The organism is Micromonospora terminaliae, from assembly GCF_009671205.1.
GTDB classification, from domain to species: domain Bacteria; phylum Actinomycetota; class Actinomycetes; order Mycobacteriales; family Micromonosporaceae; genus Micromonospora; species Micromonospora terminaliae.
On the sequence record NZ_CP045309.1, the window covers coordinates 1,587,336 to 1,702,678 of the forward strand.

General features: G+C 73.7%; 102 protein-coding genes (2 of these 102 cut by a window edge). 65 read left to right on the plus strand and 37 right to left on the minus strand.

Translation table 11 applies throughout. From position 1 onward, the window contains the following. From GCE86_RS07195 to GCE86_RS07210, 4 genes are all read right to left on the minus strand, one after another. Positions 1-393: the 5' portion of a glycosyltransferase family 2 protein gene (locus GCE86_RS07195; protein WP_154226208.1), read on the minus strand. Its footprint begins 366 nt before the window's first position; 393 of the gene's 759 nt are visible here — the first part of the coding sequence; it begins with the start codon at positions 391-393; the stop codon falls past the left edge of the window. Positions 394-455: 62 nt separating this feature from the next. Continuing rightward, positions 456-1,121 carry a YdcF family protein gene (locus tag GCE86_RS07200; RefSeq protein WP_154226209.1) on the minus strand — a complete coding sequence of 222 codons (666 nt, stop codon included), beginning with the start codon at positions 1,119-1,121 and terminating at the stop codon, positions 456-458. Between the two features lie 26 nt (positions 1,122-1,147). Next, positions 1,148-1,423 carry a DUF4873 domain-containing protein gene (locus GCE86_RS07205; RefSeq protein WP_154226210.1) on the minus strand — a complete coding sequence of 92 codons (276 nt, stop codon included), beginning with the start codon at positions 1,421-1,423 and terminating at the stop codon, positions 1,148-1,150. Then, a complete protein-coding gene (locus GCE86_RS07210) occupies positions 1,420-2,136 on the minus strand; it encodes a TetR family transcriptional regulator (protein ID WP_154226211.1) in 717 nt (238 codons plus the stop codon). Before GCE86_RS07210 ends, GCE86_RS07205 begins: the two co-directional genes overlap by 4 nt. Before the next feature lie 49 nt (positions 2,137-2,185). Between GCE86_RS07210 and GCE86_RS07215 the strand changes: the two genes are divergently transcribed. Beyond that, a complete protein-coding gene (locus GCE86_RS07215; RefSeq protein WP_154226212.1) occupies positions 2,186-3,088 on the plus strand; it encodes an AurF N-oxygenase family protein in 903 nt (300 codons plus the stop codon). Positions 3,089-3,139: 51 nt separating this feature from the next. Here GCE86_RS07215 and GCE86_RS07220 read toward each other — a convergent pair whose 3' ends face one another. The 3 genes from GCE86_RS07220 to GCE86_RS07230 are packed head-to-tail and all read right to left on the minus strand — an operon-like array spanning position 3,140 to position 4,334. Continuing rightward, positions 3,140-3,433: a BON domain-containing protein gene (locus GCE86_RS07220; protein ID WP_154230370.1), complete on the minus strand. Its 294-nt coding sequence runs from the start codon at positions 3,431-3,433 to the stop codon at positions 3,140-3,142. Next, on the minus strand, positions 3,427-4,023 hold the full coding sequence (locus GCE86_RS07225; RefSeq protein ID WP_154226213.1) for an STAS domain-containing protein: 597 nt from the start codon (positions 4,021-4,023) through the stop codon (positions 3,427-3,429). Before GCE86_RS07225 ends, GCE86_RS07220 begins: the two co-directional genes overlap by 7 nt. Beyond that, complete coding sequence (locus GCE86_RS07230; RefSeq protein ID WP_154226214.1) at positions 4,020-4,334, minus strand: hypothetical protein; 315 nt, start codon at positions 4,332-4,334, stop codon at positions 4,020-4,022. The genes GCE86_RS07225 and GCE86_RS07230 overlap by 4 nt, the downstream gene beginning before the upstream one ends. Positions 4,335-4,489: 155 nt before the next feature. On the opposite strand from GCE86_RS07230, the gene GCE86_RS07235 reads away from it, so the two are divergent. From GCE86_RS07235 to GCE86_RS07255, 5 genes are all read left to right on the plus strand, one after another. Next, positions 4,490-5,164: a response regulator transcription factor gene (locus GCE86_RS07235; RefSeq protein WP_154226215.1), complete on the plus strand. Its 675-nt coding sequence runs from the start codon at positions 4,490-4,492 to the stop codon at positions 5,162-5,164. Next, positions 5,161-6,510: a sensor histidine kinase gene (locus GCE86_RS07240; RefSeq protein WP_154226216.1), complete on the plus strand. Its 1,350-nt coding sequence runs from the start codon at positions 5,161-5,163 to the stop codon at positions 6,508-6,510. The genes GCE86_RS07235 and GCE86_RS07240 overlap by 4 nt, the downstream gene beginning before the upstream one ends. Then, entirely contained in the window at positions 6,507-7,067 is a 561-nt protein-coding gene (locus tag GCE86_RS07245) for a GerMN domain-containing protein (RefSeq protein ID WP_154226217.1), read from the plus strand. Before GCE86_RS07240 ends, GCE86_RS07245 begins: the two co-directional genes overlap by 4 nt. Before the next feature lie 155 nt (positions 7,068-7,222). Further along, complete coding sequence (locus GCE86_RS07250) at positions 7,223-8,035, plus strand: SigB/SigF/SigG family RNA polymerase sigma factor (RefSeq protein WP_091265731.1); 813 nt, start codon at positions 7,223-7,225, stop codon at positions 8,033-8,035. A 222-nt stretch (positions 8,036-8,257) separates the two neighbouring features. Then, the gene (locus tag GCE86_RS07255) at positions 8,258-12,766 is read left to right on the plus strand and encodes a HAMP domain-containing protein (protein WP_244317216.1); all 4,509 of its coding nucleotides are present in this window, start codon (positions 8,258-8,260) and stop codon (positions 12,764-12,766) included. Between the two features lie 85 nt (positions 12,767-12,851). Here GCE86_RS07255 and GCE86_RS07260 read toward each other — a convergent pair whose 3' ends face one another. After that, positions 12,852-13,382: a PadR family transcriptional regulator gene (locus GCE86_RS07260; protein WP_154226218.1), complete on the minus strand. Its 531-nt coding sequence runs from the start codon at positions 13,380-13,382 to the stop codon at positions 12,852-12,854. A gap of 56 nt (positions 13,383-13,438) precedes the next feature. Between GCE86_RS07260 and GCE86_RS07265 the strand changes: the two genes are divergently transcribed. Beyond that, a complete protein-coding gene (locus tag GCE86_RS07265) occupies positions 13,439-14,215 on the plus strand; it encodes an alpha/beta fold hydrolase (RefSeq protein ID WP_154226219.1) in 777 nt (258 codons plus the stop codon). A gap of 72 nt (positions 14,216-14,287) precedes the next feature. Here GCE86_RS07265 and GCE86_RS07270 read toward each other — a convergent pair whose 3' ends face one another. Beyond that, entirely contained in the window at positions 14,288-16,324 is a 2,037-nt protein-coding gene (locus tag GCE86_RS07270; RefSeq protein ID WP_154226220.1) for a glycosyl hydrolase family 28-related protein, read from the minus strand. A gap of 246 nt (positions 16,325-16,570) precedes the next feature. Here GCE86_RS07270 and GCE86_RS07275 point away from each other — a divergent pair, with 246 nt between their 5' ends. The 9 genes from GCE86_RS07275 to GCE86_RS07315 all read left to right on the plus strand — a co-directional run bounded on the left by GCE86_RS07275 (position 16,571) and on the right by GCE86_RS07315 (position 30,975). After that, positions 16,571-17,572: a LacI family DNA-binding transcriptional regulator gene (locus tag GCE86_RS07275; protein ID WP_154226221.1), complete on the plus strand. Its 1,002-nt coding sequence runs from the start codon at positions 16,571-16,573 to the stop codon at positions 17,570-17,572. 269 nt (positions 17,573-17,841) lie between these two features. Continuing rightward, entirely contained in the window at positions 17,842-19,221 is a 1,380-nt protein-coding gene (locus tag GCE86_RS07280) for an ABC transporter substrate-binding protein (protein WP_154226222.1), read from the plus strand. Positions 19,222-19,302: 81 nt separating this feature from the next. After that, positions 19,303-20,256 carry a carbohydrate ABC transporter permease gene (locus GCE86_RS07285; protein WP_154226223.1) on the plus strand — a complete coding sequence of 318 codons (954 nt, stop codon included), beginning with the start codon at positions 19,303-19,305 and terminating at the stop codon, positions 20,254-20,256. Between the two features lie 12 nt (positions 20,257-20,268). Continuing rightward, positions 20,269-21,156, plus strand: a complete 888-nt coding sequence (locus GCE86_RS07290; protein ID WP_154226224.1) for a carbohydrate ABC transporter permease — start codon at positions 20,269-20,271, stop codon at positions 21,154-21,156. A 110-nt stretch (positions 21,157-21,266) separates the two neighbouring features. Next, positions 21,267-22,892, plus strand: coding sequence for a glycoside hydrolase family 13 protein (locus GCE86_RS07295; RefSeq protein ID WP_154226225.1), 1,626 nt, complete (start codon positions 21,267-21,269; stop codon positions 22,890-22,892). A gap of 125 nt (positions 22,893-23,017) precedes the next feature. After that, positions 23,018-25,894: a galactose-binding domain-containing protein gene (locus GCE86_RS07300; protein WP_154226226.1), complete on the plus strand. Its 2,877-nt coding sequence runs from the start codon at positions 23,018-23,020 to the stop codon at positions 25,892-25,894. A 93-nt stretch (positions 25,895-25,987) separates the two neighbouring features. Then, positions 25,988-30,268, plus strand: coding sequence for a galactose-binding domain-containing protein (locus tag GCE86_RS07305; protein ID WP_154226227.1), 4,281 nt, complete (start codon positions 25,988-25,990; stop codon positions 30,266-30,268). Between the two features lie 111 nt (positions 30,269-30,379). Further along, positions 30,380-30,697, plus strand: coding sequence for a hypothetical protein (locus GCE86_RS07310; RefSeq protein WP_204342776.1), 318 nt, complete (start codon positions 30,380-30,382; stop codon positions 30,695-30,697). Further along, positions 30,691-30,975: a hypothetical protein gene (locus GCE86_RS07315; protein ID WP_154226228.1), complete on the plus strand. Its 285-nt coding sequence runs from the start codon at positions 30,691-30,693 to the stop codon at positions 30,973-30,975. The genes GCE86_RS07310 and GCE86_RS07315 overlap by 7 nt, the downstream gene beginning before the upstream one ends. A gap of 15 nt (positions 30,976-30,990) precedes the next feature. Here GCE86_RS07315 and GCE86_RS07320 read toward each other — a convergent pair whose 3' ends face one another. The 4 genes from GCE86_RS07320 to GCE86_RS07335 form a co-directional block, all read right to left on the minus strand. Then, complete coding sequence (locus GCE86_RS07320) at positions 30,991-32,055, minus strand: SRPBCC domain-containing protein (protein WP_154226229.1); 1,065 nt, start codon at positions 32,053-32,055, stop codon at positions 30,991-30,993. A gap of 45 nt (positions 32,056-32,100) precedes the next feature. Next, positions 32,101-33,432, minus strand: a complete 1,332-nt coding sequence (locus tag GCE86_RS07325; RefSeq protein ID WP_154226230.1) for a low temperature requirement protein A — start codon at positions 33,430-33,432, stop codon at positions 32,101-32,103. Between the two features lie 82 nt (positions 33,433-33,514). After that, entirely contained in the window at positions 33,515-33,856 is a 342-nt protein-coding gene (locus GCE86_RS07330; protein ID WP_154226231.1) for an MmcQ/YjbR family DNA-binding protein, read from the minus strand. A 30-nt stretch (positions 33,857-33,886) separates the two neighbouring features. Next, positions 33,887-34,477, minus strand: coding sequence for a TetR/AcrR family transcriptional regulator (locus GCE86_RS07335; RefSeq protein ID WP_154226232.1), 591 nt, complete (start codon positions 34,475-34,477; stop codon positions 33,887-33,889). Positions 34,478-34,579: 102 nt separating this feature from the next. Here GCE86_RS07335 and GCE86_RS07340 point away from each other — a divergent pair, with 102 nt between their 5' ends. The 3 genes from GCE86_RS07340 (at position 34,580) to GCE86_RS07350 (ending at position 37,669) form a co-directional block, all read left to right on the plus strand. Further along, complete coding sequence (locus GCE86_RS07340) at positions 34,580-35,050, plus strand: MarR family winged helix-turn-helix transcriptional regulator (protein WP_244317217.1); 471 nt, start codon at positions 34,580-34,582, stop codon at positions 35,048-35,050. Beyond that, positions 35,047-36,687: an MDR family MFS transporter gene (locus tag GCE86_RS07345; RefSeq protein WP_154226234.1), complete on the plus strand. Its 1,641-nt coding sequence runs from the start codon at positions 35,047-35,049 to the stop codon at positions 36,685-36,687. Before GCE86_RS07340 ends, GCE86_RS07345 begins: the two co-directional genes overlap by 4 nt. A gap of 97 nt (positions 36,688-36,784) precedes the next feature. Beyond that, positions 36,785-37,669 carry a phosphatase PAP2 family protein gene (locus GCE86_RS07350; RefSeq protein WP_244317218.1) on the plus strand — a complete coding sequence of 295 codons (885 nt, stop codon included), beginning with the start codon at positions 36,785-36,787 and terminating at the stop codon, positions 37,667-37,669. Between the two features lie 12 nt (positions 37,670-37,681). Here GCE86_RS07350 and GCE86_RS07355 read toward each other — a convergent pair whose 3' ends face one another. Beyond that, complete coding sequence (locus tag GCE86_RS07355) at positions 37,682-39,760, minus strand: cellulose binding domain-containing protein (RefSeq protein WP_154226235.1); 2,079 nt, start codon at positions 39,758-39,760, stop codon at positions 37,682-37,684. A 243-nt stretch (positions 39,761-40,003) separates the two neighbouring features. Here GCE86_RS07355 and GCE86_RS07360 point away from each other — a divergent pair, with 243 nt between their 5' ends. Continuing rightward, positions 40,004-40,750: a lytic polysaccharide monooxygenase gene (locus GCE86_RS07360; RefSeq protein ID WP_154226236.1), complete on the plus strand. Its 747-nt coding sequence runs from the start codon at positions 40,004-40,006 to the stop codon at positions 40,748-40,750. A gap of 71 nt (positions 40,751-40,821) precedes the next feature. Then, positions 40,822-41,385 carry a DUF305 domain-containing protein gene (locus tag GCE86_RS07365; protein ID WP_244317219.1) on the plus strand — a complete coding sequence of 188 codons (564 nt, stop codon included), beginning with the start codon at positions 40,822-40,824 and terminating at the stop codon, positions 41,383-41,385. A gap of 89 nt (positions 41,386-41,474) precedes the next feature. Here the strand turns inward: GCE86_RS07365 and GCE86_RS07370 are convergent, their stop codons facing one another. Further along, a complete protein-coding gene (locus GCE86_RS07370) occupies positions 41,475-41,975 on the minus strand; it encodes an anthrone oxygenase family protein (RefSeq protein WP_154226237.1) in 501 nt (166 codons plus the stop codon). 81 nt (positions 41,976-42,056) lie between these two features. Here GCE86_RS07370 and GCE86_RS07375 point away from each other — a divergent pair, with 81 nt between their 5' ends. Further along, the gene (locus tag GCE86_RS07375; RefSeq protein ID WP_154226238.1) at positions 42,057-42,989 is read left to right on the plus strand and encodes an AraC family transcriptional regulator; all 933 of its coding nucleotides are present in this window, start codon (positions 42,057-42,059) and stop codon (positions 42,987-42,989) included. A 163-nt stretch (positions 42,990-43,152) separates the two neighbouring features. Then, a complete protein-coding gene (locus tag GCE86_RS07380) occupies positions 43,153-44,739 on the plus strand; it encodes a DHA2 family efflux MFS transporter permease subunit (protein WP_154226239.1) in 1,587 nt (528 codons plus the stop codon). An 83-nt stretch (positions 44,740-44,822) separates the two neighbouring features. Here GCE86_RS07380 and GCE86_RS07385 read toward each other — a convergent pair whose 3' ends face one another. Next, positions 44,823-45,338, minus strand: coding sequence for a DinB family protein (locus GCE86_RS07385; RefSeq protein WP_163636866.1), 516 nt, complete (start codon positions 45,336-45,338; stop codon positions 44,823-44,825). Between the two features lie 107 nt (positions 45,339-45,445). Here GCE86_RS07385 and GCE86_RS07390 point away from each other — a divergent pair, with 107 nt between their 5' ends. From GCE86_RS07390 to GCE86_RS07410, 5 genes are all read left to right on the plus strand, one after another. Continuing rightward, positions 45,446-45,913: a nuclear transport factor 2 family protein gene (locus GCE86_RS07390; protein WP_154226241.1), complete on the plus strand. Its 468-nt coding sequence runs from the start codon at positions 45,446-45,448 to the stop codon at positions 45,911-45,913. A gap of 20 nt (positions 45,914-45,933) precedes the next feature. Beyond that, positions 45,934-46,395, plus strand: coding sequence for a GNAT family N-acetyltransferase (locus GCE86_RS07395; protein ID WP_154226242.1), 462 nt, complete (start codon positions 45,934-45,936; stop codon positions 46,393-46,395). 27 nt (positions 46,396-46,422) lie between these two features. Then, positions 46,423-47,361, plus strand: a complete 939-nt coding sequence (locus GCE86_RS07400) for a sigma-70 family RNA polymerase sigma factor (protein WP_154226243.1) — start codon at positions 46,423-46,425, stop codon at positions 47,359-47,361. 55 nt (positions 47,362-47,416) lie between these two features. Further along, a complete protein-coding gene (locus GCE86_RS07405; protein WP_154226244.1) occupies positions 47,417-47,968 on the plus strand; it encodes a dihydrofolate reductase family protein in 552 nt (183 codons plus the stop codon). Positions 47,969-48,239: 271 nt separating this feature from the next. Continuing rightward, positions 48,240-48,731, plus strand: coding sequence for a winged helix-turn-helix domain-containing protein (locus GCE86_RS07410; protein ID WP_244317220.1), 492 nt, complete (start codon positions 48,240-48,242; stop codon positions 48,729-48,731). 118 nt (positions 48,732-48,849) lie between these two features. Here the strand turns inward: GCE86_RS07410 and GCE86_RS07415 are convergent, their stop codons facing one another. Next, a complete protein-coding gene (locus GCE86_RS07415) occupies positions 48,850-53,217 on the minus strand; it encodes a S8 family serine peptidase (protein WP_244317221.1) in 4,368 nt (1,455 codons plus the stop codon). A 342-nt stretch (positions 53,218-53,559) separates the two neighbouring features. Between GCE86_RS07415 and GCE86_RS07420 the strand changes: the two genes are divergently transcribed. The 4 genes from GCE86_RS07420 (at position 53,560) to GCE86_RS07435 (ending at position 56,408) form a co-directional block, all read left to right on the plus strand. Further along, complete coding sequence (locus GCE86_RS07420; protein ID WP_244317222.1) at positions 53,560-54,114, plus strand: winged helix-turn-helix domain-containing protein; 555 nt, start codon at positions 53,560-53,562, stop codon at positions 54,112-54,114. A 176-nt stretch (positions 54,115-54,290) separates the two neighbouring features. After that, on the plus strand, positions 54,291-55,007 hold the full coding sequence (locus GCE86_RS07425; protein ID WP_154226247.1) for a hypothetical protein: 717 nt from the start codon (positions 54,291-54,293) through the stop codon (positions 55,005-55,007). A 45-nt stretch (positions 55,008-55,052) separates the two neighbouring features. After that, the gene (locus tag GCE86_RS07430) at positions 55,053-55,280 is read left to right on the plus strand and encodes a hypothetical protein (protein ID WP_154226248.1); all 228 of its coding nucleotides are present in this window, start codon (positions 55,053-55,055) and stop codon (positions 55,278-55,280) included. 36 nt (positions 55,281-55,316) lie between these two features. Further along, positions 55,317-56,408, plus strand: a complete 1,092-nt coding sequence (locus GCE86_RS07435; protein WP_154226249.1) for a PIN domain-containing protein — start codon at positions 55,317-55,319, stop codon at positions 56,406-56,408. Between the two features lie 18 nt (positions 56,409-56,426). On the opposite strand, the gene GCE86_RS07440 is transcribed toward GCE86_RS07435, so the two are convergent. Continuing rightward, positions 56,427-57,659 carry a hypothetical protein gene (locus GCE86_RS07440; protein WP_154226250.1) on the minus strand — a complete coding sequence of 411 codons (1,233 nt, stop codon included), beginning with the start codon at positions 57,657-57,659 and terminating at the stop codon, positions 56,427-56,429. A gap of 89 nt (positions 57,660-57,748) precedes the next feature. Between GCE86_RS07440 and GCE86_RS07445 the strand changes: the two genes are divergently transcribed. Both GCE86_RS07445 and GCE86_RS07450 read left to right on the plus strand, forming a co-directional pair. Next, positions 57,749-58,222, plus strand: coding sequence for a molybdenum cofactor biosysynthesis protein (locus GCE86_RS07445; RefSeq protein WP_154226251.1), 474 nt, complete (start codon positions 57,749-57,751; stop codon positions 58,220-58,222). Positions 58,223-58,377: 155 nt separating this feature from the next. Next, the gene (locus tag GCE86_RS07450; protein ID WP_154226252.1) at positions 58,378-58,953 is read left to right on the plus strand and encodes a sigma-70 family RNA polymerase sigma factor; all 576 of its coding nucleotides are present in this window, start codon (positions 58,378-58,380) and stop codon (positions 58,951-58,953) included. A 25-nt stretch (positions 58,954-58,978) separates the two neighbouring features. On the opposite strand, the gene GCE86_RS07455 is transcribed toward GCE86_RS07450, so the two are convergent. The 3 genes from GCE86_RS07455 to GCE86_RS07465 all read right to left on the minus strand — a co-directional run bounded on the left by GCE86_RS07455 (position 58,979) and on the right by GCE86_RS07465 (position 62,055). Next, the gene (locus tag GCE86_RS07455) at positions 58,979-59,716 is read right to left on the minus strand and encodes a zf-HC2 domain-containing protein (RefSeq protein ID WP_154230375.1); all 738 of its coding nucleotides are present in this window, start codon (positions 59,714-59,716) and stop codon (positions 58,979-58,981) included. Between the two features lie 62 nt (positions 59,717-59,778). Next, positions 59,779-61,176, minus strand: coding sequence for an acyl-CoA synthetase (locus tag GCE86_RS07460; protein ID WP_154226253.1), 1,398 nt, complete (start codon positions 61,174-61,176; stop codon positions 59,779-59,781). 222 nt (positions 61,177-61,398) lie between these two features. After that, complete coding sequence (locus tag GCE86_RS07465) at positions 61,399-62,055, minus strand: C39 family peptidase (protein WP_154226254.1); 657 nt, start codon at positions 62,053-62,055, stop codon at positions 61,399-61,401. 913 nt (positions 62,056-62,968) lie between these two features. Here GCE86_RS07465 and GCE86_RS07470 point away from each other — a divergent pair. The 3 genes from GCE86_RS07470 to GCE86_RS07480 all read left to right on the plus strand — a co-directional run bounded on the left by GCE86_RS07470 (position 62,969) and on the right by GCE86_RS07480 (position 69,519). Further along, positions 62,969-64,147 carry a CaiB/BaiF CoA transferase family protein gene (locus tag GCE86_RS07470; protein ID WP_239543053.1) on the plus strand — a complete coding sequence of 393 codons (1,179 nt, stop codon included), beginning with the start codon at positions 62,969-62,971 and terminating at the stop codon, positions 64,145-64,147. Between the two features lie 124 nt (positions 64,148-64,271). Beyond that, positions 64,272-67,238 (plus strand): hypothetical protein, encoded by a 2,967-nt coding sequence (locus GCE86_RS07475; RefSeq protein ID WP_154226255.1) that lies wholly within the window; start codon positions 64,272-64,274, stop codon positions 67,236-67,238. A gap of 1 nt (position 67,239) precedes the next feature. Beyond that, positions 67,240-69,519: a hypothetical protein gene (locus GCE86_RS07480; protein WP_154226256.1), complete on the plus strand. Its 2,280-nt coding sequence runs from the start codon at positions 67,240-67,242 to the stop codon at positions 69,517-69,519. 13 nt (positions 69,520-69,532) lie between these two features. On the opposite strand, the gene GCE86_RS07485 is transcribed toward GCE86_RS07480, so the two are convergent. Continuing rightward, on the minus strand, positions 69,533-70,120 hold the full coding sequence (locus tag GCE86_RS07485; RefSeq protein WP_154226257.1) for a TetR/AcrR family transcriptional regulator: 588 nt from the start codon (positions 70,118-70,120) through the stop codon (positions 69,533-69,535). 142 nt (positions 70,121-70,262) lie between these two features. On the opposite strand from GCE86_RS07485, the gene GCE86_RS07490 reads away from it, so the two are divergent. Continuing rightward, entirely contained in the window at positions 70,263-71,456 is a 1,194-nt protein-coding gene (locus tag GCE86_RS07490; protein ID WP_154226258.1) for a thiolase family protein, read from the plus strand. A 19-nt stretch (positions 71,457-71,475) separates the two neighbouring features. Here GCE86_RS07490 and GCE86_RS07495 read toward each other — a convergent pair whose 3' ends face one another. Continuing rightward, positions 71,476-71,904, minus strand: a complete 429-nt coding sequence (locus GCE86_RS07495) for a PPOX class F420-dependent oxidoreductase (RefSeq protein WP_204342864.1) — start codon at positions 71,902-71,904, stop codon at positions 71,476-71,478. 232 nt (positions 71,905-72,136) lie between these two features. Here GCE86_RS07495 and GCE86_RS07500 point away from each other — a divergent pair, with 232 nt between their 5' ends. Further along, entirely contained in the window at positions 72,137-73,258 is a 1,122-nt protein-coding gene (locus GCE86_RS07500) for an LCP family protein (protein WP_244317223.1), read from the plus strand. Positions 73,259-73,280: 22 nt separating this feature from the next. On the opposite strand, the gene GCE86_RS07505 is transcribed toward GCE86_RS07500, so the two are convergent. Then, positions 73,281-73,793 carry an SRPBCC family protein gene (locus tag GCE86_RS07505; protein WP_154226259.1) on the minus strand — a complete coding sequence of 171 codons (513 nt, stop codon included), beginning with the start codon at positions 73,791-73,793 and terminating at the stop codon, positions 73,281-73,283. A 73-nt stretch (positions 73,794-73,866) separates the two neighbouring features. Between GCE86_RS07505 and GCE86_RS07510 the strand changes: the two genes are divergently transcribed. Further along, entirely contained in the window at positions 73,867-74,340 is a 474-nt protein-coding gene (locus tag GCE86_RS07510; protein WP_154226260.1) for a GNAT family N-acetyltransferase, read from the plus strand. A gap of 10 nt (positions 74,341-74,350) precedes the next feature. Here GCE86_RS07510 and GCE86_RS07515 read toward each other — a convergent pair whose 3' ends face one another. Continuing rightward, positions 74,351-75,409 (minus strand): S8 family serine peptidase, encoded by a 1,059-nt coding sequence (locus GCE86_RS07515; RefSeq protein WP_154226261.1) that lies wholly within the window; start codon positions 75,407-75,409, stop codon positions 74,351-74,353. A 168-nt stretch (positions 75,410-75,577) separates the two neighbouring features. Further along, on the minus strand, positions 75,578-76,018 hold the full coding sequence (locus GCE86_RS07520; RefSeq protein ID WP_204342863.1) for a VOC family protein: 441 nt from the start codon (positions 76,016-76,018) through the stop codon (positions 75,578-75,580). Between the two features lie 88 nt (positions 76,019-76,106). On the opposite strand from GCE86_RS07520, the gene GCE86_RS07525 reads away from it, so the two are divergent. Genes GCE86_RS07525 through GCE86_RS07585 form a run of 12 tightly spaced genes read left to right on the plus strand, consistent with a single transcriptional unit; the run spans position 76,107 to position 95,097 of the window. Further along, positions 76,107-76,760, plus strand: coding sequence for a hypothetical protein (locus GCE86_RS07525; RefSeq protein WP_154226262.1), 654 nt, complete (start codon positions 76,107-76,109; stop codon positions 76,758-76,760). Position 76,761: 1 nt separating this feature from the next. After that, positions 76,762-77,061 (plus strand): LysM peptidoglycan-binding domain-containing protein, encoded by a 300-nt coding sequence (locus GCE86_RS07530; RefSeq protein ID WP_154226263.1) that lies wholly within the window; start codon positions 76,762-76,764, stop codon positions 77,059-77,061. 1 nt (position 77,062) lies between these two features. After that, positions 77,063-78,214: a hypothetical protein gene (locus GCE86_RS07535; RefSeq protein WP_154226264.1), complete on the plus strand. Its 1,152-nt coding sequence runs from the start codon at positions 77,063-77,065 to the stop codon at positions 78,212-78,214. 19 nt (positions 78,215-78,233) lie between these two features. Continuing rightward, positions 78,234-78,731, plus strand: coding sequence for a phage baseplate assembly protein V (locus GCE86_RS07540; RefSeq protein ID WP_154226265.1), 498 nt, complete (start codon positions 78,234-78,236; stop codon positions 78,729-78,731). After that, the gene (locus GCE86_RS07545) at positions 78,731-79,048 is read left to right on the plus strand and encodes a hypothetical protein (RefSeq protein WP_154226266.1); all 318 of its coding nucleotides are present in this window, start codon (positions 78,731-78,733) and stop codon (positions 79,046-79,048) included. The genes GCE86_RS07540 and GCE86_RS07545 overlap by 1 nt, the downstream gene beginning before the upstream one ends. Next, positions 79,045-79,428 (plus strand): GPW/gp25 family protein, encoded by a 384-nt coding sequence (locus GCE86_RS07550; protein ID WP_154226267.1) that lies wholly within the window; start codon positions 79,045-79,047, stop codon positions 79,426-79,428. Before GCE86_RS07545 ends, GCE86_RS07550 begins: the two co-directional genes overlap by 4 nt. Further along, the gene (locus GCE86_RS07555) at positions 79,425-81,929 is read left to right on the plus strand and encodes a putative baseplate assembly protein (protein WP_154226268.1); all 2,505 of its coding nucleotides are present in this window, start codon (positions 79,425-79,427) and stop codon (positions 81,927-81,929) included. Before GCE86_RS07550 ends, GCE86_RS07555 begins: the two co-directional genes overlap by 4 nt. Then, complete coding sequence (locus GCE86_RS07560; RefSeq protein WP_154226269.1) at positions 81,926-84,484, plus strand: baseplate J/gp47 family protein; 2,559 nt, start codon at positions 81,926-81,928, stop codon at positions 84,482-84,484. Before GCE86_RS07555 ends, GCE86_RS07560 begins: the two co-directional genes overlap by 4 nt. Further along, positions 84,481-86,658: a phage tail protein gene (locus tag GCE86_RS07565; RefSeq protein ID WP_163636904.1), complete on the plus strand. Its 2,178-nt coding sequence runs from the start codon at positions 84,481-84,483 to the stop codon at positions 86,656-86,658. The genes GCE86_RS07560 and GCE86_RS07565 overlap by 4 nt, the downstream gene beginning before the upstream one ends. Position 86,659: 1 nt before the next feature. Then, complete coding sequence (locus GCE86_RS07575; RefSeq protein ID WP_163636903.1) at positions 86,660-89,737, plus strand: DUF6519 domain-containing protein; 3,078 nt, start codon at positions 86,660-86,662, stop codon at positions 89,735-89,737. Then, complete coding sequence (locus GCE86_RS07580) at positions 89,734-94,095, plus strand: eCIS core domain-containing protein (RefSeq protein ID WP_154226273.1); 4,362 nt, start codon at positions 89,734-89,736, stop codon at positions 94,093-94,095. Before GCE86_RS07575 ends, GCE86_RS07580 begins: the two co-directional genes overlap by 4 nt. A gap of 60 nt (positions 94,096-94,155) precedes the next feature. Next, entirely contained in the window at positions 94,156-95,097 is a 942-nt protein-coding gene (locus tag GCE86_RS07585) for an inositol-3-phosphate synthase (RefSeq protein WP_154226274.1), read from the plus strand. A 40-nt stretch (positions 95,098-95,137) separates the two neighbouring features. Here GCE86_RS07585 and GCE86_RS07590 read toward each other — a convergent pair whose 3' ends face one another. After that, complete coding sequence (locus tag GCE86_RS07590; protein ID WP_154226275.1) at positions 95,138-95,728, minus strand: NADPH-dependent FMN reductase; 591 nt, start codon at positions 95,726-95,728, stop codon at positions 95,138-95,140. A gap of 88 nt (positions 95,729-95,816) precedes the next feature. On the opposite strand from GCE86_RS07590, the gene GCE86_RS07595 reads away from it, so the two are divergent. The 3 genes from GCE86_RS07595 (at position 95,817) to GCE86_RS07605 (ending at position 97,288) form a co-directional block, all read left to right on the plus strand. After that, positions 95,817-96,338 carry a MarR family winged helix-turn-helix transcriptional regulator gene (locus GCE86_RS07595; protein WP_154226276.1) on the plus strand — a complete coding sequence of 174 codons (522 nt, stop codon included), beginning with the start codon at positions 95,817-95,819 and terminating at the stop codon, positions 96,336-96,338. A gap of 133 nt (positions 96,339-96,471) precedes the next feature. Next, positions 96,472-96,645, plus strand: coding sequence for a hypothetical protein (locus tag GCE86_RS07600; RefSeq protein ID WP_154226277.1), 174 nt, complete (start codon positions 96,472-96,474; stop codon positions 96,643-96,645). A 193-nt stretch (positions 96,646-96,838) separates the two neighbouring features. After that, positions 96,839-97,288, plus strand: a complete 450-nt coding sequence (locus GCE86_RS07605; protein WP_154226278.1) for a hypothetical protein — start codon at positions 96,839-96,841, stop codon at positions 97,286-97,288. On the opposite strand, the gene GCE86_RS07610 is transcribed toward GCE86_RS07605, so the two are convergent. Further along, on the minus strand, positions 97,278-97,742 hold the full coding sequence (locus GCE86_RS07610) for an HIT family protein (protein WP_154226279.1): 465 nt from the start codon (positions 97,740-97,742) through the stop codon (positions 97,278-97,280). The two genes, GCE86_RS07605 and GCE86_RS07610, sit on opposite strands and share 11 nt — an antisense overlap. Positions 97,743-97,998: 256 nt before the next feature. Between GCE86_RS07610 and GCE86_RS07615 the strand changes: the two genes are divergently transcribed. After that, positions 97,999-98,487: an SMI1/KNR4 family protein gene (locus GCE86_RS07615; protein WP_163636901.1), complete on the plus strand. Its 489-nt coding sequence runs from the start codon at positions 97,999-98,001 to the stop codon at positions 98,485-98,487. 34 nt (positions 98,488-98,521) lie between these two features. On the opposite strand, the gene GCE86_RS07620 is transcribed toward GCE86_RS07615, so the two are convergent. From GCE86_RS07620 to GCE86_RS07645, 6 genes are read right to left on the minus strand one after another with little or no spacing between them, the layout of a single operon-like run. Next, positions 98,522-100,423 (minus strand): ATP-binding protein, encoded by a 1,902-nt coding sequence (locus tag GCE86_RS07620; protein ID WP_154226281.1) that lies wholly within the window; start codon positions 100,421-100,423, stop codon positions 98,522-98,524. Further along, a complete protein-coding gene (locus GCE86_RS07625) occupies positions 100,420-101,670 on the minus strand; it encodes a Pvc16 family protein (protein ID WP_154226282.1) in 1,251 nt (416 codons plus the stop codon). The genes GCE86_RS07620 and GCE86_RS07625 overlap by 4 nt, the downstream gene beginning before the upstream one ends. Next, on the minus strand, positions 101,667-102,578 hold the full coding sequence (locus GCE86_RS07630) for a hypothetical protein (protein ID WP_154226283.1): 912 nt from the start codon (positions 102,576-102,578) through the stop codon (positions 101,667-101,669). Before GCE86_RS07630 ends, GCE86_RS07625 begins: the two co-directional genes overlap by 4 nt. Continuing rightward, positions 102,575-103,288, minus strand: coding sequence for a hypothetical protein (locus GCE86_RS07635; RefSeq protein ID WP_154226284.1), 714 nt, complete (start codon positions 103,286-103,288; stop codon positions 102,575-102,577). Before GCE86_RS07635 ends, GCE86_RS07630 begins: the two co-directional genes overlap by 4 nt. Positions 103,289-103,293: 5 nt before the next feature. After that, positions 103,294-103,815, minus strand: coding sequence for a phage tail protein (locus GCE86_RS07640; RefSeq protein WP_091261579.1), 522 nt, complete (start codon positions 103,813-103,815; stop codon positions 103,294-103,296). A gap of 11 nt (positions 103,816-103,826) precedes the next feature. After that, a complete protein-coding gene (locus GCE86_RS07645; protein WP_154226285.1) occupies positions 103,827-105,386 on the minus strand; it encodes a phage tail sheath family protein in 1,560 nt (519 codons plus the stop codon). Between the two features lie 417 nt (positions 105,387-105,803). Between GCE86_RS07645 and GCE86_RS07650 the strand changes: the two genes are divergently transcribed. The 4 genes from GCE86_RS07650 to GCE86_RS07665 all read left to right on the plus strand — a co-directional run bounded on the left by GCE86_RS07650 (position 105,804) and on the right by GCE86_RS07665 (position 107,677). Then, positions 105,804-106,037 (plus strand): hypothetical protein, encoded by a 234-nt coding sequence (locus tag GCE86_RS07650; RefSeq protein ID WP_154226286.1) that lies wholly within the window; start codon positions 105,804-105,806, stop codon positions 106,035-106,037. A gap of 136 nt (positions 106,038-106,173) precedes the next feature. Further along, positions 106,174-106,389: a hypothetical protein gene (locus GCE86_RS07655; RefSeq protein WP_139131833.1), complete on the plus strand. Its 216-nt coding sequence runs from the start codon at positions 106,174-106,176 to the stop codon at positions 106,387-106,389. 27 nt (positions 106,390-106,416) lie between these two features. Continuing rightward, a complete protein-coding gene (locus tag GCE86_RS07660) occupies positions 106,417-106,791 on the plus strand; it encodes a hypothetical protein (protein WP_154226287.1) in 375 nt (124 codons plus the stop codon). Between the two features lie 82 nt (positions 106,792-106,873). Further along, positions 106,874-107,677, plus strand: a complete 804-nt coding sequence (locus tag GCE86_RS07665; RefSeq protein ID WP_154226288.1) for an AfsR/SARP family transcriptional regulator — start codon at positions 106,874-106,876, stop codon at positions 107,675-107,677. Here the strand turns inward: GCE86_RS07665 and GCE86_RS31570 are convergent. Next, complete coding sequence (locus tag GCE86_RS31570) at positions 107,608-108,363, minus strand: AfsR/SARP family transcriptional regulator (protein WP_163636899.1); 756 nt, start codon at positions 108,361-108,363, stop codon at positions 107,608-107,610. The two genes, GCE86_RS07665 and GCE86_RS31570, sit on opposite strands and share 70 nt — an antisense overlap. A 481-nt stretch (positions 108,364-108,844) precedes the next feature. On the opposite strand from GCE86_RS31570, the gene GCE86_RS07675 reads away from it, so the two are divergent. Both GCE86_RS07675 and GCE86_RS07680 read left to right on the plus strand, forming a co-directional pair. Next, the gene (locus GCE86_RS07675; protein WP_154226290.1) at positions 108,845-109,153 is read left to right on the plus strand and encodes a TraR/DksA family transcriptional regulator; all 309 of its coding nucleotides are present in this window, start codon (positions 108,845-108,847) and stop codon (positions 109,151-109,153) included. A 103-nt stretch (positions 109,154-109,256) separates the two neighbouring features. Beyond that, positions 109,257-109,787 carry a GNAT family N-acetyltransferase gene (locus GCE86_RS07680; RefSeq protein ID WP_154226291.1) on the plus strand — a complete coding sequence of 177 codons (531 nt, stop codon included), beginning with the start codon at positions 109,257-109,259 and terminating at the stop codon, positions 109,785-109,787. A gap of 18 nt (positions 109,788-109,805) precedes the next feature. Here GCE86_RS07680 and GCE86_RS07685 read toward each other — a convergent pair whose 3' ends face one another. Both GCE86_RS07685 and GCE86_RS07690 read right to left on the minus strand, forming a co-directional pair. Then, complete coding sequence (locus GCE86_RS07685; RefSeq protein ID WP_154226292.1) at positions 109,806-110,120, minus strand: DUF4326 domain-containing protein; 315 nt, start codon at positions 110,118-110,120, stop codon at positions 109,806-109,808. Between the two features lie 45 nt (positions 110,121-110,165). Further along, the gene (locus GCE86_RS07690) at positions 110,166-111,206 is read right to left on the minus strand and encodes a LacI family DNA-binding transcriptional regulator (RefSeq protein WP_154226293.1); all 1,041 of its coding nucleotides are present in this window, start codon (positions 111,204-111,206) and stop codon (positions 110,166-110,168) included. Between the two features lie 246 nt (positions 111,207-111,452). On the opposite strand from GCE86_RS07690, the gene GCE86_RS07695 reads away from it, so the two are divergent. The 3 genes from GCE86_RS07695 to GCE86_RS07705 all read left to right on the plus strand — a co-directional run. After that, positions 111,453-112,403: a LamG-like jellyroll fold domain-containing protein gene (locus tag GCE86_RS07695; RefSeq protein ID WP_154226294.1), complete on the plus strand. Its 951-nt coding sequence runs from the start codon at positions 111,453-111,455 to the stop codon at positions 112,401-112,403. Between the two features lie 37 nt (positions 112,404-112,440). Next, positions 112,441-114,546 carry a PQQ-dependent sugar dehydrogenase gene (locus GCE86_RS07700; protein ID WP_154226295.1) on the plus strand — a complete coding sequence of 702 codons (2,106 nt, stop codon included), beginning with the start codon at positions 112,441-112,443 and terminating at the stop codon, positions 114,544-114,546. 363 nt (positions 114,547-114,909) lie between these two features. Then, positions 114,910-115,343, plus strand: the 5' end (the start) of a protein-coding gene (locus GCE86_RS07705; protein WP_154226296.1) for a ThuA domain-containing protein. Its footprint extends 1,576 nt past the window's final position; only the first 434 of its 2,010 coding nucleotides appear in the window; its start codon is at positions 114,910-114,912; the stop codon falls past the right edge of the window.

Here is a 115,343-nt window from a genome sequence, read left to right on the forward strand (position 1 = left end):
CGCGTTGCCGAACCGGCTGCGCAGCGGCACCTCACCGTCGAACCGGCGCACGCCCAGCGCCGGCGCGCCGGTGTCGCGCATCCGGTCGGCGACCCGGACGACGTCGGGGATCAGGTGCTGCCCGTCGGCGTCCACGCACACCACGTCCCGCCCCGGGTGGTGGCCCGCGACGTACCGGAAGCCGGTCTTCAGCACGACGCCCTTGCCCCGGTTGACCCGCCGCCGCAGGACGGTGGCGCCGCGGTCGCGGGCCGCCGCGAGCACCCGGGCGGCGGCCGGGCCGCTGCCGTCGTCGACGACCAGCACGTGCGCCGCGGGCAGCGCGGCGGCCACGTCGTCGACGAGCCGCGGCAGGTGGTCCCCGGGTCGGTACACCGGCACCAGCACGATCACGCAAACCTCCCGGGTGGACCCGTCGCCGCCGGCCCCCCGTCGGGGCCGATCGACGGTCGTCCTTACCCGGGGCGCCGGCCGGCGAATCCGGGCCGGTCCGGAAACAGGCCCGCGACCCGCTGCGCCGCGCGGGCCAGGCCACGTTCCCGGCGCAGCAGCGCCTCGGGGGTACGCAGGCCGAGGTAACACACGCGGCTGGCCGCCCGGACCACCCGCTCGCGGCGGGCGGGCACCGGGTCGGGCGCGGTCACCGGCACGTCCAGCAGCGCCGCGCCGGAGAGCCCGAGCACCTTGCCGGCCAGGAAGCGGATCCGGGGCAGGTGCCACGGGTGGGAGACCAGCCCGAGCGGCCGGGCCGGGGTGTGTTCCGGCCCGGCGAGCAGTCCGTCCTGGACGGTGTGCGCCAGGTTCTGCAGCGTGGTCCGGGAGCGGGTCTCGGCGTACAGGCGGGCGTACGAGTCGAGGCCGGCCTCGCGGGCCAGGGCCAGCATGAGCTCGCCCTCCCGGTAGCCGGCGGGCGGCTCCGGCGCCCCGGCGGGGCCGTGCGGCCAGCCGCCGGTGAACACCACCCGCGCCCCGTCGGCCCGCCGGAATTCGGCGGCGTGCGCGCGGACGTACCCGGCGGCGGCCGCCACCCGGGCGGCGCTCTCCGCGGTGAGGCGGTAGCCGTCGTGGCCCGCCACCACCCCGCGGCCGAACACGAGCAGCACGGTGGCGGTCGGCGTCATCCGACCGACGGTACGCCGGCTGCCGGTCAGTCCTCGTCGGCGCCCGGTGGCCAGGGCGGCTCGCCCACGCCGGTGATGCGCACCCCGCCCCACGGGTCGGCCTCGGCGAGCCGGCCCCGGGCGACCCGCTCGCCGACCCGGACCTCGACGTCGCGCCGGCCGGAGCGGAGCAGCCGCAGCATGCGCGGCTCCGGCTCGATCCGGCCCGCCCAGTGGTAACGGCCGTCGACCGGTTCCCAGCGCCCGCTGGCGTGCAGCCGGACCGTGGTGCCGGCGATCTCCGCCGGGCCCTGCCAGCTCACCGCTCGATCCGCTCGTGTGCGCGGGTCAGTTCGTGGGGCAGGTCGGCGCTGCGCCTTACCCCCTCGATGCCGCTCCAGAGCAGGGTGGTGAGGTAGTCGGTGAGGGCCGCGCGGCGGATCGGCTGCCCGTGGGTGGCCCACCAGTCGCCGACCGCCTGCACGAACCCGACCAGTCCGTACGCCCAGGGCTCGGCGGGGCCGGCGTCGAGCCCGAGCGCGCGCAGCCGGTCGCCGATGACCCGGGCCAGGCCGGTGGCCACCTGGCGGCTGGTGCCGGCCACGACCTGCTGGATGCCGGGGTGGCCGGACTCGTGCAGCAGGAACCGGTAGAGCGTGGGCTCGGACTCGATGACGCTCAGGTAGGCGTCGATGGTCGCCTCGACCAGGGCGCGCTCCTCGCGGACCCGCTCGACGGCGGGGGCCACGGCGTCGACGACCCGGGCCGCCACCACCTCGCTGACGGCCAGCCAGAGTTGCGCCTTGTCGGCGAAGTAGCGGTAGAGCACCGGCTTGCTGACCCCGGCCGTGGCGGCGACCTGGTCCATGTCGACGGTCGGCCCGTGCCGCAGCAGCGCCTGCACGGCCGCGCCGATCAGCTCCTGCCGCCGCTGCTCGCGGTGGCCGGCCCAGCGGTCCCGCCGGCCGGTGGGTCGGGCCGCGGGCGGCTCCGACGGGGCGTCCGGGCCATTGACATCCGTGGAGGTGCGTCGCATGCTACCACTCGTAACAGTTACTGGAAGTTACGTCAACTGTGGAGGGGCCATGGAGGGGACGCCGGCCGGATTCCCGCGGGAGGCGGTGGCCACCCGCCTGCTCGCCGCCTCGGTGCGCACGAGCTACGACCCCGTCGTCGACATCGACTGGTCGGCGCCGCCCGTCCCCGGCGCCTACTGGATGCCGCCGCAGCGCAGCAGCCTCTACGGCACCGAGCTGTGGGCGGGGCTGAGCGAGGAGCAGCGGATCGAGCTGACCAAGCACGAGGTGGCCAGCGCGGCGAGCGCCGGGCTGTGGTTCGAGACGATCCTCATGCAGATGCTCATCCGGCACTACTACGACGCGGATCCGACCAGCCGGCACGCCCAGTACGCGCTCACCGAGGTCGCCGACGAGTGCCGGCACTCCATCATGTTCGGCCGGCTCATCGAGGCCATGGGCTGTCCGGTCTACCGGGCCGATCCGTTCGACCATCTGCTCGGGCGCTGGCTCAAGGCCACCGCCACCGGCCCGCGGATGTATGCGGCGATCCTCATCGCCGAGGAGATCCTCGACGCGTTCCAGCGCGAGGCCATGGCCGACGAGTCGATCCAGCCGCTGATCCGGATGGTGTCCCGGATCCACGTGGTCGAGGAGGCCCGGCACGTGCGCTTCGCCCGGGACGAGCTGACCCGTCAGGTCGAGGCGGCCGGCCCGGTCGGGCTGTCCTACGCGCGGCTGGTGATCGGGCGGGCCGCGTACTCGATCACCCGCCGGCTGGTCAACCCACGGGCGTACGCGGCCGTCGGCATCCCGCCGGCGGTCGGGGTGGCCACGGCCCGGTCCAACCCGCACTGGCGGGCCACCCTGCGCTGGTCGGCCCAGCGGATCGCCGACCACCTGACCGAGCTCGGGCTCGTCGCCGGGCCGGGCCGGCTGCTCTGGCGCCGCGCCGGCCTGCTGGGGGACTGACCGACGGCCCACCCGGGGAGGGCCGCCGCCGGTCGCGCCGGTGCAACCGTCTCAGCGACCCCGGCGCCGCCCCGAGTGCAGCCGGAGCGCGTTGCAGACGTCGAACACGCCGGACACGTCCCAGGCCAGCTCGCCGGCGACCCGCCGGGTCTCCGCGTCGGCCACCAGCCCGGCCAGGATCACCACCCGGTTCTGCACCGTGACGGTGATCTGCTGCCGCCGGGTGGTCCAGTCGATGCTCAGCCGCTGCGCCACCAGGGCGGCGAGCCGCACGTCCGCGCCGTCCGGCGCGGGCTGCCCGTCCTCGGCGAACGGGAAGTCGGGGAACGGCCAGGGCATCACGATGTGCGGGCTCCTTCCGCTCGTTCGCGGCTCTCCACCGCCACCTCGGACCGGCGCGCCGGTACCGCCCCGACCGAGCCGCCCAGCGCCGCGGCGCGGCTGTCGAACACCGCGAAGACCCCGTCCAGCCGCATGGTGTGCAGCACGGTGCGCACGAACCGGGACGGCGCCACGAGGCACAGCCGCCGGCCCTTGCGCCGGGTCTCCTGCCGGGCCCGGACCAGCAGCCCGAGCCCCGCCGAGTCGATCACCTCGACCGCGCTGAGGTCGACCAGCACGCGGTCGCCCACCGTGACGGCCTCGGCGAGCGCCCGGCGTACCGGCTCCGCGGCGTCGGCCTCGGGGACGGCCGGCGCGCCGCCGACCTCGTCGAGGTCGTCGACGCCGAGGCCCCCGTCCGCCACGGTGGACCGGGCGCTGCACCGCGGACAGTGGTGCGGCCCGGAGGCGAAGGGCGAGCCGGCCCAGCCGTTCTCGAACACCAGCGTCCAGACCACCTCGGCGTCGGGCAGGATGCAGCCGGTGCCCGTGACGCTGTCCCCGCAGGCGTCGCAGATGAGCAGCATCAGGTGCTCCGCCGGTACGACCGTCACGATCCCTCCTCCCGCCGTGCGCCCGGTCCGGGCGGCGGTTGCGTCCCGGGCGCCGGGCGTCCCGCGGCCAGCACCGCGAGGACGACCGCCGCGGCGGCGAAACCGGACTCCACGACCAGCGGCCACACCGCCGGCCCGCCGGGCGCGGTGTCCACGAGGCCCGCGACGATGGCGCCGAGCAGCGCGGCGGCCACCCCGAGCGCGAGGGTCAGCCAGACCGGCGCCGCCGTACGCCCCGGCACGACCAGGCGACCCACCGCGCCGACGGCGAGCCCGACGAGGAGCGCCCCGACCAGCGTGCCGCCGTCCACGGTTCCTCCCTCGCCGGCCTCGGTGTCCGGTTCCGGTTCCCACCCTGCGCAAGGACCGTGGAGGGCGTCCCGCGGTTGTATGACAGTTCCATGACAAAAGCCGGGAACGGCGGACGCGGTTGGGTGACCCGAGGGCGGGCCGTCATGATGCGGATATGACGGCCGTACTGGTGATCGAGGACGACGACCGCATCCGGCTCGCACTGCTGCTCGCCCTCGAGGAGGAGGGCTACTCCGCGTCCGGGGCGGCGACCGCGGAGGAGGGCCTGCGCCGGCAGCGGGAGGACCCGGCCGACCACGTGCTGGTGGACCTCATGCTGCCCGGCCTCGACGGCTTCGAGTGCATCCGCCGGCTGCGCCGCGACGACGACGTCCCGATCGTGGTGGTCAGCGCCCGCGACGACACCCACGACATCGTCGCCGCGCTGGAGGCCGGCGCCGACGACTACGTGGTCAAGCCGGTGGCGATCAAGGAGCTGTCCGCACGGCTGCGGGCCCTGCGCCGGCGCGGCCGCGTCGTCGTGGACGCCGTACCCGCCCAGGTCTTCGGCGACCTGGAGATCAGCGCCGAGGCCGGCGAGGTGCGCCGCGCCGGCCGGCCCGTCGCGGTGACCCGTACCGAGTTCCGGCTGCTCTGCGAGCTGGCCGAGCACGCCGGCCGGGTCCTGTCCCGCCAGCAGCTGCTGCGCCGGGTCTGGGGGTACGAGACCGGCGACGAGCGGCTGGTCGACGTGCACGTGGGCCGGTTGCGGCAGAAGATCGAGCCGGACCCGGCCAACCCCCGGCACCTGGTCACCCTCCGCGGCCTCGGCTACAAGCTCCAGCGATGACCCGCCTCGGACTGCGCGCCCGCGTGACCGCCGCGTTCGCCGTCGGCGCGTTGCTGCTCGCCGCGGTGATGGCCCTCTTCTCGTACGACCTGACGCGCCGTTCGCTGCTCGACGAGCGGGAGCGCACCGCCGTCCGGGCCGCCTACTACGACGCCGCGGTGGTCCGGTCCGGGCTGGACACCGGGACCCCGGACGTGGTGGCGGTGCTGCGCTCCCTGGACACCGGCAGCAGCCGCCGGCCGCTGCTGCACCTGCGCGACGGCTGGTACGCCCGCACCGCCGACGTCGGGGCCGGCTCGGTCCCGGTGGAACTGCAGCGGATGGTCGCCGCCGGCCAGCCGGCCGTGCAGCGGGTCCGGCTGGACGGGCAGCCCACCCTGCTTGTCGGCGTCCCGCTCGCCGGCGAGCTGGGCTACTACGAGCTGACCTCGTTGCGCGAGGTCGAGGGGACCTTCCAGGTGGTCGGGCTGGCGCTGACCGCGGTGGCCATCATGGTGGCCGGGGCCGGCGCCGCCCTCGGCTGGTACGCGACCCGGCACAGCCTCCGGCCGCTCACCGCGGTCGCCGACGCCGCCGAGCGGATCGCCGCCGGCGACTTCGCCACCCGGCTCGACCCCACCACCGATCCGGACCTCACGCGGCTCTCCACCTCGTTCAACCACATGGTCGACCAGTTGGTGCGGCGGATCGAGCGGGACCGCCGGTTCGCTGCCGACGTCAGTCACGAGCTGCGTTCCCCGTTGCAGACCCTGGCCGCCGCCGCGAGCGTGCTGACCCGTCGCCAGGAGCACCAGGACGCGCGTACCGCGACCGCGGCGGGACTGGTGGCCGACGAGGTGGCCCGGTTCCAGCGCCTGGTGGACGACCTGATCCAGCTGGCCCGCACCGAACAGCCCGCGCACCGCGACACGGTCGACGTGCCCGCGCTGGCCCGCGCGGCCTGCCGGGAGCGCGCGCTGCCGGAGAGCCTCGTCGAGGTTGCCGACGGCACCCCGGCGCAGTGGCGGGTCGACCGGCGCCGGGTCGAGCAGATCCTGCTCAACCTGCTCGACAACGCCGTGCGCTACGGCGGCGGCCCGGTCGCCGTACGCCTCGGGCTGCACGACGGGATCGGCGTGCTGGAGGTCGACGACGACGGCCCGGGCGTACCGGAGGACGACCGGGAGATCATCTTCGACCGCTTCGTGCGGGGCCGGGCCGCCCACGCCCGGGCCGGCACCGACGGCACCGGCCTCGGCCTCGCCCTGGTGGCCCAGCACGCCGCCGCGCACGGCGGGCACGCGGCCGTGGTGGACCGCGACCGGGGCGCCCGGTTCCGGGTCGAGCTGCCGGGGGCCGGCGGATGACCCGGCGGCTGCTCCCGGTGCTGCTCGCCGCCGCGCTGCTCGGCGGCTGCGGGGTGCCGGTCGACGACGAGCCGCGGCGGGTGCAGCCGCCGCCCGGCGGTTTCCCGACGCCCGCGGGCACGGCCACGGCCGAACCGGACGGGCGGGTCGACGAGCCGCTCTGCTTCGTCCGGGGCGACGGGCTGGCGGTGGCGACCCGACGGTTCGACGGCCTGCCCGACGTGGACGCCCACCTGCAACACCTGCTGGCCGGGCCGGACGGCGCCGAGCGGGACCGGGGGCTCGCCACCGCCCTGCCGGGCACGGTGGCGGTGGCCGGGGCCAGCCTGACGGGCGCCGTGGCCACCGTCGACGTGCGGCAGGCCGGCGAGGAGACCGGCCGCAACGACGAGGTCCTCGCCTTCGGGCAGATCGTCTGCACGCTGACCCAGCGCCCCGATGTCGACAGCGTGGCGTTCCGCCGGGACGGGCAGCCGCTGGAGGTGCCCCGGGCCGACGGCAACGTGTCCGCGCTGCCGCTCACCGCCGCCGACTACCGGCCGCTGCTGGGCCGCTGACGGGGCCGAAGTGGCGGTGGCCACACGTAAATGTCCGCTTATGAGGCAAATATCCATCGTCCGTTCGGTTGATTAGCCGCCGGACTTTGGTCTAGGGTGGCTGGCACGACCGGTGCTCAGGAGGCACCCGTTCTCCTCAGGACAGGAAGGGCAGCATGACCACGACGACCATCGCGCCGACGACCACCGGCGAGGTGCACCGCACGGCGGTGACCGGCGAGGAGACCCGTGCCAGCGAGCTGATCGCCGCCCTGGCCGAGCTGCCCGAGGGTCACCCGCAGCGGGCGGCCCTGCGCAACCAGGTCATCGAGGCGTGGCTGCCGCTGGCCAACCACCTCGCCGCCCGCTACAGCGGCCGCGGCGAGCCGGCCGGCGACCTGGCCCAGACCGCGGCCCTCGGCCTGATCAAGGCGGTGGACCGGTTCGACGCCTCCCGGGGCGTGGACTTCGCCGGCTTCGCCATCCCGACCATCCTCGGTGAGATCAAGCGGCACTTCCGCGACCGCACCTGGAACATCCGGGTCCCGCGCCGCCTCCAGGAGCTGCGGCTGCGCATCTCGGAGGCGAACAGCACGCTGACCCAGACCCTCAACCGGGCCCCGACGGTCGCCGACATCGCCAGCCACCTCGACGTCACCGAGGAAGAGGTGCTCGAGGGCCTGGAAGGCGCCCGCGCCTACAACGCCGTCTCGCTCTCCACCCCGATCGGCGACGGCGACAGCGCCACCGAGCTGGGCGACACCCTCGGCACCGAGGACAACGAGTACGAGCTGGCCGAGCTGCGCGCCTCGCTCGGCCCGGCGCTCGCCACCCTCGACGAGCGTGAGCAGAAGATCCTCACCCTGCGCTTCTACGGCAACCTGACCCAGAGCGAGATCGCCGCCCGGGTCGGCGTGTCCCAGATGCACGTGTCCCGGCTGCTCGCCCGCGCGCTGACCAAGCTGCGCGGCCAGCTCACCGAGGCCTGATCCGCCCGGGCGCCACACCCGCCCGAGTCCGTCCCTCCCGGCGCACGCGGCGCTGCCGCCGCGCCCCGGGCCTGCGCACCGCCACCGACTCCCCTCGGTGGCGGTGCGTTTCTCTCGCCACCCGCCTCGCCCGCCCAGCGGGCCGGGGCGGGTGTGTGCATACTTGCGCGGTTGCAATCGTTGCCCGGGCGCCCCGCCCCGGCTGTCACAGAGGCGGTAGTGGTGGTCGACCAGACGATCCCGCGGCGACGCGAAACAACTCCGGCGGCCGGCGCCTCCGTGGCCGATCCGGGCCTGCGTCAGCTACTGGCCGGTCTCACCGCGGTCCGCGACGGCGACTTCGGCACCCGGCTGCCGGAGGACGCCGACGGGCTGCTCGGCGAGATCGCCACCGTCTTCAACGGCATGGTCGACCAGCTCTCGCTGTTCACCTCCGAGGTCACCCGGGTGGCCCGGGAGGTCGGCACCGAGGGGCAGCTCGGCGGCCAGGCCGACGTGCCGGGCGTCTCCGGCACCTGGAAGGACCTGACCGACTCGGTCAACGCGATGGCCGGCAACCTGACCGACCAGGTGCGCGACATCGCCGAGGTGGCCACCGCGGTGGCCCGGGGCGACCTGTCGCAGAAGATCACCGTGGACGTGCGCGGCGAGATCCTGGAGCTGAAGGTCACCATCAACACGATGGTGGACCAGCTCTCGTCGTTCGCCGACGAGGTGACCCGGGTGGCCCGGGAGGTCGGCAGCGAGGGCCGCCTCGGCGGTCAGGCCGAGGTGCCCGGCGTGGCCGGCACCTGGCGGGACCTGACCGACTCGGTGAACTTCATGGCCGGCAACCTGACCAGCCAGGTGCGCAACATCGCCCAGGTGACCACGGCGGTGGCCCGGGGCGACCTGTCGCAGAAGATCACGGTCGACGCCCGGGGCGAGATCCTGGAGCTGAAGAGCACCATCAACACGATGGTGGACCAGCTCTCGTCGTTCGCCGACGAGGTGACCCGGGTGGCCCGCGAGGTCGGCACCGACGGCCGGCTCGGCGGTCAGGCACAGGTCAGCGGCGTCGCGGGCACCTGGCGCGACCTCACCGACTCGGTGAACTCGATGGCGGTCAACCTCACCGACCAGGTGCGCAGCATCGCCCAGGTGGCCACCGCGGTGGCCCGGGGCGACCTGTCGCAGAAGATCACCGTCACCGCGCACGGCGAGATCCTGGAGCTGAAGAACACCATCAACACGATGGTGGACCAGCTCTCGTCGTTCGCCGACGAGGTGACCCGGGTGGCCCGCGAGGTCGGCACCGAGGGCCGCCTCGGCGGCCAGGCCGACGTCAAGGGCGTCTCCGGCACGTGGAAGGACCTCACCGAGTCGGTGAACGTCATGGCGGACAACCTCACCGCCCAGGTCCGCAGCATCGCCGAGGTCACCACCGCGGTCGCCAAGGGTGACCTGACGCAGAAGATCCGGGTGGACGCCCGCGGCGAGATCCTCGCCCTGAAGGAGACCATCAACACGATGGTCGACCAGCTCTCCGCGTTCGCCGACGAGGTGACCCGGGTGGCCCGCGAGGTGGGCACCGAGGGCCGGCTCGGCGGCCAGGCCCGGGTCTCCAACGTGGCCGGCACCTGGAAGGACCTGACCGACAACGTCAACGAGATGGCGAACAACCTGACCAACCAGGTGCGCTCCATCGCGCTGGTCGCCACCGCGGTCGCCCAGGGCGACCTCAGCCGGCAGATCACCGTCGAGGCCAAGGGCGAGGTCGCCGTGCTCGCCCAGACCATCAACACGATGGTCGGCACGCTCAGCGCGTTCGCCGACGAGGTGACCCGGGTGGCCCGCGAGGTGGGCACCGAGGGCCAGCTCGGCGGCCAGGCCCGGGTGCCCAACGTGGCCGGCACCTGGAAGGACCTGACCGACAACGTCAACTCGATGGCGAACAACCTTACCGGCCAGGTGCGCAACATCGCCCAGGTGACCACGGCGGTGGCACAGGGCGACCTGACCAAGAAGATCGACGTGGACGCCCGCGGCGAGATCCTGGAGCTCAAGACCACCATCAACACGATGGTCGACCAGCTCTCCAGCTTCGCGGCCGAGGTCACCCGGGTGGCCCGGGAGGTCGGCAGCGAGGGCCGCCTCGGCGGCCAGGCCGAGGTGGAGGGCGTCTCCGGCACCTGGAAGCGGCTCACCGAGAACGTCAACGAGCTGGCCGGGAACCTCACCCGGCAGGTGCGCGCCATCGCCGAGGTGACCAGCGCCGTCGCCACCGGCGACCTGACCCGCTCGATCACCGTCGACGCCTCCGGCGAGGTCGCCGAGCTCAAGGACAACATCAACTCCATGGTGGAGTCGCTGCGCGAGACCACCCGCACCAACCAGGAACAGGACTGGCTCAAGACCAACCTGGCCCGCATCTCCGGGCTCATGCAGGGCCACCGGGACCTGGAGGTCGTCGCCGGGCTGGTGATGAACGAGCTGGCCCCGCTGGTCTCCGCGCAGCTCGGCACGTTCCTGCTGGTCGACGAGGCCGCCGACGGCCGCGGCCTGCGGGTGGTCGGCGGCTACGGCCACGACGCCAGCCGCCGCCGCTACGCCCTCGGTGACTCGCTGGTCGGGCAGGCCGCGCTCAGCAAGCGGGCCATCGTGGTGGACGCCGTACCGGCCGACTACGTCACCGTCTCGTCCAGCCTGGGCGCGGCCGTGCCGCTGCACCTGGTCGTGCTGCCCATCCTGTTCGAGGACCAGGTCCTCGGCGTCATCGAGCTGGCCAGCATGGGCCGGTTCACCGACGTCCAGCGTGACTTCCTCGAACAGCTCACCGAGACCATCGGCGTCAACGTCAACACCATCGTGGCCAACGCCCGCACCGACGTCCTGCTGACCGAGTCGCAGCGACTGGCCGCCGAGCTGCAGGCCCGCTCGGAGGAGTTGCAGGCCCGCTCCGAGGAGCTCCAGAGCTCCAACGCCGAGCTGGAGGAGAAGGCCGCCCTGCTGGCCCGGCAGAACCACGACATCGAGACGAAGAACTCCGAGATCGAGCAGGCCCGGCAGGAGCTGGAGGCCCGCGCCCAGCAGCTCGCGCTCGCCTCGAAGTACAAGTCGGAGTTCCTCGCCAACATGAGCCACGAGCTGCGTACGCCGCTGAACTCGCTGCTCATTCTGGCCCAGCTGCTGGCCCAGAACCCCAACCGCAACCTCACCCCGAAGCAGGTCGAGTACGCCACCGTCATCCACTCGGCCGGCGCCGACCTGCTCCAGCTCATCAACGACATCCTCGACCTGTCCAAGGTCGAGGCCGGCAAGATGGACATCAACCCGGAGACGTTCGAGCTGTCGACGCTCCGCGACTACGTCGACGCCACGTTCCGCCCGCTCACCACGCCGCGCGGGCTGGAGCTGGACCTGGTCACCGGCCCCGACGTGCCGGCCCGCGTGCACACCGACGAGCAGCGGCTGCGGCAGGTGCTGCGCAACCTCGTCTCCAACGCGGTCAAGTTCACCGAGAAGGGCCGGGTGCAGCTGCGCATCGAGCGGGCCCGCCCGGACGAGCTGCCGGCCGGGATGCCCACCACGGACCCGGTCATCGCGTTCCGCGTCGTCGACACCGGCATCGGCATCGCCGAGCAGCACCTGACCGCCATCTTCGACGCGTTCCAGCAGGCCGACGGCACCACCAGCCGCCGCTACGGCGGCACCGGCCTGGGCCTGTCCATCAGCCGGGAGATCGCCCGGCTGCTCGGCGGGCAGATCACCGCGGAGAGCGTCCTCGGCCAGGGCAGCACCTTCACCCTCTACCTGCCGGCCACGGCCACGCCGGCGCTGCCCGACACCGGCCTCGGCCTTCCGGCCTCCGCCACCACGGCTCCCGTCGAGTCGGAGGCCCAGCGCTGGGTGGAGCAGCAGCAGCGCCGGGTGCTGGTGCTCGAACCGCACGAGAAGGGGCTGCTCACCCTGCTGGTCCGCGGGGTGGCCGCCGACACCGGCGGTCCGGTCGAGGTGACCACCGCGGTGGACGTCGAGTCAGCCGTCGACACGCTCGCCCGGCACCGGCACCACCTGCTCGTGGTGCAGCTCGACCCGGGCGACGAGCACGGCACCGCGCTGCTCCGGGCGCTGCACGAGCACCCCGGCCTGCGCGGCCTGCCGGTGCTCGCGTACCACGGGCAGCCGCTCGCGGGCGGCCAGGAGACCCTGCTCCAGGGGATGGCCGCGGACCGCCCGCTGGAGATCCTCGGCAGCCTCGACGAGTTGCGGGAACGGATCGTGCTGCACCTCACGGCGGACGCCCCCGAGCGGGTGCCGTCGTTCACGGCGCCGGTGGCCGACCGCAGCCCGGTCAGCGACCCGGTGGTCCGGGAGCTCTCGGGCCGCAAGGTGCTCGTGGTCGACGACGACGCCCGCAACGTCTTCGCCCTGACCAACATCCTCGAACTGCACGGCATGGACGTGGTCTACGCGGAGAACGGGCGCAAGGGCATCGAGACGCTGATGCGGCACGACGACATCGACCTCGTGCTGATGGACGTCATGATGCCCGAGATGGACGGGTACGCGGCCACCGCCGCGATCCGCGCCATGCCCCGCTACGCGGACCTGCCGATCATCGCGGTGACCGCGAAGGCGATGCGGGGGGACCGGGAGAAGAGCATCTCCTCGGGCGCCAGCGACTACGTGACCAAGCCGGTCGACGCGGAGGATCTCCTCACCTGCATCCACCGCTGGCTGACCAGCTGACCTCGTACCGAGTCACTGCGACGACCTCACCCGGCTGACCTCGACGCCCTCGGCGTCGCCGTCCGCACCCGCCGAGCCAGGGACGTCAGGAGGTCTGCTCCAGAGTGGCCAGCGCCTGGCGCAGCCAGGTGAGTTCCGCGCGTGTGGTGGCGGTCGCGATCGTGAACAGTCCCTGCCGGAAGATGTCGTCGAAGTCGGCGGCACGCAGCGGCCGGTCGCCGTCCCAGAAGAAGCTGGCGGGCTGGGTGAGGAAGTGCAGCCTGCGCCGCAGCACGGCGGCCTGTGCGGCCGGGTCGTCGAGGTGACGCAGGAAGGCGAGCACGGTGAACCACCGGTTCTCGTCGGTGATGAACAGTTCGCCGGGTTCGCGGAGCCGGTCTCGCAGCAGCGTGGCGCCCGCCTCGGTCAGCGACAGCATGTGCCGGGGAGCGGCCGCCCGACCGGGCTGCAGTTCACGGGACAGCAGTCCGGCCGCTTCCATGCGCTTGAGCAGGGGGTAGAGCGTGCCGTCCGCGATAGGGCGGATGTGCCCGGTCAGGGCCGCGAGGCGTTTGCGCAGGTCGTAGCCGTGCAACGGTCCGTCTCGGAGAAAGCCGAGGATCGCGAGCTCCAGCATGATCACCACCATACCCCCTTGCCGAGATACCTCGGATGCGAGGTATGGTCTCGATCATGCTGAGCGCTCAGGTACTTCCCGACGGTTCCCGGGTGCGCTGGGTCGAGATCCCCGGCGCCGAGCCCACCCGTGTCTACGTTCACGGCCTCGGTGCGAGCTCCGCGCCCTATTTCTCCGCCACGCTGGCGCACCCCGCTCTGGCCGGCCACCGCTCCCTCATGGTCGACATGCTGGGTTTCGGGATCAGCGATCGTCCGCAGGACGCCTCCTACACCCTGCAGATGCACGCCGACGTCCTGGCCCGCGCGCTCCAGCAGGCCGGGGTGAGCGGTGCCGACGTGGTCGCGCACAGCATGGGCGGCGCGGTGGCGGTCGCCCTGGCCACGTCGCACCCCTGGCTGGTTCGCCGGCTCGTCCTTGTCGACGCGCCCCTCGATCCGGTGCGCGAGCTGCCCACCGCCAAGCGGCCGGGCAGTTCAGGCATCGGGGTCTACCACACCGAGGAGGAGTTCCTCGATCGTGGCTGGGACGAGACGCTCGAGTTCGTCGGCCCCGAATGGGCGGCCACGATGCGCCTGGCCGGGCCGCAGGCCCTCTACCGCAGTGCCATGAGCCTGCTGCGCGGCACCGAGCCGGCGACGCGCGAGAGCCTGGAGAAGTTGTCCATTCCTCGCACGTTCCTGTACCCGGCGGCCGACGGGCCGCGGTTCGACGCCGATCGACTGGCCGGCGCGGGCATCGCCGTGGTGGCGGTCCCCGACTGCGGGCACAACATCATGCTCGACAACGTGCGGGGTTTCGCCGGCGCGGTAGGAGCGGCGCTGCGCGACTGAGCCGATTTCGGAGTCGGCGGAGTCCGGCCCGGCGGGCAGGGTGCTCGCCGGGCCGTTGTCGCAGGGCTCACCTCACCACGGGGTGGGAGGCGGCGGAGGCGTCACGGGTGGGCGGTCGTCGCAGGTGATGGTGTTCGGCAGGAGCCAGGGCGCGAGCCAGCCGCCGTCGTTGCCTCCGAGGTCGGTGAGGCTGAACTCCGACCCCGCCGGGGTGAAGTGGAACGACCCGCAGTTGTTCACGCCGACCGCCCCGACGTTGCGCGCGTCCACATTGGCGAAGGTGGCGGAGCCGGCGGTGCGGGCGCTCACCACCGAGGTGCCGGTGCCGTCGACGCGGATGTCCCGGAAGTGGACATTGCCGATGGACACGGCGTCCTTCACGGGCCAGTCGCTGACCAGCATGATCGCGTTGTAGGTGTTGTCCAGGTAGCGGTCGCCGACCACCTGGATGTCGGCGTCGATGCTGCGGTCCAGCGCGTAGAACCAGATGGCGCCGAGGCCGATGTTCCAGTTCAGGTCGTACGTGCCGGCGCGGACCGTGGTGTTGCCGGTGATCTGGACCTGGCCGCCGAACGGCTCGGCGCCGAACCGGGAGCCGATCTGGATGGCGCTGCCCTCGCGGACGGGGTCGGCGACGAGGTTGTGCGAGACGGTGAGGTCGGAGCCGCCGTAGAGGGCGATGCCGTTGGCGAGGACCGGGGACTGCACGGTGTTGTGGTCGAACGTGTTGTGTGCGTTGCCGGTCCGCTCCGACCACATGGCCAGGGCGTCGTCGCCGGTGTTGCGGATGAAGCTGTTCGAGATGGACGAGTGCGTGACGCCGGTGTGGAAGTTGAGGCCGTCGGCGATCTGGTCGGCGATGACGGTGCCGGTGACCCGCAGGTCGGTCATCGGGCCGTCGAACCACAGGCCGACCTTCGTGTGGTGCAGGTAGAGGCCGTCGACGGTGGAGTGGTTGAGCGCCCCGCCGATGCCGTTGACCTGATCGGTGTCGATGCGTTCGCGCACGTCGCCCTCGACGGCGAAGCCGGAGAGGTGGACGTTGCTGCTGCCGCCGTCGGCGGCGTCGCGGCCGTAGAAGCCGACGCCGGTGTGCACCGAGCCGTCGGGGGCCGGGGTGCCGAGGGCGACCTCGCGGCCCTTCACGACGGTGTACCAGCTGCCGGCGCCCGCGATCGTCACGTCGTCCACGATGATGTGCCGGTTCACCTGGTAGGTGCCGGGCGGCAGGTAGAGCGTGCGGTCCACCCGGCGGGCGTACGCGACGGCCCGGTCGAACGCGGCGGAGGACTCCCGGCGACCGGTCGGGTCGGCGCCGAAGGCCAGCACGTTCACGGCGTGGGGCAGTACGTGGGGCGGGGCGACGAGGTGCGCGTCGAGCAGGTCGATGACCGTCCACGCGGCGGCCGTGCCCGTCGGCGCGGTCAGCCGGACCACCTCGCCGGCCCGGTGGGTGCGGCCCAGCAGCAGGCGCTGCTCGTCGTAGAAGTGGTGCGGCCGGAACGGCTTGGTGATGGTGGGCGCGGGCGTGGTGGCCGCCGGCACGCAGGAGCACTCGGTGATCCACCAGTCCGGGTGGAGCAGGTCGGCGCCGGGGTCGTTGGTGAACGGGTACTGGTTGTAGAGCCAGGCGTACTGGGAGGTGAGCGTCATGGTGCGGGCCGGGCCGTGCCCGACGGTGACGCGCAGCGGCGCGGTGATCCCGCCGCCGCCCGGCGCGTCGGGGATGCTGTACCGGACGGTGAGCGCGTTGGTGGCCCTCGGGAGGGTGAACTCGACGTACTGGCCGGGGGAGAGGCGCACGGCCCGCCGCCCGGACGCCTCGCCGGCGAGGGTGTAGGCGGCGCGGTCCGGGCCGATCACCGTGCCGGTGGTCGGGGCGTTCTCGGCCTCCTGCTCGACGAAGTCCACGGTGGCGCCGCTTTCGGAGACCAGCGCCGGGTCGAGCCCGGCCCGGGTGACCACGGGGGCTGGGCCGGCGGGGCCGGCGGCCAGGGCGGCGCTGCCGGACGGTACGGCCAGTGCGAGGGCGGCGGTCACCGCCCCGAGGATCCTGGCGATCGGCACGGCCGGGCGACGGCCCGCCGCGCCTTCCACGCTCCACTGCATCGGACTACCCACTTTCACCGGGGACGGGGGAGACGGTGGTGGCGTCGGCGCAGGGGCGCGCCCGCCGAAAGGTGCCCCATGTTATTCCCGGGCTTTGTCGATATTCAAGCGCCTCTTTGCCAAAATCTTGCGAGGTGGTTCACCGCCCATCGCCCGCCCGTCGGGGCCGCACGCCAGCCCGGACCAGGCAACGGAGGCGCCGACCCTTGTTCATTTCTTGCAAGAATTAGACGTACGATTGCCGCCGTGACGAAACGCTTGACGGAGGTGGCCCGCAAGGCGGGCGTCAGCGAGGCCACCGTGAGCCGGGTGCTCAACGGGCGCGGGGGCGTGTCCGAGGCGACCCGGACGGCGGTGCTGACCGCGCTCGACGTGCTCGGTTACGAGCGCCCGACCAAGCTGCGCGGTGAGCGGGCCCGGCTGGTCGGCCTGGTCCTGCCGGAACTGCAGAACCCGATCTTCCCGGCGCTCGCCGAGGTGGTGACCGGCTCCCTCGCGCAGCGGGGCTTCACCCCGGCGCTCTGCGCCCGCACGATCGGCGGGGTCTCCGAGTCCGACTACGTCGAGATGCTCCTCGACCACCAGGTCTCCGGCGTGATCTTCGCGGGCGGTTCGTACGCCCTGGCCGACGCCACGCACGAGCACTACCGCCGGCTGACCGACCGGGGCCTGCCCGTGGTGCTGGTCAACGCCGGCGTCGACGAGCTCGGATTCCCCCGGGTCTCCACCGACGACGCGGTGGCGGTCGAGCAGGCGTACGGGCACCTGCGCTCGCTCGGGCACGAGCGGATCGGCATGGTGCTCGGCCCGGAGGGGCACGTCCCGTCCCGGCGCAAGCTGGCCGCGATGATCCAGGCCGCGGGCTGGGCCGACGACACCACGTACGTGGAGCGCTCCAGCTTCTCGATGGAGGGGGCGCGGGTCGCGGCGACCAAGCTGGTCGAGCGGGGTGTCACCGGCATCATCTGCGCCAGCGACGTGCTGGCCCTGGGCACCATCCGGGCGGCGCGGCGGCTCGGCTGCACGGTGCCGGCCGACGTGTCCGTGGTCGGCTTCGACGACTCCGCGTTCATGACCTGCACCGATCCGCCGCTGACGACCGTGCGGCAGCCGATCGAGACGATGGGGCAGGCCGCGGTGGATCTGCTGGTCACCCAGATCGAGGGTGCCGGCGTGCTGCGCGACGAGCTGCTGTTCGAGCCCGAACTCGTGGTCCGCGGATCCACCGCACCCGCCCCCCGCCGCTGACCATCTGACCTCGACGGACCCTCCGGCCGTCGACCGCTACCCGCGGTCGGCGGCCGTTTTGTCGTTGCCACCGGAGCTTCGGCGCTGCGGGGCTGTCAACATCTGTCGTCACAAAGTCGTGTCCTTTCACATCACGATCGAAACCTTGCCGCAATGAGTCGGCCTCGCTACAGTGACCCCACTCACACGCCGGCTGCGGCCGAGCGGTGGCGATCACGGCAGATCAAGCGAAGGCCATGGATACACCCGTTCCCCGAAGGGATGGACAGATGTCCGTACCGCAGTACCGGAAGGCTGCGGCGATAGCGCTCGCGGCCGGCCTGGGGCTCAGCCTCGCGGCGTGCTCCACCAAGAGCGACGACGCCGGCAAGGACGCCAGCGGCAAGGTCACCATCACCGTCGACTGCCAGCCGGTCGGCGCCCAGAAAGAGCTGCTGAAGAACTGGAATGACGACGTCGCCGAGTTCCAGCGGCAGAACCCGAACATCGTCATCAAGAGCGTCAGCGTCGGCGAGCAGTGCAACAACCCGCCGGACTTCACGGCCCGCCTCGCCGGCGGCACCGTGACCGACGTCTTCTACGGATACATGACCGATCTCCAGCAGGTGCTCGACTCCGGTCAGGCCATGGACATCACGGAGTACGCCAACAAGGACACGGTCCCGACCTGGGACAGCGTCGACCCGGCGCTGAAGGAGGTCTTCACCGACGGCGGCAAGCTCTACGCCGTCCCGGTGAAGAACTACTCGATGGGCCTTGTCTACAACAAGGTCCTGTTCCAGCGGGCGGGCCTCGACGTGAACAACCCGCCCAAGACGTGGGCGGAGGTCCGTGAGGCGGCCAAGAAGATCTCGGCGCTGGGTGGCGGCATCGCGGGCTACTCGGAGTACAGCGCCGGCAACACCGGCGGCTGGCACTTCACCTCCCTGCTCTACTCGCAGGGCGGCCAGGTGCTGACCGAGGACGGCAAGAAGGCCGACTTCAACAACGCCATGGGCAAGCAGGTCCTGCAGAACCTCAAGGACATGCGGTACGGCGACAACAGCATGGGCAGCCGCCAGTTGCTCCAGTGGGGCGACCTGCTGACCAACGCCGGCGCCGGCAAGGTCGGCATGTTCATCGGCGCTCCGGACGCCACCCAGGCGATCGTCAGCCAGTTCCAGGGCAAGTTCCAGGACTGGGCGATGAGCCCGCTGCCGGGCCAGGACGGTCCGGCGAAGGCGACGCTCGGCGGCGGCGAGGGCTACTTCTTCAAGAAGGGCCTCAGCCCGGAGCAGGTCAAGGCCGGTCTGAAGTGGATCGCGTACCAGAAGCTGACCCCGGGCAAGGGCCAGTTCGACTACGTCCGGGCCAAGCCGCAGAACTACCCGGTGGGCCTGCCGCAGCCGTTGCTGTTCAAGAACGGCAGCGACGCGCAGAAGCAGGAATTCGACCTGCGTAAGGCGAACGCGAATGTCGACACGGCCAACTTCGCGATCTTCGAGGCGAACCCGGTCCCGATCAAGGGGGAGCCCCGCAACGCGCAGGCGATCTACGCGGTGCTCGACGCGGCGATGTCCGGGGTCCTGACCAACCCGAACGCGAACATCGACGCGCTGCTCAAGACGGCGGAGGACAAGGTCAACCAGCTGCTGGCCGCCGGCAGCTGAGCCGACCGGCGTGGGGGCCGGCGCACCGGCCCCCACGCCCCGCCCCGCACGTCCGGTCACCCCACTTCCGCAGGAGACGCCTTGGCGATCACCACCGTCCCGGGTACCACCAGACCACCGGGCCGCCGCGATCCGTACCCCTCGGCACGCCGCCGGGCGGGCCTCGGCCGCAAGGTACGGGACAACCTCACCGGGCACACGTTCCTGATCGGCGCGGTCGTCTGCTTCGCGGTCTTCTCCTGGTACCCGATGGTCCGCGGCGTCGTGATGAGCTTCCAGCGCACCCGCCGGGGCGAGACCACCTGGGTGGGCTGGGACAACTACGCCCGCATCATCGACGACCCCAGCTTCTGGACCGCCTGGAAGAACACCTTCTACTTCACGGTCCTGGCGCTCGTCCTCGGGTACGCGGTGCCGTTCTTCGTGGCGATCCTGCTCAACGAGTTCCGCCACGCCAAGGGCTACCTGCGGATCCTGGTCTACCTGCCGGTGATGCTGCCGCCGGCCTCGGCGCTGTTCCTCTTCAAGTTCTACGCCTACGACCCCAGCGAGGCGGGGCTGTTCAACGCCATCCTGGCGGCGCTGCACCTGCCGACCTCGGAGTGGATGCAGTCGCCCGGGATGACCATGCCGGCCATGGTGCTCGCGTCCACCTGGATGAACATGGGCAGCGCGGTGCTCATCTACCTGGCGGCGCTGCAGAACATCCCCGGCGAGCTCTACGAGGCCGCCGAACTCGACGGCGCCGGGATCTGGCGCCGGATCCGGCACGTGACCATCCCGCAGACCCGGCTGATCCTCGCGCTCCTCGCGATGCTCCAGATCGTCGCCACCATGCAGCTCTTCATCGAGCCGCTGATCCTCGCCAACGGCGCGGGCACCGGGGACTCGGCGACGTCGGTCGCGTACCTCATCTACCAGCACGGGTTCTTCCAGAACGACCTCAACGGCGCCGCGGCGCTCGGCGTGATCATGCTCGTCGTGCTGGCCGGCTTCTCCGCCGTCTACGTGCGGCTCACCGCGAAACAGGACTAGGACGGACGAGGAATGGCACGAGACTCCGGGACCCGGACCCTCATCTCCCAGGCCCAGCTCGAACGCGGGCGCGGCCGGATCATCTACTGGACGCTGCTCGTCGTCGTCGTGGTGGGCTTCACGCTCGTCTTCATCGGGCCGCTCTACTGGATGGTCACGGGCGCGCTCAAGTCCGGTCAGGAGATCGCGCAGACCCCGCCGTCGCTGTTCCCGAAGGATCCGCAGCCGCAGAACTACGCCGACGCGTGGCACAACCTGGACCTCGCCAAGCTGCTGTTCAACACGTTCTACTACGCGACCGGAGCGGTGCTGTTCCAGCTCGTCCTGGACACGGCGGCGGCGTACTCGCTGTCGAAGCTCCGGCCGGTCTTCGGCAACGCGATCCTCGGCCTGATGCTGGCAACGCTGATGATCCCGGCGATGGTCCTCATCGTGCCGCAGTACGTGACGGTGATCGACCTGCCGATCCTGCACCTCAACCTGCTCGACTCGCCGTTCGCCATCTGGCTGCCCCTGGTCGCGAACGCCTTCAACATCTTCCTGCTGAAACGGTTCTTCGACTCGATCCCCGAGGACCTGATGGCAGCGGCCTTCGTGGACGGGGCCACCCCGCTGCGCACGCTCTGGTCGATCATCCTGCCGATGTCGCGCCCCATCCTCGGCGTGGTCTCGATCTTCGCGGTGACGGCGGTCTGGAAGGACTTCCTCTGGCCGAAGCTCGTCATGCCGTCGCCGGAGACCCGGACGGTCAGCGTCGGCATCTACGCCTTCGCCGGTGGCACCCCCATGAACGTGGTGATCGCCGCCTCGCTGATCGCCGCCATCCCGACGGTCGTCGTCTTCCTGATCTTCCAGCGCAACATCATGTCCGGCCTGACCACCGGCAGCCTCAAGGGCTGACCCCGCCGGAGAACACCGGCGAAACCTCCCGTGGCGACCGACGACCGTTCGCCCGACACATCCAGGTCCGGCGGACTCCGCCGACGTACCGACGCAGAAAGCAGGTGCTCGTGTCCACAGCAGACAGTGGTCCGTGGTGGCGTGGAGCGGTTATCTACCAGGTCTACCCGCGCAGCTTCGCCGACGGTGGCGGCGACGGCATCGGCGACCTCGCCGGCATCCGGTCCCGGCTCCGCTACCTGTCCGACCTGGGCGTCGACGCGATCTGGTTCAGCCCCTGGTATCCCTCCCCGATGGCCGACGCCGGCTACGACGTGGCCGACTACCGCGACATCGACCCGGTCTTCGGCACCCTCGCGGAGGCCGAGGCGCTGATCGCCGAGGCGCACGAGCTGGGCATCCGGATCATCGTCGACATCGTGCCCAACCACTGCTCCGACGCGCACCCCTGGTTCCAGGCGGCCCTCGCCGGCGGGCCGGACGCACCCGAGCGGGAGCTGTTCTGGTTCCGCCCGGGTCGCGGCCCGGACGGCGACGAGCGGCCCACCGACTGGGTCGGCGAGTTCGGCGGCCCCACCTGGACCCGGACCGTCAACCCGGACGGCACCCCCGGCGACTGGTACCTGCACCTGTTCGCCCCCGAGCAGCCGGACTTCAACTGGGACCACCCGCTTGTGCGCGCCGAGTTCGAGGACGTCCTGCGGTTCTGGTTCGACCGCGGGGTGGACGGCATCCGGATCGACTCGGCCGGGCTGCTGGTGAAGGACGGCACGCTGCCCGAGACCCGGCCCGACCGGCCGCACCCCTTCCGGGACCTCGACGGGGTGCACGACATCTACCGGAGCTGGCGGCGGGTCGCCGACTCCTACCCGGGCGACCGGGCCCTCATCGGCGAGGTGTGGCTGCCGGACCGGCAGCGGTTCGCCAACTACCTGCGCCCGGACGAGCTGCACGCGGCCTTCAACTTCGACTTCCTGGGCTGTGCCTGGGACGCGTCGGCACTGCGCGAGAGCATCGACGGCACGCTCCACGCGCACGCGCCGGTCGGCGCCCCGGCCACCTGGGTGCTGTCCAACCACGACGTCACCCGGCACGTCACCCGCTACGGCCGCGCGGACACCCGGTTCAGCTTCGCGGCGAAGCGCGAGGGCATCCCCACCGACCTGGAACTGGGCACCCGCCGGGCCCGGGCGGCCGCGCTGCTGTCCCTGGCGCTGCCCGGCGCCGCGTACGTCTACCAGGGGGAGGAGCTGGGCCTCTGGGAGGTCGAGGACATCCCGTTCGAGCTGCGTCAGGACCCCATGTGGGAACGCTCCGGCCGGGTCGACCCCGGCCGGGACGGCTGCCGGGTGCCGCTGCCCTGGGCCGGTGACGCCCCGCCGTTCGGGTTCAGCCCCGACGGCGCCGCGGCCGGGCCCTGGCTGCCGCAGCCGGCCGACTGGAAGGACCGGACCGTCCGCGCCCAGACCGGCGACCCGCACTCGATGCTGGAGCTCTACCGGGCCGCCATCGCGATCCGCCGGTCCGAGGCCGCGCTCGGCGACGGCGCGCTCACCTGGCTGCCCGCCCCCGAGCGGGTGCTCGCGTTCGCCCGGGAGCCCGGCTTCACGTGCCTGGTCAACCTGTCCGCCGCCACCGTGCCGCTGCCCCCGCACGAGCAGCTGCTGCTGGCCAGCGGACCGCTCGACGACGACCGGCTACCGCCGGACACCGCGGTCTGGCTGCGCACCGGCTGACCCGTCCCGGCGCCGGCGGCCCGGCCGCCGGCGCCGCCCGCCGCGCCACCCGAGGAGGAAGGAGGGGAGGAACCACCGCACCGCACGGGGGACCTGGCCATCCGACGAAAGGGAGCGCACCCCTCATGGCCGAGCACACCACCCCGCACCACCCCCGCCGCAGCCGGCTCCGCGCGGGGCTGGCCGCCCTCGCGGGCGCCGCGCTGGCCGCCACCTCCGTCACCGTCGTGGCGCTCACCACCACCGCCACCCCGGCCCGGGCCGCCGGGCTGTCCCCGTTCGACATCGCCGGTCGCGGCGCCACCGTCGGATTCGTCGAGCACGAGGCGGAGAACGCCGTCCATACCGGCACCCGGATCGGCCCCGACCGGCGCTACGGCACCCTGCCGTCCGAGGCGTCCGGCCGGGAGGCGGTCACCCTCGACGCCGTCGGCGAGTACGTCGAGTTCACCCTCACGGCCCCGGCCAACGCGGTCACCTTCCGCTACAGCCTGCCGGACAACGCCGCCGGCACCGGCCGGGACGCCACCATCGACCTGCGCGCCGGGGGCACCCTCGTCAAATCCGTCCCGGTCACCTCCCGGTACGGCTGGTACTACGGCGGCTACCCGTTCAACAACAACCCCGGCGACACCAACCCGCACCACTTCTACGACGAGACGCGCACCCTGTTCGGTACGACGTACGCGGCCGGCACGAAGATCCGCCTCCAGGTCTCCTCGACCGCGCAGTCGCCCACGTTCACCATCGACCTGGCCGACTTCGAGCTGGTCGGAGGCCAGATCGCCAAGCCCGCCGGCGTGCTGGACGTGGTCACCGACTTCGGCGCCGACCCGAGCGGCGCCACCGACTCGACGGCGAGGTTCCAGGCCGCGGTCGACGCCGGCCGGGCCCAGGGGAAGACGGTCTGGATCCCCGCCGGCACCTTCACGCTCTGGGACCACGTGGTGGTCGACGGGGTGACCCTGCGCGGCGCCGGGCCCTGGTACTCGGTGCTCGGCGGCAGGCACCCCACCGACCGGAAACGGGCCGCCGGCATCTACGGCAAGTACGTGGCCGGCGGCGGCTACGGCGGCGAGATCCGCCCGCACGAGGCCGGCGGGCCCAGCCGCAACGTGTCCCTGCGGGACTTCGCCATCATCGGCGACATCCGCGAACGGGTCGACGAGGACCAGGTCAACGCCCTCGGCGGCGCCATGTCGAACTCGGTGGTCGACAACCTCTGGCTGCAGCACACCAAGGTCGGCGCCTGGATGGACGGCCCCATGGACAACTTCACGATCCGCAACAGCCGCATCCTCGACCAGACCGCCGACGGGGTGAACTTCCACTGGGGCGTCACCAACTCCACGGTGACCAACACCTTCGTCCGCAACACCGGCGACGACGGCCTCGCCATGTGGGCGCAGAACGTGCCGAACGTCGGCAACTCCTTCACCTTCAACACCGTCGGCGTGACGATCCTGGCCAACAACCTGGTCACCTACGGCGGCCGGGACATCCGGATCACCGACAACGTGACCGCCGACTCGGTCACCAACGGCGGCGGCATCCACGTGGCCAACCGCTATCCCGGCGTCAACGGCCCGACCGCCGTCGCCGGCACGATCACCGTCGCCCGCAACACCCTGATCCGCAACGGCAACTCCGACTACAACTGGCGCTTCGGGGTCGGCGCGCTCTGGTTCTCGGCCCTGAACGAGCCGATCCAGGGCGCCACCATCGCCGTCACCGACACCGACATCCTGGACAGCTCCTACGCGGCCCTGCACTGGATCGAGGGGCAGACCAGCGGGATCAGCCTGAACAACGTGCGCATCGACGGCGCGGGGACCTTCGCGCTGCAGGTGCAGGCGCCCAGCCAGGTCAGCTTCACGAACGTCCGGGCCACCGGCATCGCCCAGGCCAACCCCATGTACAACTGCGTCGGCAGCGGCTTCCAGATCACCCAGGGCGCCGGCAACTCCGGCTGGTACTCGGCGAATCCGTACTGCGGGCCGTGGCCCGAGCCGCAGTGGGGCAACGGCCCGTCCACGCCGCCCACGCCGACCCCGACCAGCCCGACGCCCAGCCCCACCCCGACGCCCACCCCGACCACCCCGCCGCCGCCGGGCGGCAACCTCGCGCTCGGCCGGCCGGCCACCGCGTCCAGCAGCACCCAGACGTACGCGGCGGCGAACGCGGTGGACGGCAACGCCGGCACCTACTGGGAGAGCGCCAACAACGCCTTCCCGCAGACGCTGAGCGTGGACCTCGGCGCGGCGCGCACCGTCGACCGGGTCGTGGTCAAGCTGCCGCCCGGCTGGGAGCGGCGGACGCAGACCCTGTCCGTGCTCGGCTCCACCGACGGGTCGACCTGGACCACGCTGAAGGCGTCCGCCGGCTACACCTTCGATCCCGCCACCGGCAACACCGTCACGATCCCGCTGGCCGCGGGGGAGCGGCGGCACCTGCGGCTCAGCGTCACCGGCAACACCGGCTGGCCGGCCGGGCAGGCCGCCGAGTTCGAGGTGTACGGCGGCACGGGCACCACCCCGCCGCCGACCACCACGCCGCCCCCGACCACCACCCCGCCGGCGCCGAGCGGCAACCTGGCCGCCGGGCGGCCGGTCACCGAGACCAGCCACGCCGACGTGTACGGCGCCGCCAACACCGTCGACGGCAACGCCGGCACCTACTGGGAGAGCGCCAACAACGCCTTCCCGCAGTCGCTCACCGTGGACCTCGGCGCGACGTACCCGGTGGCGCGGATCGTGCTGAAGCTGCCGCCGTCGCCGGCGTGGCAGACCCGCGCCCAGACCCTGTCGGTGCTCGGGTCGACCGACGGGTCGACCTGGAGCACGGTGAAGGCCTCGGCCGGCTACACCTTCGACCCGGCCACCGGTAACACCGCCACCATCACGTTCCCGTCCGCCGGGCGCCGGCACCTGCGGCTGACCTTCACCGGCAACACCGGCTGGCCGGCGGGCCAGCTCGGCGAGTTCGAGGTGTACGCCACCTGACCCGCCCCGGGGTCCCCGCGGCGCGGCGGGGACCCCGTCCACCCCCCACCACACCCACCTCTCCACGTCCCGGGAAGAAGGTGTCCCTCCACCATGTCCACATTCCGTACCCGGCTGGTCGCGGCGCTCGCCGCGGTCGCGCTGGCCGTCACGGCCCCGCCCCCGTCCCCGGCGGCCGCGGCCGGCGGTCCCAACCTCGCGCTCGGCCGCACCGCCACGGCCAGCAGCGTCAACGGCCCGTACGCGGCCGGCAACCTCACCGACGGCAACGCCGGCAGCTACTGGGAGAGCGCCGGCACGTTTCCCCAGTGGGCGCAGGTCGACCTCGGCTCCGCCCAGTCGGTCGACCAGGTCGTGCTGAAGCTCCCCGCCGGCTGGGAGTCCCGCACCGAGACCCTGTCGGTGCAGGGCAGCACGGACGGCGGCACCTTCACCACGCTGCTCGCCTCGGCCGGGCGCACGTTCAGCCCGGCCAACGGCAACACGGTCACGCTGAGCTTCCCGGCCACCAGCACCCGCCACGTGCGGATCGCCGTCACCGCGAACACCGGCTGGGCCGCCGCTCAGCTCGCCGAGCTGGAGGTGTACGGGTCGGCGAGCTCCTCCACCAACCTGGCCCTGGGCCGGACCATGGCGGAGAGCAGCCACTCCGACGTCTACGGCGCGGGCAACGCCAACGACGGCAACCCGGCGACCTACTGGGAGAGCGCCAACAACGCGTTCCCGCAGTGGCTCCGGGTCGACCTCGGCGCCGCCGTGGCGGTCGACAAGGTGGTGCTCAAGCTCCCCGCCGGCTGGCCGGCGCGCACCCAGACGCTGACCGTGCAGAGCAGCACCGACGGGTCCGCCTTCGGCACCCTCGCCGGCTCGGCCGGGTACGCGTTCAATCCGGGCAGCGGCAACACGGTCACCGTCACCTTCGGCACCGCCACCACCCGCTACGTGCGGCTGCTGTTCACCGCCAACACCGGCTGGCCCGCCGGGCAGCTCGCCGAGCTGGAGGTCTACGGCCCGGCCACCGGCGACACCCAGCCGCCGAGCGCGCCCGGCAACCTGGCCCTCACCGAGCCCGCCGCCGACCAGGTGCGGCTCACCTGGACGGCGTCGACCGACAACGTCGGGGTCACCGGCTACGACGTCTACGCCGACGGCACGCTGCGTACCAGCGTCAGCGGGTCGACGCTGACGTACACCGACAGCCAGCCGGCCGGCGCCACGGTCTCCTACTACGTCCGGGCCCGCGACGCCGCCGGCAACCAGTCGGGCAACAGCAACACCGTCACCCGCACCGGCAACACCGGGGACACCACGGCGCCGACCGCGCCGGGCAACCTCGCGTACACCCAGCCGGCGGCCGGGCAGATCCGGCTGACCTGGACGGCGTCCACCGACAACGTCGGGGTCAGCGGATACGACGTCTACGCCAACAACGCGCTGCGCGGCAGCGTCGGCGGCTCGACCCTCACGTACACCGACAGCCAGCCGGACAGCGCCACGGTCTCCTACTACGTCCGGGCCCGCGACGCGGCCGGGAACGTCTCGGCCACCTCCAACACGGTCACCCGCACCGGCAGCACGCCCGGCGGCACCAACCTGGCCGCCGGCAAGCCGATCACCGCCTCCTCGGTGGTGCACATCTTCAACGCGGTCAACGCCAACGACAACGACGTGACGACCTACTGGGAGGGGGCGCCGGGGGCGTACCCGAGCACGCTGACCGTCGCGCTCGGCGCCAACGCCAGCATCAGCGCGATCGTGGTGAAGCTCAACCCGGACCCGGTCTGGGGGCCGCGCACGCAGACCTTCCAGGTCCTCGGCCGGGAACAGTCCGCCGCCGGCTTCACCTCCGTGGTCGGCTCGGCGACGTACTCGTTCAGCCCGGCCGGCAGCAACACGGTGACCATCCCGGTCAGCGCCACGGCCGCCGACGTCCGGCTCCAGTTCACCGCGAACTCGGGCTCGTCCAACGGCCAGGTCGCGGAGTTCCAGGTGATCGGCACCCCGGCGCCGAACCCGGACCTCACCGTCACCGCCCTGTCCGCGGCGCCGTCCGCGCCGGTGGAGACCGACCCGGTCACGCTGTCCGCCACCGTCCGCAACGCCGGTACCGCGCCGGCCGCCGCGTCCGCGGTCACCTTCTCCCTGGGTACGACGAAGGTCGGCACCGCGGCCGTCGGCGCGCTCGCGGCCGGGGCGTCGGCGACTGTTTCGGTGAACATCGGCGCCCGCAACGCCGGCACCTACGAGGTGACCGCCACGGCCGACGAGGCGAACACGGTCATCGAGCAGAACGAGTCGAACAACAGCCGGACCGCCTCCCTGACGGTCAGCGCGGTGCCCAGCTCCGACCTGGTCGCCGGGGCGGTGAGCTGGTCACCCGGCACGCCGAGCGCCGGGGCCACGGTCACCTTCTCGGTGTCGATCCGCAACCAGGGCACGGTCGCCTCGGCCGGCGGGGCGCACGGCATCACCCTCACCGTGCTCAGCGACAGCGGCGCGGTGGTGCGCACCCTCACCGGCTCGTACAGTGGCACCCTGGCGGCCGGGGCGACCAGCCCGGCGGTCAACCTGGGTAGCTGGACGGCGGCGAACGGGCGGTACACCGCGCGGGTCGTGCTCGCCGCCGACACCAACGAGCTGCCGGTCAAGCAGCAGAACAACACGAGTGACCGGGCGCTCTTCGTCGGCCGCGGCGCGAACGTCCCCTACGACACGTACGAGGCCGAGGACGGCCGGGTCGGCGGCGGGGCGCAGGTGCTCGGGCCGAACCGGACCATCGGCGACCTGGCCGGCGAGGCGTCCGGCCGCCGCGCGGTCACCCTGAACACCACCGGCGCGTACGTCGAGTGGACCACCCGGGCGGCCACCAACACCCTGGTCACCCGCTTCTCCATCCCGGACTCCCCGGGCGGCGGCGGGATCGACTCGACGTTGAACATCTACGTCAACGGGGTGCTGCACAAGCCGATCAGCCTGACCTCGAAGCACATCTGGCTCTACGGGGCCGAGGCGGGTCCGAGCGACTCGCCGGGCGCCGGCGCGCCCCGCCACCTCTACGACGAGGCCAACGTGATGCTGAACTCGACCGTCCCGGCGGGTGCCACCATCCGGCTCCAGAAGGACCCGGCCAACAGCACCACGTACGCCATCGACTTCGTCAACACCGAGCTGGTGTCGCCGCGGGCCAACCCGGACCCGGCCCGCTACAAGGTGCCGAACGGCTTCAGCCACGCCGACGTGCAGAACGCCCTGGACGCCGTCCGGATGGACACCACGGGCACCCTGATCGGCGTCTACCTGCCGGCCGGCACCTACGACACGGCCCAGAAGTTCCAGGTGTACGGCAAGCCGGTCCAGGTGGTCGGCGCGGGCATGTGGTACACCCGCTTCCAGACGCCCACCAACCAGCAGAACACCGACGCCGGTTTCCGGGTGGAGTCCTCGGCGAGCGGGTCGACCTTCGCCCACCTCGCGTTCTTCGGCAACTACACCAACCGGATCGACGGTCCGGGCAAGGTGTGGGGTGAACTGAAGGACGTCGACAACATGACGCTGGACAGCGTCTGGGTCGAGCACACCGTGTGCGCGTACTGGGGGGTGAGTGTCAGCGGGCTGACCATCCGGGACAGCCGGTTCCGCGACACCTTCGCCGACGCGGTCAACATGACCAACGCGAGCACGAACAACCTGGTCACCAACTCGGAGGGCCGCTCCAACGGCGACGACGCCTTCGCGCTGTTCTCCGCGACCGACCAGGGTGGCGCGGGCGGCAACCACGGCAACGTGTTCGAGAACCTGACCGCCACGCTGACGTGGCGGGCGGCCGGCGTGGCGGTGTACGGCGGCTACGACAACATCTTCCGCAACCTCTACATCGCCGACATGCTGACCTACTCGGGCATCACCATCAGCTCACTGGACTTCGGCTACCCGTTCGTCGGGTTCGGGGCCAGCCCGCCCACCCAGTTCCAGAACGTCTCGCTGATCCGTGCGGGCGGGCACTTCTGGGGTCAGCAGACGTTCCCCGCCCTGTGGCTCTTCTCCGCCTCCAAGGAGTTCCGCGGCATCCGGATCTCCGACGTGGACATCGTGGACCCGACGTACTCCGGGATCATGTTCCAGACCAAGTACAACGGGACGCAGCCGGAGAACCCGGTCACCGACACGGTCCTCACCAACGTCTCCATCTCGGGGGCGCGGCGCAGCGGTGACGCGTTCGACGCCAAGTCCGGCTTCGGCATCTGGGTCAACGAGATGCCCGAGCCAGGGCAGGGCCCGGCGGTGGGCTCCGCCACCTTCACCAACCTCCGGCTAAGCGACAACTACCAGGACATCCGGAACACGACCAGCACCTTCACCATCATCCGGAACTGACCCGCGGGTCAGCGGCGCCGCCGGGAGGGTCACTCCTCCCGGCGGCGCCGATTCTATAGATGAACATCACTAGCCGGGGTTAGGGTGAGCCACCGAGGAAGGGAGGAACCCATGCGTCGAACGACACGGCTGATCGCCGCGGCGGTCGCCGGCGCCTGCCTGACGCCCGGGGCGGTGACGGCGGCGCGAGCCGAACCGGTCGTCCCGCGGCACGCCGTCGTGGTGTGCCAGACCGCGAGCTTCTACGACAACTACGACTCGGCTCGCGGCCCGTACGGGCTCAAGCGCACCCTCACCTACGGCAACAAGATCGGGCACACCCCCGGGGTGCACCCGGTCTACAACGGCTGGGCGGCGTCCTTCGACTTCGGCCCCAACGACTGGGGCTACCTGCGCCTGGAGTGCATCGGAGGCTACGACTCATGGTGAACCCGGCCCGCCTCGCCGCCGCCGGCCTGGCCGCCGCGCTCGCGGTGACCGCCCTGCCCACGGCCGCGCACGCCGCCAACGGCACCATCGGGCAGCGGGAGACCGTCTGCGCCACCGACCTCTTCGTCCGGACCGATCCCAACGGCGCGTGGATGGGCACCCTCTACCGTGGCCAGACCTTCCTGGTCGAGGGGCCGCGTAGCGGCGGCTACGTCTACGGCTTCGCCTACGGGCACGTCAACCGGCGTGGCTGGGTGCAGGACGGCTGGTTCTGCTGACCCGGCCCGCGCCGCTCACAGACCCGAGCAGGCCGCCCCGTCCACCGCGCAGCCCTCCGGCTTCGTGGCCGTCAGGTCGGGATCCCGCACATCGAACCGGATGGTGGCCGACCCGCCGGCCGGCACCGCCGCCCCGGTGAAGGTGACGACTGGCCCGTCCTGCGTGGCCTCGGCGCCGTTGACGCTGCCGACGGTGGCGTCGTCGCCCAACGTCACGGTCACCGTCCAGTCCGGCCGTGCCGCCGGGCCGGGGTTGCTCACCACCACCTGGGCCCGGTAACCGAAGACCCGGTCCGAGACCGTCTCGTAGCTCGCCGCGAGAGGCGTGGCCGACGACGGGCGGGCACTGGGCGTACGGGTGGGGGAGGCGGACGCCGTGGGGGATGGCGAGGCGCTGCGGCGGGTGGCCGACGGCGAGGGCCGCGACGGCGTGGCGCGCGGCGAGGCGCTGTTCGTGGCGGGCGTCGACTCCGGCGCCGACGGTGTCCGCGCCGACGGCTGTGCGGCCGGCGCCGGGGCCGTGGACCGGGTGGCCCACACCGTCGCTCCGGCGGCCACGCCGAGCACCGCCAGCACGCCGGCCAGCAGCAGCGCCCGTCGACGGCCCGTCCGGCGCGGCGGGGCGAGCGGGATCACCGGCAGCTCCGCGGTCAGCCCGCCCTCGGCGCGGCGCAGGTCCACCTCCTGGAACGCGAGCCAGTCGAGAATCGCCGGAAGCCGTCCGGTCACGGCCCGCTCGTGCTGCTCGGCACGCCGGTCGGCGTCCCAGTCGCCCTCCTCCAGCACCTCCCGCACCGACAGCCGCGAACCGTGGCCGGTGGGGGTCAGATCGCAGGCCAGGCGGGTGCTCCGGTCCGCCTCCCGGCAGCGCAGCACCAGCCGTTCCGGCGCGCGCAGCTCGACCACCTCCACCTCGGTGTCGGCGTCGTACCCGGGCAGTCCGGCGGTCCGCAGCAGCGTCCGGTCTCCCACCGACTCGCTGCCGGCGAACCACTTGGCGAGCAGCGCCTGTTCCGTCAGCGCCCGCCAGATCCGTGCGGGCGGGTGGGACAGGTCGACCTCGGTGGCGATCTCGATCACGCGGAGACTCTAAGGGTCGCGCCCGACCCTGGCGAGCGGGGCCGGTCAGCCCGCGGGCGAGCCCGGGCCGCCCTCGTGCCAGCGGGCCCGGAAGGCCGCCTCACCCGCCTCGTGGCTGGCCTTCTCCTCGTAGACCGTCCGGCGCAGCGCGGTGCGGGCGTCCGCCATCGTCACCAGCTCGTACGCGACGAGCGCGACGCAGATCGCGGTGAGCAACCCGAGCGCGGCCAGCGCGGGAAGGTGCCGGGCGACCGGCAGCCCGGCGGCGAGCACGGCCAGTGTGCCGACCCGGCTCCACGACACGGTCCGCAGGGTGCGCAGCTGGAACGCCATGTCGGCGGCCAGGTAGATCATCACCCCGGCGAAGAGCAGCGGCACGGCCGGTCCGTGAGCGCGCTCCGCCACCCCGCCCGCCGGATCGGTGATCGTCCGCACCAGCTCCTCGGCGCCGATCGCGAACAGGATCACGCCGGCGATCATCGGCAGGTAGAGGAAGGCGTACGCGTCCCGGGCCATCGCCACGCGCGGTCGGCCCTCGGAGGCGTGCAGGGCGATCCGGGCGGCGGGGCCGATCATGTCGAAGTGCACCCACCAGAGAGCGGCCGTGAACAGGATGCCGAAGATCGCCGCCGGGATGGCCGGCCAGGTCACCGGCTTGCCGATCAGGTTGCCGCCGACGCCGACCGAGATGACCGACTCGCCCAGCGCGATGATCAGGATGAGGTCGTAGCGCTCGGTCCAGTGTTCCGCGGAGGTGAGCTGCCATCCCTCGGTGCCGCCCAGGAAACCGCTGGCGTACTGGATGACCACCACGGCGATCCAGAGCCCGTCGCGCAGCCAGAGCCCGAGATCGGGGTCGGCCACCCGCTGCGGGACCAGCGCCGCGACGAGCAGCAGGCAGGTGGTGATCAGGACCTCGGGGACGAGCAGCCAGACCTTGCGCCGGCCCGCCGGGTCGCCGCGGGTGGCGTACTCGTACAGCGAGAGGTGCACGGTGCGGATCACCACGTAGCTGATGGTGACCAGCATCGGCCCGGCGCTGCCCTGCTGGAGGTCGCCGAAGGTCTGCGGCAGGGCCAGCGCGAAGGTGAACAACGCGATCATGCCGATGACCACGAGCACCGGTACGAAGCCCTCGCCCAGCCGGAGCCGGGTGGCGACGGCGCTGTGGACGACCCAGCACCACCACAGCACGGCGAGGACCAGCATGGCGTGCAGCAGTTCCCGGGGGGTCACGTTCGCGGCGGTGGCCCGGGTGATGATGAAGAAGGACACCACGAAGACGAGGTCGAAGAAGATCTCGAACTTGTCCACCCGGGCGGCGGGGGCGATCCGCATGGCGGGACCCAGCCCCTTGCCCCACCCGTCGCGGCCCATCGCCCGAGTCTGTCAGCGCCGGGCCGGGCGGCGGGCTTGAATCGACCGCCGTCCCGTCCGTGCCCGGCCCGGTCGTGGGGGCTCAGGCGCCGAGCCGCTGGCGGGCCAGGAACTTCGGCACCACCATCCGCCAGGCCTCGCACACCAGCTCGGTCATCTGGTCGTGGTCGAGCCGCTCCAGGTGGCAGCAGACCCAGTTGAACCGCAGGTCGGAGGGGCGGGGGAGGAAGAACAGCGCCGGCTCGGCGGCGATCAGCCCGTCGCGCTGCTCCTTCGGGTACCCGAAGCCCATGGTCTGCTCGTCGCGGCTGAACGCGACGTAGACGATGGCGCCGACCCGGAACTTGATCCGGTCGTGGATGAGGTGCTCGCTGGTGCGGGGCAGCGTGCGGGCCAGGGCGCGGACGTCGTCGACGGTCACCACGCCGAGGACGTTAGCCGCGCCCTGTGACAGTCAGCCGGCGGCCGGGGCGGCGTGGGCGAGCGCGGCGCGCAGCGTGTCGGTCAGCGGCTGGTCCGGTTGTTCGATCCACTGCTGGACGGCGACCCGGAGGGTGGCCAGGAGGGTCGCGGCCAGGATCCGGGCGCGCAGCGCCACGTCGGGGCCGGTGAGCCGGCCGGCGATCTCCCCGGCGAGCTCGCGTTCGATCGCCGTGTAGGCGGCCACCTGGTGCGCCACGAGGCCCGGGTTGCCGTGCAGCCGGCGGCGCCGGTTGAGCCAGGACTCGGTGGTCTCGTCGTACATCTCGTCGGCCTGCCGCAGCGCGGCCCGGCTCAGCGCCGCCCAGGGTGTCAGGCCGGCGGGCTGCTCGGCGATGAGGTCGAGCAGTCGGCGCAGCCGCATGGTGTCGCCGTGGAAGAGCGCCTCCTCCTTGCTGGAGAAGTAGTTGGAGAACGTGCGCCGGGACACGTTGGCGGCGTCGGCGATCGCCTCGACGGTGACCCGGTCCGGCCCCTGCTCGGCGGCGAGCCGCAGGGCCGCCTCGTGCAGGGCGAGGCGGGTCGCCGCCTTCTTGCGCTCCCGCAGCCCGGTGGCCTCTTCCATGGCTCCCCAGCGTACGTGATCCGTTTCTCAATGAGCAAACTTGCCTGCTGCGCAAGATTCGCGAATGATTGCTTGGGGCAACCAAGGCAGGGGAGGGGAAGAGTGGACGCCACGAGCGGAGAACTCGTCGCCCGGCTGCAGGATCTGCTGACCGGCGTGCGGCTGCTCAAGCAGCGGCGCGCCGACGACCGGCCGGCCGTGCCGCCGGGCCTGGTGGGCCTGCTCCGGCACATCGACCGGGACGGCACCACCGGCTGCCACGCCCGGGACCTGGCGGAGCGGAGCCGGCTCGACCCGTCGACGGTCAGCCGGGCGGTCGCGGCCCTGGTGGCCGACGGCCTGGTCGACCGGCGCGCCGACCCGGAGGACCGGCGCGCCAGCCACCTGACGCTCACCCCGGCCGGTCGGGCCGCTCTGACCGAGGCCTACGACTGGTACGGCGGGGTGCTCTCCCGGGCGCTCACCGACTGGACCCCCGGCGAGGTGGCGGCCCTGTCCGCCGCGCTCGGCCGCCTCACCCGCGACCTCGAGGTCGCCCTCACCCGACACGACAACCTGGAGGACGCGCGATGAGCGCACCCACCGCGACGGCGGACGCCGCGCCCATGAGCCGGCGGAAGACGCTGGAAGCCCTCAGCGGCCTGTTGCTGGTGCTCTTCGTGGCCATGCTGAGCAGTACGGTCGTCTCGACCGCCCTGCCGAAGATCATCGGAGCCCTCAACGGCTCGCAGACGCAGTACACCTGGGTGGTCACGGCCACCCTGCTCACCGCCACGGCGACCACCCCGATCTGGGGCAAGCTCGCCGACCTGTTCAACAAGAAGCTGCTCATCCAGGTCGCCATCGTGGTCTTCCTGGCCGGCTCGGTCGCGGCCGGCTTCGCCCACTCCGCCGGCCAGCTCATCGCCGCCCGCGCCTTCCAGGGCATCGGCGTCGGCGGCCTGCAGGCCCTGGTCCAGGTGGCCATCGCCGCGATGATCCCGCCGCGGGAGCGCGGTCGCTACAACGGCTACCTCGGCGGCGTGATGGCCCTCGCCACGGTCGGCGGCCCGCTGCTGGGCGGCCTCATCGTGGACACCTCCTGGCTCGGCTGGCGCTGGTGCTTCTTCGTCGGCGTGCCGGTCGCGGCCGTCGCACTGCTCCTGCTCCAGGCCACCCTGCACCTGCCCACCGTGCGGCGGGACAACGTGAAGATCGACTACCTGGGCGCCACGCTGATCGCCGCCGGCGTGAGCCTGCTGCTGATCTGGATCTCGTTCGTCGACGACTCGTTCGCCTGGCTGTCCTGGCAGACCGGCGCGATGGTCGGGGGCTCGGTGCTGCTGCTCGCCCTGGCCGTCCTGGTGGAGTCGCGGGCCGCCGAGCCGGTCGTGCCGCTGGAGATCGTCCGCGAGCGCACCACGGCGCTGGCCATCCTCGGCAGCCTCGCGGTCGGCATGGCGATGTTCGGCGGCGCGGTCTTCCTCGGCCAGTACTTCCAGATCGGCCGCGGCTACAGCCCGACCGAGGCCGGCCTGCTCACCATCCCCATGATGGCCGGCGTGCTGCTCTCCTCGATCGTCGCCGGTCGGCTGATCACGTCCTCCGGGAAGATCAAGCCGTACATCGTCGCCGGGTCGATCATCCTGGTCGCCGGCTTCGCCCTGCTCGGCACCATCGACCACGAGACCTCGCTGGTCCTGGTCGGCGCGGCCATGTTCATCGTCGGCGTGGGCGTCGGCATGACCATGCAGAACCTGGTGCTCGCGGTGCAGAACACGGTGGCGCTCAAGGACATCGGGGCGGCCAGCTCGAGCGTGGCGTTCTTCCGCTCGCTCGGCGGCACCATCGGCGTGTCGGTGCTCGGCGCGGTCCTGGCCCGCCAGGTCACCGACCGGATCACCCACGACCTGGCGGCGCTCGGGGTCCCCGCCTCGGCCAGCGGCGGGAACAGCACGCTCAACCTCGCCGCCCTGCCCGCCCCGGTACAGAACATTGTGCGGGCCGCGTACGGTGACGCGACCGGGCACATCTTCCTGATCTCGGCCGCCATCGCCGTCGTCGGGATCCTGGCCGCGCTGCTCCTCAAGCCGGTCACCCTGCGGTCCAGCCTGGACCTGCCCGACACCGCCCGCTCGGTCGCCGTCGCGGCCGACGCGGTCGACGGGGCGCCCGCCTTCGACGAGGTGGCCGTCGACGTCACGGGGCCGGGCGAACGCGCCCGCCGCTGACGCACCGTCGTCCCAGGGCCGTCGCCGATCCCGGCGGCGGCCCTGGCCCGTGCCCACCCGGGCCGGCGCACGCCGGCCCTGAACGAATCGAGGCGCTGTGGACATCACGCAGCCCGCGCCACCGCCGGTGACCGCCGACGCGCGGCCGCCCGGCGCGGTGCGCCGGGCGGTCCGTGAGCTGTCCCTCGTAGCCGTGCTCTTCCTCGCGTACAAGGCGGGCCGGGTGGCGGTCGCCGGGCGGTCCGCCACCGCGCGGGCGAACGGCGAACGGATCTGGTGGCTGGAGCGCCTGCTCCACCTGCCGGACGAGGCCGCCGTGCAGGCGCCCCTGCTCGTCCACGAGCTGCCGGTCCGGCTGGCCAACTGCTACTACGCGTACGTGCACTTCCCGGCCACGGCGCTCTGCCTCATCTGGCTCTACCTCCGCCATCCCGTGCACTACCGCTGGCTGCGGCGGGCCCTGGCCGCGCTCACCGCGGGGGCGCTGGCCCTGCACGTCCTCGTCCCGCTCGCCCCGCCCCGGATGACCGCGCTCACCGGCCTCGTGGACAGCGGCAGCCGCTACGGCCCCGCCGTCTACGGCCCACCCGAGGCCGACACCCTGAGCAACCAGTACGCGGCGATGCCCTCCCTGCACGTCGGCTGGGCGCTGGCCGTCGCCGTCGCGCTGGTCGCGGTCACCGCCGGTCGGTGGCGGTGGCTCTGGCTGGCCCACCCCGTGCTCACCCTGTTCGTGGTGGTCGGCACCGGCAACCACTACTGGCTCGACGGGCTGGTCGCGGTGGTGCTGCTCGGGTTGATCGTGGCGGTGCTGCCCCGCCCGGGTGTGCCGCGCCGGCCACCGGACCCGCCGGTGTCGGCCGCGCGCCTGCGCCCGCACGTGGTCCCGCCCCCGCGTCGGCCGGGCGATGCCGGCCGCCGCCGGAGCCCGCGGACCCCGTCGGCGGCCGACGGCCGGCTCAGGCCACCCCGCCGGGGCTGACCCGCTCCCGACTCAGCCGGTCACCGTGCACACGGCGCCGTTGAGCCGGAACGCCCCGGGCGGCACGTTCGGCCCGCTGTACGCGCCGACGAAGCCGGCGCTGGTGCTGCCGCCACCGGCGGCGAGCCGGCGGTTGTCTGCGGCGCTGGTCACCCGGACCTCCGTGCCCACCTGCGACCAGTTGGCGCTCCAGCCGCTGCTCACCTGCTGCCACGGCGTCGGCCAGGTCCAGGTGAGCGTCCAGCCGTCGAGCGGGCTCGGGCCGGTGTTCACGATGTCGACGGTCGCGACGTAGCCGTTGCCCCAGTCGGTGTCCGGGTGGAAGCGGACCGCGCACGCGCTGGCGGCCGGGCTGCCGGTGGCGAAGGTGAGCGGCGGGGAGGACCAGGAGACCCGGCCCGCGGTGTCCCGGACGAGCACGTTGACCGTGTACCGGGTGCCCGGGGCGAGGTTGCCCACCGTGAGCGAGGTGCCGGCCGTCTCGCCGAACTGCTCGCTGACCGCCCCGTGCTGCCGGTACACCTCGTACTTGGCGATCGGCGCGCCGCCGGGCGCGGCCGGCGGCCAGGAGAGGGTCGCCGTCCGGTCGGTCACCGCGGCGGCGGTGGGCCGCCCCGGCGCACCCGGGCGGGCACCGTCCGCGCCGGCCGGGCGCAGCACGAGCGTGGTCAGCGAGTACGGCGGCAGCGTCCGGCTGGTCGCGCCGCCGGACCGGCCGGTGGCCACGCCGCCCGCCCCGTTGGTGAGCGTGTGCACCGTGGGCGCCTCGTCCGCCGGGGTGAACCCGGCGTAGTCGATCGTCACCGGGTGGGCGGCGTCCGGGTCCTTGTTCAGCAGCAGGACCGCCAGGCTGCCGTCGGGCCGCCGGGCCGCGTGCGCGGCGACCAGCGGCTCGTCGGTGCCGGCCCGGACGAGCTGGTCACCCGCCACGACGAAGAGGTTCATCAGGGACAGCGCGTGGTACGGCGCGAAAGGCGTGTTGAACGGCGGCTCGCAGACCGACCCGTCGGCCGTGCACCCGCCGCTGGAGAGCAGCCCGAAGTCGCCGTAGTCGGTCTGCCCGGCGACCTGCGAGACCGTGCCGATCCCGTTGTGCGTGTTCCACCACTGCACCGTGAAGACGCCCTGCTCCAGCAGCCCGCTGTACGCGTCGGCCAGGAAGAGCGCCCCGGGCTGGGTGTTCTGGCCGGCGCCGACGTTCAACTCGGTGAAGCTGATCCCGATCCGGCCCGCGTCCGGGCCGGCGTAGCGGCTGATCTGTTGGCGCAGGAGCCAGGCGGCGTCGGGGAGGTGGGCGGTCCGGACCAGGGACTCGGCGGCGGTGCCGCCCGGGTACCAGTGCACGTCGACGAAGTCGATCTTCGGACCGGCGAGGGAGAGCACGGTCTGGTTCCAGGGACCGGGGTCGGCGGCCGCGGTCAGCCCGTCCGGCCAGTTCCCCGGCATGGTCAGCACCGCGCCGACCTTGATGTCCGGGTCGACCGCCTTCATGGCGTCGGCGTACTCGACGACCAGCCGGGCGTACTGGGTGGCGCTCTTGTCGGCGTGGTCGTCGGCCTCCCAGGCCGAGCCGTAGTGGCCGTTGCCGTAGTTCTCGTTGCCGACCGTCCACCACCGCGCGTCGTAGTCCTTGGTGACGTTGGCGTACCGCACCCAGTCGGCGGCCTCGGCCGGTGTGCCGGTGCCGTAGTTGGCGATGATCATCGGCTCGGCGCCGACCCGCCGGGCCGCCGCCATGAAGGTGTCGAAGTCGGTGTCCGGTGCGACGTACCCGCCGGGCGCGGTGTGGGTGCGCCAGTGGTAGATGTCGGCGTACGAGCCGCCCGGGTAGCGCAGCATCTTCACGCCGGCCGCCTTGAGCAGGTCCGAGGTCTCGGTGCTGCCGAGTTTCGCGTCCCAGATGGCGTGGTTGACGCCGAGCGCGGTGCCCGGAACGGTGGCCAGCCCGGCGCGCGCGTTCACGGTCACCGTCACGGGGTCGGCCGCCGCGCCGGCGGTGGGCGGGTCGAGGGCGGCCGGCACGGTGACGGCGAGCAGCAGGCTCGCCGCGTACGCCGCGAGGCGGCGCGGGGTGAAGGGGGTTCTGCTCATGCGGGGTCCTTCGAGGTCGGGCGATCGTCTGTCCTGCGTCGCCCTCCCGGTGTCCGGGTGCCCTGGGAGACGGTCGGCCCCGCGCTGATCCATCGACGTACCACAATCCCACGACGGCCTGCCAGGGCTCAAGGCGGACCCCGCGTACGCGGCTTAATTTATAGACAGGAGTCTTTACTGTTAACAAGGTTTAATTTATGTTCATTGACATCTCCTCCCACCACCTTCGAAGGAGTTGCCGCCATGCGTCGAAGAATCACCCTGCCGCTGCTCACCACGGGTGCCGTCACCGCCACCCTGGCGGTCGCCGCCCCCGCCCAGGCACACGGCTACGTGTCCTCGCCCCCGAGCCGCCAGGCGCTCTGCGCGCAGAACCGGGTGCCCGACTGCGGCCAGATCAAGTACGAGCCGCAGAGCGTCGAGGGCCCCAAGGGCCTGAAGAGCTGCCACGCCGGCATCGCCCAGTTCGCCGTGCTCAACGACGACAGCCGCGGCTGGCCGGCCACCTCCGTCGGCAGCACGGTGACGTTCACCTGGGTCAACACGGCCCGGCACGCCACGGCCAACTGGGAGTACTGGATCGGCAACACCCGGGTCGCGGTCGTCGACGGCGGGGGCCGCCAGCCCGACGCCACCGTGTCGCACACCGTCAATCTCGGTGGCTTCTCCGGCCGGCAGAAGCTCCTCGCCGTCTGGAACATCGCCGACACCGCGAACGCCTTCTACTCCTGCGTCGACCTCCAGATCGGTGGAGGCGGTGGCGGCAACCCCACGCCGTCGCCGACGCCCACCCCGGCCCCGACGACCCCGCGGCCGACCCCCACGCCGACCAGTTCGCCGGCCCCGGGCGGCACCTGGACCGCCGGGCGCGCCTACCAGGTGGGGGACACGGTCACCTACGACGGCCGGACCTACCGCTGCCGCCAGGCGCACACCGCGATTCCCGGCTGGGAGCCGCCGAACGTGCCGGCGCTGTGGCTGGCGCTCTGACCGGCCGGGTGCGGCCACGCTCCGCGTGCGCCGCACCCGGCGCCCGCCGAGACACCGATCGGAGGACCGCCGTGCGCCGCCCGCTCGCCGCCGCGCTGGTGGCCGTGCTGCTCGCCGGCGCCGGCTGCACCGGCCAGCCGGCGCCCACCGCGGCCACCCGTCCCGGTCCCGCCGTCGAGACGGCGACCAGCGGTATCGACGCGCTGTTCCTGGCCATGATGGTGGCGCACACCGAGCAGACCCTCGAGATCGCCGGCCTCGGGCTCGACCGCACCACCGATCCCGAGATTCGCACGCTGGTCGCCGCCGTCCGGGCCACCGAGACCGACGAACTGGCCACCATGCGCGGCTGGCTGCGCGAGGCCGGCCCGTCGGCCGTGGCGGCCGCCGAGCGGCACGACCACTCCGGACACAGCGACGCCGCCGCCGGCCTGGCCCGGCTGCGGGCCGCCCCGCCCGGCGAGGCCGACCGGGTGCTGCTCGACGTGCTCGCCGCCCACCAGCGGACCGCGGCCAGGCTGGCCGGCGCCCAGGTCCAGGCCGGCACCAGCGCCCGGGTACGCGACCTCGCCGGCCGGATCGAACGATCCCGCACCGCCGAGGTCGCGTTGCTGACGAAGTTGCGTACCCGCTGACCCGGCCAGGCTCGTCGGTCGCGGTGGCGCCCGGCACAGCCACGGTGCGGCCGGTCGATCCCGCTTGCCCCCGAGGCGGGCCGTACCGGTCAGCCGGGCAGCGACCGGGCCACCAGCAGCGCCCCGCCGAGGCACCCGAAGGCCGCCGTGTTGAGCACGGCCCGGACCACGTTCCAGCGCACCCAGGCGCTCTCGAACGCCGCCCGCAGCTCCGCGGGGTCGGCCAGCCTGGCGGCTCCCGCCTCCAGCCGGTCGTTGAGCGGCACGTTCACCGCCGCGGTCACCGCGAGCACCAGCACGTAGAGCAGCAGGGCGGCGATCAGCCAGGGCAGTGGCCCGCGCCGTGCGGCGGGCAGGTGCAGCAGGACCGCCGCGAGGGTGGCGAACAGCGCGCCGCCGAAACAGAGCGCGAACCAGCCGTTGAGGATGGCCTGGTTGATCGACCGCATGGCGGCGACGAACGCCCGGTCGTCCACCCGGGCCAGGCCCGGCATCACCGCGTACGCGAAGGCCGCGAAGAGCCCCGCCATCAGACCCGTGGTCACCGTGGCCAGCAGCAGCACGCCGGCCCGGACGTTCGAAGCGATCATGAGGACCATTGGACACCGGGCGAGCTGGACGCTCCATGGCCGGAACGCCCCGAACCATACGCGAGCGTCTACGCTCGCCGGGTGGACGTGCTCGCCGACGTGCTGCGCGGGCTACGCGCCCGGGACGCCTTCCTGCTCCGTACCGTCATGGACCCGCCCTGGTCGATCCGGGTGCGGGACGAGGCCCCGCTGAGCGTCACCACCGTGGTCCGGGGCGAGGCCTGGGTGATGCCCGACCGCGGCGCGCCGGCCCTGCTGCGCCCCGGGGACGTGGCCGTGCTGCGCGGCCCCGACACGTACGCGGTGGCCGACCACCCGGACACCCCGCCGCAGGTGGTGATCCACCCCGGGCAGCGGTGCACCACCCTGAGCGGGCAGGAGCTGACCGAGACCATGGCGCTGGGCCTGCGTACCTGGGGCACCCGGCCGGACGGTGCGACCGCCCTGCTGACCGGCACGTACGCCAGCAGCGGCGCGGTCGGCGCCGGGCTGCTCGCGGCCCTGCCGCCCCTGGTGGTGCTGACCGCCGCCGACGGCGACCTGCCGGTCGTCGCGTTGCTCGCCGCGGAGCTGGACCGGGACGGGCCCGGGCAGGAGGCGGTGCTGGACCGGCTGCTCGACCTGCTCGTCATCGGGGCGCTGCGTACCTGGCTGGCCCGCCCCGGCGCGGAGCCGCCCGGCTGGTACCGGGCCTACGCCGACCCGGTGGTCGGCCACGCCGTCCGGCTGGTCCAGCACGACCCGGCCCGGAACTGGACGGTGGCCGGCCTCGCCGCCGCCACCGGCACCTCCCGCGCCGCCTTCGCCCGCCGGTTCACCGAACTGGTCGGCGAACCGCCCATGACCTTCGTCACCAACTGGCGCCTCACGCTCGCCGCCGACCTGCTGCGCGACACCGGGCTGACCCTCACGGCGGTGGCCCGCAGAGTGGGCTACAGCAGTCCTTTTGCGCTCAGCGCGGCCTTCAAGCGGGTCCGCGGCGTCAATCCACGCGACCACCGCGCCACGGCCTGAGCCCGTCCCGCGTCGCCGGTGATCCCGGTAAACCCGCCGCGCGATGTCGCAACCCATGGCTACGCTTCCTGCCGGACGCCGCCCCACCGCACGTCACCCCGCGCCCCGACGGGCGCGCGGCGCCGCCACCGCCCCCGACCGGACCTGAACCAGGAGACTGTTTGTGACCCAGCAACCTGTCGCGACATCGAACAAACTCGACGCCGCGGTCCTCAAGGTGGCCGGTGTGGTCGTGCTCGGTGCGATCATGTCGATCCTCGACGTGACGGTCGTCAGCGTGGCGCTGCCGACGTTCCAGAACGAGTTCGACGCCTCGTACGCCCGCGTGGCGTGGACGATGACCGGCTACACCCTCGCGCTGGCCACGGTGATCCCGCTCAGCGGGTGGGCCGCCGACCGGTTCGGCACCAAGCGCCTCTACATGGTGGCGCTGGCGCTGTTCACCATCGGCTCCGGGCTGTGCGCCACCGCCGACTCGATCGGCCAGCTCATCGGCTACCGCGTGCTCCAGGGCCTCGGCGGCGGCATGCTCATGCCGCTCGGAATGACGATCATGACCCGCGCGGCCGGCCCGCACCGGATCGGCCGGCTCATGGCCGTCCTCGGCATCCCGATGCTGCTCGGTCCGATCGGTGGCCCGATCCTCGGCGGCTGGCTGATCGACACCGCCAGCTGGCACTGGATCTTCCTGATCAACCTGCCGATCGGCGTCGTCGCGCTGATCTATGCCCAGCTCGCCCTGCCGAAGGACAACCCGGAGCCGTCGGAGTCGTTCGACTTCCTCGGCATGCTGATGCTGTCGCCCGGCCTGGCGCTCTTCCTCTACGGCGTCTCGTCGCTGCCCGAGGCCGGCACGATCCGCGACAACAGCGTCTGGCTGCCGATGCTGGTCGGCGCCGTGCTCGTGGTGGCCTTCGTGTTCTACTCGTTCCGGCCCCGGCACCCGCTGCTCGACCTGCGGCTGTTCCGCAACCGCAACCTGACCATCGCCGCGGTGACCCTGTTCGTCTTCATCATCGCGTTCATGGGCGCGGGCCTGCTGTTCCCGAGCTACTTCCTGCAGATCCGCGGTGAGTCGACGCTGACCGCGGGCCTGCTCATGGCGCCGCAGGGCATCGGCGCCATGCTGACCATGCCGATCGCCGGCATGCTGGCCGACAAGGTGCCGGTCGGCCGCACGGTGCCGTTCGCGCTGGTGCTCATCGCCGCCGGGTTCTTCACCTTCACCCAGGTCGACCCGCACACGTCCTACTGGCTGCTCTGCGGCTCGCTGTTCGTGATGGGCCTCGGCATGGGCGGCACCATGATGCCGATCATGACCTCGGCGCTGAAGACCCTGCACGCCGCCGAGGTGGCCCGCGGCTCGACGCTGGTCAACATCCTCCAGCAGATCGGCGGCTCGGTCGGCGCCGCGGTGATGTCGGTGATCCTCACCAGCCGGCTGAACGGCTCCGAGGTGATCCCCGGCGTGACCGACCCGAACAGCGGCAAGCCGGTCACCGAGGCCAGCCTGGCCATCGGTTCGCAGCTGCGGCCGGAGCTGCTCCAGCAGTTCCCGGTGCCGCCGTCGCTCATCGAGCGCGGGCTCGACTTCGCGGCCAGCTCCTTCGCGACCACCTTCTGGGTCGGCTTCGGGCTGGTGCTGCTCACCTTCATCCCGGCCGCATTGCTGCCCCGCCGGCGCGAGCCGTCGCACCTGCTCGAGGGCGGCGCGGGCGAGGAGCAGCGCACGCCGGTGCCGATCCACTGACCTGCCGGTCGGGTCGCCGGGGCGTCGCCCCGCCGGCCCGACCCCGGTCCGGCTCGCGGTCGCGGGGCCTGACGCCGACGGCGTCAGGCCCCGCCGGCCGTCGGGGCCCCGGCGCCGCGGCGGATGTCGAGCAGGTGGTGCTCGGCCTCGTGGACCGTGTGCCGGCCGAGCCAGAGCAGGGTCCGCACCTCGCGCCGCGGCCACGGGTAGACGCCGGTGCGGGCCAGCTCGACCTCACCGAGCGCCGCGAAGCGGGCCGCGAACCCGTCGGCGGCCGTGGCCAGGTCGGCGAGGACCACCTCCGGGGCCTGGGCGTTGTAGCGCTCGGTGACGACCAGCTCGTCGCGGCCCATCGGCGTGAACTCGGGCTCCGCCACACGCAGCGCCAGCGCGAGCCGCTCGGCCTGCACGCGGAACACGTCCCGGACGTGGCAGGCGTACTCCAGCGGTGACCACACCTCCGGGGCGGGCCGCCGGCGCACGTCCGGCACCCCGTGCAGCGCATCCGGGTAGGCCCCGGCCACGTCGCGCAGCCGCCCCGGCAACGCGCCGCGGTCGAGCGCGGAATAGACGAACAGGCACTCGTCACACCGATCCACGCGCCCAGGGTAGGTGGTGCGCGGGCATCCCGCGGGGCGCGCTCGTGCCGCCACCGGGGGAGGACGCTGCCGGAATCCGCCTCCGGCCCTGGAGGTGGCGGCGGAGGATGAGCGGGGCGCGCGCGTGCGCCCGGGCGCCGCCGGGAGAGGGGAAGCTGTCGATGACCGCCAACCGGGAGATCGTCGCGGACGCCTTCGCCGCCTGGTCCGCCGGCACCGGCAGCATCACCGACCTCTTCGCCGAGGACATGCGCTGGGAGATCATCGGCCGCTCGGTGGCGGCCGGGCTCTACCAGCCCGCCCGCCAGTTCGTCGAGGAGGCGCTCACGCCCTTCGGCGCGCGCTTCACGAAGGAGGACCCCTTCCGGCCCGTGCACATCCGGGGCATCTACGAGGACCCGACGGCCGACACGGTGATCGTCGCGTGGAACGGCGCGGGCACCACCACCATCGGCACGACGTACACCGACACGGTCGCCTGGTTCCTGCGGATGCGGGACGGCAAGGTGGTCGAGGGCACCGCCTTCTTCGACAGCATCGCCTTCAACGAACTCTGGCAGGACGTGCCGGCGTAGCGGGGACCAGACTGGGCGGCATGCCGACCACGGTCACGCCGATCACCCCCGCCCAGCACGCCTTCGCGCGCGTCGCCGCTCTCTTCGACGACTACCGGGCGCACCACGGCCATCCGCCGTCCCCGCAGCGCACCCACGCCTGGCTGCGCGACCAGATCGCCCAGCATCGACTCGCGGTCGCCGCCGCGACCCGCGCCGGGGAGGTCTGCGGCTTCGTCACGACGGCGGTGACCCCGGCGCCGCTGCTGCTGGGCACCGCGTGGTCGATCGGCGATCTTTATGTGGCGCCGAGCGCGCGCCGTAACGGCGTCGCCAGGGCCCTCCTGCGGCACGTCGTCGACGAGGCGCGGGCCGCCGGCGCGCACCGCGTGTCGCTGCGGACCGAGGCCGGCAACATCCCCGCCCGCGCGCTCTACGCCGCGGTCGGCTTCCGGCCGGTCACCGGGCTGGAACTGCTCAACCTCACCCTCGGTTCCGAGTAGCAGGCCCCGGTACCGCAGGATGGGCGCGTGGACTTCGAGCGGCACCGGGGTGAGTTGCTGGCCTACTGCTACCGGATGCTGGGCTCGTTCCACGAGGCCGAGGACGTGGTGCAGGAGACGATGCTGCGCGCCTGGCGGGCCCGGGACCGGTACGACCCCGCGCGCGCCTCGCAGCGGACCTGGCTGTACCGGATCGCCACGAACGCCTGCCTCACCGCGCTGGAGGGCCGGGCGCGACGGCCGTTGCCGTCCGGACTCGGCGCCCCGAGCGTCGACCCGGAGGCGCCGCTGACGCCGTCGCTGGACGTGCCGTGGCTGGAGCCGTTTCCCGACGCGCGGAGCGAGGTGGAGACGCGGGCCGAGCTGCGCCTCGCGCTGGTCGCGGCCATGCAGGTGCTGCCCGCCCGGCAGCGGGCCGTGCTCCTGCTCCGCGAGGTGCTGGAGTTCAGCGCCGCCGAGGTGGCCGCGCAACTGGGCACCACCGTGGCCGCGGTCAACAGCGCACTGCAGCGTGCCCGGGCCGCGCTTCCCGACGTGGGCGACGTCGGCGAGGTTGCCGAGCCGGACGATCCGCGGGCGCGGGCCGTGGTCGACCGGTACGTGCGGGCGTTCGAGGCGGCCGACGTTCCCGGGCTCGTGCGGCTGCTCGCCGACGAGGCGGTCCTGGAGATGCCGCCGGTGCCCCTCTGGTACCGGGGGAGCGGCGACTACGGCCGGTTCATGGATCGGGTGTTCCGGACCCGCGGCACCGGCTGGCGTGTGCGCCGGCTGGGGGCCAACGGGCAACCGGCCCTCGCCGCGTACGCGCCGGAGCCCGGGGGCCCGCACCGGCTGCACACGGTGCAGGTGCTCACGGTCGCCGGTGGGCGGGTCACGCACAACGTGGTCTTCGCCGATCCGCGCGTGTTCGCGGCGTTCGACCTGCCCCCGCTGATCTCTCCGGACGAGGTGCCCCGGGTGCGATGAGTCCGGCCGGTGCCGCCGGTACGTACCGGTGGACACCTACCGAAGGGACACCATCGTGAGCGTCATCGTCATCCAGTTCATGACCCTGGACGGGATCGTGTCGGACCCGGACGGGTCCGGGGGCACGCCGACCGGCGGCTGGGCCTTCCGGCACGGCCCGGAGACCGTGGCCGGGGACAAGTTCCGCCTCGGCAGCCGGCTCGACGAGGGGGTGCTGCTGCTCGGGCGGACCACCTGGGAGCTGTTCGCCCGGCTCTGGCCCGGCCGCGACGACCCGTTCGCCGCCCGGATGAACGCCGTGCCCAAGCTGGTCGCCACCCGTACCCTCGCCGACGTCTCGGCCTGGGGGAACTCGAAAGTCGTCGACGGCGACCTGGTCGACGCGGTCCGGCAGGAGCGGCGCGACGTCATCGTCACGGGGAGCTTGAGCGTCGTGCACCGGCTGATGGCCGACGACCTGGTCGACGAGTACCGCCTCCTCACCTTCCCGACGATCCTGCGCACCGGTGCGCGGCTCTTCCCGGCGGAGGGTCCGCCCGCGTACCTGCGGTGCCGGTCGGCGGAGCAGGCCGGTGCGGCGGTCCTCGCGCGGTACGAGCGGGCGTGAACGGTGGCGCCGAACGCCTTGCGCCATCGTCGTTACATTGACGTTAACTGCTATACCAATCATCGGTGTCCGGCTATATGATGCCGATCAGCAGTTCCGCAACGCCTCACACAATCGCTGCTCCGGCGCATTTTCCGCGCCCGCCGACCGCCGCGCTTCCGAATCCACCCACGCCCGGCGGATCGATTTCCGCTGCCTGCGACGGCAATTGCGGGACGCCGCGGAAATGCCTCCCGAAAAGGGTGGAACGAAAGGGCGGATGATGGCGGGGGTGCCGTCCTTGGTCATCGGTATCGCGGCCTCGGCCGCGGAACGCCGGCAGCTCACCCAGCTGCTCGGCGGCACCGAGACCTTCCTGATCGTCTCCAGCGCGCACCAGGCACGGCGGTTCCTCGACCTGCTGCGCGCGCCCGGGGCGGCGCGCCCGGCGCCGGCCCGCGCCCCGGTCGACGAGCCGCCGCCGGCCGGCGGCCCGGTGCCCGAACTGGCCGTCGACTCCGACCGCCGCGTGCTGCGGTGGCGGGAACGTGAGGTCGGGTTGACGCCGCTGGAGCACGACCTCCTGGTCTGCCTCGCCGGCACCCCGGGGCAGGTGTGGACCTACGCGCAGCTGCACCGGGCCGTGTGGGGCAACGACCACCTGGGGCGCGGCTCCGACATGCATTCGGTGGTACGCCGGGTGCGGCGCAAGCTCGGCCGGGTGGGTGCGGCGCCGACCATCCACGCGGTACGCGGCATCGGCTTCCGCCTCGCGTCGTCCTGACCGCGTTCTCCGCTCCGCCGTTCCCGGAACAGCGGCTCCTGCGATCCGAGCCGTGAACGCGGTCCGGCCCGCCCGGTGGGAGCACCGGGCGGCGGACCTCACGGCCGACGGTCGGTGGTCAGCAGCGGATGGGGGACAGCGTGAAGTCCTCCACGGTGGGCGTGGTGTTGTTGATCCTCGTCTGACGGGTCTGGGGCTTCCAGCCGTCCTTGGCGACGATGATGCTGAGCGGGTTGTTGCGCCGGTCCATCCAGTAGGCGTACCTGCCCTCGGCGTCGGTGGCGAACGTCCAGGACATCGCCCACGAGTCGACCTGGACCACCGCGCCGGGGAGCGGCGCGACGGCGCCCTGGCAGCTCCGGCCGGTGACGGTGCCCATCAGCTTGCCCCAGCTGGTCGGCGGCTGCGCGATCATGGTGACCGTCACCGGCGGCACGGTGTACGGGGTGTTCTCCTTGATCGCGACCGATGCCGAGTACGTGCCGGGCTGGTCGACGCTGGCCGTCATGCCGACGGTCACCGTGACCTTCTCACCCGGCGCCAGGGTGACCTTCGACTTGTCGATGGTCAGCCAGCTGACGTCCGCCGGCCCCTCGGCGCACTCCTCGAAGCCGGGCAGCACCTCACTGTCCTTCGTGGCGTTGAAGCTGCCCGAGGAGCCGCCGATCTTGTAGAAGCCGCACGCCGCCCCGCCGCGGTAGCGGGGGGTGTTGGCGTTGGGCAGGTTCGCCCACGAGTCGGTCGCCGGGTCGTACGCGAAACCGGCGTTCGTGATGGCCCCGCCCTGCGAGCCACCGACCACGAGGAGCTTGCCGTTCGCGACGGCGAACGAACTGGCCCAGTTGTCGGCCGGCGCGTCCGCCACGGCGGTCCAGGCGTTGGCGCCCGGGTCGAACGCGTAGCTGGCCTTCTGCGCGACGGACCCGTCGTTGCCGCCGGTGCAGTAGACCGTGCCACCGATGCCGCCGCAGGAGGCGAACGCCACCGACTTCGGGTAGTTCGGCAGCGTCTCCCAGGCGTCGGTGGCCGGGTCGTAGCGGACCACCGAGTTGGACATCGGCAGGCAGCTGGCCGTGGTGCAGCCGCCGACGGCGTACAGCTTGCCGTCCGCGACGGCCTGGCCGGCCGCGGCCCGCGGCGCGGGGTTGTCGGCCTTCCTGGTCCAGGTGTTGGCCGCCGGGTCGTACGACCAGGTCGTGCCGTCGGGTCCGGCGGCGCCCCAGCCGCCGGTCGCGATGATCCTGCCGTCGACCACCCCGACCGTCATGGCGTTGCGCGCGGCGGGGAGGTCGGCGATCGCCGTCCAGGTCTGCGCGATCGGGTCGTACACGTAGTTCTTCGTGCTGGACGTCGTGCCGTCACCGCCGGCGATCGAGTAGACCTTGCCGTCGAGATTCACCACCCGGTTGTCCATCACGTTGGCCGGGTAGTTGGCGATGCCCGTCCACGGCTCGGCCTGGGGACCGGCCGGCGTGGCGGCCGCGGTGGCCGACTTGCCGGACGGCCGGGCGGCGACCGACGTCGGGGTGGTGAGCCGCTGGAGCGGCGCGCCGGGCGAGCCGAGCAGCATCTGCTCGGACAGCTGGGACCCGTCGGCCCGCTGCAGGACGAACCCGCCGTCCCGCTCGCTGAACTCGACGGTGACCGGGGCCCCGCCCGTGTTGGTCACCGTGAAGCTCTTGCTGACCTTGCCGGTGGGCATCCGGACGGTGCCGGTCAGCGAGGTCGGCTGCACGGACAGCCGGCCCGCGGCCAGTTGGAAGTTCGCCGCCGTGGCCCAGTCGGCCTCGACGTCGACCTGCTTGGTCTGGCTGACGTAGTTGCCGGCCTTGGCGGTGAAGGGGTGCTGGCCGGTCAGCGACGAGAACATCCAGTAGAAGCCGTCGGCGAGTTCGGTGTCGTCCGGGGTCGCCACGGTGGTGGCCTTCTCCGCCGGGCGGTCGTCACTGGTGACGGTGGCGCCGTTGACGTAGCCGTTGTCGTTCTTGTCCCGGACGTGGCCCAGCACCAGGCCGCCGTCGACCGGCTTGCAGACGATCTTGCTGCCGATCAGCACGTTGTCGACCTGCCACCACCACTCCCAGGAGGCGTCGTAGTAGTGGAACCGGACCCGGACCTGCGCCTGGCCCGCGGCCTGCGGGATGGGCACCTCGGTGACCCGGGGGCCGCGCACGTCGGCCGCCTGCCGGAGCACGTTGCTCCAGGTGGTGCCGCCGTCGAGGCTGAGGTCCACGTCGGCCCGGTCGGAGCTCAGCCAGTTGAAGTCCTGGTTGAACCGGATCACCGGCGCGGCGACGCCGGTCAGGTTGACGACAGGGCTGACCAGCGAGGTGTCCTGCCGGCCGCCGCTGCCGTAGTCGTCGCTGTCGATGATGGCGAACCCGCCGGAGCCGCCGGTCAGGTTGCCCCGGTCACCGCTGTCGGTGAACTTCCAGACCTGGCCGGTGCCGGCGTTGTCCACGACGGACCAGCCGTCGGGCACGCTGGTGCCGTCGAAGGTCTCGTACTCGCCGTCGGAGCTGTTGGTGTAGCCGGGCGCCGTGGTGCAGGCGTTCGGGTCGGCCGGTACGGCGATGTTGCTGGTGGTGTTGCCCGAGCCGACCACGACCTCCTTGGTCACGGTCGGGTAGCCCGGGTACTGCGACTCGACCTTGAGCCGGTAGGTCGCCCCGGCCGGCAGCTTGAGGCTGTAGCGACCGTTGGCGGGGGTGGTGTAGTCGGAGACGGGGAGGCCCTCGACGCTCACCTTCGCGTAGAGCGGCCAGCCGTGCCCGGAGCCGTCGGTGACCTGACCGCCGACGGTGACGCTCGGCACCGCCGTCAACGCGACGTCCACCGTCGTGGTCGTGTTCGTGGTCACCGTCGGCGAGAGCGTCCTGGTCCGGTAGCCGAACGCCGAGACGGTGACCTGGTAGTCGCCGGCCGGGAGCAGCGACGAGTACGTCCCGTCGGCGGCGGTGGTCAGCGAGCGCGTCGCCGCACCGGTCAGGGCGACGGTGGCGCCGGCGATCGGGGCGCCGGTGGCCGCGTCGGTCACTTTCCCGGCCAGGGTGCCGTTGTCGCCGATCGGGGCGGCGTTGAGCAGCGCGAGCGCGTCCAGCCGGCCCTCACCGTAGACGTTGTTGTCGTCCGTGGTGCCGCCGCACTGGGTGTCGGCCTTGTCGACCGCCGTGTCGTTCAGCAGCGCGCGGGTCGCCGCGACGTCGCCGACGAGCGTGGGCGCCGCCGACCAGAGCAGCGCGATCGCCCCGGCCAGGTGCGGCGCGGCCATCGAGGTGCCGCTGTAGCTGGCGTAGGAGTTGTCCGGCACGCTGGAGCGGACGTTGACGCCGGGCGCCGACAGGTTGGGCTTGATCTCGCCGTTCTGCCCGGCGCCGCGGGAGGAGAAGCTGGCGATGTTGTTGTTGATGTCGTACGCGCCGGCCGAGTAGTTGCTGGCCAGGCTGCCCGGGGAGCCGCTGGTCTGGCAGGAGGGCCCGTTGTTGCCGTTGGACCAGGTGCCGAAGATGCCCGAGGCGGTCCAGGCGTCGGTCACGTCCTCCATGAACGGCTCGGTGGACGGCAGCGTGGTGCCCCACGAGTTGTTGATGATGTTGGGTCGCTTGCCGGCGTCCGGGTTCTGCCCGTTGAGGTCGGTGGGCTCCAGCATCCACTGGCCGGAGGAGACCAGCGCGGCGTCGGTCGGGCAGCACCCGTTCGCGGCGATCCACTTGACCTCGGGGGCGACGCCGATCTGGTTGGCGCCGTCGGAACCGGCCATGGTGCCCATCGTGTGGGTGCCGTGGCCGTCCTCGTCGCAGGGCGCGGTGGCGCAGGTGCCGGCGGCGTCGTACCAGTTGTAGTTGTGGTCGAAGGTGCCGTCGCCGTTGTTGCCCCGGTACGCGTTGACCAGGGCCGGGTGGTCGAACTGGACGCCGCTGTCGATGCTGGCCACCGTGATGCCGGCGCCCTTCACGCCGTACTGGGACCAGACGTCGTCGGCGTTGATGTTCGCGATGCCCCACTCCAGGGCGTTCACCGACTTCTCGTCGGTGCCCTTGGTGGTCTCGGGAAGCTTGTACTCGATCGGGGCGTACAGGCCGTCGACCTCGGCGTGGGCGGCGAGGTTCTGGGCCATCGTGAGGGAACCGCCGCTGACCTTGATGGCGTTGGTCGCCCAGAAGGTCTGGTACTTCGTGCCCGAGCGGTCGAGCTCGGCGCGGATCTTCGCCTGGCTGTCGGCGGCGGTCTTCTTGAGCGCGTCGGCGACCTCGGTGCCGCGCTTGGCCCAGTCCTTGTTCGCGGCGGCCTTGCCGAGATCGGCCTTGGCGCCGAAGTGGATCCAGAAGTCGCCCTCGCTCTTGCCCTGGAGCTGCCGGGTGAGTTCGGGGCGGATCTTGTCACCGGCGGATGCGCCGGTGCCCGTTCCGGTCTGCGCAGCCTGCGCGCCGGTGGCCGTGGCGGCCAGGGCGGTCGCGGCGAGGACCAGGGCCGCGCCCGCGCTCACCAGCCGACCGGCCGGGCCCCTCCTGTGTGGACGTCTCAGCATCGGTGCTGCCTCCTCCAGTACGACCCGCGGATGTTCGAGCCATGGCGGAAGGGCGCAGGAGACTGCTCTCCCGTCGGATCACACCGGTTTGAACGAACCCCCCAAGCCCCCTAGGCGCCGTGCGGGTCTACGCCGGCTGCCTGAGTGGACACTATGATCGACAGGAAAGCGCGATCAAGCACCGTACGTGAGCAACTTGTCACCAACAGGTCCCCTCGGGGGGGTCGGTTGACATTGACTGTCACGGCGATTCCCAGGTGCGGCAATTTCTGCCGCTGGTACCTCCGGGCGGGAGGTAACGTGACCGACCAGGAGACGAGCGGGGCGGAGCATCCGTTCCCGCTGGTGATCGGGGTGACCGCGGCGCCGGCCGAACGAGTCCGCCTCACCGAGCTTCTCGACGGCGTCGCGCCCCTGCTCCTGGTCGCCGACCTCGACGAGCTGCGCCGGCTGCTCGCGTCGCCGGAAGCACCGTCGGCGGCCCTCGACACCCCGCCACCGGCCGCTCCGGCGCCGCCACCGGACGACACTCTGGTGATCGACGCGGCCCGTTCCACCGCCCGCTGGGGCGAGCGGGAGATCGTCCTCACCCGGCTCGAGCGGGACCTGCTGGCCTGCCTGACCACCGAGCCGGTGCGGGTCTGGACCTATGCCGAGCTGCACCGCTCCGTCTGGCACGACGAGGGGCTGCAGGACAAGGCGGACGTGCAGTCCCTGGTGAAGCGGCTGCGCCGCAAGCTCGACCGGCTGGGCACCGGCGTCACCGTCGTCGCCGTACGGGGCGTCGGGCTGCGGCTCACCGACCACCGGCGACCCCGGGCACAGGGCACCGGGCGCCTGCCGAACGGCCGCTAGGGTCCACGCCGCCCCGGTGACCGACTACGTCCGGGAGCGTACGGGCGTACCCCCGCTGCCGTACCTCGAAGGCCGCCCCACGTCGGACGACGCGCCGCCCGCTCCTTGGAAACATGACTGGCCGATGGACGCGCGTCCCGGCTCGTCCGGCCGCGTCCGCCCAGAGGGAGGGGTCAATGGGACAGAATCGGCTCGGGAGTGCGGCCGGGGCGCCACCACGACGCGGACCGCGGGCGGCGAACGCGCCGGGCCGGCGCTGGGGATGGTGGGGCATCGTCTTCGTGGCCGCCTTCGTCGCCGGCATCGCGGCTGGCAGCGCGCTCAAGGCGGGGGAGAGCCTCTACCTGCCCGACGCGTCCGTCGCGCAGTTGCGTGACTTCTATGCCGCCAGCCGTGCGGCGGTGCTCGTCCAGTCGGCGTTGCAGATCCTGGCGGCGGTCGCCCTGTACCGGTTCGGGTGGCGCCTGCGCACGGCGCTGCACGCGAGGGGCACCCGTGCCGGCGCGGTGCTGGGTTGGGGTACGGCGATCACCGCCGGGTCGCTGTTCGCCTCGGTGGTGTGCGGGCTGGCCCTGCTGCTGGCGACGCAGGCCGGCGACACGACCGTCGCCGGTCTCGGCAGGGCCGCGCTGGTGCTCGGCGGTGCGGCACACCTGCTCGGCGCCGGCCTGCTGATCACGGCGGCCTCGGCGGTCGCGTGGCGTTCCCATCGGCGGCCCCGGTGGGTGTTCGGCTACGGGAGGTTCGTGGGACCGCTGGTGGCGGCCTCTGCCCTCTCGATCCTGCTGCCGCCGCTCGTCCGGCCGGAGCCGGCGTTCCGGCTTCTCGCGGCCGTCTGGCTGGTCGGCACGGGAATTGCCGTCCTGCGGGGGGCCTTCGACGAAGTGAGGTAGGACCGGCAGGCGCAGCACCTAGGCTGGCCGGAGGAGGTGGCAGCGGTGGGTGCTGACGATCGGGGCCGGTCGACGGGGAGGCGCAACCGCCTGCTCCTGGCCGGCCTGCTGGCGGTGGTCGGGCTGATCCTGCTCCTGCTCGGCCTCACCGTCGCCAACGGCGCGGTCGCCGGCGTCGAGGTCGTGCTGGCGCTGCTGCTCCTGATCGCCAGCTACGCGATCCAGCACGTGGCCCGCCGCAACACCCTCTATCGCGACGAGCGGCGGCGGTGACCGGACCGGAGCGCCGGCACGGTTAGGCTGACCGGCGTGGATCAGGAAGACCGGATCGCGCTGTTCCTCGACTACGAGAACCTGGCGCTGGGCGTACGCGACCATCACGGCGGCCGGCCGTTCGACTTCCGCCCGATCGCCGACGCCCTCGCCGAACGCGGCCGGGTGGTGGTGCGCCGGGCGTACGCGGACTGGTCGTACTTCGACGAGGACCGGCGGATGCTCACCCGGTCGCACGTCGAACTCATCGAGATACCGCAGCGGATGGGCGCCTCGCGGAAGAACGCGGCGGACATCAAGATGGCCGTCGACGCCGTCGAGCTGGCCTTCGAGCGCGACTACATCTCGACGTTCGTGATCTGCACGGGGGACAGCGACTTCACGCCGCTGGTGCACAAGCTCCGGGAACTCAACAAGCGGGTGATCGGGGTCGGTGTGGAGAAGTCCACGTCGGCGCTGCTGCCGCCCGCCTGCGACGAGTTCCTCTTCTACGACCGCCTCGAAGGGGTCGACGTGCCGCCGGCGGCCGGCCGCCGGGTCCGGGCGGCCCGCCCGGCCGAGCCGCAGACGCCGCCGCGGGCCGAGCTGCCGCCGGAGCCGCCGGTCGAGGCCCCGCCGGCCGAGGAGGAGCCGGCGCGGGACGTCGACACGCTGGCCGTGCTGGTGGCCCAGACCGTGGCCGGCATGCAGGGCAGCTCCAGCGGCGAGGTGACCGCCTCCGGGCTGAAGCGCACGCTGCTCCGCAAGGACCCGACGTTCAGCGAGTCCGACTACGGCTTCCGCACCTTCGGGGAACTGCTGCGCCACCTGGCCGGGCACAACGTCATCGAGCTCGCCGCGGGACCCGCCAAGGGGGACCCGGAGGTGTCGCTGCCCGAACGGGGCGACCGGGAGGTGGCCTTCGCGCTGCTGCGGTCGGTGGTGGTGGACCTCGCGGGCGAGGGCGGCGCGGTGCCGCTGTCCGGGCTCAAGGACCAGCTCCGGCGCGCGCGGCCCGACTTCAGCGAGAAGAAGCTGGGATACCGCAGCTTTCTCCAGTTCGCCAAGGCCGCCGCCACGAGCGGGGCCGTGGAGCTGCGGTGGAGCCCGGAGGCCGACGACTACCTGCTCACCCCGCACACCCCCTGACGACCGGCTGCGCCCGCGTCAAATGCGGCGGCACAGCAGCGGGTCCACGACCGGCAGCCGCAGCGGGTGGAGGCAGATGCCCGACCGGGTGGAGGCGCTCGGGGACGGCGAGCCGGTCGGCGGCACGGTGGGGCTGCCGGTCGGGGTTCCCGTCGGTGCCGGGGTTCCGGTCGGGCTCACCGCCGGCGTCGTCGGTGCGGCCGGCGCGGTCGTCGGGGGCGGCGTGGTGCGGGACGGTGCCGGGGGCGCGATCGGCTCCGTACCTGACGGGGTCGGCGTTCCGGTGACGGCGGGCCGCCGAACGCCGTCGGCCGGCCGACGGAGCCGGGTGGGTTCGCCGGCCTTCGACCGGGTCGAACCGCCGTCGGGTGTGCTGAGGACCGGGTCGGGCGAGCGGTCGTCGTCGGGCGTCTGGGCGGCACCGTCCGTGGCCGCCCCCGTCCGGTGCACCGGCCCGGCCGTCGCGGGCCAGGTGCCCGCCGCCGTCACGCCGAGGAGCACCCCGACCGCCACGGCGCCGGCCGCGGCCAGGCGCGCCGGACGCCGCCGGGGCGCCGGGGCGTCGGCAACACCGAGCGGCCGCGGTGGCCGCGGCCGGGCCGCGCGGTGCGCGGCGAGCAGCGCGTCGAGCTGCGTGGCGAGCGCGTCGCGGGTCCCGGTGGCGGTGGCGTACGCGAGGGTGAGGTAGAAGCGGACGTTCGCCGCGCCGGTGACCGGCACGCGCAGCCCGGCCGGGCGCCGGCCGTCCCCGAGGTGCAGCAGGGTCACCGGCAGATCGGGGTGGTGACCGAGGCCGAGCAGGTCGTCATGGGCCCACTCGCGCCGGCCGGCCCGCCCGGCGAAGGCGACCCGCCGGTCGGTCACCACGGCGGCGCCGGTGTCGACCACCCGCAGCCCGTTCGGTAGCGCGCCGTCGGCCGGGTCGAGCAGGTCGGCGGTCAGCGCCGGGTCCGGCGCGGGGAGCCCGGGTACGTGCCGGGCCTCCGCCTCGACCAGTTCGGCGACCGGCACGACACGGTAGACCACCTCGCCGTCGTCCAGCTCGACCGGCAGGTCGGCGCCGGGGAGGGTGCAGCCGTGGAAGCCGGTCGCCTCGATCCGGAGCCGCTCCAGGTGCTCGGCGCGACGGCGCCACGTCCGGGCCGCCGCCTCGTACGCACACCGCCGGCGCTCGTTCTCGCGCCGCGTCCATGCGATCTGTCGTCCCAGCTCGGGGTGACGCCCGGCCGGGGTGGACCGTCTCGTCGTCACACGCGGTACAACGTCCTCCACGGAGGGTGGACACGTGAGGGCGGCTATCGTCCGCTTAGGTACCGGTACGTCCGTGCGACAATCCGCACATGGCGCAGATCGTCCAGTTGCTGGCCTCGCCGGTGCACCGCTACGTGGGCCGGCCGGCCGACGGCCCGGCCCCGGCGCCGCCGGGCGAGCTGGTCGAGGAGGTCCGGATCCGGGCCGGCCTGGGCATCGTCGGCGACCGCTACTTCGGCCGGCCGGCGCACCGGGAGGCGAGCGTCACCCTGATCGCGCAGGAGTCGCTGCCGCCCGGCGCCGACCTCACCCAGGTGCGCCGCAACGTGCTGACCCGGGGCATCGCCGTGGACGAGCTGGTCGGCCGGGTGCTCACCCTCGACTCCGGCGCGGGGCCGGTCAGCCTGCGGGTCCACCGGGCCGCACCGCCCTGCGCCTGGCTGGACGTCACGGTCGCGCCCGGCACCTGGAAGGCGCTGCGCGGCCGGGGCGGGGTGCGCTGCGCCCCGCTCACCGACGGCGTCCTGCGGGTCGGGCCGGTCGAGGTGACCCTCGAATCCTGACCCCTGCCCGGGAACTTCCCGGCTCCCGCGCCCGACCAACGGGTGACCGCCCGGCGGGCGGCGAGGGTGACAGGGAGGACGGCGGGGATGAACCGAGCGAGGCCCGCGCCCGTACCGTCGATCGTGACGGTGGTGGACCGGCGGGCCGGTCGCGGATGAGCCCCGAGGCCGACGACGAGCAGGTGACCCGGTGGGCGCGCCGGGCCGGGCAGGGCGACCAGCAGGCCGCCGCCGCGTTCGTGCGGGCCCTGCAGGGCCCGGTGTGGCGGTTCCTCGCGCACCTGGCCGGTCCCGCCGAGGCCGACGACCTCACCCAGGAGACGTTCCTGCGCGCGCTGCGCGCCCTGCCCGGTTTCGCCGGCCGGTCCGCCGCCCGCACCTGGGTCTTCGCCATCGCCCGTCGGGTCGCCGTGGACCACGTGCGGGCCGCGGCGGCACGCCCCCGGGTGGCCGCGCTGCCCGACTGGCAGGCCGCCGCCGAGGCCGCCGGGGCGGTCATTCCGGGCGGGGAGGAGGCCGTGACCCTGCGCGGGCTCATCGCCGGGCTCGCCCCGGAACGGCGAGAGGCGTTCGTCGCCACCCAGGTGGTCGGCCTCTCCTACGCCGAGGCGGCCCAGGTGTGCGGCTGCCCGGTCGGCACCATCCGCTCCCGGGTCGCCCGCGCCCGGGAGGACCTGGTCGCCGCCTGGCAGGGCGACGCGCGGCCGGCCCGGGGCAGCCGGGTCGTCTGACCCGGCCGGCCCGTCAGGCGGCCCGTCAGGCGGCCCGGCGGTCGCGGGCCTGTGCGGCGTACGGCGTGGGCGGCACCAGGCGCAGCGGGGCCGGTTCCGGCGGCTCCTCGGTGCGCAGCGACCAGCGCGACCCGGCCGACCGGCCCTTCTGGGGCGGCGTGCCGCCCGGACGCCACCGGGGCCGCGCGAGCAGCACCATCACCCCCCAGCCGACCAGCAGGAAGCCGTGGCTGACCAGCCGCTGCACCGCCACCTGCCCGGTGATCAGGTCGTTCACCGACAGCAGCAGCAGGGTGGCGACGAACGCGGTGAGCATCGGCAACAGACCCGCCGGGGCGGAGCGCCGCAGCGCCACGTAGAGGAAACCGGCGCCCACGGCCACGTTCCACGCGGCCGACTCGTGCCAGAGGTGCTGGCCGGTGGCGTGCGCGTGGTCGATCACGGCCTCCCGGCCGACCTGGGCCAGACCGAGCACGAGTTGCACGGCCCCGAGCAGCCCGAGTACGCCACGCAGGCCGAGCGCCACGCGCTCCCGCCACCCGGGCCGGACCGGCGGGGCCGCGGCGAGCACCGCGTCGACCAGGTCGGGCACCGGCGGGGCGAGCTGCGTACGGGCCCGCCGGGTCACCGCGACGGCCGCCTCGAACCAGTCCCGGCAGCCGGCGCACTCCGCCAGGTGCGCCTCGGCCGCCGCGCTCTCCGACCGGGTCGCCTCCCCGTCCAGCTGCGCCGACAGGATCTCCCGCCACTGCTCACACGCCATGTACAGGTAGTCGTCCGCACCGGCCCCCTGGTTCCCGCGGCCCCGGCGGCGACCGGCGGGCGTCACTCCTGCACCAGCAGGTTCTTCTGCACCTTGCCCATGGCGTTGCGGGGCAGGGCGTCGACCAGCCGGACCTGGCGGGGCCGCTTGTGCACCGACAGCTGCCGGGCCACGAAGTCGATCAGGTCGGCCTCCCGCAGGTCGTCGCCGACCACGTACGCCGTCACCTGCTGACCCAGGTCCGGATGCGGCGTGCCGACCACGGCCGCCTCGCGGACCCCGGGGTGGGCGAGCAGCGCGTCCTCCACCTCGCCGGTCCCGATCCGGTAGCCGCCGCTCTTGATCAGATCGGTGGCCGCCCGGCCGACGATCCGGTGCCAGCCGTCCGGCCCGACCGTGGCCACGTCCCCGGTCCGGAACCATCCGTCCCGGGTCCGGCTGGCCGCGTCGGCGTCCGGCCGGTGCAGGTAGCCGTCGAAGAGTGTGCCGCCGCGCACCTGGAGCTCGCCCATCGTGCCGGCGGGCAGCGGGTCGCCGTGCTCGTCCACGACCCGGGTGCGCACCCCGGGCAGGGGCTGGCCCACCGTGCCGGGCCGCCGGGGTCCGTCGGCCCGGGCGCTCACGGTGATCAGGGTCTCGGTCATGCCGTACCGCTCGACGACCCGGTGGCCGGCCAGGTCGGCGAGCGCCGCGAAGACCGGTTCGGGCAGCGCGGCGCTGCCGGAGACCAGCAGCCGCGCGCCGCGCAGGGCCCGCGCCGCGTCCCGGTCCGCGGCGACCCGGGACCAGATCGTGGGTACGCCGAAGTAGAGCGAGCCTCCGGCGGCCGCGTACCGCTCGGGGCGGGGCCGGCCGACGTGGTGCAGCCGGCTGCCGAGCCGCAGCGGGCCGAGAACGCCGAGCACCAGGCCGTGCACGTGGAACAGCGGCAGCCCGTGCACCAGCCGGTCGTCCGGCGTCCACGACCAGGCGTCGGCGAGCCCGTCCAGGCAGGCCGCGACGGCGCGGCGGGACAGCACGGCGCCCTTCGGAGCGCCCGTGGTGCCGCTCGTGTAGAGGATCAGCGCGGTGGCCGCGGGGTCCGACTCCGGGTGCCGGGTGTCCGAGCGGCGGGCCAGGTCGACCGGCACGGCCGGGGGTGCGGAGTCGAACGGCTCGCCGCCGGCCGGCGTCAGCAGCGCCTCGGCGCCCGAGTCGCGCAGGATGTGGTCGCGTTCCACGGGCCCGGCGTCCGGCGGCACCGGGACGACGGCCGCGCCGGCCAGCAGCCCGCCCACCACGCCGACCACGGTCTCCAGGGTGGGCGTGGCCGGCACGGCCACCCGTCCGACGCCGCGCAGGTCGTCGGCGACCGCGGCGGCCATCCGGCGCAGCTCGACCCAGGACGCCGACCGGTCGTCGACCCGGACCGCCTCCGGCCGCTCGTCGGTCGACTCGGACAGCCAGCTCAGCAGCGGCACGCCGCGGCTCCTCCCCGATCGCACCACGGCCCCGCGTCGCCGGGGCGGAGCCCTGCTGCCGGGCCCGTGGGCAGTGTGCCATCGTTGGCCGTTCCGGAACGGCAGGCAGCAGGTCGACTTGTCCGACGAGGCCGACGAGCCGGTGCGCGCGGGCGACCGCTGAGACGACGAAAGGGCCCGACCCCGGGTGGGGTCGGGCCCTTTCTGGTTGGTGCCGGTGGATCAGGAGGCGGAGTAGCCGCGGGTGGCGATCCAGTCGGCGAGGTTGTCGACGCTGATGCGGTAGGAGGCCATGTTCGGGTCGGCCGAGTCGGCGATGGTCACGGTCTTCCCGCCGTCGCGGTAGCCCACGACGCTGATGTAGTGGCCGCCTTCGAAGGAGTGGGTGTTGCCGTCGGTGTCGGTGGTGGTGCCGGCGATGTTGGCGACCACGGCGCGGCCGTCGTCGACGGTGCGCACGATGTCGGTGCGCAGGGTGTCGGTCTGCTTGTCGTCGGCCTTGCCGTCCTTGATTTCGATGGACCGGTAGTGCTTGCCGGTCTCCTTGTTCAGGACGGGGGTGATGTCGTTGATGCTGTTGGTGCCGTTCTCGGTGGTGCCCATCTCCTTGGCCATGGCGTCGACGTCGATGTTCTTGCCGAGCACGGAGATGGCGTTGCGGGTGGCGGCGGGGCCGCAGTAGTAGAAGTTCGGCTGGGCCTCGTAGCGCACGTCCAGCTCGCGCTCGCCGTGGCCCTTGCGGTCGGTGCTGACCTGGGCGGCGGTCTTCTCGGCGGGGGTGGCGTGGGCGGCGATGGCCGGGCCGGCGATCCCACCGGCGGTGGCGGCGAAGCCGGCAGCGGTCAGAACGGTGTTACGCAGCATGGTGTTGGTACGCATGATGAGTGACGCCTTTCTGTCGGGGGTGCACAGCACACGCACAGGGGGGTGCGGGTGTGCTGGTGAGAAAGTCTGGGGAGATGCCCGGCGGTGGGGGTCCTGCTCGGGCGGTCCGGGGTGTAACCATCGGCGGCGGGGAAGCGATTCCCACACGCTCGATCCGATGTCCCGGGGAGATGTAACGACCGGCGGCCCGGAGTGATTCCCTGGCTCACCGGCTCGGACCTTCACGGTCCGGGGGATGTAACGACCGGCGGCCGGGGGTGATTCCCTGGCTAGCCGGCTCGGACCGGTGGTGCGCGGTCCGGGGGATGTAACGACCGGGGCGGCGGGGTGATTCCCTGCGGCTGGCCGGTGCGGTGGGCCGGTGATGCGCGGCACGGGAGATGTAACGACCGGCCGGGACCGGTCATTCCAACCGCGGCTGCCTCGCTCGGAGGCGGGGTGCTGCGCGGTCTGCCATGTACAACGACCCCGACCCCGCCATGATTCCGCCCCGACGGTGGCCCCGACCACCCCACGACCGGGCCGAAACCGGACACCAGGCCCCGAACCTGCCGACGCAAACCGGACACGCAGCCCAGGCAGCGCATCCAGGAGCTGACCTCCGGGCGGGCAGCCCGCCACGGGAACTCGTTGATCAAGAGGTTTGCGTCGGGATTCGGTCCGAGTGCGACGCAAACCTCTTGATCAACGCGGGGAGTGGTCGACGGCCTCGCGTATGGCCGAACGGTCGTCGGCGGGCACGTAGCGGACATCTTGCCGGGCCGCGACGCGGTCGCGCGGGCGGGTCGGCGGTGAGTGGAACGCCATGGAGGTCACGGGTGCGCGGATACCTCTACAGCGTTCCAGTCATGGCGAGGTCCGGTCGCGGCCAACCGGGTTCCACTGTGGGCGTGCCACCATGTCCGGCATGGGGAGCCGGAGCGCGGGTCCGGCGGGGGAGGGGGAGGCCATGGGGGAGGGCTCGACCGGGCCGCTGCACGGTGTCCTCGTCGCGGACTTCTCGCGGATCCTGGCCGGGCCGTACGCGACGATGCTCCTCGCCGACCTGGGCGCCGACGTGGTCAAGGTGGAGGCGCCGGGTGGCGACGACACCCGGACCTGGCAGCCGCCGGTCCGCGACGGGGTGTCGACCTACTACCTCGCCGTGAACCGCAACAAGCGGTCGCTGGTGCTCGACCTCGCCGATCCCGGCGACGTGGTGCTGGCCCGCCGCCTCGCCGCCCGGGCCGACGTCATGATCCAGAACTTCCGGCCCGGCGCCCTGCGCCGCTTCGGCCTCGACCACGACACCGTCACGGCCGCCAACCCCCGCCTCGTGTACGCCTCGATCACCGGCTTCGGCGCGGCCGGCGGCGCGGACCTGCCCGGGTACGACCTCATGGTGCAGGCGGCGTCCGGGCTGATGAGCCTCACGGGGGAGGCGGACGGCCCGCCGTACAAGGCGGGGGTTGCCGTCTTCGACGTGATCGCCGGGCTGCACGCGGCGGTCGGGATCCTGGCCGCGCTGCACCACCGGGCGGCCACCGGCGCCGGGCAGCACGTCGAGGTGGACCTGCTCTCCTCGGCCCTGTCCGGGCTGGTCAACCACGCCGGCGCGCACGTCGCCGGGGGAGTGGTGCCGCACCGCATGGGCAACGCCCACCCGAGCATCATGCCGTACGAGCCGCTGCCCACCGCCGACGGCGAGCTGGTGGTGATCGCCGGCAACGACGCCCAGTTCCGCACCCTGTGCCGGGTGCTCGGCCTGCCCGGGCTGCCCGACGACCCGCGGTTCCGGCGCAACCAGGACCGCACCGCGAACCGCGCGGCGCTGCGGCCGTTGCTGGTGGCCGCCCTGGCCCGGCGGACCACCGCCGAGTGGTTCCGCGAGCTGCGCGCGGCGGGCGTGCCGTCCAGCCCCATCAACACGGTCGCCGACGGGGTGGCCCTGGCCGACGGGCTCGGGCTCGACCCGGTGGTGACGATCGACGGCGTGCCCGGGGTGCGGCACCCGATCGGCCTGTCGGCGACCCCGCCCCGCTACGACCTGCCACCGCCCGGCCTGGACGAGCACGGCGCCGAGCTGCGCGCCTGGCTGGCTGGGTGAGCGGTCCGCGCGTGGCGTCGGCCGGCAGCCGACCGGAAGCAGCCGCTTCCGGCGACCACTATCCGCGATTACGCGGTCGCGAAGGTGACTGAGCCGGTGTGCCGCGCGGGACTAGCCTCCGCCCATGGAGGCTCTCTTCCGATTCGCACAGGTCCGGCAACCACTCAGGACGGACGCGCCCGAGGCGATCGACCTGAGTGCCGACACAGAGCTGCAACGGCGGCTGGCCGAGGTCGCCGCCGAACCGGACTCCCTCGCCCGGATGAAACGCCTGGCGGCGGAGTTCGCGGCCGGTCCGCACTATGTGACCGGGGAGGAGACGACGGGCGTGGTCGGCGCGACCCGCCCCGTGAGCGAGGCGCTCGCCCGGTCGGAGCCGGATCTCGACCTCGCGGCTCTCCTGGGCCGCCCGGTCGCCGACTTCCTGGCGGACCCGCAGACCACGGCGGGAATCGCCGACATCAAGGACAGCATCCTGGTCATCAAGTTGCTGCCCGCCGAACACCGCCGCCCGATCGCCCGACTCGTCGACGTGCTGCGCGTCCACGGCTACCTCGCCTCCGGCGAGCAGCGCCTGTTACGCACCGTACGCCTGCCGGAGTGGTTCGGACGCGGGCCCCGGCCGGTGTCGCCGCCCGGCGACCCGGGCTCGATCAAGGACCGGCTGGCCGAGCTGGCGACCCGGCACGAGGCCGTCGACGCGGCCGTCACCGAACTCGCGGCCGTGCCCGCGACCGGCTTCCGGCGCACCCCGCAGCGGGAGTACCCGCAGGTGTTGCCGCCGGAGAACCTGCGACCGCAGGCGCTCTTCGAGCGTGACCTGACGATCCGCCGAAAGGAACTCGAGCTGCCGCTGCGGCTGTCGGAGCTGCCGTCGCCGGCACCCGGCATCCCGGTGCAGCCCGGTGCCCAGATCGCGATCAGCGGACGGCCGGAGTTCCTGCCGATCACGGAGCAGGGCGGGGTGCGGCTCGACGCGACCGCCATCGACCGGCTCGGCCGCGGCACGCGGGAAACCCTCCGGAATCTCGGGATCGATCCGGCCGACCACCTGCCCGACGTCGTCTCCGCCCTGCTGCGGGAGCGACGTGCGCTGCACGAGTCGGCGCAGGGCCTGGTGCAGTCGCTCATGCCCCGCACCAGCTGGTGGCGACGCGGCAACGTCGTCGTCGCCCGCGCCAACGGCCTTCTCGCCGATATCCACTGCCGCACCCCGAGGGACCTCCTCGACCTCTTCGAGCAGGCAGGCAGCCCGCCCGATCCGGAGGCGGTCCCGCACACTCACGCCGACCTGGGGCCGGCCGGCGTCATGGACCTGTACGTCGTGCGCCAGCAGCTCAAGGGCTACGTACGTGACGAGATCGCGTACGTCGAGAACGTGCTGCGCAGCGAGTCGCGGGACCGGACCCGGCGCACCCGGACCGAGACGGAGAGCATCTTCGTCCAGGAGCGCGAGCGGGAGAGCGAGCAGAGCAGCTCCCTGACGACCACCGACCGCTTCGAGTTGCAGCGCGAGACCCAGTCCCTGCTGCAGGAGCGCTCCGACGTCAAAGGGTCGCTCACGGTCTCCGGCAGCTACGGGCCGACCGTCGACTTCCAGGCCAGCGCCGACGCCGCGTGGACGCGGAACACGGAGGAGAGCGAGTCCTCGGCGAGCACCATGGCCCGCGAGGTGACCCAGACCGCCGCGGAGCGGACCGCCGAGCGCATCCTCACCCGGGAGACCCGCCGCACCACCACGGAGGTGGAGGAGACCGACCAGCACACGTTCGACAACACGCTCGGCACCGAGCACGTGGTCGGCGTGTACCAGTGGCTGACCAAGATCTACGAGGCGCAGGTCTACAACTACGGCCGGCGGACGCTGTACGACGTCATGGTGCCCGAGCCGGGCGCGCAGCTCATCGAGGCGTTCCGCCGCAGCCGGGCCGAGGTCGTCGAGATCGTCGAGCCGGTGCCGTTCTCGGTCCGCCCCGAGCAACTGCGGTCCGACACCTATCAGACCTTCGTCACGCTGTACGGCGCCACCGGCATCAAGCCGCCGCCGCAGCCGTTCACCACCGAGGCGTACGACTTCCACACCGGTGGGGAGGAGTCGAGCCAGGAGTTCACGGACTCGACGAGGATCAAGGTGCCCGACGGGTACCGGGCGGTACAGGCATCGGTGGGCGTCGTCACCACCATCTGGGACGGCTGGAGCGTCGATGTGGTCGTGGGCCAGCGGGCGCACCGGTTCGGGGCGGGATCCCCGTGGGTGTGGATCACGGATCTGAACGGCGAGACCGGCAACGTCCCGTTCGCGTTGACCACCGACAAGGTCGGGCACATCGCGTGCGCCGTCGAGGTGACCTGCGCCGCGACAGACCACGCCATGAAGGTGTGGCAGCACGAGACCCATGCCCAGTTGGTGGAGGCCTACCGCTCGCGGTTGTCCGAGTACGAGGCGAAGCTGGCCACGGCTGAGGCGACGGCGCCGCCGGTGATCGTGAGCCGGGAGGCGTACCGCAACCGGGCCACGATGGTCGACGAGCTCAAGCGCATGTGCGTCACGCTCCTGACCGAACAGCACTTCGACCTGTTCGACGCCACGACGGCGGGCCCGGACGGGCTGCCCCGGACCCGCTTCGACCAGGCCGGCCTGGAGGGCGCCTATGTGCGCTTCTTCGAGCAGGCCTTCGAATGGGAGAACATGTCCTGGGTGTGCTACCCGTACTTCTGGGGGCGGCGCTCGGTCTGGCTGGAGCGCCTCGACATCCGCGACGGCGACCTGGAGTTCGAGGACTTCCTCAAGGCGGGCTACGCGCGGCTCGTGCTGCCGGTCCGGCCCGGCTTCGAGTCCGCCGTGGACCACTTCCGCAAGACCGGCGACCCCTGGGAGGGCGGCCCGCTCCCGACCATCAGCGACGACACGTACCTGCCGATCGCGGACGAGATCGCGGAACGGCTCGGCATGCCCGGCACGGAGGTCCCCGCCGGTGAGCCTTGGGAGGTGCGGGTGCCCACGAGCCTCATGCACCTGCGCACGGCGGAGGGGTTGCCGCGCTGGACGAGGCAGCCGGACGGGCACTGGGTGCCCGACGAGGAGTCGTGAGGTGCTGCGCGACGGCGCCACCTACCCGTCGATGCCCTCGCTGGCCGGCGCACTGGCGTTCACCGGCCGGCTGATCCCGTCCGACAACCTCGCCCGCATCACCGTCACCGACAATTCGCTGAAGGTCTCCTGGACCTGGACCATCCGCCCGGGGCGGGCGAGCGCCAAGCGGTGGAAGGAACTGGGCATCCCGCCGGTCGTGTGGCACTGGATGCCGCCGTCCGGCGGCCCGGCGAAGGTGGCGTACCCCGAGTCCCCCGAGTTCCGGCGCCCGGTCCTGCTGCTGGCGCTGGCACGGGACGCCACGGTGGAGGTACGCCGGGACCGGCCGTCGTTCACCGTGTTCCGGGTCGAGCGGCCCCGGTCGCCGTTCTCCGCCGTCACCGCGTCACCCGGCCCCGCCTGCCAGTGCCACCCGTCGCACCACCAGCGCCGGCCCATGTCCGACCTGCGCCACGCGGTCCTCGACCCGGACACCATGCGCTGTGACCTCACGCCGCAGGTCACGGTCTTCCGGAACCAGGACCCCCGGGTGACGCCGTTGTTCGACGATCCGCAGTCGATTCTCGCGGCCATGGGCACCCCGTACGTGCTCGTCTCGGGCAGCAAGGAGACCGTGTCGATCGAGGCGGACGACCTGGACAGGATCGCCGACCGGATGGCGGTGAGCCTCGGCTACGTCTCCAGGCAGATCCTTCCGCCCGGGCTGGTGATCGTGCCGCGGCCCACCGGCGTGGTGATCCAGTCCTGGGAGGGCCGCTTCGAGGTGCAGGTCACGATCAAGGACCCGGACAAACCCGCGGCGTACGCCTACTCGGCTCGCTGCCAGGGCTCGGTCAGCCTCATCGTCATCCAGCACGACGACAACGTCACCGTGACCGCCCGGGCCGGGCCGAACGCCTTCGCGCGGTCGACGTTCATCTACTCCCTGAAGGTGCCGCACGAGCGGGTTCCGGGGCAGGGCGCGCACCTCGACCTCGACAGGAAGACCTACCACCAGCACGCCCTGCCCGACCGGACCGGGTTCCTCTCGGTGCTCCAGCTCATGATCGAGGTGCCACTGAGCTTCGTCCCCGTCATCGGTGACCTCTACGAGCTCGGTCAGCTCGCGTTCATGATGGCGACCGGTCGGGACTTCTGGGGCAACCAGGTCACCGCCAACGACATCGTCCTGTACGGCACTCTGGCGGCCGTGTCCGTCGGCGCGACGGCCTACGTCCGCCTGGGCAGAAGCGCAACGCGACTCAGCGAGGAACTCGCCCGCCTCGAAGGACTCACGGCCGACCTGCGCCGGATCCTGGCCGACGCCGACGGCCCGGCGCGCTCCCGTGCATTCCTCAAACGGCTCGAGAGCCTGCCGGAACGGCAGCAGGAAAAGCTCGTCAAGATGCTGGAGACCACGATCGCGAACCCGCGCGCCGCCCCGCGCCTCGCAAAGGCCGTTCAGGACGTCCTGCAGGAGACGAAGAAGGCCTCGAAGGAGGCTGAGGAGCTCCTCGACCTCGACGTGCGCGCGATGTTCACCGAGGACATGACGTCGTTCAGCAACTCGATGCTGCGCTGGGAGTACGACGAATACCTCGCCTGGGCCAGCCGCAACAGGAAGGACCCGAAGGCGCCGCTGGACTGGTTGCTCGCCACGGAACGTCAGTGGGTCCGCGGCTACCTCACGGCGCACCTGGGCGACGACTACCGCGCCGTCATCAAGGCGGCGCACGGCAGGCTGCCGGGCCAGGTGACCCTCACGGCGGCGATGCTGCGCCACTACGACGACGTGGCCGGGATGGGCATCAACCAGTACAACAAGATGCAGAGCCGGGTCCGCAAGGTGTCCGGTTTCGGGTACCTGTTCGAGCTGGACCACATCATCGAACAGCGCTTCATCCGGCGGCTGCGCGAGTGGACCGAGGCCGTGCCGGAATACCTGGCCTTCCAGGCGTTCCTCGTGCCCAAGAACGCCGCCGTCGCCGCCGAGATGATCCGCGTCGACCCGACCTCCCACCTGATCCGCTACGTCCACCAGGCGAAGACGGACATGATGCGGGCCCTCATCCCGCACGGGTCCGAGAGCCTGTTCACCGCGCAACAGGTCGCGGACGCGACGCTGTTCACGCTGAAGTCGCTGGACGCCCACACCTACCTCAAGACGATCGACGTGCTCGAGGAGGACTTCCGCTTCCTCGCCGAGGCCCTCGGCCAGAAGATGCCCCGGCTCCGGCCCTGGGACGAACTCACCGAGGACCTCTTCACCGTGGCCAACGGCTGGCCGCAGGCCAGGTAGACCGGGCGGCCGGTCAGTCCACGATGCTGGTCACCTGCTCCGCCAGCAGGTCGTCGACCAGCTCGGTGGCGGTCTTCGCCGCCGCGGCGGCGTCCGTCCGCCCGGCGCTGCCGTACAGGCCCTCCACGATGAGCCAGATCCGGTCGGCGAGCCGACCCGGGTCGGCCACGTCCAGCCGGGCCACCAGGGCGTCGATCTCCGCCCGGGTGTCCCGCAGGTAGTCCCGGGCCACCCGGCCGGGCTCGCCCGCGTCGCCGGGGAACTCGGCGAGGTAGAGGCGGAAGGCGCAGCCGCGGAAGTCCGGCGCGGTGGCGGTCGCGGCGATCTCCGCGACCAGCGCCCGAAGGCGCGTCGCCGGGTCGTCGGCCAGCCCCTCGGCCGCCGCGAGGCCGGCCCGCTCGCGCTCCCGCCGGCACCCCCGCAGGTACGCGGCGACCAGGTCGTCCTTGCTCGGGAAGTGGGTGTAGAGCAGATTCTTGCCGCAGCCGGCGGCGTCGATGACCTGGTTCATCCCGACGGCCCGGACGCCGTGCCGGTAGAACAGCTCGCCGGCGGCGCGCAGGATGCGTTCCCGGCTCCCCGGTGCGGCGGTGCGGGCCATCGATCCTCCTTCGCGGTTGCTGTGGCGAGAATAACGGACCGATCGGTCCGGCGGCGATTGACCGGGTGCGCGCCGGTGTCGCAGTATCGGACCACTCGGTCCGGACCGATCGGTCCGGCAAAGAATGTCGCAGGAGGCAGCGATGCGCGACGCGGTCATCGTCGAGGCGGTACGCACCCCGGTGGGTCGGGCGAAGCGGGGCGGGGCGTACCTCGACGTCCACCCCGTGGACCTGCACGCGCACGCGCTGCGCAGCCTGGTCGCCCGGGTGCCCGGGCTGGACCCCGTGGAGATCGACGACGTGGTCGGCGGCGCCGTCGCCCAGGCCGGCGAGCAGAGCACCAACACCACCCGGCTCGCCGCGCTCGCGGCCGGCTTCCCCGAATCGGTCCCCGGGGTGACCGTGGACCGGCAGTGCGGCAGCAGCCAGCAGGCGCTCAGCTTCGCCGCCCAGGGCCTGGTCGCCGGGGCGTACGACATCGTGGTGGCCTCGGGCGTCGAGTCGATGAGCCGGGTGCCGATCGGCAGTGCCGCCCTGGTCGACGGCGTCCGCGCCGACGTCGCCGGGCCCGCCGTCGCCGCGCGCTACCCGGGTGGGCTCGTGCCGCAGGGCGTCGCCGCCGAGCTGATCGCCCGCAAGTGGGGCCTGTCCCGCACCCGGCTCGACGAGTACGCCGCCATGAGCCACCAGCGGGCCGCCGAGGCGTGGCGGCAGGGGCGGTTCGCCGGGCAGGTGGCCCCGCTGCCGGGCATCGACCTCGCCATGGACGAGACCATCCGGCCCGGCACCACCGTGGAGCGCCTCGCCGCGCTGCCGCCGGCCTTCGCCGCCGAGCACTGGACCGCCCGCTTCGGCGAGCTGGACTGGAAGGTCACGGCGGGCAACTCCAGCCCGCTCAACGACGGCGCGGCGGCGCTGCTGCTCACCACGGGCGAGACCGCCCGCCGCCGCGGCTGGCGGCCCCGGGCGCGGATCCACACCGCCACCGCCGTCGGCGACGACCCGATCATGATGCTCACCGGCATCATCCCGGCCACCGCCAAGGTGCTCACCCGGGCCGGCCTCACCATCGGCGACATCGACGCGTTCGAGGTCAACGAGGCGTTCTCCTCGGTCGTGCTGGCCTGGCTGGACGAGACCGGCGCGGACCCGGCGAGGGTGAACGTCGACGGCGGCGCCATCGCCATCGGCCACCCGCTCGGGGCCAGCGGCGCCCGGCTCGCCACCACCCTGCTGCACGTGCTCGAACGCACCGGCGGCCGCTACGGCCTCCAGACCATGTGCGAGGCCGGCGGCACCGCCAACGCCACGATCATCGAACGCCTCGACAGCTGAACGGACGGGTGCGGGCGGGTCAGTCCGCGATGCCGGCGAACGCGACCACCTGCTCGGCCCGCAGCCGGACCAGCAGCTCGCCGGGCACGGCGTTGCGCCGGCCGTATTCGTCGGCGCGGTCGGCGCCCATGTAGCGGGCCGCGATCCGGGTCGACCACGGCAGCGACTCGACCGGGTCGTCGATGATCGTCACGGTGCCGCGCACGGTGACGAACGCGTACGGCGGCTGCTCCTCGTCGACGGTCAGCGCCGCCCGCGGGTCGCGGACCAGGTTGCGCCCCTTCACGCTGCTGCTGCCCGTGTTGAAGATCAGGTCGTCGCCGTCGAGCACGAACCACACGGGGACCACGTGCGGGGAGCCGTCGGCCCGCACCGTGGCCAGCTTCCCCGTCCGGGTGCCGGCGGTGACGAAGGCCCGCCACTGGTCGTCGCTCATCCGCTGCGCCATGCGGCCATTCTGACCCACCACCCCGACACGTCCGCCGGTGCCCGCTCCCAGCCAGTTCACAGCCGCGCGACCTGGCCGGCAGGCCCGGCCCGGCATAACCTCGGACCGGCCCGCCACCCGTCCCGACCTGGGGAGATCACACGTGTCGTACCCGAGCACCGCTGGACCGGCCGGTCCGGTCCCGCCGCGCCGGCCCGCGCGGCGGCCCTGGCCGCGCTGGACGCGGTGGTGCGTGGCGGTCGGCACCACGCTGATGACCCTGAGCGGGGTGGCGCTGGGCGGCAGCGCCTGGCTGCTGCACGCGGCCACCGGCGAGGTCACCCAGCAGAACCTGCTCGGCGCCGCCGCCGCGCCCCCCGAGCAGCACCGGACGATCACCGGGGCGAAGAACATCCTGCTCGTCGGCGTGGACACCCGCCCGCACCAGGACCCGAGCCAGCTCACCCGCGCGGACTCGATCATCCTGCTGCACGTTCCGGCCGACCACCGCCAGGCGTACCTGGTCTCGCTGCCCCGCGACTCGCTGGTCACCATCCCGGCGTACGACAACGGGGCGACGCCGTACCGCGGCGGGCAGAACAAGATCAATGCGGCCTTCGCGTTCGGCAGCCGGGGGCTGACCGGCCCCGCGGCGCTCTCGCACGGCTTCGAACTGCTGGCGCTGACCGTCCGCGACCTGACCGGCATCACCCCCGACGCCGGCGGGATCATCGACTTCCAGGGTTTCAAGCAGATCGTCCAGGTGCTCGGCCAGGTCTGCATGTACGTCGACGAGACCACCACCTCGATCCACGTCGGGCACGACGCCGCCGGCAAGCCCGCCGCGCCGTACGCGATCAACCCGGACGGCACGGTGAACCACCGCATCGCAGGCATCACCCCGAACGTCTACACGAAGGGTCAGCACTGCCTCGGTCCGGCGCAGGCGCTGGACTTCGTCCGGCAGCGGGACCTGCTGGCCAACCACGACTTCGACTACGGCCGGCAGCGCCACCAGCAGCAGTTCGTCAAGGCGGTGCTCGCACAGGTGGTCAGCAAGGGGCTGAACTCGCCGACGAAGCTGCCCGGGCTGCTGTCGGCGGTCGGCCGGACCATGACCGTGGACGACGGCGGCATCGCCCTCGCCGACTGGGCGTTCGCCATGCGTGGCGTCCGGCCCGAGGCGATCACCACGATCAAGACCAACGGCGGCACCTTCAACAGCCGTACCGTGCCGGGCGTCGGCAGCGCCGAGATCCTCAGCCCGACCAGCATGCAACTGCTCCACGCGGTACGCGACGACTCGGTGGACTCGTTCGTCGCCGCCCACCCCACCTGGGTGGCCGACTCCGGCCCGGCCCCCGCCGACCACTGACCCGGGGACGGCCGGGAGGCAGTCAGGCGGCGCCGTCGGTGCCGGCCCTCGGCCCCTCCTCCCGCGCCGGGTGAGGCCGTTGCGCCAGGGTGGCGGCGAGCCAGGCGTTCCGGCGCGCGACGAGGCGTCGGAGGTACGGCCGCAGGACGAGGCCGGCCACGATGCGGCCGACGGCTCCCATCGGCGCCGTGAAGTCGATGACGTCGCGCATGAGGGTGGCCGAGGCGGCAGCGGGGTCCGGCGTGAAGCTGTGCTCGTGGCGCCACCGGCCGAACGGGCCGCTGACCTGCTCGTCGGTGAAGCCGTGCGGTCGCCGGTAGGCGGTGATCCGAACGGTCATCCGCCAGCGGAGGCCGAAGTGCCGGGCCTCCCAGGTGACGTCGTCCCCGGCCGCCAGACGGCCGGTCGTCACGCCGCCGACCGCCCGTTCGGCGCTGGTGCCCATGGAGACCGTGTGCAGCTGCACGTCGAGGCAGGCGTCGAAGACGGTTTCCGGGGCTGCGGGAACGTCCGTGATGAGCTCGATGCGTGGCACGCAGCCACCGTAGGTCGTGCACGCGCCAGGGCGCGCCCGTGGGGCCGGGGCTCCTGGCCGTAGGCTGGGGATCATGGCGGACTGGGAGATCCGTCCGGCCTCGGTGGCGGACGTCGAGGCGGTGGCCGAGTTGCGGGCCGTGGTGCTGCGGGCGGACCTGGAGCGCCTCGGGCGGTACGACGCGCAGCGGGTACGGCAGCGGCTGCGGGACGGGTTCGCGCCGGAACACACCTGGTTGATCGAGGTGGGCGGCGTGTTCGCCGGGTGTGTGGCGCTGCGGCCGGCCGAGGACGCCCACTGGTTGGAGCACTTCTACCTGGTTCCGCACCGGCAGGGCGGCGGCATCGGTGCGGCCGTGCTGCGCGGGCTGCTGGAGCGGTGCGATCGCGACGGCACCGTGGTCCGACTGAACGTGCTGCAGGGCAGCCCGGCCCGCCGGCTGTACGAGCGGCACGGTTTCACGGTCGAGACCGAGGATCCGGTGGACGTGTTCATGGTGCGCGAGCCGGCCCGGGCAGGTGCCCGGGCCGGGGCTCGAACGTCGTGAGGCGCCGGCCTCAGGTGCGCGGCGCGGCAACGGCGGCCTGGGCGTCGACGACGCCCCAGCCGTACAGCGGCGTGTAGACGCCGCGCAGCCCGACGATCGGGGTCCGGGCGGTCGACATCAGCACGGAGTACACGTTGGCCACGCTGCGCCCCTGGGCGACGAGGAGCGCCGCCACGCCCGACACGTACGGCGTGGCCATCGACGTGCCGGCGAAGGCGTCGTAGTCACCCTGCCCGCAGGTGGCCGAACCGGCGCCCACCGGGACGCTGGACCAGACGTCGTCGTCGCAGTTGACCAGGCCGGCCCCGCCGGGCGCGGCGACGGCCTTCAGGTCGGCCTTCACGCCGAGGTTCGAGTACCACGCCTTGACCTCGTTCCGGTCGGTGGCGGTGACGCAGAGGGCGCCGGCCTCCCAGGCCGGGGTGTCGCACAGCGGCGCTGTCTCGTTGCCGGCGGCCGCGATGACGGCGACGCCCTTCGCCTGCGCGTACGTGATCGCCGCGGTCGCCTCGGACTCCAGGCCGGTGAGGGTGAGGGCCTGGGTGCCGGGCTGTGCGCCGAGGCTGAGGTTGACCACCTTGGCGCCGTGGTCGGCCGCGTAGCGGATGCCCGCGGCGATGTCGGCGAAGCTGCCGCTGCCCGCCTCCAGCACCTTGATCGGCATGATCTTCGCGTCGCGCGCGACGCCGGCGACACCCACACCGTTGCCGGTGGCCGCGGCGGCGATGCCGGCCACGTGGGTGCCGTGCTCGTCGCCGGCGTCGGGCACGCCGTTGGGGCCGCGCCAGTCGCCGTTGCCGCAGGAGGTCGTGCCGCAGTCGACGAAGGTCGCGCCGGGGACGAGCTTGGCCGCCAGATCCGGGTGGCCGAGGTCGACGCCGGTGTCCACCACCGCGATGACCACCCCCGCCCCCGTGCTGGTCGCCCAGGCCTGCTCGGCATGGATCTGCCGCAGACCCCACTGCTTGTCGTACAACGGATCGTTGACAGCCGCCTGGGCGGGCGCCGCGGTGGCCGCCACCAGCGCGGTGACGACCGCGATGCCGGCTAGTGAGCGGGTGAACGACATGGGGCTCTCCTCCCGACGGACAGCAGTTCATCTATGCATCGGGAATCAGGCGCGAAACGCAACAGTGGCCGGCTCACCAGCGAACCCCTCACCTCCGCCTCGCGATGATCGCCGACCACTCACCCCGGCGCGGGCCGCTCCCGCCTGGAAGAATGTCGTTCGGCGGCGTCAGCTGAGCTGCTCGGCCAGTGCGACGATGATGCCCTCGGGGCCGCGGACGTAGCAGAGCCGGTAGCTGTCCTCGTACCGCTCCACCTCGCCGACGAGTTCGGCGCCGTGGTTGCGCAGGCGGGCCACGACGTCGTCGATGTCGTCGACGGCGAACATGATGTTGCGGATGCCCAGCGTGTTCGGCGGTGCGACGGCCGGCTCGGCGCTGACCGCCGCCGGCGCGCGGAAGGCCGTCAGCTCCACCTTGCTGTGGCCGTCCGGGGTCCGCATCATGGCCATGTCGACCTGGACGCCGTCGAGGCCGTTGACGCGGTCCACCCACTTTCCCTCGACCGCCGCCTCGCCCTCCAGTTCCATGCCGAGTTCGGTGAAGAACGCCACCGCAGCCTCAAGGTCGCCGACGACGATGCCGACGTGGTCCATCCGCTGAATCGCCATGGCCACGAGCATAGGGCCGGGGCGGTCCCGCAGGCGGCGTGACGCGGGCGTGACGGCGGGGCGACGGGTCCGCGGGACCCTCGGCGGCGTGAGCAGCTTCCCGGGCAGCCCGCGCACCCTCCGCGGCGCCATCATCGCCGTGGACCCGCTGGGCCCGCTGTCCCGGGTGGTGGTGTTCCAGTACAACCCGGACCAGGTGCAGCGCACCATCGCGCCACGCTCGGGCGGGGAGTCCGCGCAGCGGGCCGCCGACGCCCACCGGGCGTGGGGCGCGCCCACCGAGACGATCACCATGACGGTCGACGTCGACGCCGCCGACCAGTTGGAGACCGGCGACCCGGTGGCCGCCACGGTCGGCGTCCTGCCCCAGCTCTCCGTGCTGGAGATGCTGCTGCACCCGGGCAGCGTCCGGGTGATCGCCAACTCGGTGCTGCTGGCCGCCGGGACCATCGAGATCCTGCCGGTGGAGCTGCCCATGGCGGTGCTGGTCTGGGGGCCGGCCCGGGTGGTGCCGGTGCGGATCACCCAGCTCGGCGTCACCGAGCAGGCGTTCAACCCCGCGCTGAGCCCGATCCGGGCCACCGTGGACGTCTCCGCCCAGGTGCTCACCTACGACGACCTGTCGCTGACCGACGTCGGCTACGGGCTCTACCTCGCGCACCTGGTCGCCAAGGAGGTCCTCGCCGTGGTGGGCGCGGTCTCCGGTGCCGTCGACGCCGTCACCGACCTGGCCGGAGCGTGACATGACCGGGCGCTACGACTCCGTACCCGTCGCCGGGACGACCGTGCCCGACGGCGCCGGCGGCCTGCGCGAGGTGCGCTACCTGCGGCGACGGCCGCTGCCGGAGCTGCGCGACGTGCGGGCCGCCGCCACCCACCGGGTGACCGCCGGGGACCGGATCGACCTGGTCAGCCACCGGTACCTGGGCGACGCCACCGCGTGGTGGCGCATCGCCGACGCCAACGGGGCGCTCGACCCGGAGGCGCTGACCGGCCCGGACGCCGAGGGCGAGCTGATCGTCATCCCGCTGCCGGGGGTGTGAGGTGCTGCTCGGGTCCGGGCTGCGGCTCACCGTCCTGGCGGGACGGACCGTGCCGCTGCCGCTGTCGGTGGACCTGGCCCAGCGGTGGCGTTCCACCCGGGTCACCGAGAGCGACGCCGAGCGCAGCGCGTTCTCCCTGGTCTTCGACGCCGGACGGGCCGGCCCGCTGGCCGCCGTGGACAGCCCGTTCGGGCCCACCGGGCCGCTGGTCCCGTTCGCACGGGTGGTGCTGGTGCTCACCTTCGGCGTGGTGCCGGTGGTGCTCTTCGACGGCATCGTCACCGAGACCCGGCTCGACCCGGGCACCGGCGCGGGGCGGGCCACCTTCACGGTCACCGGTGAGGACGTGGGCAACCTGCTCGACCGCGAGGACCGCGACGTCGAGCATCCCGCCCTCGACGACTACCTGACCGTGCTGAAGATCCTGGCACCGTACGCGGCGCGCGGCATCCTGCCGAAGGCGCTGCCCGCCCCGGTCACCGACCCGCCGCTGCCCATCGACCGGATCCCCACCCAGCACGGCACCGACCTGGAACACCTCGCGGAACTCGCCGAGCGGCACGGCTACGTCACCTACGTCGATCCCGGCCCGGTGCCCGGGATCAGCTCGTTCTACTGGGGACCGCCGGTGCGCCTCGGCCTGCCGCAGCCCGCCCTCGCCGTCGACCTGGGCTCGGACAGCAACGTACGGGAGGTCTCCTTCCGCACCGAGGCGACCCGCCCGGCCACCGTCACGGGGGCGGTGCACGACCGGCGTACCGGGGTCACCCTGCCGGTCGCCGCGGTCGTCAGCACCCGGCCGCCGCTGGCCGCCGTACCGTTCGCGCTGGCCAACGCCGGGGACGTGCGGCGGCGCCGGCTGCGCGAGGGCAGCAGCGACGCGGTCTCCGCCTTCGCCCGCGCGCAGGGCGAGGTGGACCGCGGCGCCGACGCGCTGGTCGCCGAGGGCACCGCCGACGGCGCCCGGTACGGGGCGGTGCTGCGCCCGCGCGGCCTGGTCGGCATGCGCGGCGCCGGCTGGAGCCACGACGGCCTCTGGTACGTCCGCCAGGTGGAGCACGACCTCGCGTGCGGCGGCTACCGGGTCGGCTTCACCCTGTCCCGGGACGGGCACGGCTCGATCACGCCCGCGCTGCCCCGGAGCCCGTCATGACCATCCGGGAGGAGCGGCGATGACCCGGCAGTTCTTCGGCGTCTACCGGGGCACGGTGGAGCAGAACGTGGACCCGATGCTGCGTGGGCGGGTGCAGGTCTCCGTCCCGAAGGTGCTCGGCGACGGCCGGTTGGCCTGGGCCGAGCCGTGCGTGCCCTACGCCGGCAACGGCGTGGGCGGGTTCAACCTTCCGCCGGTGGGCGCCGCCGCCTGGGTGGCGTTCGAGGGCGGCAACCCCGACTACCCCGTCCTGCTGGGCTGCTACTGGCAGCTCGGCGAGTCGCCGGCGCCCGGGCTGCCGCAGCAGCGGGTGTTCCAGTCCGACTCGGTCAGCGTCACGGTCAGCGACCTGCCCATGGTGGGTGGCCTGACCATCGAGGTGGGGCCGCCGGCCGTGCTCATCCCGCTCAAGGTGGTGCTCGGCTCCGGCGGGATCGAACTGTCCACGGGGGCCACCAAGGTCGTCCTCGACGGTGTGCGGGTCTCGGTCAACGACGGCGCGCTGGAGGTGATGTGATGCCCGGACCCCTCGTCCACCAGGGCGCAGTGGTGATCTGCGCGCACGGCGGCCAGGCCATGCCGACGGTGCCCAACCCCCGGGTACGCGTCGGCGGGCAGGCCACCGTGCTGCTCGCCACGCCGTGGACGGTGGCGGCGTGCCCGTTCCCGCCGGTCTCCGGCGGCCCCTGCGTGACCAGCGTGTGGAGCGTCGGCAGTGTCCGGGTGCGCTCCATGGGGCAGCCCCTCGTGCTGGCGAGCGGGCTGGCCACCTGCGCGCCGACCGGGGTGCCGCTTGCCGTGACCGCCAGCCAGTTCCGGGCGGTGGCGACGTGAGCACGGGCCGGCACGTCGGCTTCCCGCTGCGCGTCGGCGGTCGCGGCCGCACGGCCCTGGTCGGCGACGAGGACTACCTGCGCGGCCTCGTCGAGGCGGTCCTCTTCACCCGCCCCGGCGAGCGGGTCAACCGGCCGGAATTCGGCAGCGGCGTCGACCGGCTGGTCTTCGCCCCGGCCGGCGACGAACTGGCGCACGCCACCCGCGCGCTGGTGCACGGGGCGCTGCAACGGTGGCTCGGCGACCTCGTGCAGATCGACGACGTGCGGGTCGAGGCGGCGGACGCCCAGCTGCGGGTGACCGTCAGCTACGTGCCGCTGGTCGCCGGGACGGCCGTCGGCGAGCGCCGCAGCCTCACCGTCGTGGGCGGCACCCCGTGACCGCGCCGCTGCTCGACCGGGAGGCCCGCCGGGCGCTCGTCGAGGGGGAGAGCACCCTCGACGGCATCGACCACGTCGAGGTGCTGTCGAACCGTCCCGGCACCCCGGGGCACGTGCCCGGCGCGCCCCGCCAGCGCACCCTGCTCGTGCACCTACTGCGCGGCGCGGTCCCCGCCGACCTCGACGCCGGCCGGGTCCGCGTCCTCGGCGGGGTGCGCGTCGACCCGCGGGTCAACCCTGTGCGGGTGCTCTGGGCGTACCCGACGAACGTCGTGGCGGCCGGGGCGCCGCCCGGCGTGACCGCGGCCGACCGGACCCTCGTGACGGGGGCGGTGCCGGCGCCCGAGCGGGCCCGGGTGCTCGTGGTACGCACCTCCTCCAGTGGGGACTGGTCCAGCTACCTGCTCGCCCTCACCGGCCCGGGCGGCGAGGGCTTCCCGGCCGGCTTCGACGAGCCGCTGGCCACCTGCCCGTTCGCCTTCGCCGTCGACTGCCCCGACGAGCTGGACTGCCGGCCCGACGACGGCTGCCCGCCGGTGCCCGCCACCACCCCCGCCCTGGACTACCTGGCCCGCGACTACACCGGGCTGCGCACCCGGCTGCTCGACCGGCTCGCCGTGCTGCTGCCCGGCTGGACCGACCGCAACGCCGCCGACCCGCTGGTCACCCTCGCCGAGCTGTTCGCGTACGTGGGGGACCGGCTCACCTACCGGCAGGACGCGATCGCCGCCGAGGCGCACCTGGCCACCGCGCGGCTGCGCCCCTCGGTGCGCCGGCACGCCCGCCTGCTCGACTACCGGATGCACGACGGCTGCGCGGCCCGGACATGGCTGGCGTTCCGCACGGCCGCGCCGCTGACCCTGCCGGCACGTACGCCGGTCGCCGGGGCCGAGGACTCGCTGCCGCCGGACGCCGGGGTCGAGGTCGCCGTGGACGCCGGCGCCACCGTCTTCGAGACCCTCGCCCCGGTGGCGCTGCGCCCCGCCCGCAACCAGCTCGACCTGCACGCCTGGGGTGACCCGGATGCCTGCCTGCCCGTCGGCGCGACGAGCGGCTGGCTCCGGCACCCGGCCGGCGCCGACCCACAGCTGCGCGCCGGCGACATGCTCGTCCTCGCGCCCGTCGACGAGACCGGGACCGTGGTGGGCGACGAGGGCCGCCGGCAGGCCGTCCGGCTCGACCGTGACCCGGTCACCCGCGCCGACCCGCTCGCCCCCGCCGGCACGATCGTCCGCGAGCTGCACTGGGCCGCCGAGGACGCCCTGGCGGTCCCGCTGCCGGTGGCCCGCCGGGCCGCGGACGGCAGCGCCGCCCCGGCCGCCGTGGCCCTCGCCAACGTCGCGCTCGCCGAGCACGCCGCCGCGCTGCCCCCGCGCGGGCTGCTGCCGCCGCAGGCCCCCGCCGACGGCCCGTACCGGCCGCGGCTGCCCACCGGGCGGCACCCGGTGGCCTGGACCGACGCGGTCGTGGACGGACGCAGCGCTGCCGCCGCGCTGCGCCCCGACCCACGCCGCGCGCTGCCCGCCGTGCTGCTCGACGACGGCAGCCGCACCTGGACGCCCGTGCCGGACCTGCTGGCCAGCGGGCGGCTGGACCCGCACGTGGTGGCCGAACCGGAGACCACCGGCGTGCTGCGGCTGCGCACCGGCGACGGGATCAACGGTCGCCGCCCGGCGCCCGGCGTCACGCTCACCGCCTGGCCCCGGGTGGGCGGCGGCACCGCCGGCAACGTCGGCGCCGACGTCCTCACCCTGCCGCTGCCCACCGCGGCGTGGGCGGTGCCGGCCGGGGTGAGCGTCAGCAACCCGCTCCCGGCCACCGGCGGGGTCGATCCCGAGTCGGTCGACGAGGTGAAGGAGCTGGCCCCGTACGCGTTCCGCACCCAGCTCCGCGCCGTCACCAGCGCCGACCATGCGACCACGGCGGAGGAGAACCCGGGCGTGCAGCGCGCGGTGGCCCGGCGCCGCTGGACCGGCTCCTGGTACGCCCAGGAGGTCACCCTCGACCCGGTGGCCCGCCGGGCCGGTGACCCCGCGCTCGCCGCCGAGGTGGCCGCCCTGCTCGACGTACGCCGGCTGGCCGGCACCGACGTGGAGCTGGCGCCGCCCGCGCACGTCCCGCTGGAGATCGTCCTCGGGATCTGCGTCGCCGACGGCCACCTCGCCGCCGACGTGGAACGCCGGCTGCGCGCCGAACTGTCCAACCGGGTGCTGCCCGACGGGCGGCTCGGCTTCTTCCACCCCGACCGGCTCACCTTCGGCCAGTCCCTGTACGTGTCCGACCTCGTCGCCGCCGTCATGGCCGTGCCCGGTGTCGGGTACGTCGAGGTGGCCGACGACGACGCCACCGGCCTGCGGTTCCGCCGCCTCGGCCGCCCGTCCGCCGGGGAGGTCACCCGCGGCCGGATCGACGCCGCCGCCCGCGAGGTGCTGCGCGCCGACAGCGACCCGAGCAACCCGGAGTACGGCCGGGTCGCCTTCCACCTGCGCGGTGGCGCGTGAACTGCGGCTGCGGCGGCGGCTGCGGATGCGACCCGCTGCGCCCGCCCGCGCCCGAGGTGACCAACCCGCCCGGCCAGCCCGCCCTGGCCTGGCGGGTCGCCCCGCACAGCCACGCCCTGGCCCGGATGCGGGCCGCGCTCGCCGACCCGGGCCTGCCCGCCGGGGTGCGGGCCGTGGCCGGGCAGGACGCCGACGACCCGATGCTGGCGCTGCTCGACGCCGCCGCCGTGATGACCGACGTGGTCTCCTTCTACACCGAGCGGATCGCCCAGGAGGCGTACCTGCGCACGGCCACCGAGCTGACCTCGGTGCGGCACCTCGCCGGCATGATCGGCTACCAGCCGCGCCCCGGTGTCGCCGCCGCCGTGGACATCGCCTTCGACGTCGAGGACGCGCCGGGCGCACCGTCGCAGGTGGACGTGCCCGCCGGCACCCCGGTGCAGTCGGTGCCCGGGCAGGGCGAGCTGCCGCAGACCTTCGAGACCGGCGCCGACCTGCGCGCGTACGCGGCGTGGAATGCGGTCCCCGGCGCCACGGCCGGGCCGCAGGAGATCGACTTCGCGACCGACGCGATCTGGCTGCGCGGCACCGCGCTCGGCGTACGGGCCGGCGACGGCGTGCTGGTGGTCGGCGCCGAACGCCGCCGCTACGGGCGCACCCCCGCGCACAGCCGGGCCGCCGCCGACGGGCGGCGCGACGACGAGCGGTGGGACTTCCGCATCGTCACGGCCGTCGAGGAGGGCCCGCCCGGCCTGGCCGGCTGGACCCGGCTGGCCCTCGCCGAGCGGGTCGGCTGGCGGCGGTCGATGCCGCTGACCGCCGAGGAGGACGTGCAGGTGCACGCCTTCGCCACCCGGACCAACCTGTTCGGCTGGAACGCGCCGATGGCGGGCCTGCTCGCCGGCAACGACCCGCCGCCACCCGGCATCACCAACGGCGAGTGGGACGACATCGACAACCCGTTCCCGCCCGGCGACCCGCCTCCCGCCGACGTGGTCGAGGTCGACGGCGACCATCCCCGGATGGTGCCCGGCTCCTGGCTGCTGCTCGAACGCCCCGACCGCCGCGAGCTGTACGCCGTCGAGGCGGCCGCCCCGGCCGGCGACTCCCGGTTCGGGGTCAGCGGCCGGACCACCCGGCTGCGCGTCGACATCACCGAGAGGCTGCGCACCTTCGGCCGGCGGGACACCCTCGTGCGCGGCGAGTCCCGTCCCCTGCCGGCGGCGGAGCGGCCCCTCGTGGAGCCGGTCGGTGGGCGGCGGCTCACCCTGGTCGCCACCGACCCGCCGCTGCCCGCCGGCCGCCGCGTGGTGGTCACCGGGTTCCCGCCCGGTGGCCCGCCCGCCGACCCGCTCGTCGCGGCGGCCACCGCGCCCCCGCTCGCCGAGACCGCGGTGGTGCTCGCCTGCACGGTCGCCGCCGACGGCCGGAGCATGACCGTCGACCTGGACCGCGACCTCACCTCCCAATACGATCCGCGCGGCCTGCGGGTGCGCGGCAACGTCGCCGCGGCCACCCACGGCGAGACCGTCGTCCAGCCGCTCGGCAGCGGCGACCCCACGCTCGCGTTCCAGCGGACGCGCACCCGGCGCGGCCCGCTCACCCACGTCCGGGACGACAGCCCTGCCGGCGCCCGCAGCACCCTGGAGGTCCGGGTCGACGGGGTGCGCTGGGAGCCGGTGCCCGCACTGGACACCGCCGGCCCGGGCGACCGGGTGCACACCGAACGGCTCGACGACGAGGGCCTGGCCACGGTCACCACCGGCGACGGCCGGCACGGCGCCCGGCTGCCCGGCGGGGTGGAGAACGTCGTCGCCACCTACCGGGTCGGGGTCGGCGCCGCCGGCGCGGTACGGGCCGGCCAGCTCAGCATCCTGCCCCGCCGCCCGTACGGGGTGCGGGCCGCCGCCAACCCCGCCCCGGCCCGCGACTGGGCCGACCCCGAGCAGCTCGACGCGGCGCGGGCGCACGCCCCGCTGCGGATCCGCACCCTGGACCGGGCGGTCTCGGTGGCCGACCACGAGGACTTCGCGGCCGGCTTCGCCGGGATCACCCTGGCCCGTGCCGACGACGTGTGGGACGGCCGGGAACAGGTCGTCGTCGTCTCCGCGCTCGGCGCGGCAGCCGGCGGCGGGGCCGCCCCGGCCGGGCCGGAGCTGGTCGCCGCGCTGCGCGCCGCCCTGGTGGCCGCCCGGGACCCCGGCACCCGGCTCGCCGTGCTCGCCGGGGAGACCGTCCCGTTCGGACTGCACGTCGACCTCGCACACGACCCCGCGTACCCGCGCACCGACGTGGAGGCCGCCGTGCGCGCCGCCCTCGCAGCCGCGTACACGCCGCCGGCGCTGGGCTTCGCCACCGGCGTGGTCGCCTCCCGGACCCTGGTCACGGTCCGGGCCGTGCCCGGGGTACGCGCCTGCACCCTGCCCCGGCTGGCCGCGCCGCCCGGCGGGGCTCCGGTCGACCTGCTGGCCGCGCTGCCCGGCCGGTTCGCCGGCACGCTGCGCCCTGCCCAGGTGCTCGCCCTCGCCGAGGTGACGATCGGGGTGATGTCGTGACCGACACCGCGCTGCGCCGGCTGCTCGACCTCGTGCCGGTGCACCTGCTCGCCCGCGACGCCCAGGCCGACGGCGGCACCGGGCCGCTCACCGCGCTGCTCTCGGCCGTGGCCGGCGAGCTGGAGCTGCTGGAGGCCGACCTCGACCGGCTGCACGACGGGTTCTTCGTCGAGACCTGCGCCGAGTGGCTCGTGCCGTACCTCGCCGACCTGGTCGGCCTCGCCGAGCTGCCACCCGACCTCGGCGTCACGGTGAGCCGGCGGGCCCTCGTCGCCAACACCGTCGCCTACCGCCGCCGCAAGGGCACCGTGGCCGTGCTGGAGCAGGTCGCCCGGGACGTCACCGGCTGGCCGGCCCGCGCCGTCGAGCATCACCCGCTGCTGGTGGGCGCCACCCACGTCAACCACGTCCGCCCCGACCGGCCGGCCACCGTCTCGCTGCGCGGCGCCGCCCGGATCGAGGCCGCCGCCGTGGTGAGCCCGCCCGGGCCGCGCGGCGCCCTCGACCCGCTCACCCACACCGCCGAGGTACGCCGCATCCCCACCCGCCGCGGCCGCTACGGCATCGACCACGTGGCCGTGCACCTGTTCCCCACGCAGGCGTACGAGGTGGGCGCCCCCGAGGCCGACCCGCCGGCCGGCCCGAACGGCGGCTGGTCCGCCGCCCGCGCCGACGGCGGCCACTGGACGTTCGACCCGCTGGGCCGGGCCGTGCCCCTGTACGCCCCGCCCCGCCGCGAGGAGGCCGTCGAGCGGCTCGCCACCGAGGCGGACCTGCCCGTGCCGCTGCGGCCGCGCCGGCTGCTCGACCTGCTCGGCCAGGCCCGCGCCGGCGCCCTGGCGGCGACCGCGCTGCCGCTCGGCGTACGGCTGCGGGTCGGCGGCGTCGACCAGCCCGACCTGACCGCCGACCGGATCCGGGTCTGCCACTTGGAGAATCTCGCCCCCGGCGCGGCACCGCAGGTGATGGTCGACCCGGTGGCCGGCCGGCTGAAGGTCTACGCGCCGGCCGCCCCCGACGCGGTGTTCGTCCGCTACGCCTACGGCGGCCTCGCCGACGTCGGCGCCGGCACCTACGACCGCACGGCCGCCCACGAGGCGCTGCTCGCCACCGACCCGGGCGCCCCGGTCACCGCCGGCGGGCCGGACGCGCCGCCCGCCGCCGGCCAGACCGAGGTGTGCTCCGGCGTGCCCGCCCCCGTCGGCAGCGTGCCCACCCTCGCCGCCGGTCTGGCCGCGGCCGAGGCGTCCTGGGCTGCGCCCGGCAGTACCACCCGCGGCGGCACGTACGTCGTCTCGGTCGCCGACAGCGCCGGCTACCTCGGGGACCTCACGGTCACCGTGCCCGCCGGGACCCGCCTGGTGCTCGTGGCCGCCGCCTGGCCGGCCCGCCGCCGCCCCGACGGCGAGGTGCTCGCCCCCGTCCCCGGCCGGTACGCCCCCGACGGGCTGCGCCCGCACCTGCGCGGCAGCCTGCGGATCACCGGCGAGCCGGGCAGCAGCGTGGTCGTCGACGGCCTGCTCGTCGAGGGCGACATCATCGTCGCGCCCGGGCAGCTCGGCCACCTCACCGTCGCGCACGCCACGGTCACCGGAGCGGTCCGCGTCGAGTCCGCCGCCGGCCGGCCCAACAGCCGGCTCCAGCTGCGGCTCAGCCGGGTGGTGGCCGGTGCGGTCACCCTGGCCGCCACCGTGCCGATGGCCACCGTGGACACCTGCGTGCTCGACGCCACCACCGGCGGCGGGACCGCCCTCGCGGGCGAGGGCGTGCACGCCTGCCTCGAGGGCAGCACCGTGCGCGGCGCCGTCCGGGTCCGCAGCCTCGACGCCAGCAGCTGTGTCCTCGACGGGCCGGTGACCGTGGCCCACCGCCAGGTCGGCTGCGTGCGGTTCAGCTACGTCGCACCCGGCTCGCGCACCCCGCGCCGCTACCGCTGCGTGCCGGCCGACGGCGAACCCGGACCGCTCCCGGTGTACGCGTCGACCGACCCGGCCTCGCCCGCGTACCCGGCCCTCGCCGGGTCCTGCCCGGTGGCGATCCGGGAGGGCGGCGAGGACCGGGCCGAGCCGGGCGTGCACCACCACCTCAGGCGACCGCTGCGGCTCCGGGCGGCGCAGCGGCAGCTCGACCCCTACCGGCCGGTCGGCATCGAGCTCGGGATCTTCGGGAGTTGACGTGCACGGAGACTTCACCCGCTGGACGTTCGACCCGCGCGACGGCTACCGCCAGGTGTTGTTGCAGCAGGGCCGGATGCTGCTCGACGCCGAGTGGAACGAGCAGACGACCATCACCGCCTGGCACGACGAGCAGCGGACCCGCGACATCGTCGGCAAGGCCGGCGGGCCGCTCGACGGGGCCGGCTTCGCCGTGGTCGACGCCGCCGGCGCCAGCCCTGCCGCGACGGCCTGGGCCGACCTGCGGATCACCCCCGGCCGCTACTACGTGGACGGGGTGCTGGTCGACGCGGCCCCGGTGACCGGCGGCGGGGCCGGACACAAGCTCGCCGACCAGCCGTACCTGCCCAAGGTCGGCGACCTGCCCGGCCTGCCGGAGCCCACCGCCGACGGCCGGTACGCCGTCCTGCTCGACCTGGCCGACCAGCACGTCACCGCCGACCAGGCGCCCCGGCTGCGGGAGTCCGCCCTCGGCGGGCCGGACACCACCACCCGGGCCCGCACGGTCTGGCAGGTCCGGCTGGTCAAGGTGGCCGCCGGCACGGCCTGCGCCGACGTGGTGGACCCGCTGTGGGGCGGCCGGACCGCCCCGACCATGACGGCCGCGCTGCGCGAGGTGGACCCGACCGCCGACCCGTGCCGGCTGAGCGGCTCCGGCGGCTACCGGCGGCTGGAGAACCAGCTCTACCGCGTCCAGGTGCACGACGTGGCCGGCGACGGCACGGCCCGCTACCTGTGGTCCCGGGAGAACGGCAGTGTGGTGGCCGGGCTGACCGCCATCGGCCCGCCGTCGGCGGCCGCCGCCGCGGCCGGGATGGACGCCGAGCTGAGCCTGGACCGGGTCGGCCGCGACGAGGAACTGTCCTTCCGGGAGGGTGATCTCGTCGAGGTGACCAGCCCCGACCGCGAGCTGCACGGCCGGCCCGGCCACCTGGCCACCGCCGGCGCCCCGGACGGGACGGCGCTGCCGGTGACGTGGGCCTCGGGCGCACCGGCAAGCCTCGCGGCGCTCGGCCGCACCCCGATCGTCCGCCGCTGGGACGGCCCGGCCCAGGTCGCCAACGCCAGTCCCGACGAACTGGACGATGCCGGGATCGAGGTGCGCTTCGGCGCCGGCGACTTCCGGGTCGGCGACCACTGGCTGATCCCCGCCCGTACGGTCCGGCTGGTCTACGGCGTCAGCGCCATGTCCGGCACCATCGACTGGCCCACCGACGGTCTCGGCAACGCCCTGGCTCGCCCGCCGCTGGGGCCGGTGCACCACGTCGCGGTGCTCGGCATCCTGCGCCGCACCACCGTCGGCGGCGCCGGGCGCTGGGCGCTCGACGAGGACTGCCGCCGGCTCACCCCGCCCCTGACCGACCTGGTCACCCTCGACCTGCTCGGCGGCGACGGTCAGCAGGCCCCGCCCGGCCAGCCGCTGCCCGAACCCGTGCGGGTGGTGGTCCGCAACGGCGGCCGGCCGGTAAAACGCGCCCGGGTCCGGTTCACCGCCGTCGACGGGCACCTGGCCGCCGGCATACCCACCGCCGCCGACCCGGCCCAGGTGGTCCTGGAGACCGACGCCCGCGGCCAGATCGACGTGCGCTGGCTGCTGCCCAGCACCGGCCCGACGACCCGCGTGCTCACGGCCGTCCGGCTCGACGACGCCGACGCCCCGGTCGACGCCGAGGTGCGGGTCACCGGCCGCCGCGACGAGGGCGGCACCGTCTGCCTGGTGGTCCGTCCCGAGACCGATCTGGTGCAGCTGTTCGCCGACCTGTCCGGGGTGACCGCGCTGGCGCTCTGCCTGACCGCGGGGGAGTGGACCCTGGACGAGCCGGCGGTGCTGTCCGGGGTGTCCTGCGTGCTGGTCACCGGGGTCGGCTCCGCCACCCGGATCGTCGCCGCCGCCGAGTCGGCGCTGCGGTTCATCGACTGCGGCGAGGTGCAGGTCCGCGACCTGTCCGTGGCCGCGGCGCCGGCCGAGAAGGACCAGCGCAACGGCGCCCTCGACATCCAGCGCACCGGCCTGGTCCTCGTCGAACGGGTCCAGGCCGAGATGGGCGACGCCCCGGCCGCCGTGGCGAGCGGAATCACCGTCCGCGGCGACGACCGGGAGGGCGGCCGGCCGGTGGAGCGCGCCGTGGTCCGGGACTGCCGGGTCGAGGCGGGCCACGCGCAGACCGGCGTGCTGGTACTGAACAGCCGGCGTACCGACGTCACCGGCTGCGACATTCTGGCCACCGCCGACCCGGGCGCCGACCCGGAGAAGCGGTTCCTCGACTGGCTGGGCGATCCCCGCTTCGCCCGGCGGATCGCCCGGCGGGCCGTGCACCCGCTGCTCGCCGGGGAGGACGGCCTCGGCCTGCGCAAGGGCTGGTCGTCGCTGGTGGAGACCCGCACCCTGCGGTTCGGCTCCGAGATCGACGACTCAAAGGGCTGGACCGCGTACCTCGGCGACCAGCCGGTCAAGACCGTCGAGGAACTCCAGGACCTGGTCCGCGACGACCTGGTCCGGCACAACCCGGACTCCCGGTTCTTCGACGAGCGGACCCGCTTCGCCGCCTGGCTGCGGCGGATCGCCGAGGAGTTCGCCACCGCGGCCACGGCCACCGCCGGCATCACCGTCGCCGGGACCACCGCCGCCGACGTCCGGGTCCGCGACAACACCGTCGCGGGCGCGCTCACCGGCATCAGCGTCGCGCTGGGCGACCCCGACGAGGAGCGCGAGACGGTACGCCGGGTGTGGATCACCGGCAACACGATCACCCCGCCGGCACGGGCCGCCACCGCCTACCTGCACCAGGGCATGTACGTCGGGGACTGCCACCGCCTCGACGTGTCGTCCAACGTGGTCGACCTGGCCGGCGCCGAACCCGGCTACCCGGTGCAGGGCCTGCTCTGCGCCGGCCGGCTCGGCCCGCACGCCGTCGCCGCCGCGAACACGTTCGACGGCACGGTGCTCGGCATCCGGGTGGTTCCCGGCCCGTCGGTCTCGCCCGCCCTGTGGGTGGCGCGCGACAATCTCTGCACCACCGGCCCGGCGCTGGTCGACGGCACCGGGGCGTGGCGCGACGAGGGGAACGTGGGCGTGTGAGGGTGGCGGAGACGGCCCCGCCGTCCCGGTCGGCCGACCGGGACGAGCCCGAGCGCGCCCGCCCGGCGGCGGATCGGCCGGCCGAGCGGTCGCACCGGCCCCCCCGCAGCACCCACAGCATCGCCCGGATTCCGGTGCACGCCCCGCCCGACCCGGCCGCCGAACACGACGCCCACGCCACCGCCGCCCGCCTCGCCAGGGCCCGGCCCACCCACGCCGCCGGGCCCGCCTCGGCCCCCGCCCGCTCGGCCCGGCCGGTCGCCCGGCTCGCCACCGTGCCCGATCCCCGACTCGGCGCCGGCCGGCCGCTGACCGGCGCCGAACGCGCCCGCTACGAGCCGGCGCTCGGCATGGACCTGACCGGGGTACGCCTGCACGACGGCCTCGCCGCCAAGCTCGCCGCGCGGGAGCGGCGGGCGCACGCCTTCACGTACGGCAACCACGTGGTCCTCGGCGCCCAGGCCGGGCCGAGCCGGGACCTGGTGCTCGCCCACGAACTGGCCCACGTCCGCCAGCAGGCCCGCCCCGCCCCCGCTCCGGCCGCCGAGCATTCCGGACGCGGCCCACCGGCCGCCCCGGTCCGGTCCGCGCCGCTCGGCGTGCAGTGCTTCGCGCTCGCCGACACCGCCGTGGGCCGGTTCGTCAACGACACCGCGAGCGACGCCGCCGCCCTGGGCCGTGGCGCGCTCGACACCGCCCTCGACGTGGGCGGGGAGATCGCCGGAACCGCCCTGGAGGCGGCCTCCGCGGTCGTCGACCGGCTCGCGCCCGGCCTGCTGGAGTTCCTCCGCGGCGGCGCGCTGGTCCGGCTGCGCGAGCTGCTGTGCACCGGCGTCAACACGCTGCTCGGCCGGCTGCTGGCCGGCCTCGCCGACGTCGACCCGATGTCGGCCATCGAGTCCACCTTCACCGGCCTCGCCCAGGGCGTCCGCGACGTCCAGGCCCGCCTCGGCGGCGCCGCCCGGTCGACCGTCGGCGCCCTGCTGCGCCCCGTGGTGGCCGCCCTCCAGGAGTGGGACGGCCCGATCATCCGGAACCTCCGCGCCGCCGCGGACACCGTGAACGACCTCTTCACCGGGCTCTGGGACCACCTCGCGGTCCCCGCGCTGGACCTGCTGGGCGCGGCCGGCGGCGCGGTCTGGGAGTCCTTCACCCGGCTGGGCGGCTGGCTCTGGGACCTCACGGCGCCGATCCGCGCCGGCGCGTCGTACGCCTGGGACTGGCTCAGCACCCAGTTCGGTCTGGCCTGGGACAGCACCGAGGGCGCCCGCAGCTGGCTCGGCAACCTCGCGAACTCGGCCTGGGAGACCCTGCGGACCACCATCGAACCGATCCGTACCCCGCTCATGGTGGTCGGCGGCATCCTCGTCCTGCTCTCCCCGCTCGGCCCCGTGGTGGTGCTGACGCAGGTGCTCCCGCCGCTGTGGGACGGCCTGACCTGGCTCTGGGAGAACTGGAACACCCGCGAGATCCTGGTCGCCGCCCGGCAGGTGCTCCAGGAGCGCATCCTGCCCACGGTGATCGGCGCGGTCAGCGGCGCGGCGGACACCCTCGCGGCCGCCGCGGCCTGGCTCGCCGACGTGGCCGGGCAGGTCGGCACCGCCATGGGGGGCGTCCTGGGCGCGTTCGGCGCGAGCACCTGCCTCACCGCCGTGTCCACCCTGCTCACCGGGGTGGCCAACCAGTTCACCCGGATGGCCGCCTGGGCGCGCGGCGGGTTCAGCGGGCTCACCGAGGCCCTGCAATCGGTCTTCGACGCGTTGGTCGCCATCTTCCAGCCCATCCTGGACTTCCTCGTCCGGCTGGCCGTCGTGGTGGCGAACCCGCTCATGCTGCCGGTCGTCATCGGCGCGGTGATCTGGCTGCTCTGCCCGGACGACCTCAAGCCGCCCGTGATCAACTTCGTGCTCGACCTGCTCATCGTGGCGATCGGCGCGCTGCCCACCCTGCTCACCGGCCTCGGCCCGCTCGGCGCGCTGCTGCGCGAGGGCGTGGTCGGCTTCCTCACCCAGCTCCGCTACGGCGAGCGGATCGGCGACCAGCAGCGCATCGACGCCAGCAACAAGATCGCCAACCTGGCCGCCGGGGGCGGCGTGTCCTTCGTGGCCGGGATGGCGTGGGGCATCGTGCAGGGCGTCGTCGACGGCATCATCGACCCGTTCCGGCTGCTGTTCATGCTGGCCCAGCTCCTGGTGGCCGCCGCACGCGCGGTCGCCCGGGTCGTCCAGGCGTACACCCAGGGTCTGCCCCTGGTCCGAGGCCCGCCGCCGGCCGGCGCCGCCGGGCCGACACTTCCTGCGGCCCCGCCCGCCGCGGTCAGCGCTCCGGCGGCCCTCGCTCCCGGCACCGCCGGACCGTCGCCGTCCGCTCCGGCCACGGCGGCACCCGCCGTCAGCGCGGGGGCGGCCGCGACAGCGGCCCCGGGGCTCACCGCGGCCGGCCCCACCGCGACCACCGCGGGCACCGCCGGTCCGACGGCCGCTGCCGTTCCGGCAGTCACCGCCGCGGGCCCGACGGCGGCCGGCGGGGGTGCGGCCGGCCCGGCCGTCGAGCTGGCGGCGATTCCCGGGGAGCCGACCGACGCGCAGATCGTGGCGGCGCTGCCGGCCGGCGCCCTCGCGCAGGCCGCGGCCGGCGGGGTGGAGGCCGACCTCGACCCCGCCACCCTCGAAACCGACATGCGCGGTGAGGTGCAGAGCGAGGGCGCCACGGTGGGCGGGCTCGCGCAGCTCCTCGGCGACGCGTGGGCGGCGATGGTGGCCGGCGCCCAGTCGCTCGGCGCGCGGGCCGCCGACGCGCTGCTCGAATTCATCATGCTGCCCGACTTCGAGCTGGGCCGGAAGATCGGCTTCGTGGCCGGATTCCTGCTGCTCCAGGCCGCCATCATCTACTTCAGCGCCGGCAACTACGCCGCCCTCAAGGCCGTCGAGCCGGGGCTGCGCACCCTGCTGGTCTACCTGCTGCGCTTCCTCGACCTCGGCGGCGAGCTGCTCGGCGTCCTGGGCCGGGCGCTGCGCCCGCTGCGCGGACCGCTGCTGCGCGGCATCGGCGCGGCGCGCGGCTTCCTCAGCCGGTTCCGCTTCGCCGCCGGGCTCCTCGAACGGGTCGAGGGCCTGGCCGGGCGGATGCTCGGCCTCGGCGACGAGGCGGCCCTCGCCGCGAGCCGGGCCGCCCAGGGCGCCGAGGCCGGCGCGTCCCGCACGGCCCGGGAGGCGGTCGAGGCCGGCGTGGTCCGGGAGGGCGCGACGGCCGGCGCGTCCCGTACCGGCCGGGAGGCGGCCGAGGCCGGCGCCGCCCGCGAGGCCACCGAGGCCGGCACGGCCCGGGCCGGCCGGGAAGGTGCCGAGGGCGCGGCCACCCGGGAGGCCGACGAACTGGGAGAGGGGGCGGTCCGCGCGGCCGACGAACCGGGCACCCCGACGGTCGCCGACGACGTGGCCAAGGCGGCGCAGCTGCCCGAGGCGATGGCCGAGGCGCGCGTCATCAAGGAGGCGAACGATGTGGTGAACACGCCGATACCCGTGCTGCTCGCCGAACTGATGGCACTCAAGACCCGGTACCGCTGGATCGAGACGTTCGCCGCCACCCCCGTCGGGCCCGGCGTCTTCCACATCGAGCTGATCGCCAGCCGCAACGACCTCGGTGACTACACCACCGGTGGTATTCCCGGGGCGCCGCGCCCTCCCGACCCCGCCCACGTGACGCTCGACCGGATCGCCGACCAGTACGAGACGCTGCTGACAGCCGACCCGGCCCGGCACGCCCGGTTCCTGGAGATCGAGCAGCTCGCCCGGACCAACCCGGAACAGGCCGCCCGGCTCGCCGCCGAGCTGGAGGAGGACCTGATCAGCCACAGCCGCCTGCTGGGCGGGGTCGACGCACCGCTGGACCGGCCGACCGGCTCGATGGCCGACCTGGCCGACCCGGGGACGTTGGGCCCTCGGCCGACGCCCGGCCGGGCCCAGCCACGGGCCATGGAGGCGGGCAACTTCACCCACGCCAACGCCGAGGCGCTGCGGGACGTGCTGCCTCCGCCGCGGATCCCCGCGCAGTTCGCGGCGGACCGGGCGGCGGGCGATCTGATCCCGCTGTCGGAGCTGCCGGACGGGCTGCTCGCCGAGGCGCGGCTCGGCGTCACCTCCCGGGTCGACCGGGTCACGCCCACCACCCTCGTGGACCCGGTCGCCGGCATCATCTACGAGATCAAGCCGGACAACGCCCGCCAGATCGCCAACGGCCTGGAGCAGGCCCGGGGCTACGCGAACCTGGCCAACGCGAGCCTGCGGGGTGGCCGCAGCGACTGGCGGGCCGTGGTCGTGGTCTACAACCAGCGGGCGGCGACCCGGATGATCCGCTGAAGGCGCGGTGCGACGCGGCCGCGGATCATGAGGGAGGAACCGTCCGGGTAGCCTCGGGCCATGATCGAAAGCGCGAAGGTCGCGGTCGTCGGCGTCGGGAACAACACGTCGGCGCTGGTGCAGGGACTCCACTTCTACCGCCGCACCGGCAGCCTCGTGGGCATCCGCCGCCCCGAGGTGGCCGGGCTGGGCGTCGGCGACGTCGACGTCGTCGCGGCGTTCGCCGTCTCCGAGGGCAAGCTGGGCCGGGACCTGCACGAGGCGATCTTCGAACCGCCCAACAACTTCCCCCGGCTGGACGCGGACCTGCCGCCGTCCGGTGTGAGCGTGCAGCGCGGCCTCGTGGACGCCACGGAGGTCGACCGGGTGGCGCAGGCGCTGAAGGGCGCCGAGGTGCTGCTCTACTCGGCGCCGAGCGGCCGCCTGGAGACCGCCCGCGCCTACGCCGAGGCGGCGCTGCGGGCGGGCGTGGCGTTCGTGAACACCACGTCCGACGGGGTGGCCCGGGACCCCTCCTGGGTCGACCGTTTCGAGGCGGCCGGCGTGCCGCTGATCGGTGACGACCTGGCCAGCCAGTTCGGCAGCTCCGTGGTGCACCACGCGCTGCTGCGCCTGCTCGAGGAGCGCGGCCTCACGCTGGTCAGCTCGTACCAGGTCAACCTGGGCGGCACCGAGGACTTCCGTAACCTGGTCGAGCACCCGAACACGAAGCAGCGGTCCAAGGCGAACGCGGTGGGCTCGGACAAGGTCGAGATGGCCCCGCTCGGGTACCTCCCGCACCTGGGATCGCAGAAGATCGCCCACCTCAACGTCGAGGCGCAGGGCTGGGGCGGCACGGCGTTGAGCCTGGACGTGCGGCTCAAGGTGCACGACCCGAGCGGCGCGGCCGGCGTCAACATCGACCTCGTCCGCATGGCCGCCGCCGCCCTGCGCGCGGGGCGCGGCGGGTACCTGCCCGAGGCGGCGGCTCTGCTGAAGTCCCCACCCGGCACGCCGATCTGAGCCGGAGGAACCAGGATCCGGACTAGGCCGCCGAGGATGTTCAGCCGGCCGCGCGTTGCCGTGCCCGTTCCCGCAGCGGGACGAGGGCCGCGGTCCAGTGCACCAGTTCCTCGAGCATGGCCTCCGCGCTGGCGTCCATGGTCTCGTTGGGTCGTAGTGCGCCGTCCTCGCCGATGAACTGGGCGACGAACGGGATGTGTACGGCCTCGGGGATCGGCGTCATCTTCAGCGTGGTGAGCACCTGCTTGATCATCTGCGCGGCGCGGGTGCCGGCGCTGACGCCGCCGTAGCTGACCAGGCCGACGGGCTTGTAGGCCCACTCGTGCGCGAGGTAGTCGATGGCGTTCTTGAGCGGGGCCGTGTAGCCGAAGTTGTACTCGGGCATCACGATCAGGAACGCGTCGGCCCGGTCGATCGTGGCGCTCCAGTCACGGGTGTGCTGGTGCTCGTACCGGCGCAGGCGCGGGTGGTGGGGCTCGTCCATGAACGGCAGGTTCCACTCCGCGAGGTCGACGAGCTCGACCTGATCGAAGCCGCCGTGCTTGACCGCCATGGTGTGGATCCACTCGGCGACCGGCAGGCCGAGCCGACCCGGCCGGGTGCTGGCAATGATGATCTGCAAGGTGGACATGCTTCGCTTCCTCGGTAAGTCGCTGACGTGTCAGCAAACCTATCCCTGCGATGCTGACGTGTCAGCAATTCGCCGTAGACTGTGATCCATGACCCAACCGCGGTGGCTGAACCCGGAGGAAGAACGCCTGTGGCTGGCGTTCCTGCGCATGCGGCGGGCGCTCGACGTGGCGATCGACGGTCAGCTCGCCGAGGCCGGGCTGTCGCCGGCCGACTACGACGTCCTGGTCCCGCTCTCCCAGAGCGGTGACGCGCTGCGCGTGCGGGACCTGGCCGCGCTGATCGGGTGGGATCGCAGCCGCATCGCCCACCAGCTCCGGCGCATGGAACAGCGCGGGCTCGTGGTGCGATCCGGCAGCGCGACCGACCGGCGAGGCACGTTGGTCCACCTCACCGACCTCGGCCGTACGGCGATCACCGCCGCCGCGCCGGGGCACGTCGAGACCGTCCGCCGCGTGCTCTTCGATCAGCTCGACCAGCACGACCTGACTTGTCTCACGAGCATCGCCGAGCGGGTGGCCGACGCCGCCGGACTCACCGGCATCTCCCGTACCGGCGGCCAAGCTCCGCGCCGCATGGCACAGGGGAAAGGGCAGGGAAGAGAGCCCTGACGGTAGGCCTCGCCTGCTGCCTCGCACCATCGGCACCAGTGCCTCCGCGTGCTGATGAACAATGACTACCGCGACTACCCGCAGCCCGCGGCCTAGCGGTTTCAGGCCTGCGTCCTCCGAAGGGATGACGGCTATGGCCGACCACGAGGACGAGTGGAGGCGCATCATGGGCGCTCGGCGGCCCGGCCCGGAGGATTTCAAGCGCATGATGTACGGCGGTGAGCTGCGGCTGATGGGCTGCATCGTCTTTCTCATGGCGGTCCTGATGCTGACCGGCCTCGCCCTTCAGTGGATCGCCCGCCGCTGACCTCTCGGTGGCCAGGCTCTCTGGTTCGCATGGGCATCACCGGAGGCGTCGGCGGCGAGCCCTGGGCGCAGGGATCGGCAGAGGCCCAGCCGCCCGTCGTGCCACACCCGTAGCGAGTGCGTAGTGGCTCCCGGGTGAAGGTCGCTACTGGCACGGGGCGGCGCGGCCGGTCGAGTGCCCTTATCCTGCCGCGATGAAGCAGACGTGGCGGGTCTCGTTGGTGGGACGGGTTTTCGGCATCCTCGTTCTGGTTCTGGCTGGCCTAGTTGCCGCGGCCATCATCGCCAGCGGTCTTGATCTTGCATCGACGGTCGTTGCTGTGGTGCTGCTGTGCGGCTTGGCGGCTGTTGTCTACGTGAACGCTCTGCGCCCGTCGATCACGCTGGCCCACTCTGAGCTGGTGATCCGGAACAGGTTCCGGACGTACCGGATCGATCTCGACACGGTCGCGCGCGTGGATGCCGGTTATCACGGCATCGGCGTGCAAACGAAGCATGGTCAGGTGGTCCACGGTTGGGCTGTCCAGAAGTCGAATCTCGCCCGATGGCTTGGTCGACACACCCGCGCCGATCTGGTGGTCGAGGCGATCGAGAAGGAGATGAAGGCAGGGGTCGAGTCCGGCGACGTGAGACTCAGGTATTGAGAGTTGCGGCATGGGGCTGGAAGTACCCCCGCAGTCGCGCGCACAGGGCGGCCACGCGGGGAGCATCCCCACGAGGCGCTCCTGTCCACTCGTCCACATCCATCCAGCCGTGTTGAGCCGGGGTGCCGGGATGGCGGACGAACAGGTGCTGATGGAAATGCGCTACCTGGCGGCCAACGATCGCGGAGAAGACGAACTCGGGTCCCAGTTCGCTTCGCAGCGCTCGTGCACCGACCCATACGGCCCGCGCCACGGCCATCGCCTCGGACTCGGTCAAGGTATCGAGGGATGGTGCGTGACGCCGGGTTTCCACGAAGAGATAACCCAGGAAGGTCGGGCTGTCCTCGGCGGCCGGCCGGTGAGTGACGATCACGTCCCGGTCCTCCCATACGAGCGGACCGACAAGGGCGCCTTCGCCGCGGTGCTTCTGACAGATCAGGCAGTCCTCAGCCATCCGGCAAGATTAGGTGCCGCGCTGCTCCCGGGGGGGGCACAGGTCTTCCCGTCGGGGAAGGTTGGTAGCGCCTGTGGTGCCGGCGACGTGATTCGCAGCCAGGTGACCTGTTGGCGATCGGGTGGGTGGTATGGCAGGTGCGGATCGAGCGGCTGTTGCGGCGGCAGCAACAGGTCGCATCGACGTGTGGCTTCAGGAGCACGCGCCGCGGGCCCGCGCTGCCCTACGACCGCCGGCGTCTGAGCGGGACCTCGCGGTGGCGCAGGAGGCAGTCGGCCGGCCGCTGCCGCCCGACCTGCGGGCCTGGTGGTTGTACGCGGACGGCGCCCGTTTCGGCCCTCATGTCGGCGACAGTGGCTGGCTCATCCCGCCGGGCTTTGTTCCCTACTCGATCGCGGAGGCCCTGAAGATTCGACGCTTGTGGATGGACGTCGCCCGCGAGATCGGGCCGCTTGAACAGCTGGAAGCGTTCGTGGATGCAGAGAACAATCGTCCGGCCGGAACGGCTTGCCACACCTGGCTGCCTGCCTGGATGCCGGTCGCCACGAACCACGGCGGCGGGAATCTCTTCGTGGACCTGCGCGGTGGCCCCCAGTACGGCTGCGTGATGGAGTTCTATCGGGACGCTGGAGCGTTGGCCGAGCCGGCATGGAACGACGTGGCCGCCATGCTGTACGACATCGCCGACCGGCTGACGGAGAACGAGGCGCAACTCGACCAGGCAGGTCTGCTCTACTGGCAGTGATTCCACGTCTCGCGGCACGACCATGGACCACGAGTCAGCGGCCGCCCAGGGAGCGGCCATTCTTCGCCAGCTCCCAGCGCGTCGCCGTCGCCACCTGCTCCCCGGTGATCCGTTCCCCGTCCGCACCCAGGTACGCGGCCGTCAGCGCCGCCGCGGCGATCCCGCCCCCGGGCAGGTCCACGCCGGCGAGCCGCTCCGGGTCGACGTCGGCCGGCACACCCGCCGGGAACGCCCGCCGCCACAGGGTCTCCCGGGCGGCCCGGTCCGGGTACGGGAAGGTCACCACGATCCGCAGCCGGCGCAGGAACGCCTGGTCCAGCACGGATCGGGCGTTGGTGGTGAGGATGGCCAGCCCCGTGAACGACTCCATCCGCTGGAGCATGTAGCCGACCTCCAGGTTGGCGTACCGGTCGTGGCTGTCGCGCACCTCGGTGCGCTTGCCGAACAGGGTGTCCGCCTCGTCGAAGAGCAGCACGGCCGCGCCGTCCTCGGCGGCGTCGAAGACCCGGCTGAGGTTCTTCTCCGTCTCGCCGATGAACTTGCTGACCACCTGGCTGAGGTCGACCACCACGAGGTCCAGGCCCAGCTCGTGGGCGATCACCTCGGCGGCGAGGGTCTTGCCCGTGCCGCTGGGGCCGGCGAAGAGGGCGGCCGTGCCCAGGCCGCGGCTGCTCCGGTCGGCGAACCCCCAGTCGTGCAGCACCCGGGTGCGGTGGTGCACGGCCGCCACGAGCGACCGCAGCTGCGCCACGTGCGTGTCCGGCAGCACGAGGTCGGCCCAGCCGGCGCGCGGCCGGACCACCCGGGCCTGCCCGCCGTAGCGGCTGCGGGAGCGGGCCCGGCACGCCTGCCACAGCGGCGCGCCGGCGGCGACGTCACCGGCGGCCAGTTCCAGGTCGGGCAGGGCCAGGTCGAACACCCCGGCCACCGCGGCCGCCTCGCCCGCCGCCCGGTCGGCCAGGTGCCGGTCGAGCGCGTCATTCAGCGCCGCGGCGCGTTCCGCGATGGGCAACCGGGGTACGCCCACCAGCACGCCGTCGGCCAGCACGGTGTCCACGGCGCCGAGCACGGCGACCGGGGCGGGCAGCGTGCCGAGGGCGCGGATGAGCGCGCGGGTGTCCTCGGGGCGGGCCCCGTCGGCGTCGAACGCCCAGGCGGCCGGCGCGAACAGGCTCTCCCGCCCGATCAGGCGCAGCAGGCGGTCGCGGTCTCGTACCGCGGAGGGGAGGTCGGCCACGGCGACCAGCCGCAGCTCGCGGCCGGCGGCGTCGGCCGCGGCGGCCGCGACCACCGGCAGGTTGGCCGGCTGCGGTCCCTGGAGCACGGCGGGACGGCCGTGCTCCCAGACGGTGCGGATGGTGGCGGCCACGGCGGCGAACGCGGGCGGGAGCGGGGCGGGCGGCGGGACCGGTCGGGCCACGGCGGCGAGGTCGGGTTCGAGGTAGCGGACGCCCATGAGGTGGTGCAGCACCCGTTCCTCGGCGACCAGCGGGCTGCCGGTGGGGGTGTCCGGATCGAGCAGGCGCACCAGGTCCCAGCGGCGCAGCGGCCCGTCGGGGGTGAGCGCGCTCCAGTGCGGGCCGGGCAGCGCGGCCAGGGCGAGACCGAAGGTGGGCCGGGGCTGGCCGTGCGCGGCGGTGAGTTCGTCGGCCACCTCGCCGGCCAGCTCCGGCCCGGTGGCCAGCAGGAGGACGGCCCGCTCGAAGCCGGTGAGCCGCAGCGCGGCGGCGAGCGCGTCGAGCGCACTCGGCCGGTCGAGCAGCGCGCGGGCCGCCGCCAGCCGTCCCTCGGCCGCGGCGAGCTCCGCCCGGTCGGCCTCCCCGGGGTACGCGACGAGCCGTACCCGCAGCACGTCCAGCTCGGCCACCAGCGCGAGCCGGTTCGCCTCGTCCCAGGGCACGCCGGCCGGGCGGGCCCGGCGGTCTGCGGCGGTCACGGCACGGTCAGGGCGGGCGCGCCGTAAACCTCTCCGGCCAGGTCGGGCAGGCTCTCCACGCCGTCCACCTGCACCCGGACCAGCCAGTCGCCGGAGGGTACGTCGCCGGTGGCGAGGGCGATGCGGTCCTGCGGGGCGGCGTCCGGGGCGAGCGGGGCGAGCCGGACGGCCAGCGCGTCGGGTTCGCCGGCCGGGCCGGGCGTGAGCCGGGTGAGCAGGACGGTGGCGCGCTGCCGGGCCACCAGCGGCGGGTCGACGGCGAGCACGATGTCGGGCGGGCCGTCGACCACCGACGCGGTGGGGCGTACCAGCAGCGGCAGCGTGTTGGAGCCCGCGGTGGCCCGGGCGGGCGCGCCGCCGGCGGCCGGGGTGACGTGCGCGACCCGGACGCCGTGCAGCCCGGCCGGCACGCTGCCGTCGAGGGTCACGGCCAGGGTGGCGTCGGTGCCGCCCGGCTCGGGGGTGAGGACGGCCGGTCCGACGTGGACGCGGGTGGTCTGCCCGGGCCGGCCGCGTAGCCCGGCGCCGCGCAGCTCGACCCGGTCGCCGGTGGCGGCGGTCCCGCCGGGCGGGTCGGTGACCAGGGCGTTCAGCACGGCGGGTCCGCCGGCCAGGACCGTGACGGTGCGCTGTCGCACCGGCAGGGCCCGGCGCGGCGTGACGTCGGCCTCGACCAGGGCGGCGGTCGCCACGTACGTCTGGGAGAGCTGGTGCGGGGTGGCGAAGGTGGCCCACAGCTTGGACATCTCCTCCACCGACAGCGTGTAGGGGGCGACCTTCACCCGTTCCACCTGGTCGGCCAGGTCGGACTCGGCGAGGAACGCGGTCGGCACGTCGTCGGCGTACAGGTCGATGGCGGCCGTCACGAGGTCCCGGGTGAGCGTCGGGGTGACCGCGAGGGCGAGCACGGCCCGGCCGAGCAGCCGCTGTGCGTCCAGCGACTCGGCCTCCCCGTAGCAGCTGAGCAGATAGTAGAGGTCGAGCGCGGCGACCGGCCGGCGGGTGAAGCCGCCGTCGCGGCTGCGGGTGGGCAGGTCGGTGAGGTTCCAGGCGTGGTTGGGGCGCACGTCGTACAGGTAGATGTTGATGCCGGGCGTGGCGACCAGCGTGATGTCGGAGAGCTGGTTGGGGCGCAGGGTGGTCACGGTGGCGCCGCCGACCGGTCCGGGGTGGGTGGCGTCGAGGGCGCGTTCGAGCACGTACCGCAGGGTCGAGGTGACCGCGGCGATGGCCAGGCCGTTGCTCATCGGCCCTCCCGGCGGCGGGCGAGGTACGCGGCGTGATCCACGGTGGACGGCACCGGGGGAGGTGGCGCGGGCGGCGGCGGTGCGGGGGCGCGGGTGACCACCACCCGGTCGATGTGCAGGTGCACGTCGCCCCCCGGCGCGGGGTCCTCCGCCGTCCCCGCCGGCGGGGTGGGCGCGGGACGGACCGGGCCGGTGCGCACCTCGGCGGTCCCGGGCCGGGGCGCTGCGCCGGTCGGCCGGTCGACGAAGACGAGGCGTTCACCGGGTTCCACGGCGCGGTGGGCGATCAGCGCGGGACCGAGGCGTTCCCGCAGCAGCCGGGCCAGGTCGGGCGCGGCGGCGCGTACCGGTGCGGGGGCGGGCCGGCGGGCGGCGGGTGCCGGGGCCGGCGGCGCGGGCGGGACGACGGCCGCCGGGCGAGGCTCGGCGGGCGCGGCCGTGGTCGCCGGGGGAGCGGCGGCGGGCGGGGCGGCGGCCGGCGGAGCGTCCACGTCGCGGTGTGCCGGATCGCGGTGTGCCGGGTCTGCCGCCTCGGCGCGGGCGGCAGGCCGCCCCGGGTCGGCCACGGGTGGCGCGGCCGGCGGCGTCCGGTCGGCAGGCGACGGCGCCGGGACGGCCGACAGCACCTGTGCCGGGGCGGCGCGGCGCGCTGCCTGGGCGGTTCGGGTGACCGGCCGGTCCGGTGCTGCCCGTCCTGGCGGGGGTGCGGCGGGCTCCGGCCACGAAGCGGGCGCCTCGACCGGAGCGTCGGCGGGCACGTCCGGGACCGTGGCCTCGAACGGCTGCGGGGCGCGGAGCCGGACGACGGGTTCGCGGCCGGTGGCCCGCTGCGCCATCCGGGCGAAGAAGCCCGCCGCGCCGCTCCCGCCGCCCGCCTCGCGGCTCACGACGCCCGCCGCGCCGCTCACGCCGCCCGCCCCGTCGCGAGGGCCAGGTATACGCGCCGCCGCCCGGCCGGCAGGGCGAGGATGTCGGCCTCGGCCCACCCGTACGCGGCGGCCAGGGCGGCCACCTCGGCGAGCACGGCCGGGGCGCGGCGGACGACCCGCTCCCAGAGCAGCTCGGCGACGTCCAGCGTGGCGACCACGCCGTCCCCGCAGCCGGGGCAGCGGGTCCGCAGCACCACGGCGGCGGCGCCGGCCAGTTCCTCGGCGGCGGTGTCGACGGCCCGGCGCTGGTCGGCGGTCAGCTCGCCGGGTGCGACGGGCCGGCCGTCGGCGTCGCGGACGCAGCGGGCGAGGAGTGTGCCGAGCGGGTCGCCGGACCGCCCGGCGGCCAGCAGGTCCCGGGCGGTGGGGGCGCGGACCCGCAACGTGCCGCCGGCGACCGCGCCCGCGTCCCCGGCCGGGAGCCCGGCCACCGGGTCCAGGGGCAGCGCCACGTCGAGGACCTCGCCGCAGCCGCAGGTGAGCACGGCGTCGACCGGGTCGCCGAAGCTGTCGACGCTCAGCCGGGCGGCGAGCGCGGCCACTGTTCCGACCGGTAGGTCCAAGGCGGCGTCGAGGTCGGGGAGGAGCCCGGCGGCGTGCAGCAGCACCGGGCCGCGGGCCGCCGGCGGGGCGGCCGCGGCGGCCTCCCAGACCGCGAGGAGCCGGCCGGGGTCGTCCAGCGTGGTCATGGCGGTCAGGGTTCGACGAAGGACGGTTCGGCGGGCTCGGCCACCGTGTAGTCGCGTTCCCAGCCCTCGTTCTCCAGCTTGATGCTCTGGATGGCCACGGCGTTGGCGTTGGCGTCCAGTTCGGGCAGCGCCACCCACTCGGACACCCAGCACCGGTAGACCTTGTACGCGATGACCAGCTGCCCGGCCTCGTTGTACATCTCGATGATGATGTCCTTGCGGAAGTCCGCCAGGGACGTCTCGGCGCCCAGCCCGGAGCCGTAGTTCCACACCTTGTTGGCCCACTGCTCGAAGTCCGGGTCGTGGGTGACGCCGCGCTCCAGCACGATGGCGTCGTACTCGGTGCGCCCCGGCGACTTGCGGCTGCTGCTGGGGTCGCCGCCGTGCCGGTGGGTGACCACCTCGGTGCTCCGCTTCAACGTGCCGATCTTGCTGATGCCGGCGACGTATCGCCCGTCCCACTTCGCCCGGAACTTGAAGTTCTTGTACGGGTCGAAGCGCTGCGCGTTGACCGTGAACTCGGCCATGCCCGCCCCTCCTAGGTCGCCGCGGCCGCGGTCCGCTGCTGGATGCCGATCACCACGAACTCGGCCGGCTTGACGGCCGCGAAGCCGACCAGGATGTTCAGCACCCCCCGGTCGATGTCGTACTGCGTCGTGGTCTCGCTGTCGCACTTGACGAAGTACGCCTCCCGCGGGCTGCGGCCCTGGAAGGCGCCCTGCCGGAACAGGTCCTGGAGGAACCCGCCGATCGACGCGCGGACCTGCGCCCACAGCGGCTCGTCGTTGGGCTCGAACACCACCCACTGGGTGGCCCGCACCAGCGTCTCCTCCAGGAAGAGCGCCAGCCGCCGCACCGGCACGTACCGGTACTCGTCGGCGAGCACGTCGGCGCCGCGCAGCGTCCGCGCGCCCCAGACCAGGGTTCCGGTGGCCCGGAAGGTGCGCAGGCAGTTCACCGCGTACGGGTTCAGGTTGCCGTTCTCGCCGTCGGTCAGCGCGAGCGCGGGCCCGGTCACCCCGGCGAGGGCCGCCTCCACCCCGGCCGGCGCCTTCCACACCCCGCGCGCCGCGTCGGTGCGGGCCATCACCCCGGCGACCGCGCCGCAGGGCGCGAACTCGCGGACCGCGCCGTCGCGCAGCGGGTCCGGCCGGCGCACCCGGGGGAAGTAGAGGGCGCCGTTGCGGCCGTTGGCGGTCAGCCCGCGCGCCCCGAGCCAGGTCCGCACCGTGTCGGCGGTCTCGGTGGGCGGCGGGTCGACCAGCAGGAAGGCCCGCTGGCGTACGCAGAAGTCCAGCGCGTCGGCCCACACGGCGTCGTCGAGGGCCTGGTCGGGTACCGACGGCGGCAGGCACAGCAGGGTGAACAGGTCGGCGTCGCGCAGCGCGTAGATGCCCTGCTTGGTGCCCTCCAGGGCGCCGCCGTCGGTGTACTCGGCGGCGGTCAGGTGGGTGCCGTCGGCGCCGGTGGCCGCCGCGTCGGCGGTGTCCACGTCGTAGCCACCCGCGTCCGGCCGGCCGGTGCCCGGCATCGCCGGCGCGGTGCCCACCCGGACCAGCCGGGAGCCGGCCAGCACGGTGTCCACCCGGCGCGGCCCGTCCACCAGGGTCACGTTCGGGTACGTCTCGACCAGCACGGGGTTCTCCGCCGGCCCTTCGCGCACGGTCAGGTGGAACAGCTCGTCGGCGTCCACACCCTGCTGGTCGGCGACAGTGGCCGCCTCCTCGCCGGACGCGTGCGTCACCTCGGCGTGCAGCCCGTTGCCCCAGCCGCCCGGCCCCACCGCGTCGAGGGTGAGCGCCCCGTTCAGGTCGAGCTGCGCGCTGGTGGCGTCGCGGGCCAGCCGGACGATGACCGCCTGGTTGCCGTCGTTGAGGTAGAAGTCGCGCACCGCGTAGCCGAGGCCGCTGTCCCGCCACAGCCCGCCGAAGGTTCGTTCGAACTCCGCGTAGGAGGAGATGGCCACCGGCACGTTGACCGGCCCGCGCAGCGCCCGCCCGACGAACGCGGCCACGGCCGTGGCGACGCCGGTGATGGTGCGACTGCCGCCGGGTATCTCCTGGATGTAGACCCCGGGGTGGCTGAGCGTTGCCGCCATGACGACTCCTCGACTCCACGGGCGCGCCGTACGCCGCTGGCGCGACTGTGCCGCCCGCCCGTCACCGCGCCGTCACCCGGCCGTGTCGATCCGGGGAGGGGATGAGCGAGATCGTCACCGACGACATCTCGTTCCTGGTGGACTCGGTGACCGCACGCAGCGGTAATGGACGGGAAGGGGTCCACCTTGTTCGACGACTGGTCGAAGCTGGGCGCAGCCGAGAAATGCCCGGCAGGCTCTCCCGGCTCGACCTGCGGGCCGCCGGCCACCCGGCCCGGCCAGCGGGGTGTCATGGCAGGTCCGCGCAGCCCGCCTCGAGGGCTGTTGCCGCCGACCGGGGTTGCCGCGCCGCCGTGCCTAGGCTGACGACGGAGGTGACCCATGACGCGGCGGGTCCGGAGGGGAGCGACGACAGCCGTGACCGTACTGCCCGCGGCGCCGTCGCCGCAGCCGCCCGGCGACCAGGGCGGCAACCGTGCCCTGTCGTTCGCCTTGGTCTTCCTGGTCGCGCTGCTGGTGGCAAGCTGGACGGGGTTCATCGTCTGGCTCAGCACTCACCAGCTGGCCGACGCCATCCTCCGAGCCGGGATGGCCTTCGCGGGCGCCGTCGGGCTCAGCCTCGCGGTCTGGACGGCGTACCGGCAGAAGTGACGGCCGGAAGGCCCCGCGTTCCCGCCCCGGACCTCCCGGCCGTCGTGCTGGTGACGCGGCGGGCGACGGGCCGGTGACGAGCGGGCCGCAGGCTGGGCGGGCCCGCGCACCAGACTCCCGCTCCGGAGGCGCTCCCGTGACAACCCCTGACCCCGACCGCGGTGGGGTGGTGGTCGTCCGGGTGTGGTTCGAGGACCGGCCGGACGAGCTGGGCTTCCGCGCCCTGGTGACGAGCTGCGTCGACCTGGCCGGCGGCCGGTCGGAGAGCCGGGCGGTGACCTCGCCGGACGCGGTCGTCGAGGTGGTGCGCAGCCGACTGGTGGACATCCTCGCCGGTCACCAACCGCGGTGACCCCACCGCCCGACCCAGGGAAGGCACATGACCGAGAAGATCAACTGGAGCCTCCAGGTCCGCGTGGCCCACGGTCCGCAGATCGCGGCCACCGGCGTCGTCGACGTCGAGGCGTACGACAAGGTCTCGGTCGAGATCGCGGCCGGGGAGAGCCAGCAGGTGGACCTGGTGCCCTCCGGCACCGAGCGGGTCGGCATGGTCCTGATCGTGCCGGCCACGCCCAGCGCCGACCTGTCGTACGAGATCGACGGCACGGCGATCGCGCTCGACGGCGCGCACGCCTTCCTGGGCGCCGGGGCGGCCCGGCTGCTCGGCGCGGACCCGGCGAGCCTGACCTTCACCAACGACACGACCGAGCCGGCCCGGCTGGACATCCTGGTCGGCCGGGACGTCACTCCGTGAGGGTCGCCGCGATGTGACGCCGGGGTGACGCACCGCGTTCTACCCTGCCGGGGCCAGGCCCGCGCCGCAGGGGAGGTCCCGGATGACCGCCGACTTCGTGGACGCCCTCGTCGCCGACCAGCCGGCCGGGTCCGGTCCGGTGCTGCGTCTGCTCGGTGACGTCCGGGTCAGTCACGGCACCCGCTGGTACGACGTGCCTGAGGGCAGCAAGCGGCTGCTCGTCTACGTGGCCCTGCACCGCCGCCGCCTGGATCGGGGCCACGCCGCCGCCACCCTGTGGCCGGACGCCCCGGACTCCCGCGCGGCCGGCAACCTGCGCTCGGCGCTCTGGCGGCTCAACCAGGCACACGTCGGCCTGATCGGGGTGGACCGGCACCACCTGGCGTTCCGGCCCGGCGTGCTGGTCGACATCGACCTCGTCACCGCCTGGGCCGGTCGGCTGATCGCGGGCCGCCCGGCGGGCGCCGACCTGTCCGCGCTGCCCACCGGCGGGATCCTGTTCGACCTGCTCCCCGGCTGGTACGACGACTGGGTGCTCACCGAGCGGGAGCGGGTCCGCCAGCGGGTGCTGCACGGGATGGAGGCGATGAGCCGGCACCTCGTCACCTCGGGCCGCTGCGCCGAGGCGGTCGAGGTGGCGCTCACCGCCGCCGGAGCGGAGCCGCTTCGGGAGAGCGCCCAGCGGGTGCTGCTGGAGGCGCACCTGGCCGAGGGCAACTGGGTGGAGGGCCGCCGCGGCCTGGACACCTACCGCCGGCTGCTGGCCCGGGAGCTGGACCTGGAACCCGACCCGCGGCTGGGCGCGCTGCTCGACGCCTACCCGCGCGCCCGCCCGGCGGCCACGGCCGACCGTGAGCGCGCCTCGTCGATCAGCGCCATGAACTGAGGCGAGGGCCGCACCCCCAACTGCTCGGCGAGCAGCCGGACCACCAGATTCGCGTGGCGCAGCGCGTCGCTCACGTTCCCGTTGGCCAGCATCGCGGTGAGCACGAGCCGGTGCCCGCTCTCCCGCAGCGCGTCCGCGGCGACCGCCTCCAGCGCCCAGCCCAGCCCGGCGGCCGGGTCACCGCCCCGGATCGCCGCCCCGGCCGCGTCCTCCAGCGCCCGCAAGGCCCGGTGCCGCAGCAGCTCCCGGTGCATCAGCACCCAGTCGTCGTACCAGCCGGGGAGCAGGTCGGGGCAGCCCGCGGCGGCGTGCCGGCGCAAGAACTCCGGGTCGACCGGGCCCCGGCCGGCGAGGGAGCGGGTGTCCACCGTCACCCCGGCGGCCAGCGCCAGCGCGCCGGTGGAGTCGGCGAGCAGCCCGGGTGCGGCCTTGCGCAGCCGCCACAGCGCCGTCCGCAGGTCCGCCGAGGCCCGGTCCTCCGGCTTGCCGGCCCACATCGACCAGGCCGTGCGGGCCCGGTCCGACGCGCCGCGCACGGCCAGGAAGGCCACGAGCCGCTGCGCCGTCGCGGGCAGGGCGACCGGATCGCCGCCGCGGTCGAGCGCGAAGCCGCCGAGCAGCCGCAGCCGCCAGCCGGCCGGGTGCGGGGGTACGGCCTCCGGCAGTGTTTCCGTGGTGATCCACACGTCGGCGCTCCGCTCTGTTCCGGGGTGTGGGCGGAGGGTCACCTCCCGGAATACCGCAGCCGGCGGGTCAACGGGAACCGGCCTGTCGGTGGCCGGACATCCCGTTCGTCCGCGCGGCCCGGCCACCGGTCTCGATCGGCGGCGCGGACCTGCCGAACGGCCGCCTCCGGGCCGGCGCGCAGGCAGGTGGGCAAAGTCGTTGGCGAACCCGGTGGGCTCGCCTATGGTGGGCGGATGTACCCGGCCGGGCAGGTGTCCGCGACCGCCGTCACCACGGCGGCGCCCGCTGCTGCCTGCCGCCGGCGTCCCGAGGCCGTGCCCGCCCGTCCGGCGGGCACCCGCTCCGTCGCGCCCATCCACGGCCTGCCGAGCCCGATCCCCACCGACCGTGGCCCACCGGATCCCCGAACATCCGCGTACGGCCACCCAGGGCGAAGCCATCCGGCTTCGGCCCTTTTTCTTTTCCTGGAAGGGGATCCAGATGGGCACCGACCTGCACGACGACCGGCTCACCCGCCTGCGGGCCACGCTGAGCGAGGACTTCGCGGCGCAGACGGCCCGGTTGACCGAACTCACGGCGGACACCGGCGACCCCGGCGAGGCGCACACCCGGGCCGCGTTGATCGCGGCCACCCGGCAGAGCCTGGGGCAGATCGGCGACGCGCTGCGCCGCATGGCCGACGGCGGCTACGGCCGCTGCGAGCGGTGCGCCGCGCCGATCCCGGTGGAGCGGCTGGAGGTGCTGCCGCACGCCACCCTCTGCGTGCCCTGCCAGCAGAAGCACGGCTGACCCCGGCGGGCGCCGGGCCGTCACCACACGGCCCGGCGCCCGTGCCGCCGTCGCGGGCTGCGTACGCTGGCGCGGTGAGCCGTCGTGACCGTGGAGACCGCCGATGACCAGCGCGCGTACCGTCCGCACCGCCCGTCCCGCCGACGTGACGGCCCTCGTCGACCTGGTGGAGTCGGCGTATCGCGGGGAGCGCAGCCGGGCCGGCTGGACCACCGAGGCCGACCTGCTCGCCGGCCAGCGCACCGACCCGGACATGGTGGCCGAGGCGGTGTCGGGCCCGGATGGCACGGTGCTCGTGGTCGAGGACGCCACGGGGATCGTCGCCTGCTGCCACCTGGAGCGCCGCGACGACCACGTCTACTTCGGGATGTTCGCGGTGACGCCGGGGCGGCAGGGCGGCGGGCTGGGTCGCGACCTGCTGGCCGAGGCCGAGCGCTACGCGCGGGAGCAGTGGCACGGCGGCGAGTTGCGGATGACCGTGATCACGCAGCGGGCCGATCTGATCGCCTGGTACGAGCGGCGCGGCTACGTCCGCACCGGCGAGCTGAGCCCCTTCCCGTACGGCGACGAGCGGTTCGGCGTGCCGCTGCGACCGGACCTCGCGTTCGAGACCCTGCGCAAGAAGCTGGGCTGACTTCCAGGCCCTCCGGGCTCAGCGGGGCGGCGCGTCGGCGAGTTCGGCGATCACCTCGGCGTGGCAGCGTTCCGGTACGCACCAGCAGCCGAGCCGGCGCCCGCGCAGGTCGGGCAGCAGCGCGAGCAGGTCGGGCCGGCCCAGCAGGTACGCCCGGTACTTCTCGATCACCTCGTCCCGGGTGCCGTCCGGGCCGGGGCGGTACGGGCTGGACAGCGGGGACTGCGGCAGCCGCCAGCCGCCGCGCGACATGGCCCGCCCGACGTAGATCACGTCGGCGTACGCCGGGTCGTCCCGGTGGCCCTTGAGGTTGACGACGGTGGTTGCCCGCATGGCTGCGCTCCTCCCTCGTGGCACCAGTGTCGCAGCACCCCCCGGTCAGGCGCCGGGCGCGGGCGCCGGGCCGGTGGAGTCGCGGACGATCAGCGTGTGACCGGTGGAGCGCCGCCGCGGCCGGGTCGACCTCGGCTTCAGCGCGAGGGTCAGCGCCATCCGCCCCATCTCGGTCATCGGCAGCCGGACGGTGGTGAGGCTGGGCGCCAGGTCGGCGGCGACGGACACGTCGTCGAAGCCGACCACCGACACGCGCTCCGGCACCGGGATCCGCCGGGACCGCAGGACGGACAGCACGCCGATCGCCATGGCGTCGTTGAGCGCGATGATCGCGGTGCTCTCCGGGTGGTAGTGCAGGATCCGCTCGGTGGCCACCCGGCCGCCGTCGCGGGTGAAGTCGGAGTGGACGACGGCCAGGTCGTCGGGGGAGTGCCCGTGCGCGGCGAGCGCGGCGGTCACCCCGGCGAGCCGGTCGGCCACGGTGGTCAGCCCGGGGGTGCCGGCGGCGACGGCGATCCGCCGGTGCCCGAGGGCCAGCAGGTGGGCGCCGATGTCGCGGCCACCGGCCTCATTGTCCGGCACCACCGCATCGACGCCCAGGGCGTGCCGCCCGATGACCGCGACCCGGCCGCCGGCCCGCTGGAAGCCGGCCAGCTCTGCGCGGGCCTCGGCCTCGACGCGCGGGTCGTCGTAGCCGGAGCCGGCGATGAGGATGATCCCGACCTGCTGGGCGATGAGGTGCCGTAGCTGGCGCAGCTCGTTCTCCGGGTCGCGTCCGGAGTGTGCGATCTGGACGAGCAGCCCCTCCTCGGCGGCGACCTGGAGGACGCCGCTGGCGATCTCGGAGAAGTACGGGTCGTCGATCTGGTGGACGATCAGGCCGACGGTGGTGCTCGCGCCGCCGGCGAGTGTGCGGGCGTACGGGTTGGCGACGTAGCCGAGTTCCCGGGAGACCTGCCGGACGTGCCGGGCCACCTCCTCGCTCACGCCCTCCCGGCCGGCGAGGGCGCGGGAGGCGGTCGCCAGCGAGACGCCGGCGCGTTCCGCCACGTCGACGAGACGCAACCGTGGTCCGGGTCGGGGCATGGGTAACTCCTGGCAGACATTGATCCGCGCCGCGCTCTTGCGTGTGGCGTAGGGCACAGCATAGGGTACGAAAGCGCTTACGTAAGCGCTTTCGTAAGCGCGGCGCCGCCTCGGCCGTCCGGCCGGCCGCACGGCGGACCGTCCTGTCCCGACCCACCCCGACTCCACCTCCGGGCACCGATCCACGCCCGGTGCGTAAGCGCTTTCGTCACCGCACCACCGCACCGACGAAGGGAGCACCTCCCCATGAGAAGACCTCGACGCGCCGCTCTTGCCGCCACCGCCGCGCTGGCGCTGGCGCTCACCGCGGCCGCGAGCCCGGCCCGCGCCGACCGGCCCGGACCGCACGACGTCCACCCCGCCCTCTGGCCGCACCTGGTGGCCTTCTACGACTTCGACCACCCGGTGGACGGCGACCCCGCGCTCGAGCGGGACCTGGGCCGTTCCGGCACCGAGATCGAGCTGGTCAACGGTGGCACGGCCATGCGGGTGCCCGACCAGGCGTACAAGGGCAGCGGCGACGCGCTGCAGACCCGGCAGGTCAACCCGCAGGCCGCCGGCAACGACGACTGGAAGGCGGGCATCTGGTCGTCCAGTGGCGTCCGGACGCTGCGCGCGTTCAGCGGCGCCGAGGGCACGACCGTGATGGGCTGGTTCAAGCGGGACATGGACGGCCCGGCCTTGAACTCGGTCACCGCCAACCCGACCGACCGGTACAACGCCATCGGCCTGGCCGGTGTGCTGACCGGCGACTCCGACGGGCACGGCGTGCGGGCCCTGTTGGAACTCATCGACGTGAGCGGTGAGCTGCGCCTGGTCGCGCTCGGCCGCCGCGTCGACGGCGGCGCCTCGCAGACCTTCGCGGCCAACGAGGACTGGCGGACCCTGCTGCCGAAGGGGGAGTGGGTGCACCTCGCCGCCACCTACGACTTCACCAGCGGCACCATGGCCCTCTACCGCAACGGCGAGCCGGTCGACGGCTTCTACACCACCGCCGGCGACCCGTGGCAGCTCAACGGCCCCGGCCCGCACGTCACCAGCGCCACCGACTCCCGCGGCATCAAGATCGGCGGCAGCTTCCCGCAGAACAACCTGGAACGAAACCCGTGCGACTGCCGCATGGACGGCCTCATGTTCCTCGACAGCGTGATCCCGGCGGGTGACATCGCCAAGCAGTACCGCTACATGGCCCGCTGACCGTTCCTCGGACCGTCCCACCGAGAAGGAGAACCGCGTGTTCATTCGCGCTGGCAGCACCGGCAGGCTCCGCAGAGCCGCAGTCACCGCCGGGGTCACTGCCGCCACCCTCGTCCTGTCCACCCTGGTCGCCGGGCCCGCCCGGGCCGACGGCGCCGTCTACGACCCGATCCCCGAGTCGCAGATCCAGTCGCACCTGGGGCTGGTGCTCCAGGAGTACGCCAGCTTCCCGCAGTCCACGCCGAACCCCGCGCCGGTCGACGCGCGGCTGGTGCGCAAGGCCCGCATCAACACGATCAGCGAGCTGCCCGACGGCTCCGGCCGCCGGGCCGTGCCGGACCTCAACGGCAACCTGTACCTCGTCGAGAACGGCACGCCGCACGTCTACCTCGACGTGGCGGCCACCTTCGCGCCGCAGTTCTTCTCCGGCCGCGGTCTCGGCCAGGGCTTCGGGTACGTCGCCTTCCACCCGGAGTTCGGGCGCAACGGCCGCTTCTACACCATCCACACCGAGCAGGCCTCGCTGGCGACCCGGACCCCGGACTACGCCCAGCCGAACACCATCTACCAGGCCGTGATCACGGAGTGGACGGCCGGCGACCCGGCGGCGGACACCTTCGCCGGCACCCACCGCGAGGTGCTGCGGATCGGCTTCGGCGGCCAGATCCACGGCGTCCAGGAAATCAACTTCAACCCGACCGCGAAGCCGGGCGACCCCGACTACGGGATGCTCTACCTCGCCGTCGGCGACGGCGGCCAGGGCTACCGCAACGGCGACCCGCAGAACATGGGCATGCCGCACGGCAAGCTGCTGCGCATCGACCCGCGCGGCACCAACGCCCCCAACGGCCGGTACGGGATCCCGGCCGACAACCCGTTCGTCGGGCGGGACGGCGCGCTCGGTGAGATCTACGCGGTCGGCTTCCGCGACCCGCACCGCTTCAGCTGGGACCGGGCAACCGGCCGGATGTACCTGGGCCACATCGGCGAGCACGCCGTCGAGTCCATCTACGAGGTCCAGGCCGGGGACAACTTCGGCTGGAGCGAGCGCGAGGGCAACTGGGTCTTCGACAAGACCGCGACCAAGCCGTGCGACAAGCTCTACCCGCTGCCGGCCGACGACGCGAAGTACGGCTACACCTATCCGGTCGCCGCGTACGACCACGACCCGGCCCCGGGCTGGAACTGCACCTCGGATGTCGGCGTCGCGGTGGCCGGCGGGTTCGTCTACCGCGGACACACGGTGCCAGCCCTGATCGGCAAGTACGTCTTCGGTGACCTGGTCGACGGCCGGGTGCTCTACACCGAGGCGAACGAGATGCGCCGCGGCACGGGGCTCGCCCCGATCCACCGCTTCGCCCTGTACACCACCGCCGGCGACCTGGTACGCATGCAGGACCTGTCCAGCCCGGGCGCGCCCGGCGACCCGAACCGGGTCGACCTGCGCTTCGGCACCGACGCCGAGGGTGAGCTCTACATCCTGGCCAAGGCCAACGGGAAGATCTGGAAGGTGGTCGGCACGAAGAAGGTGGCGGAGGGCGACGTGGGCCACACCAAGGTCGTCCACACCGGCGGCGCGCAGAACTGGACGCCGGTGACCCCGTCGAAGTGGCAGTTCGACGGCGACGAGGTCATCCTCGCCGAGGCGGGCGTGAGCCGACCCGGCCCGCGCCGGCCGTTCGAGTACGCCATCCTCAACAAAGGTCCGGCCTTCTCGTCGGTCCAGATCGACGCCCGGGTGCGCCTCGACACCCCCGTGGAGGTCACCAACCGGGACGTGATCATCGTCTTCGGCTGGCAGTCGGACACGCAGTACTACTACGCGCACCTGTCCACCGACAACACGATCTACCCGCACAACGGCATCTTCAAGGTCAACAACGCCGACCGGGAACGGATCGACCACCAGTGGAACGGGCGCTCCCGGGGCGCCAACCCGGCGATCACCGACGCCGACTGGCACAAGGTGCGGGTCGTGCACCTGCCCGCCACCGGTGAGATCGCCGTCTACGTCGACGGGCACAAGGATCCGCTGCTGACGGCGAAGGACACGACCTTCACCTCCGGCCGGGTCGGCTTCGGCTCGTTCGACAACATCGGCCGCACCCGTCTCTTCACGGTGACCGGTACGCCGGCGGCCTGACGGAGGGACAACGTGGAGGGCGGCGGCGAGCATGCCGCCGCCCTCGGCGCGTCTGGGCCCACTGACCGAAACGGAGCGATCTTCTCTGGCTTTAGGTCAGTACGGTCCTCACTTTTGATGATTCGACGCGAAGTTTCCACGGTAGTCGTCTAGCTTCCGGCAGTTTCCGGCGATAGCCTCTCGCTGGGAGCACCACACCCGCTTGGCTCGTTGAGATCCGCCTCCACTTCCGCTCCGGAACTGGAAAGGAACCACATGTCCAGCCAACCTCCGGTCGCACCAGCCCTCAGATCACACGCCCGAGCGGGCACCCGACGGCGTCTGCTGCGCTGCCTGGTCGCTGCCGTCCTGCCGGCGGCGTCCTTGTCCGCCGGCTCCCTCGCCGTCGGCACCCCGGCCTGGGCCGCGCCCACCAGCGCGCCGGCCGTCCTCACCCCCACCGCCGCCACCGGCACCAACGGCTGGTACCGAGACCCGGTCAGCGTGAACCTCTCCACGACCGACGCGGTCAACGGGGTCCAACGCCTGGAGTACCGGCTCGGCAACTCGGCACCGTTCCAGACCGCGGCGTCCGCGACCGCCCCGTACCCCGCCAGCCTGGCCGGCACGGTCCCGATCACCCAGCAGGGCACCACCGTCGTCGGGTACCGGGCCATCGGCGGCGACGGCTCGGCCGAGGCGGTCCGCACCATCACCGTCCGCCTCGACACCGTGGCGCCGGTGGTCAGCTGGCCCGGCATCGTCGACGGGCACGTCGGTCACACCGCGACGCTGATCCCGACCCGGACCGACCCCGC

Excerpts from the sequence above, each read along its gene's own strand:
- GCE86_RS07240 (WP_154226216.1), top strand. The coding sequence starts at position 5,161 with ATGACCCGCCTCGGACTGCGCGCCCGCGTGACCGCCGCGTTCGCCGTC.
- GCE86_RS07675 (WP_154226290.1), top strand. The coding sequence starts at position 108,845 with ATGGGCACCGACCTGCACGACGACCGGCTCACCCGCCTGCGGGCCACG.
- GCE86_RS07645 (WP_154226285.1), bottom strand. The coding sequence starts at position 105,386 with ATGGCGGCAACGCTCAGCCACCCCGGGGTCTACATCCAGGAGATACCC.
- GCE86_RS07520 (WP_204342863.1), bottom strand. The coding sequence starts at position 76,018 with ATGGCGATTCAGCGGATGGACCACGTCGGCATCGTCGTCGGCGACCTT.
- GCE86_RS07475 (WP_154226255.1), top strand. The coding sequence starts at position 64,272 with ATGGAGGCTCTCTTCCGATTCGCACAGGTCCGGCAACCACTCAGGACG.
- GCE86_RS07510 (WP_154226260.1), top strand. The coding sequence starts at position 73,867 with ATGGCGGACTGGGAGATCCGTCCGGCCTCGGTGGCGGACGTCGAGGCG.
- GCE86_RS07245 (WP_154226217.1), top strand. The coding sequence starts at position 6,507 with ATGACCCGGCGGCTGCTCCCGGTGCTGCTCGCCGCCGCGCTGCTCGGC.
- GCE86_RS07660 (WP_154226287.1), top strand. The coding sequence starts at position 106,417 with ATGACCGAGAAGATCAACTGGAGCCTCCAGGTCCGCGTGGCCCACGGT.
- GCE86_RS07540 (WP_154226265.1), top strand. The coding sequence starts at position 78,234 with ATGACCCGGCAGTTCTTCGGCGTCTACCGGGGCACGGTGGAGCAGAAC.
- GCE86_RS07270 (WP_154226220.1), bottom strand. The coding sequence starts at position 16,324 with ATGCAGTGGAGCGTGGAAGGCGCGGCGGGCCGTCGCCCGGCCGTGCCG.
- GCE86_RS07590 (WP_154226275.1), bottom strand. The coding sequence starts at position 95,728 with ATGTCCACCTTGCAGATCATCATTGCCAGCACCCGGCCGGGTCGGCTC.
- GCE86_RS07495 (WP_204342864.1), bottom strand. The coding sequence starts at position 71,904 with ATGGCGCAGCGGATGAGCGACGACCAGTGGCGGGCCTTCGTCACCGCC.
- GCE86_RS07695 (WP_154226294.1), top strand. The coding sequence starts at position 111,453 with ATGAGAAGACCTCGACGCGCCGCTCTTGCCGCCACCGCCGCGCTGGCG.
- GCE86_RS07300 (WP_154226226.1), top strand. The coding sequence starts at position 23,018 with ATGGCCGAGCACACCACCCCGCACCACCCCCGCCGCAGCCGGCTCCGC.
- GCE86_RS07345 (WP_154226234.1), top strand. The coding sequence starts at position 35,047 with ATGAGCGCACCCACCGCGACGGCGGACGCCGCGCCCATGAGCCGGCGG.
- GCE86_RS07465 (WP_154226254.1), bottom strand. The coding sequence starts at position 62,055 with ATGCGTACCAACACCATGCTGCGTAACACCGTTCTGACCGCTGCCGGC.
- GCE86_RS07360 (WP_154226236.1), top strand. The coding sequence starts at position 40,004 with ATGCGTCGAAGAATCACCCTGCCGCTGCTCACCACGGGTGCCGTCACC.
- GCE86_RS07210 (WP_154226211.1), bottom strand. The coding sequence starts at position 2,136 with ATGCGACGCACCTCCACGGATGTCAATGGCCCGGACGCCCCGTCGGAG.
- GCE86_RS07680 (WP_154226291.1), top strand. The coding sequence starts at position 109,257 with ATGACCAGCGCGCGTACCGTCCGCACCGCCCGTCCCGCCGACGTGACG.
- GCE86_RS07315 (WP_154226228.1), top strand. The coding sequence starts at position 30,691 with ATGGTGAACCCGGCCCGCCTCGCCGCCGCCGGCCTGGCCGCCGCGCTC.
- GCE86_RS07200 (WP_154226209.1), bottom strand. The coding sequence starts at position 1,121 with ATGACGCCGACCGCCACCGTGCTGCTCGTGTTCGGCCGCGGGGTGGTG.
- GCE86_RS07455 (WP_154230375.1), bottom strand. The coding sequence starts at position 59,716 with ATGGCGTGTGAGCAGTGGCGGGAGATCCTGTCGGCGCAGCTGGACGGG.
- GCE86_RS07600 (WP_154226277.1), top strand. The coding sequence starts at position 96,472 with ATGGCCGACCACGAGGACGAGTGGAGGCGCATCATGGGCGCTCGGCGG.
- GCE86_RS07305 (WP_154226227.1), top strand. The coding sequence starts at position 25,988 with ATGTCCACATTCCGTACCCGGCTGGTCGCGGCGCTCGCCGCGGTCGCG.
- GCE86_RS07290 (WP_154226224.1), top strand. The coding sequence starts at position 20,269 with ATGGCACGAGACTCCGGGACCCGGACCCTCATCTCCCAGGCCCAGCTC.
- GCE86_RS07515 (WP_154226261.1), bottom strand. The coding sequence starts at position 75,409 with ATGTCGTTCACCCGCTCACTAGCCGGCATCGCGGTCGTCACCGCGCTG.
- GCE86_RS07690 (WP_154226293.1), bottom strand. The coding sequence starts at position 111,206 with ATGCCCCGACCCGGACCACGGTTGCGTCTCGTCGACGTGGCGGAACGC.
- GCE86_RS07450 (WP_154226252.1), top strand. The coding sequence starts at position 58,378 with ATGAGCCCCGAGGCCGACGACGAGCAGGTGACCCGGTGGGCGCGCCGG.
- GCE86_RS07250 (WP_091265731.1), top strand. The coding sequence starts at position 7,223 with ATGACCACGACGACCATCGCGCCGACGACCACCGGCGAGGTGCACCGC.
- GCE86_RS07610 (WP_154226279.1), bottom strand. The coding sequence starts at position 97,742 with ATGGCTGAGGACTGCCTGATCTGTCAGAAGCACCGCGGCGAAGGCGCC.
- GCE86_RS07665 (WP_154226288.1), top strand. The coding sequence starts at position 106,874 with ATGACCGCCGACTTCGTGGACGCCCTCGTCGCCGACCAGCCGGCCGGG.
- GCE86_RS07355 (WP_154226235.1), bottom strand. The coding sequence starts at position 39,760 with ATGAGCAGAACCCCCTTCACCCCGCGCCGCCTCGCGGCGTACGCGGCG.
- GCE86_RS07395 (WP_154226242.1), top strand. The coding sequence starts at position 45,934 with ATGCCGACCACGGTCACGCCGATCACCCCCGCCCAGCACGCCTTCGCG.
- GCE86_RS07470 (WP_239543053.1), top strand. The coding sequence starts at position 62,969 with ATGGGGAGCCGGAGCGCGGGTCCGGCGGGGGAGGGGGAGGCCATGGGG.
- GCE86_RS07635 (WP_154226284.1), bottom strand. The coding sequence starts at position 103,288 with ATGACCACGCTGGACGACCCCGGCCGGCTCCTCGCGGTCTGGGAGGCC.
- GCE86_RS07530 (WP_154226263.1), top strand. The coding sequence starts at position 76,762 with ATGACCGGGCGCTACGACTCCGTACCCGTCGCCGGGACGACCGTGCCC.
- GCE86_RS07260 (WP_154226218.1), bottom strand. The coding sequence starts at position 13,382 with ATGCTGGAGCTCGCGATCCTCGGCTTTCTCCGAGACGGACCGTTGCAC.
- GCE86_RS07625 (WP_154226282.1), bottom strand. The coding sequence starts at position 101,670 with ATGAGCAACGGCCTGGCCATCGCCGCGGTCACCTCGACCCTGCGGTAC.
- GCE86_RS07640 (WP_091261579.1), bottom strand. The coding sequence starts at position 103,815 with ATGGCCGAGTTCACGGTCAACGCGCAGCGCTTCGACCCGTACAAGAAC.
- GCE86_RS07325 (WP_154226230.1), bottom strand. The coding sequence starts at position 33,432 with ATGGGCCGCGACGGGTGGGGCAAGGGGCTGGGTCCCGCCATGCGGATC.
- GCE86_RS07370 (WP_154226237.1), bottom strand. The coding sequence starts at position 41,975 with ATGATCGCTTCGAACGTCCGGGCCGGCGTGCTGCTGCTGGCCACGGTG.
- GCE86_RS07310 (WP_204342776.1), top strand. The coding sequence starts at position 30,380 with ATGCGTCGAACGACACGGCTGATCGCCGCGGCGGTCGCCGGCGCCTGC.
- GCE86_RS07280 (WP_154226222.1), top strand. The coding sequence starts at position 17,842 with ATGTCCGTACCGCAGTACCGGAAGGCTGCGGCGATAGCGCTCGCGGCC.
- GCE86_RS07215 (WP_154226212.1), top strand. The coding sequence starts at position 2,186 with ATGGAGGGGACGCCGGCCGGATTCCCGCGGGAGGCGGTGGCCACCCGC.
- GCE86_RS07485 (WP_154226257.1), bottom strand. The coding sequence starts at position 70,120 with ATGGCCCGCACCGCCGCACCGGGGAGCCGGGAACGCATCCTGCGCGCC.
- GCE86_RS07235 (WP_154226215.1), top strand. The coding sequence starts at position 4,490 with ATGACGGCCGTACTGGTGATCGAGGACGACGACCGCATCCGGCTCGCA.
- GCE86_RS07490 (WP_154226258.1), top strand. The coding sequence starts at position 70,263 with ATGCGCGACGCGGTCATCGTCGAGGCGGTACGCACCCCGGTGGGTCGG.
- GCE86_RS07265 (WP_154226219.1), top strand. The coding sequence starts at position 13,439 with ATGCTGAGCGCTCAGGTACTTCCCGACGGTTCCCGGGTGCGCTGGGTC.
- GCE86_RS07605 (WP_154226278.1), top strand. The coding sequence starts at position 96,839 with ATGAAGCAGACGTGGCGGGTCTCGTTGGTGGGACGGGTTTTCGGCATC.
- GCE86_RS07585 (WP_154226274.1), top strand. The coding sequence starts at position 94,156 with ATGATCGAAAGCGCGAAGGTCGCGGTCGTCGGCGTCGGGAACAACACG.
- GCE86_RS07390 (WP_154226241.1), top strand. The coding sequence starts at position 45,446 with ATGAGCGGGGCGCGCGCGTGCGCCCGGGCGCCGCCGGGAGAGGGGAAG.
- GCE86_RS07335 (WP_154226232.1), bottom strand. The coding sequence starts at position 34,477 with ATGGAAGAGGCCACCGGGCTGCGGGAGCGCAAGAAGGCGGCGACCCGC.
- GCE86_RS07545 (WP_154226266.1), top strand. The coding sequence starts at position 78,731 with ATGCCCGGACCCCTCGTCCACCAGGGCGCAGTGGTGATCTGCGCGCAC.
- GCE86_RS07425 (WP_154226247.1), top strand. The coding sequence starts at position 54,291 with ATGGGACAGAATCGGCTCGGGAGTGCGGCCGGGGCGCCACCACGACGC.
- GCE86_RS07685 (WP_154226292.1), bottom strand. The coding sequence starts at position 110,120 with ATGCGGGCAACCACCGTCGTCAACCTCAAGGGCCACCGGGACGACCCG.
- GCE86_RS07445 (WP_154226251.1), top strand. The coding sequence starts at position 57,749 with ATGGCGCAGATCGTCCAGTTGCTGGCCTCGCCGGTGCACCGCTACGTG.
- GCE86_RS07595 (WP_154226276.1), top strand. The coding sequence starts at position 95,817 with ATGACCCAACCGCGGTGGCTGAACCCGGAGGAAGAACGCCTGTGGCTG.